General features: G+C 57.3%; 104 protein-coding genes and 4 tRNA genes (1 of these 108 only partly in view). 79 read left to right on the top strand and 29 right to left on the bottom strand.

The window, feature by feature from the left end; translation table 11 throughout:
• Positions 1-1515, top strand: partial view of a DNA helicase Rep gene (gene rep, locus ACUTQW_RS17160; RefSeq protein WP_020438282.1) — the 3' portion only. It extends 510 nt beyond the left edge of the window; the window shows 1515 of its 2025 coding nt (coding positions 511-2025); its start codon lies beyond the left edge, outside the window; it ends in the stop codon at positions 1513-1515.
• Positions 1516-1547: 32 nt separating this feature from the next.
• On the opposite strand, the gene ppx is transcribed toward rep, so the two are convergent.
• On the bottom strand, positions 1548-3044 hold the full coding sequence (gene ppx, locus ACUTQW_RS17155; protein WP_006322996.1) for an exopolyphosphatase: 1497 nt from the start codon (positions 3042-3044) through the stop codon (positions 1548-1550).
• Positions 3045-3049: 5 nt separating this feature from the next.
• Positions 3050-4339 (bottom strand): ATP-dependent RNA helicase RhlB, encoded by a 1290-nt coding sequence (gene rhlB / locus ACUTQW_RS17150; protein ID WP_004950870.1) that lies wholly within the window; start codon positions 4337-4339, stop codon positions 3050-3052.
• 131 nt (positions 4340-4470) lie between these two features.
• Here rhlB and trxA point away from each other — a divergent pair, with 131 nt between their 5' ends.
• From trxA to ACUTQW_RS17055, 19 genes are all read left to right on the top strand, one after another.
• Positions 4471-4797 (top strand): thioredoxin TrxA, encoded by a 327-nt coding sequence (gene trxA / locus ACUTQW_RS17145; RefSeq protein ID WP_006323001.1) that lies wholly within the window; start codon positions 4471-4473, stop codon positions 4795-4797.
• Between the two features lie 455 nt (positions 4798-5252).
• Positions 5253-6512, top strand: coding sequence for a transcription termination factor Rho (gene rho, locus ACUTQW_RS17140; RefSeq protein WP_004950874.1), 1260 nt, complete (start codon positions 5253-5255; stop codon positions 6510-6512).
• A gap of 313 nt (positions 6513-6825) precedes the next feature.
• Positions 6826-7923, top strand: a complete 1098-nt coding sequence (gene wecA, locus ACUTQW_RS17135) for a UDP-N-acetylglucosamine--undecaprenyl-phosphate N-acetylglucosaminephosphotransferase (RefSeq protein ID WP_086012850.1) — start codon at positions 6826-6828, stop codon at positions 7921-7923.
• A gap of 20 nt (positions 7924-7943) precedes the next feature.
• Complete coding sequence (wzzE, locus tag ACUTQW_RS17130) at positions 7944-8996, top strand: ECA polysaccharide chain length modulation protein (RefSeq protein WP_004950878.1); 1053 nt, start codon at positions 7944-7946, stop codon at positions 8994-8996.
• An 84-nt stretch (positions 8997-9080) separates the two neighbouring features.
• Positions 9081-10211 (top strand): non-hydrolyzing UDP-N-acetylglucosamine 2-epimerase, encoded by a 1131-nt coding sequence (gene wecB, locus ACUTQW_RS17125; RefSeq protein WP_006323003.1) that lies wholly within the window; start codon positions 9081-9083, stop codon positions 10209-10211.
• Positions 10208-11470: a UDP-N-acetyl-D-mannosamine dehydrogenase gene (gene wecC / locus ACUTQW_RS17120; protein WP_020438285.1), complete on the top strand. Its 1263-nt coding sequence runs from the start codon at positions 10208-10210 to the stop codon at positions 11468-11470. The genes wecB and wecC overlap by 4 nt, the downstream gene beginning before the upstream one ends.
• Complete coding sequence (rffG, locus tag ACUTQW_RS17115; protein ID WP_201087281.1) at positions 11461-12534, top strand: dTDP-glucose 4,6-dehydratase; 1074 nt, start codon at positions 11461-11463, stop codon at positions 12532-12534. The genes wecC and rffG overlap by 10 nt, the downstream gene beginning before the upstream one ends.
• A 50-nt stretch (positions 12535-12584) precedes the next feature.
• Positions 12585-13466, top strand: coding sequence for a glucose-1-phosphate thymidylyltransferase RfbA (gene rfbA / locus ACUTQW_RS17110; RefSeq protein ID WP_006323006.1), 882 nt, complete (start codon positions 12585-12587; stop codon positions 13464-13466).
• Positions 13444-14169: a dTDP-4-amino-4,6-dideoxy-D-galactose acyltransferase gene (rffC, locus tag ACUTQW_RS17105; RefSeq protein ID WP_020438287.1), complete on the top strand. Its 726-nt coding sequence runs from the start codon at positions 13444-13446 to the stop codon at positions 14167-14169. Before rfbA ends, rffC begins: the two co-directional genes overlap by 23 nt.
• Positions 14156-15286 carry a dTDP-4-amino-4,6-dideoxygalactose transaminase gene (rffA, locus tag ACUTQW_RS17100; RefSeq protein ID WP_064798604.1) on the top strand — a complete coding sequence of 377 codons (1131 nt, stop codon included), beginning with the start codon at positions 14156-14158 and terminating at the stop codon, positions 15284-15286. The genes rffC and rffA overlap by 14 nt, the downstream gene beginning before the upstream one ends.
• Before the next feature lies 1 nt (position 15287).
• Positions 15288-16538, top strand: a complete 1251-nt coding sequence (wzxE, locus tag ACUTQW_RS17095) for a lipid III flippase WzxE (RefSeq protein ID WP_445654918.1) — start codon at positions 15288-15290, stop codon at positions 16536-16538.
• Positions 16535-17620 (top strand): TDP-N-acetylfucosamine:lipid II N-acetylfucosaminyltransferase, encoded by a 1086-nt coding sequence (locus ACUTQW_RS17090; RefSeq protein ID WP_006323012.1) that lies wholly within the window; start codon positions 16535-16537, stop codon positions 17618-17620. The genes wzxE and ACUTQW_RS17090 overlap by 4 nt, the downstream gene beginning before the upstream one ends.
• Positions 17617-18993 carry an ECA oligosaccharide polymerase gene (wzyE, locus tag ACUTQW_RS17085; RefSeq protein ID WP_004950893.1) on the top strand — a complete coding sequence of 459 codons (1377 nt, stop codon included), beginning with the start codon at positions 17617-17619 and terminating at the stop codon, positions 18991-18993. The genes ACUTQW_RS17090 and wzyE overlap by 4 nt, the downstream gene beginning before the upstream one ends.
• Before the next feature lie 14 nt (positions 18994-19007).
• Complete coding sequence (gene wecG / locus ACUTQW_RS17080; RefSeq protein WP_006323014.1) at positions 19008-19748, top strand: lipopolysaccharide N-acetylmannosaminouronosyltransferase; 741 nt, start codon at positions 19008-19010, stop codon at positions 19746-19748.
• Between the two features lie 370 nt (positions 19749-20118).
• A complete protein-coding gene (gene thrP / locus ACUTQW_RS17075) occupies positions 20119-21522 on the top strand; it encodes a bifunctional threonine/serine APC transporter ThrP (RefSeq protein WP_004950898.1) in 1404 nt (467 codons plus the stop codon).
• A 135-nt stretch (positions 21523-21657) separates the two neighbouring features.
• Positions 21658-21734: transfer RNA gene (locus ACUTQW_RS17070), tRNA-Arg, on the top strand.
• 59 nt (positions 21735-21793) lie between these two features.
• Positions 21794-21869, top strand: a tRNA-His gene (locus ACUTQW_RS17065).
• A 43-nt stretch (positions 21870-21912) separates the two neighbouring features.
• Positions 21913-21999 (top strand) — tRNA-Leu (locus ACUTQW_RS17060).
• 75 nt (positions 22000-22074) lie between these two features.
• Positions 22075-22151 (top strand) — tRNA-Pro (locus ACUTQW_RS17055).
• An 841-nt stretch (positions 22152-22992) separates the two neighbouring features.
• On the opposite strand, the gene hemY is transcribed toward ACUTQW_RS17055, so the two are convergent.
• Genes hemY through hemC form a run of 4 tightly spaced genes read right to left on the bottom strand, consistent with a single transcriptional unit; the run spans position 22993 to position 27016 of the window.
• Entirely contained in the window at positions 22993-24186 is a 1194-nt protein-coding gene (hemY, locus tag ACUTQW_RS17050) for a protoheme IX biogenesis protein HemY (RefSeq protein WP_004950900.1), read from the bottom strand.
• Between the two features lie 3 nt (positions 24187-24189).
• Positions 24190-25314 (bottom strand): uroporphyrinogen-III C-methyltransferase, encoded by a 1125-nt coding sequence (hemX, locus tag ACUTQW_RS17045; protein WP_037432055.1) that lies wholly within the window; start codon positions 25312-25314, stop codon positions 24190-24192.
• Positions 25315-25337: 23 nt separating this feature from the next.
• Positions 25338-26078, bottom strand: a complete 741-nt coding sequence (hemD, locus tag ACUTQW_RS17040) for a uroporphyrinogen-III synthase (protein WP_004950904.1) — start codon at positions 26076-26078, stop codon at positions 25338-25340.
• Complete coding sequence (hemC, locus tag ACUTQW_RS17035) at positions 26075-27016, bottom strand: hydroxymethylbilane synthase (protein WP_004950907.1); 942 nt, start codon at positions 27014-27016, stop codon at positions 26075-26077. The genes hemD and hemC overlap by 4 nt, the downstream gene beginning before the upstream one ends.
• A 315-nt stretch (positions 27017-27331) precedes the next feature.
• Here hemC and ACUTQW_RS17030 point away from each other — a divergent pair, with 315 nt between their 5' ends.
• Entirely contained in the window at positions 27332-29884 is a 2553-nt protein-coding gene (locus ACUTQW_RS17030) for a class I adenylate cyclase (protein ID WP_006323023.1), read from the top strand.
• A 35-nt stretch (positions 29885-29919) separates the two neighbouring features.
• Here the strand turns inward: ACUTQW_RS17030 and cyaY are convergent, their stop codons facing one another.
• The gene (gene cyaY / locus ACUTQW_RS17025; protein ID WP_006318320.1) at positions 29920-30240 is read right to left on the bottom strand and encodes an iron donor protein CyaY; all 321 of its coding nucleotides are present in this window, start codon (positions 30238-30240) and stop codon (positions 29920-29922) included.
• A 78-nt stretch (positions 30241-30318) separates the two neighbouring features.
• Here cyaY and lptM point away from each other — a divergent pair, with 78 nt between their 5' ends.
• The 6 genes from lptM (at position 30319) to uvrD (ending at position 35985) form a co-directional block, all read left to right on the top strand.
• Positions 30319-30498 (top strand): LPS translocon maturation chaperone LptM, encoded by a 180-nt coding sequence (gene lptM / locus ACUTQW_RS17020; protein ID WP_283936129.1) that lies wholly within the window; start codon positions 30319-30321, stop codon positions 30496-30498.
• Between the two features lie 96 nt (positions 30499-30594).
• Positions 30595-31419: a diaminopimelate epimerase gene (gene dapF, locus ACUTQW_RS17015; protein WP_004950915.1), complete on the top strand. Its 825-nt coding sequence runs from the start codon at positions 30595-30597 to the stop codon at positions 31417-31419.
• Positions 31416-32120 (top strand): DUF484 domain-containing protein, encoded by a 705-nt coding sequence (locus tag ACUTQW_RS17010; RefSeq protein WP_004950917.1) that lies wholly within the window; start codon positions 31416-31418, stop codon positions 32118-32120. Before dapF ends, ACUTQW_RS17010 begins: the two co-directional genes overlap by 4 nt.
• Positions 32117-33028: a tyrosine recombinase XerC gene (gene xerC / locus ACUTQW_RS17005; protein ID WP_004950919.1), complete on the top strand. Its 912-nt coding sequence runs from the start codon at positions 32117-32119 to the stop codon at positions 33026-33028. Before ACUTQW_RS17010 ends, xerC begins: the two co-directional genes overlap by 4 nt.
• Positions 33028-33744: a 5-amino-6-(5-phospho-D-ribitylamino)uracil phosphatase YigB gene (gene yigB, locus ACUTQW_RS17000; RefSeq protein ID WP_006323025.1), complete on the top strand. Its 717-nt coding sequence runs from the start codon at positions 33028-33030 to the stop codon at positions 33742-33744. The genes xerC and yigB overlap by 1 nt, the downstream gene beginning before the upstream one ends.
• A gap of 78 nt (positions 33745-33822) precedes the next feature.
• On the top strand, positions 33823-35985 hold the full coding sequence (uvrD, locus tag ACUTQW_RS16995; protein ID WP_006318315.1) for a DNA helicase II: 2163 nt from the start codon (positions 33823-33825) through the stop codon (positions 35983-35985).
• A gap of 42 nt (positions 35986-36027) precedes the next feature.
• Here uvrD and ACUTQW_RS16990 read toward each other — a convergent pair whose 3' ends face one another.
• On the bottom strand, positions 36028-36501 hold the full coding sequence (locus ACUTQW_RS16990) for a WbuC family cupin fold metalloprotein (RefSeq protein ID WP_006323026.1): 474 nt from the start codon (positions 36499-36501) through the stop codon (positions 36028-36030).
• Between the two features lie 447 nt (positions 36502-36948).
• Between ACUTQW_RS16990 and corA the strand changes: the two genes are divergently transcribed.
• Positions 36949-37899, top strand: a complete 951-nt coding sequence (gene corA / locus ACUTQW_RS16985; protein ID WP_004950926.1) for a magnesium/cobalt transporter CorA — start codon at positions 36949-36951, stop codon at positions 37897-37899.
• 109 nt (positions 37900-38008) lie between these two features.
• Complete coding sequence (locus ACUTQW_RS16980; protein WP_020438293.1) at positions 38009-39067, top strand: AbrB family transcriptional regulator; 1059 nt, start codon at positions 38009-38011, stop codon at positions 39065-39067.
• Here ACUTQW_RS16980 and rarD read toward each other — a convergent pair.
• Positions 39059-39946: an EamA family transporter RarD gene (gene rarD, locus ACUTQW_RS16975; protein ID WP_006323028.1), complete on the bottom strand. Its 888-nt coding sequence runs from the start codon at positions 39944-39946 to the stop codon at positions 39059-39061. The two genes, ACUTQW_RS16980 and rarD, sit on opposite strands and share 9 nt — an antisense overlap.
• A gap of 64 nt (positions 39947-40010) precedes the next feature.
• A complete protein-coding gene (locus tag ACUTQW_RS16970; RefSeq protein ID WP_004950929.1) occupies positions 40011-40481 on the bottom strand; it encodes a thioesterase family protein in 471 nt (156 codons plus the stop codon).
• Positions 40482-40685: 204 nt separating this feature from the next.
• On the opposite strand from ACUTQW_RS16970, the gene pldA reads away from it, so the two are divergent.
• From pldA to rhtC, 3 genes are read left to right on the top strand one after another with little or no spacing between them, the layout of a single operon-like run.
• The gene (gene pldA, locus ACUTQW_RS16965; protein ID WP_004950930.1) at positions 40686-41564 is read left to right on the top strand and encodes a phospholipase A; all 879 of its coding nucleotides are present in this window, start codon (positions 40686-40688) and stop codon (positions 41562-41564) included.
• 48 nt (positions 41565-41612) lie between these two features.
• Positions 41613-43445 (top strand): ATP-dependent DNA helicase RecQ, encoded by a 1833-nt coding sequence (gene recQ / locus ACUTQW_RS16960; protein ID WP_037433859.1) that lies wholly within the window; start codon positions 41613-41615, stop codon positions 43443-43445.
• Positions 43446-43457: 12 nt separating this feature from the next.
• The gene (rhtC, locus tag ACUTQW_RS16955; protein ID WP_004950932.1) at positions 43458-44084 is read left to right on the top strand and encodes a threonine export protein RhtC; all 627 of its coding nucleotides are present in this window, start codon (positions 43458-43460) and stop codon (positions 44082-44084) included.
• 50 nt (positions 44085-44134) lie between these two features.
• Here the strand turns inward: rhtC and rhtB are convergent, their stop codons facing one another.
• Positions 44135-44755 carry a homoserine/homoserine lactone efflux protein gene (rhtB, locus tag ACUTQW_RS16950; RefSeq protein WP_004950933.1) on the bottom strand — a complete coding sequence of 207 codons (621 nt, stop codon included), beginning with the start codon at positions 44753-44755 and terminating at the stop codon, positions 44135-44137.
• Positions 44756-44891: 136 nt separating this feature from the next.
• Between rhtB and pldB the strand changes: the two genes are divergently transcribed.
• On the top strand, positions 44892-45929 hold the full coding sequence (gene pldB, locus ACUTQW_RS16945; RefSeq protein ID WP_004950934.1) for a lysophospholipase L2: 1038 nt from the start codon (positions 44892-44894) through the stop codon (positions 45927-45929).
• 11 nt (positions 45930-45940) lie between these two features.
• Positions 45941-46741 (top strand): sugar/pyridoxal phosphate phosphatase YigL, encoded by an 801-nt coding sequence (gene yigL / locus ACUTQW_RS16940; protein WP_006323036.1) that lies wholly within the window; start codon positions 45941-45943, stop codon positions 46739-46741.
• 247 nt (positions 46742-46988) lie between these two features.
• Here yigL and glpQ read toward each other — a convergent pair whose 3' ends face one another.
• Both glpQ and glpT read right to left on the bottom strand, forming a co-directional pair.
• Entirely contained in the window at positions 46989-48068 is a 1080-nt protein-coding gene (gene glpQ / locus ACUTQW_RS16935) for a glycerophosphodiester phosphodiesterase (RefSeq protein ID WP_004950938.1), read from the bottom strand.
• A gap of 82 nt (positions 48069-48150) precedes the next feature.
• Positions 48151-49506, bottom strand: coding sequence for a glycerol-3-phosphate transporter (gene glpT / locus ACUTQW_RS16930; RefSeq protein ID WP_004950940.1), 1356 nt, complete (start codon positions 49504-49506; stop codon positions 48151-48153).
• A gap of 362 nt (positions 49507-49868) precedes the next feature.
• Between glpT and glpA the strand changes: the two genes are divergently transcribed.
• The 3 genes from glpA to glpC are packed head-to-tail and all read left to right on the top strand — an operon-like array spanning position 49869 to position 53969.
• Positions 49869-51512 carry an anaerobic glycerol-3-phosphate dehydrogenase subunit A gene (gene glpA, locus ACUTQW_RS16925; RefSeq protein WP_004950943.1) on the top strand — a complete coding sequence of 548 codons (1644 nt, stop codon included), beginning with the start codon at positions 49869-49871 and terminating at the stop codon, positions 51510-51512.
• Positions 51502-52773: a glycerol-3-phosphate dehydrogenase subunit GlpB gene (glpB, locus tag ACUTQW_RS16920; RefSeq protein ID WP_020438295.1), complete on the top strand. Its 1272-nt coding sequence runs from the start codon at positions 51502-51504 to the stop codon at positions 52771-52773. The genes glpA and glpB overlap by 11 nt, the downstream gene beginning before the upstream one ends.
• Entirely contained in the window at positions 52770-53969 is a 1200-nt protein-coding gene (gene glpC, locus ACUTQW_RS16915; protein ID WP_006323046.1) for an anaerobic glycerol-3-phosphate dehydrogenase subunit GlpC, read from the top strand. The genes glpB and glpC overlap by 4 nt, the downstream gene beginning before the upstream one ends.
• A gap of 47 nt (positions 53970-54016) precedes the next feature.
• On the opposite strand, the gene ACUTQW_RS16910 is transcribed toward glpC, so the two are convergent.
• The 3 genes from ACUTQW_RS16910 to ACUTQW_RS16900 form a co-directional block, all read right to left on the bottom strand.
• The gene (locus ACUTQW_RS16910) at positions 54017-54580 is read right to left on the bottom strand and encodes a DcrB family lipoprotein (RefSeq protein WP_004950949.1); all 564 of its coding nucleotides are present in this window, start codon (positions 54578-54580) and stop codon (positions 54017-54019) included.
• An 80-nt stretch (positions 54581-54660) separates the two neighbouring features.
• Positions 54661-55095 carry a GNAT family N-acetyltransferase gene (locus ACUTQW_RS16905; protein WP_006323047.1) on the bottom strand — a complete coding sequence of 145 codons (435 nt, stop codon included), beginning with the start codon at positions 55093-55095 and terminating at the stop codon, positions 54661-54663.
• 42 nt (positions 55096-55137) lie between these two features.
• Positions 55138-55803, bottom strand: a complete 666-nt coding sequence (locus ACUTQW_RS16900) for a 7-cyano-7-deazaguanine/7-aminomethyl-7-deazaguanine transporter (protein ID WP_006323048.1) — start codon at positions 55801-55803, stop codon at positions 55138-55140.
• Between the two features lie 220 nt (positions 55804-56023).
• Between ACUTQW_RS16900 and tusA the strand changes: the two genes are divergently transcribed.
• The gene (gene tusA / locus ACUTQW_RS16895; RefSeq protein WP_004950955.1) at positions 56024-56269 is read left to right on the top strand and encodes a sulfurtransferase TusA; all 246 of its coding nucleotides are present in this window, start codon (positions 56024-56026) and stop codon (positions 56267-56269) included.
• 55 nt (positions 56270-56324) lie between these two features.
• On the opposite strand, the gene ACUTQW_RS16890 is transcribed toward tusA, so the two are convergent.
• Positions 56325-58640 (bottom strand): zinc/cadmium/mercury/lead-transporting ATPase, encoded by a 2316-nt coding sequence (locus ACUTQW_RS16890; RefSeq protein WP_006323050.1) that lies wholly within the window; start codon positions 58638-58640, stop codon positions 56325-56327.
• A 642-nt stretch (positions 58641-59282) separates the two neighbouring features.
• Here ACUTQW_RS16890 and ACUTQW_RS16885 point away from each other — a divergent pair.
• Entirely contained in the window at positions 59283-60746 is a 1464-nt protein-coding gene (locus ACUTQW_RS16885) for a serralysin family metalloprotease (protein ID WP_020438298.1), read from the top strand.
• Between the two features lie 55 nt (positions 60747-60801).
• Entirely contained in the window at positions 60802-61179 is a 378-nt protein-coding gene (locus tag ACUTQW_RS16880; RefSeq protein WP_004950962.1) for an AprI/Inh family metalloprotease inhibitor, read from the top strand.
• Positions 61180-61216: 37 nt separating this feature from the next.
• On the opposite strand, the gene ACUTQW_RS16875 is transcribed toward ACUTQW_RS16880, so the two are convergent.
• Complete coding sequence (locus tag ACUTQW_RS16875; RefSeq protein ID WP_006323060.1) at positions 61217-61843, bottom strand: lysoplasmalogenase; 627 nt, start codon at positions 61841-61843, stop codon at positions 61217-61219.
• A gap of 161 nt (positions 61844-62004) precedes the next feature.
• Between ACUTQW_RS16875 and ACUTQW_RS16870 the strand changes: the two genes are divergently transcribed.
• The gene (locus ACUTQW_RS16870) at positions 62005-62358 is read left to right on the top strand and encodes a DUF2500 domain-containing protein (protein ID WP_006323061.1); all 354 of its coding nucleotides are present in this window, start codon (positions 62005-62007) and stop codon (positions 62356-62358) included.
• A 1-nt stretch (position 62359) separates the two neighbouring features.
• On the opposite strand, the gene ACUTQW_RS16865 is transcribed toward ACUTQW_RS16870, so the two are convergent.
• Positions 62360-62632 carry a DUF1145 family protein gene (locus tag ACUTQW_RS16865; protein WP_006323063.1) on the bottom strand — a complete coding sequence of 91 codons (273 nt, stop codon included), beginning with the start codon at positions 62630-62632 and terminating at the stop codon, positions 62360-62362.
• A complete protein-coding gene (gene rsmD / locus ACUTQW_RS16860) occupies positions 62622-63242 on the bottom strand; it encodes a 16S rRNA (guanine(966)-N(2))-methyltransferase (RefSeq protein WP_006323064.1) in 621 nt (206 codons plus the stop codon). The genes ACUTQW_RS16865 and rsmD overlap by 11 nt, the downstream gene beginning before the upstream one ends.
• A gap of 221 nt (positions 63243-63463) precedes the next feature.
• On the opposite strand from rsmD, the gene ftsY reads away from it, so the two are divergent.
• The 4 genes from ftsY to rpoH all read left to right on the top strand — a co-directional run bounded on the left by ftsY (position 63464) and on the right by rpoH (position 67832).
• Positions 63464-65038, top strand: a complete 1575-nt coding sequence (gene ftsY / locus ACUTQW_RS16855; RefSeq protein WP_445654917.1) for a signal recognition particle-docking protein FtsY — start codon at positions 63464-63466, stop codon at positions 65036-65038.
• 5 nt (positions 65039-65043) lie between these two features.
• Positions 65044-65715: a cell division ATP-binding protein FtsE gene (ftsE, locus tag ACUTQW_RS16850; RefSeq protein WP_004950974.1), complete on the top strand. Its 672-nt coding sequence runs from the start codon at positions 65044-65046 to the stop codon at positions 65713-65715.
• Positions 65705-66658: a permease-like cell division protein FtsX gene (gene ftsX, locus ACUTQW_RS16845; protein WP_006323072.1), complete on the top strand. Its 954-nt coding sequence runs from the start codon at positions 65705-65707 to the stop codon at positions 66656-66658. The genes ftsE and ftsX overlap by 11 nt, the downstream gene beginning before the upstream one ends.
• 316 nt (positions 66659-66974) lie before the next feature.
• Positions 66975-67832, top strand: coding sequence for an RNA polymerase sigma factor RpoH (gene rpoH / locus ACUTQW_RS16840; RefSeq protein WP_004950979.1), 858 nt, complete (start codon positions 66975-66977; stop codon positions 67830-67832).
• Between the two features lie 65 nt (positions 67833-67897).
• Here rpoH and ACUTQW_RS16835 read toward each other — a convergent pair whose 3' ends face one another.
• Genes ACUTQW_RS16835 through panM form a run of 3 tightly spaced genes read right to left on the bottom strand, consistent with a single transcriptional unit; the run spans position 67898 to position 71572 of the window.
• On the bottom strand, positions 67898-69979 hold the full coding sequence (locus tag ACUTQW_RS16835; RefSeq protein ID WP_445654916.1) for a hypothetical protein: 2082 nt from the start codon (positions 69977-69979) through the stop codon (positions 67898-67900).
• Entirely contained in the window at positions 69966-71183 is a 1218-nt protein-coding gene (locus ACUTQW_RS16830; protein WP_006323075.1) for a DUF3142 domain-containing protein, read from the bottom strand. Before ACUTQW_RS16830 ends, ACUTQW_RS16835 begins: the two co-directional genes overlap by 14 nt.
• Complete coding sequence (gene panM, locus ACUTQW_RS16825) at positions 71180-71572, bottom strand: aspartate 1-decarboxylase autocleavage activator PanM (RefSeq protein ID WP_006323076.1); 393 nt, start codon at positions 71570-71572, stop codon at positions 71180-71182. Before panM ends, ACUTQW_RS16830 begins: the two co-directional genes overlap by 4 nt.
• A 407-nt stretch (positions 71573-71979) precedes the next feature.
• On the opposite strand from panM, the gene ACUTQW_RS16820 reads away from it, so the two are divergent.
• The 12 genes from ACUTQW_RS16820 (at position 71980) to ACUTQW_RS16765 (ending at position 84481) form a co-directional block, all read left to right on the top strand.
• The gene (locus tag ACUTQW_RS16820) at positions 71980-73095 is read left to right on the top strand and encodes a branched-chain amino acid ABC transporter substrate-binding protein (RefSeq protein WP_004950983.1); all 1116 of its coding nucleotides are present in this window, start codon (positions 71980-71982) and stop codon (positions 73093-73095) included.
• A gap of 116 nt (positions 73096-73211) precedes the next feature.
• The gene (gene livH / locus ACUTQW_RS16815; protein ID WP_004950984.1) at positions 73212-74138 is read left to right on the top strand and encodes a high-affinity branched-chain amino acid ABC transporter permease LivH; all 927 of its coding nucleotides are present in this window, start codon (positions 73212-73214) and stop codon (positions 74136-74138) included.
• Positions 74135-75406, top strand: a complete 1272-nt coding sequence (locus tag ACUTQW_RS16810; RefSeq protein ID WP_004950987.1) for a high-affinity branched-chain amino acid ABC transporter permease LivM — start codon at positions 74135-74137, stop codon at positions 75404-75406. Before livH ends, ACUTQW_RS16810 begins: the two co-directional genes overlap by 4 nt.
• A complete protein-coding gene (gene livG, locus ACUTQW_RS16805) occupies positions 75403-76170 on the top strand; it encodes a high-affinity branched-chain amino acid ABC transporter ATP-binding protein LivG (RefSeq protein ID WP_004950989.1) in 768 nt (255 codons plus the stop codon). Before ACUTQW_RS16810 ends, livG begins: the two co-directional genes overlap by 4 nt.
• Positions 76171-76172: 2 nt before the next feature.
• Positions 76173-76874: a high-affinity branched-chain amino acid ABC transporter ATP-binding protein LivF gene (gene livF / locus ACUTQW_RS16800; protein ID WP_004950991.1), complete on the top strand. Its 702-nt coding sequence runs from the start codon at positions 76173-76175 to the stop codon at positions 76872-76874.
• A 134-nt stretch (positions 76875-77008) separates the two neighbouring features.
• Entirely contained in the window at positions 77009-78196 is a 1188-nt protein-coding gene (locus ACUTQW_RS16795; RefSeq protein ID WP_004950993.1) for an aminotransferase-like domain-containing protein, read from the top strand.
• Between the two features lie 190 nt (positions 78197-78386).
• Positions 78387-79706, top strand: coding sequence for a sn-glycerol-3-phosphate ABC transporter substrate-binding protein UgpB (ugpB, locus tag ACUTQW_RS16790; protein WP_004950997.1), 1320 nt, complete (start codon positions 78387-78389; stop codon positions 79704-79706).
• Between the two features lie 149 nt (positions 79707-79855).
• Complete coding sequence (ugpA, locus tag ACUTQW_RS16785) at positions 79856-80743, top strand: sn-glycerol-3-phosphate ABC transporter permease UgpA (protein ID WP_004950999.1); 888 nt, start codon at positions 79856-79858, stop codon at positions 80741-80743.
• Entirely contained in the window at positions 80740-81585 is an 846-nt protein-coding gene (ugpE, locus tag ACUTQW_RS16780; RefSeq protein ID WP_006323078.1) for a sn-glycerol-3-phosphate ABC transporter permease UgpE, read from the top strand. The genes ugpA and ugpE overlap by 4 nt, the downstream gene beginning before the upstream one ends.
• 16 nt (positions 81586-81601) lie before the next feature.
• The gene (locus ACUTQW_RS16775; RefSeq protein ID WP_445654915.1) at positions 81602-82678 is read left to right on the top strand and encodes a sn-glycerol-3-phosphate import ATP-binding protein UgpC; all 1077 of its coding nucleotides are present in this window, start codon (positions 81602-81604) and stop codon (positions 82676-82678) included.
• Positions 82675-83421, top strand: a complete 747-nt coding sequence (ugpQ, locus tag ACUTQW_RS16770; protein ID WP_004951006.1) for a glycerophosphodiester phosphodiesterase — start codon at positions 82675-82677, stop codon at positions 83419-83421. Before ACUTQW_RS16775 ends, ugpQ begins: the two co-directional genes overlap by 4 nt.
• Positions 83422-83524: 103 nt before the next feature.
• Entirely contained in the window at positions 83525-84481 is a 957-nt protein-coding gene (locus tag ACUTQW_RS16765) for an AEC family transporter (RefSeq protein ID WP_006323081.1), read from the top strand.
• Here the strand turns inward: ACUTQW_RS16765 and ACUTQW_RS16760 are convergent.
• Positions 84462-84791, bottom strand: coding sequence for a hypothetical protein (locus tag ACUTQW_RS16760; RefSeq protein ID WP_006323088.1), 330 nt, complete (start codon positions 84789-84791; stop codon positions 84462-84464). The two genes, ACUTQW_RS16765 and ACUTQW_RS16760, sit on opposite strands and share 20 nt — an antisense overlap.
• A 152-nt stretch (positions 84792-84943) precedes the next feature.
• Between ACUTQW_RS16760 and ACUTQW_RS16755 the strand changes: the two genes are divergently transcribed.
• Complete coding sequence (locus ACUTQW_RS16755; protein ID WP_004951012.1) at positions 84944-85804, top strand: carboxylate/amino acid/amine transporter; 861 nt, start codon at positions 84944-84946, stop codon at positions 85802-85804.
• Positions 85805-85840: 36 nt separating this feature from the next.
• Here the strand turns inward: ACUTQW_RS16755 and metR are convergent, their stop codons facing one another.
• Positions 85841-86791, bottom strand: a complete 951-nt coding sequence (gene metR, locus ACUTQW_RS16750) for an HTH-type transcriptional regulator MetR (RefSeq protein ID WP_004951014.1) — start codon at positions 86789-86791, stop codon at positions 85841-85843.
• Between the two features lie 105 nt (positions 86792-86896).
• On the opposite strand from metR, the gene metE reads away from it, so the two are divergent.
• A complete protein-coding gene (gene metE / locus ACUTQW_RS16745; RefSeq protein WP_006323090.1) occupies positions 86897-89173 on the top strand; it encodes a 5-methyltetrahydropteroyltriglutamate--homocysteine S-methyltransferase in 2277 nt (758 codons plus the stop codon).
• 131 nt (positions 89174-89304) lie between these two features.
• Here metE and ACUTQW_RS16740 read toward each other — a convergent pair whose 3' ends face one another.
• Positions 89305-90141 carry a dienelactone hydrolase family protein gene (locus tag ACUTQW_RS16740; RefSeq protein WP_006323091.1) on the bottom strand — a complete coding sequence of 279 codons (837 nt, stop codon included), beginning with the start codon at positions 90139-90141 and terminating at the stop codon, positions 89305-89307.
• A 509-nt stretch (positions 90142-90650) separates the two neighbouring features.
• On the opposite strand from ACUTQW_RS16740, the gene udp reads away from it, so the two are divergent.
• The 12 genes from udp to hemB all read left to right on the top strand — a co-directional run bounded on the left by udp (position 90651) and on the right by hemB (position 101365).
• A complete protein-coding gene (gene udp / locus ACUTQW_RS16735) occupies positions 90651-91412 on the top strand; it encodes a uridine phosphorylase (RefSeq protein WP_004951021.1) in 762 nt (253 codons plus the stop codon).
• Between the two features lie 218 nt (positions 91413-91630).
• Positions 91631-92413 carry a tyrosine-protein phosphatase gene (locus ACUTQW_RS16730; RefSeq protein WP_006323093.1) on the top strand — a complete coding sequence of 261 codons (783 nt, stop codon included), beginning with the start codon at positions 91631-91633 and terminating at the stop codon, positions 92411-92413.
• 86 nt (positions 92414-92499) lie between these two features.
• Positions 92500-93030 carry a DedA family protein gene (locus ACUTQW_RS16725; protein WP_037432064.1) on the top strand — a complete coding sequence of 177 codons (531 nt, stop codon included), beginning with the start codon at positions 92500-92502 and terminating at the stop codon, positions 93028-93030.
• Between the two features lie 131 nt (positions 93031-93161).
• Complete coding sequence (rmuC, locus tag ACUTQW_RS16720; protein WP_006323095.1) at positions 93162-94706, top strand: DNA recombination protein RmuC; 1545 nt, start codon at positions 93162-93164, stop codon at positions 94704-94706.
• Between the two features lie 79 nt (positions 94707-94785).
• Positions 94786-95541 carry a bifunctional demethylmenaquinone methyltransferase/2-methoxy-6-polyprenyl-1,4-benzoquinol methylase UbiE gene (gene ubiE / locus ACUTQW_RS16715; protein WP_004951027.1) on the top strand — a complete coding sequence of 252 codons (756 nt, stop codon included), beginning with the start codon at positions 94786-94788 and terminating at the stop codon, positions 95539-95541.
• Positions 95542-95554: 13 nt separating this feature from the next.
• The gene (gene ubiJ / locus ACUTQW_RS16710) at positions 95555-96163 is read left to right on the top strand and encodes a ubiquinone biosynthesis protein UbiJ (RefSeq protein WP_020438304.1); all 609 of its coding nucleotides are present in this window, start codon (positions 95555-95557) and stop codon (positions 96161-96163) included.
• Entirely contained in the window at positions 96160-97791 is a 1632-nt protein-coding gene (ubiB, locus tag ACUTQW_RS16705) for a ubiquinone biosynthesis regulatory protein kinase UbiB (protein WP_006323097.1), read from the top strand. The genes ubiJ and ubiB overlap by 4 nt, the downstream gene beginning before the upstream one ends.
• Positions 97792-97871: 80 nt before the next feature.
• Positions 97872-98135, top strand: coding sequence for a Sec-independent protein translocase subunit TatA (gene tatA, locus ACUTQW_RS16700; protein WP_006323098.1), 264 nt, complete (start codon positions 97872-97874; stop codon positions 98133-98135).
• 3 nt (positions 98136-98138) lie between these two features.
• On the top strand, positions 98139-98717 hold the full coding sequence (gene tatB / locus ACUTQW_RS16695) for a Sec-independent protein translocase protein TatB (protein WP_006323099.1): 579 nt from the start codon (positions 98139-98141) through the stop codon (positions 98715-98717).
• 3 nt (positions 98718-98720) lie between these two features.
• Positions 98721-99491, top strand: a complete 771-nt coding sequence (gene tatC / locus ACUTQW_RS16690) for a Sec-independent protein translocase subunit TatC (protein ID WP_004951035.1) — start codon at positions 98721-98723, stop codon at positions 99489-99491.
• Between the two features lie 54 nt (positions 99492-99545).
• Complete coding sequence (gene tatD, locus ACUTQW_RS16685) at positions 99546-100328, top strand: 3'-5' ssDNA/RNA exonuclease TatD (RefSeq protein ID WP_006323100.1); 783 nt, start codon at positions 99546-99548, stop codon at positions 100326-100328.
• Positions 100329-100342: 14 nt separating this feature from the next.
• Positions 100343-101365, top strand: coding sequence for a porphobilinogen synthase (gene hemB / locus ACUTQW_RS16680; RefSeq protein WP_006323101.1), 1023 nt, complete (start codon positions 100343-100345; stop codon positions 101363-101365).
• Positions 101366-101412: 47 nt separating this feature from the next.
• On the opposite strand, the gene rfaH is transcribed toward hemB, so the two are convergent.
• Positions 101413-101901 (bottom strand): transcription/translation regulatory transformer protein RfaH, encoded by a 489-nt coding sequence (gene rfaH / locus ACUTQW_RS16675; RefSeq protein WP_004951038.1) that lies wholly within the window; start codon positions 101899-101901, stop codon positions 101413-101415.
• Positions 101902-102146: 245 nt separating this feature from the next.
• On the opposite strand from rfaH, the gene pepE reads away from it, so the two are divergent.
• From pepE to fre, 3 genes are all read left to right on the top strand, one after another.
• Positions 102147-102872, top strand: a complete 726-nt coding sequence (pepE, locus tag ACUTQW_RS16670) for a dipeptidase PepE (protein ID WP_006323102.1) — start codon at positions 102147-102149, stop codon at positions 102870-102872.
• 64 nt (positions 102873-102936) lie between these two features.
• Positions 102937-104457, top strand: a complete 1521-nt coding sequence (ubiD, locus tag ACUTQW_RS16665) for a 4-hydroxy-3-polyprenylbenzoate decarboxylase (RefSeq protein ID WP_004951040.1) — start codon at positions 102937-102939, stop codon at positions 104455-104457.
• 49 nt (positions 104458-104506) lie between these two features.
• Positions 104507-105208, top strand: coding sequence for an NAD(P)H-flavin reductase (gene fre, locus ACUTQW_RS16660; protein ID WP_004951041.1), 702 nt, complete (start codon positions 104507-104509; stop codon positions 105206-105208).
• Between the two features lie 172 nt (positions 105209-105380).
• On the opposite strand, the gene fadA is transcribed toward fre, so the two are convergent.
• Positions 105381-106544 carry an acetyl-CoA C-acyltransferase FadA gene (gene fadA, locus ACUTQW_RS16655; protein ID WP_006323109.1) on the bottom strand — a complete coding sequence of 388 codons (1164 nt, stop codon included), beginning with the start codon at positions 106542-106544 and terminating at the stop codon, positions 105381-105383.
• 10 nt (positions 106545-106554) lie between these two features.
• Positions 106555-108744 (bottom strand): fatty acid oxidation complex subunit alpha FadB, encoded by a 2190-nt coding sequence (fadB, locus tag ACUTQW_RS16650; protein ID WP_006323110.1) that lies wholly within the window; start codon positions 108742-108744, stop codon positions 106555-106557.
• A 234-nt stretch (positions 108745-108978) separates the two neighbouring features.
• Between fadB and ACUTQW_RS16645 the strand changes: the two genes are divergently transcribed.
• The 5 genes from ACUTQW_RS16645 (at position 108979) to hemG (ending at position 114275) form a co-directional block, all read left to right on the top strand.
• Positions 108979-110175, top strand: a complete 1197-nt coding sequence (locus ACUTQW_RS16645; protein ID WP_006323111.1) for an MFS transporter — start codon at positions 108979-108981, stop codon at positions 110173-110175.
• A 112-nt stretch (positions 110176-110287) separates the two neighbouring features.
• Positions 110288-111619 carry a Xaa-Pro dipeptidase gene (gene pepQ, locus ACUTQW_RS16640; RefSeq protein WP_006323112.1) on the top strand — a complete coding sequence of 444 codons (1332 nt, stop codon included), beginning with the start codon at positions 110288-110290 and terminating at the stop codon, positions 111617-111619.
• The gene (locus ACUTQW_RS16635; RefSeq protein ID WP_006323113.1) at positions 111619-112233 is read left to right on the top strand and encodes an IMPACT family protein; all 615 of its coding nucleotides are present in this window, start codon (positions 111619-111621) and stop codon (positions 112231-112233) included. Before pepQ ends, ACUTQW_RS16635 begins: the two co-directional genes overlap by 1 nt.
• Before the next feature lie 34 nt (positions 112234-112267).
• Positions 112268-113719 (top strand): Trk system potassium transporter TrkH, encoded by a 1452-nt coding sequence (gene trkH / locus ACUTQW_RS16630; RefSeq protein WP_004951050.1) that lies wholly within the window; start codon positions 112268-112270, stop codon positions 113717-113719.
• Between the two features lie 22 nt (positions 113720-113741).
• On the top strand, positions 113742-114275 hold the full coding sequence (gene hemG / locus ACUTQW_RS16625; RefSeq protein WP_006323115.1) for a menaquinone-dependent protoporphyrinogen IX dehydrogenase: 534 nt from the start codon (positions 113742-113744) through the stop codon (positions 114273-114275).
• Positions 114276-114339 lie beyond the last annotated feature (64 nt).

The following is a 114339-nucleotide window of genomic DNA, read 5'->3' as shown; positions in this document are numbered from 1 at the left end:
TATCACGCCCATATGAGGGCGTGTAACGTGCTGGATTTCGACGATTTGATCCTGCTGCCGACCTTGTTGCTGCAGCGTAATGAAGAAGTGCGCGAGCGCTGGCAAAACCGTATTCGTTACCTGTTGGTGGATGAGTATCAGGATACCAATACCAGCCAGTATGAACTGGTAAAACTGCTGGTGGGTAACCGCGCGCGCTTTACCGTGGTGGGGGACGATGACCAGTCGATCTACTCCTGGCGCGGCGCGCGGCCGCAAAATCTGGTGCTGCTGAAGGAAGACTTCCCGGCGCTGCAGGTGATCAAGCTGGAGCAGAACTACCGCTCCAGCGAACGTATCCTGAAAGCGGCGAATATTCTGATCGCCAATAACCCGCATGTGTTTGAAAAACGACTGTTTTCCGAGTTGGGTTACGGTGAAGAGCTGAAAGTGGTGACCGCGAATAACGAGGATCACGAGGCCGAGCGAGTCGTGGGGGAACTGATTGCCCACCACTTCGTGAAGAAAACCAATTACGGCGATTATGCGATCCTTTATCGCGGTAACCATCAGTCGCGGCTGTTTGAAAAAATGCTGATGCAGAACCGTATTCCTTACAAGATTTCTGGCGGCACCTCGTTTTTCTCGCGGCCGGAAATCAAGGATCTGCTGGCCTATCTGCGCGTGCTGACCAACCAGGATGACGACAGCGCTTTCCTGCGTATCGTCAATACGCCAAAGCGTGAAATTGGCCCGGCGACGTTGCAAAAACTGGGTGAGTGGGCCAATCAGCGCAACAAAAGCCTGTTTCGCGCCAGTTTCGATCTGGGCCTGAGCCAGCATTTGACCGGCCGCGGGCTGGAGTCTCTGCAACGCTTCACCCATTGGCTGGACGGTATCGCCCAACTGGCGGAGCGTGAGCCGGTGGCCGCGGTGCGCGATCTGATCCACGGTGTGGATTATGAAAGCTGGCTGTTTGAAACGTCACCCAGCCCGAAAGCCGCCGAAATGCGCATGAAAAACGTCAACACGCTGTTTGGCTGGATGACGGAAATGCTCGAAGGGAGCGAGCTGGATGAGCCAATGACGCTGACCCAGGTGGTGACGCGCTTTACCCTGCGGGACATGATGGAACGCGGTGAAAGCGATGAAGAGCTGGATCAGGTTCAATTGATGACGCTGCATGCTTCCAAAGGGCTGGAGTTCCCTTATGTGTTCCTGGTGGGGATGGAGGAGGGATTATTGCCGCATCAGAGCAGCATCGATGAGGATAATGTCGATGAAGAGCGGCGTTTGGCCTATGTGGGGATCACCCGCGCCCAAAAAGAGCTGATTTTTACGCTGTGCCGTGAGCGGCGCCAATATGGCGAGCTGGTACGGCCGGAACCGAGCCGTTTCTTGCTGGAACTGCCGCAGGATGATTTGGCGTGGGAAAGTGAACGTAAGGTGGTCAGCCCGCAGGAGCGGATGCAAAAAGGGCAGAGCCATTTGGCCAATATTCGCGCGCAGCTGGCCAAGGCCAAAGGCGAAGGCTAAAAAGAAAGGGCGCAATGTGCGCCCTTGTCATATCAACGTTGTTCTTCCAGCATCAGCGGCCAGTGCACATAGCTTTGCCAGTGGCTTTCCTGATCCAGCGCCTCTGCACGCAGCGGGTGCTGTTCCAGCCAGCCTGACGGCAGGATCACCGTCAGTTCGTCATCGTTATTGGCGCGCAGGCGCACCGCAGGCAGCGTGTCGTCGCGGCGTCGGCTGGCAAAGATGATGGCCAGCCGCAAAATGCGGCATAAACGTTGCGCCATACGCGGCGGCAGGGCGTTTTGCTGGCTCAGCAGCGGCAGATCGATAGGGTTGCTCTGGTTTTGCAGCAACGTAGCCAACAGCTTTTTTTGCGCCGGTGTGAAACCGGGTAAATCCAGATGACGGATCAGGTAGGCGGCGTGTTGCGGCGCCTGCTTGAAATCAACGCTGAGGCCGATTTCGTGGATCAGACAGGCGCTGTGCAATAACTCGCGACATCGCGCGTCCAGCTGCCACTCATTGCTCACCTGCTGCGAGAAGTTGGCAGCCAGTTGGCTGACGCGCTCGGCCTGTTCGGTATCCAGCAGATAGCGCCGTTGCAGATTGCGAATGGTACGGCTGCGAATATCCTGTTCAACCGGCAGATGCAGCATGCCATAGACCAGCCCTTCGCGTAGCGCGCCGCCGGCCAGCATCATGCTTTCAATGCCCAGTTCCTGGAAAATCGCCAGCAGGATCGACAGCCCACTTGGAAACACCAGTGCGCGTTCCAGCGTCAACCCTTCGATTTCCAGCTCTTCCAGCTTGCCGCACTGAATGGCGCGCTGTTTCAACTGGCGCAGCTTGGGCAGGGTGATACGTTCATCCATGCCTTGCGCCACCATGATTTCCTGCAACGCCTGTACGGTGCCGGAAGCGCCGACGCAGATTTGCCAGCCGTGCTGACGCAGGTGCGGCGCTATCGGACGCACCATTTCGCGCGCGGCCTGTTCGGCGCGTTCGAAATTATCCAGCCCCAGATTGCGATCGCTGAAGAAACGCTCCAGCCAGGTGACGCAGCCCATAGACAGGCTGTATAGCTGGGCGGCCTGAGCGCCGGTGCCGGTGACCAACTCGGTACTGCCACCGCCGATATCGACCACCAAACGCTGGTCCGGCCCGCCGGTGGTATGGGCAACGCCATGATAAATCAGGCGCGCTTCTTCCTCACCGCTGATCACCTGGATCGGGCAACCGAGAATTTGCTCGGCGGTCTGCAGGAATTCATCGGCATTTGACGCCAGACGCAGCGTGGCCGTGGCGACCACACGGATCTGGGCGCGAGGGATGTCCTGCAAGCGTTCGGAAAACAGCTTCAGGCATTGCCAACCGCGCTGCATGGCGTCATGCGACAGGTGATTGTTCTGATCCAGCCCGGCCGCCAGACGCACTTTACGCTTGATGCGCGCCAGGGTCTGAATGCTGCCGGCCACTTCCCGTACCACCAGCATGTGGAAGCTGTTGGAGCCGAGGTCGATAGCGGCATAAAGCGTGCTGGAACTGAGCATGGTTATCAGCCTGGACGTTTACGGTTATTGCGTGGCGCGCTGCCACCGCGGCGCGGTGCGGAATTACGGCGTGGGCCGTTGCCGCCGCGTGGACGCGCAAGGCGTTTCGGCGCAGGCAAGTCAGTCAGCAACGCGTCGCTGTTGTACTTGCTCACCGGAATGCTGTGGCCGGTATAGGTTTCGATCGCCGGCAGGTTGAGCGCGTACTCTTCACAGGCCAGGCTGATGGAATGGCCGCTTTCGCCGGCACGGCCGGTACGACCGATGCGGTGAACATAGTCTTCGCAGTCGTCAGGCAGATCGTAGTTGAATACGTGCGTAACCAACGGGATGTGCAGGCCGCGGGCGGCGACGTCGGTGGCGACCAGAATATCGAGGTTGCCCTTGGTGAAGTCTTCCAGGATACGCAGGCGTTTTTTCTGCGCCACATCGCCGGTCAGCAGGCCTACGCGGTGCCCGTCGGCCGCCAAATGGCCCCAGACGTCTTCACAGCGATGCTTGGTGTTGGCGAAGATGATGCAGCGGTCCGGCCACTCTTCTTCGATCAGCGTCTGCAGCAGGCGCATTTTTTCTTCGTTGGACGGGTAGAACAATTCTTCTTGAATGCGGTGGCCGGTTTTCTGTTCCGGTTCCACTTCAACATATTCAGCGTTGTTCATCTGCTCGAAAGCCAGTTCGCGTACGCGATAGGACAAGGTGGCAGAGAACAGCATGTTCAGGCGTTGATCGACCGCAGGCATGCGGCGGAACAGCCAGCGAATGTCTTTGATGAAGCCCAGATCGTACATGCGATCGGCTTCATCCAGCACTACGACCTGGATAGCGCCCAGATCGATGTAGTTCTGTTTGGCGTAATCGATTAAACGACCGGTAGTACCCACCAGGATATCCACGCCGCTTTCCAGCACTTTCAGCTGTTTGTCGTAGCCGTCACCGCCGTAAGCCAGGCCAAGTTTCAGGCCGGTGGACTGGGACAGGGCTTCCGCATCGGAGTGGATCTGCACCGCCAGTTCACGCGTTGGCGCCATGATCAAGGCACGCGGCTGGTTGGTCTGGCGATCCTGTTTCGCCGGGTTAGAAAGCAAATAGTGAAAAGTAGACGCTAAAAATGCCAGCGTCTTTCCGGTACCGGTTTGCGCCTGACCTGCAACGTCACGCCCGGAGAGCGTGAGCGGCAATGCTAACGCCTGGATAGGCGTGCAATGGTGAAACCCTTTTTTTTCAAGGGCTTCAAGGACTAACGGGTGCAGGGCGAAGTCGGAAAACTTCTGTTCGGTCAAGTGTGTTTTGCTCATAGTGTGGTAGAATATCAGCTAACTATTGCTTTACGAAAGCACATCCGTTGAAATAAACGCGGTGAAATAAAATCACCTTGGGTTGGTTAATGCTACACCAACAAGGTAGACATAATCCTGTGGAGTAGAACATGAGCGATAAAATTATTCACCTGACTGACAGCAGCTTTGAAACCGATGTGCTAGAAGCTGAAGGGCCAATCCTGGTCGATTTCTGGGCTGAATGGTGTGGACCGTGCAAGATGATTGCTCCGATTCTGGATGAAATTGCCGTTGAGTTCGAAGGCAAGTTGACCATCACCAAGCTGAATATCGACCAAAACCCGGCAACCGCACCGAAGTACGGTATCCGCGGTATCCCGACGCTGTTGTTGTTCAAAAACGGTGAAGTGGCAGCGACCAAGGTGGGCGCACTGTCCAAAGGTCAGCTCAAAGATTTCCTTAACGCGAATCTGTAATCGGGCGTAACGTCCTATATCCTATGGGTTTAAAGTTACAGCCAACAACGCTGTCGCTTTCGGGACAATGGGGATATTCAGGCGTCTGGCGGGGATTTAAATTCACCGCTAGACGCCTGCCAATAAGCGTGTTAAGTTTAGCCACACTGCATATAGAACTTGCCCGAAGTTTTAAATCTAAAGAGTTTGAATCTAAAGCTATACTCTGTGCTGAACCGCTGGTGTTGAAAGTAAAATGAACTCAACCCGTGTTTTAGCAATCAAACGGTTTTGCAAAATCAATTTTAAGGTACCTTCGATCTTAAGCCGTCAATGCGCGCGTCTCCTGTAAGCCATTTCTTACCTTGACAGCTAGCGCCCGGTGGTCGAACGTCCAGTAAACAGGCACGTATCACGCTGCCATACCATTCACGATAGAAGTTCGAGACACACCCCGAGTTTAAGAACCCACCACTATGAATCTTACCGAATTAAAGAATACGCCGGTTTCTGAGCTGATTACTCTCGGCGAAAATATGGGGCTGGAAAACCTTGCCCGTATGCGCAAGCAGGACATTATCTTCTCCATCCTTAAGCAGCATGCGAAAAGTGGAGAAGATATCTTCGGCGATGGCGTGTTGGAGATATTGCAGGATGGATTTGGTTTCCTCCGCTCTGGAGACAGTTCCTACCTTGCAGGCCCCGACGACATCTACGTATCCCCTAGCCAAATCCGCCGTTTCAACCTCCGTACAGGTGACTCCGTTTCCGGTAAGATTCGTCCGCCAAAAGAAGGCGAGCGCTATTTTGCCCTGTTGAAAGTCAACGAAGTCAACTACGACAAGCCGGAAAACGCCCGCAGCAAGATCCTGTTCGAGAACTTAACCCCACTGCATGCCAACTCCCGTCTGCGGATGGAACGCGGCAACGGTTCAACCGAAGACCTGACAGCCCGCGTGCTGGACCTGGCTTCTCCGATTGGCCGTGGTCAGCGTGGTCTGATTGTTGCTCCACCGAAAGCCGGTAAAACCATGCTGCTGCAGAACATTGCGCAAAGCATCGCTTACAACCATCCAGACTGCGTGCTGATGGTGCTGCTGATCGACGAGCGTCCGGAAGAAGTGACCGAGATGCAGCGTCTGGTGAAGGGTGAAGTCATCGCCTCTACCTTTGACGAGCCGGCTTCCCGTCACGTCCAGGTTGCGGAAATGGTGATCGAAAAGGCCAAGCGCCTGGTTGAGCACAAGAAAGACGTTATCATCCTTCTTGACTCCATCACCCGTTTGGCGCGTGCCTACAACACCGTGGTCCCGGCTTCCGGCAAAGTGCTGACCGGTGGTGTGGATGCCAACGCCCTGCATCGTCCTAAGCGTTTCTTCGGTGCGGCACGTAACGTTGAGGAGGGCGGTAGCCTGACCATCATCGCTACCGCGCTGGTAGATACCGGTTCCAAAATGGACGAGGTTATCTACGAAGAGTTCAAAGGTACCGGCAACATGGAATTGCATCTGGCGCGTAAAATCGCCGAGAAGCGCGTATTCCCTGCGATCGACTACAACCGCTCCGGTACCCGTAAAGAAGAGTTACTCACCACGTCTGAAGAACTGCAAAAAATGTGGATCCTGCGTAAAATCATTCACCCGATGGGCGAGATTGATGCGATGGAGTTCCTCATTAACAAGTTGGCCATGACCAAGACCAACGATGAATTCTTCGATATGATGAAGCGCTCATAATGACGATGCGCTCATAATTGAGTAAAAAATTCAGAGAACGCCACGCCTAGTCGTGGCGTTTTTTGCATTTGGCGGATACGATAAGTAACAGAAATGGAAATGTAAGTTTTTTGTGACTTACTGAGAATTCATCTTATTTGCGGTCGGCGTTTTGCCGTTCGCGCTTTGTTGCTGTCGAAACGGCGGGCACACACACATTGGCGTAAGAATGAATGGCTGTTGTCATAGGAAATGACTGAAAGGTAGCGGGATCCCATGGCGCAACCTGTCGCCCGTGTTAAGCTGCCTTATCTTCTACAGAGATCTGTTAACTGTGAACTTACTCACTATGAGTACTGAAATTCTATTTGTTTTCCTGTTTTCTTTGGCGTTTCTCTTTGTTGCCCGTAAAGCAGCAAAACGTATTGGCCTGGTTGATAAACCTAATTACCGTAAACGTCATCAGGGGTTAATTCCTCTTGTCGGCGGTATTTCCGTTTATGCCGGGCTGTGCTTTGCCTTCCTTATCTCTGACCAAACGATTGCGCACGGTAAACTTTACCTCACCTGTGCGGGTATATTGGTGTTCGTTGGTGCTCTCGACGATCGTTTCGATATCAGCGTGAAAATTCGCGCGTTGGTTCAGGCATTGGTTGGCATTGCGATGATGGCCTTCGCCGGGCTCTATCTGCGCAGTTTCGGCCATGTGCTGGGCGACTGGGAAATGCAGTTGGGGCCCTTCGGCTATTTGGTCACGCTGTTTGCCGTTTGGGCGGCGATCAATGCCTTTAACATGGTGGACGGCATTGATGGCCTGCTGGGTGGGCTTTCGTGCGTTTCTTTCGGCGCGCTGGGTGTTTTGCTGTACCTGAGCGGCCACGCCGATTTGGCTTTCTGGTGCTTCGCGATGATTGCCACCATCGTTCCCTATATCCTGCTTAACCTCGGCATTCTTGGCCGCCGGTATAAGGTCTTTATGGGGGATGCAGGCAGTACGCTGATCGGCTTCACCGCCATCTGGTTGTTGCTGCAAAGTTCGCAGGGTAAAGTCCACTCCATCAATCCGGTTACCGCCCTGTGGATTATCGCTATTCCGCTGATGGACATGATTGCGATCATGTACCGTCGCTTACGCAAGGGGATGAGCCCCTTCTCCCCCGATCGTCAACACATTCACCATTTGATTATGCGCGCAGGTTTTACGCCGCGGCAGGCTTTCGTACTGATTACCCTGGCGGCAGCGCTGCTGGCGGCAATCGGCGTGCTTGGCGAGCGTCTTACTTTTGTTCCTGAATGGGTAATGTTGGCATTATTCTTGCTTGCCTTCTTCTTGTACGGTTATTGCATCAAACGCGCCTGGCGTGTTGCACGTTACATTAAGCGTATCAAGCGCCGCTTACGGCGTTCGACCGACAATAAGCAAGTATCTTAACCAGAGGCTTTTGGGCAGTGATGAATCCAGAAACAACGTCTGACAAGAATATCCCGGCAGTGGATAACGAACTCGATATCCGTGGCCTGTGTCGTACCCTGTGGCGCGGCAAGCAATGGATTATCGGCACTGCGGCATTGTTCGCGGTGGTTGCGCTGGTCGTCTCCTACCTGGTGAAACAGGAATGGAGCGCCGCGGCGATTACCGACAGGCCAACGGTGAATGCGCTGGGCGGCTATTATTCCCAGCAACAATTCCTGCGTAATCTGGATGTGCGCACTCTGCCGGCGGTCTCGGCTGAGCAGCCGGGCATTGCTGACGAAGCCTATAATGAATTCATTATGCAACTGGCGGCGTACGATACGCGTCGCGATTTCTGGCTGCAGAGCGATTATTACAAACAGCGTCAGGAAGGTGATGCGCGCGCCGATGCGGCATTGCTCGATGAACTGATTAACAACGTTCAGTTCACGCCGCGCGATGACAAAAAAGTGCCCAACGACGGCGTGAAGCTGACGGCGGAAACTGCGGCGGACGCCAATCACCTGTTGCGCCAGTACGTGGCATTCGCCAGCCATCGCGCAGCCCAGCACCTGAATGAAGAAATCCAGGGCGCATGGGCTGCCCGCACGACTTCGATGAAGGCGCAGGTGAAGCGTCAGGAGGCGGTGGCGGACGCGGTTTACAAACGCGAGCTGAACACTATTGAGCAGGCGCTGAAAATTGCCGATACGCAGGGCATCAGCCGGACTCAAACCGATACGCCGGCCGAACAATTGCCGGATTCCGATCTGTTCCTGCTGGGGAAACCTATGCTGCAGGCGCGTCTGGAAGGGCTGCAGGCTTCAGGGCCAACTTACGATCTGGATTACGATCAAAATCGTGCGATGCTGTCGACATTGAATGTTGGCCCGACGCTGGATGAGAAATTTCAGACTTACCGCTATTTGCGGACCCCGGAAGAACCGGTAAAACGTGACAGCCCGCGGCGGGTATTCTGGTTGATCATGTGGGGCGCGATGGGCGCTTTGGTTGGCGCAGGTATTGCCCTGGTGCGCCGCCCGCGTAATTAAAAATAATATAATAATTCGCTTATGGGCGTGCGAACGCCCAATTCGCAGGTATGCCTGCGGTTAACCGACCAAAAGAGATTCGCTGTGAAAGTGTTGACTGTTTTCGGCACCAGACCTGAAGCCATCAAAATGGCACCGCTGGTACATGCCCTGGCTCAGGATGAAGCCTTTGAATCAAGAGTCTGCGTAACGGCACAGCATCGTGAGATGTTGGATCAAGTATTGCGGTTATTTGAAATCGTGCCGGATTACGATCTGAATATCATGAAGCCCGGCCAGGGACTGAGTGAGATTACCTGCCGTATTTTGGAAGGCCTGAAAGGCGTTCTGGAAGATTTCAAACCGGATGTAGTGCTGGTCCACGGTGACACGACCACCACTCTGGCGACCAGCCTGGCGGCTTTTTATCAGCGTATCCCGGTCGGACACGTGGAGGCGGGCTTGCGTACCGGCGATCTGTACTCGCCGTGGCCGGAAGAGGCCAACCGCAAGCTGACCGGCCATCTGGCGATGTATCATTTTGCACCGACGGAAAATTCACGCCAGAACCTGCTGCGCGAACTGTTGCCGGACGATCATATTTTCGTTACCGGCAACACGGTGATCGACGCGCTGTTCTGGGTGCGCGATCGGGTAATGGGCGATGCTGCATTGCATGACAGCCTGGCGCAGCGCTACCCGTTCCTGGATGCCAGCAAAAAATTGATCCTGGTGACCGGCCACCGCCGCGAAAGCTTCGGCGGCGGGTTTGAGCGGATTTGCAGCGCGCTGGCGGAAATTGCCCGCACCCATCCTGACGTACAGGTGGTGTACCCGGTGCATCTCAACCCGAACGTCAGCGAGCCGGTCAACCGCATTCTGAAAGGGATCGATAACATCATCCTGATCGATCCGCAGGATTACTTGCCCTTTGTGTATTTGATGGCTAACGCTTATATGATCCTGACCGACTCCGGCGGTATCCAGGAAGAGGCGCCGTCGTTGGGCAAACCTGTGCTGGTCATGCGTGACACTACCGAACGGCCGGAAGCGGTGGATGCGGGCACGGTCCGCCTGGTCGGCACCAACGTGGCTAAAATTGTTGATGCGGTTACCCGGCTGTTGACGGACGAAAAGGAATATCACGCCATGAGTCGGGCGCATAACCCTTACGGTGACGGGCATGCCTGCCAGCGTATTCTCGCAGCTTTGAAGAATCATCAGGTGACACTATGAGTTTTAACACTATTTCGGTTATTGGCCTGGGGTATATCGGTCTGCCAACGGCGGCGGCGTTTGCCTCTCGCAAGAAAAAAGTGGTGGGCGTAGATGTTAACCAGCATGCGGTAGACACCATTAACCGCGGTGCGATTCATATCGTTGAGCCCGATCTGGATAAAGTGGTTAAAGAGGCCGTCGACGGCGGTTACCTGCAAGCGGTGACCAAACCTTTGGCCGCGGATGCTTTTCTGATTGCGGTACCGACGCCGTTTAAAGGCGATCATGAACCGGACCTGGCTTATGTCGAGGCCGCCGCCAAATCACTGGCGCCGGTACTGAAAAAGGGTGACCTGGTTATCCTGGAATCCACCTCGCCGGTAGGGGCGACCGAACAGATGGCGCAGTGGCTGGCCGAGGCGCGCAGCGATCTCAGCTTCCCGCAGCAGGTGGGTGAAGCCGCCGATGTCAATATCGCTTATTGCCCAGAGCGTGTGCTGCCGGGGCAGGTGATGGTTGAGCTGATTCAAAACGATCGCGTTATTGGCGGCATGACGCCAAAATGCTCCGATCGCGCCAGTGAGCTGTACAAGATTTTCCTTGAAGGCGAATGCGTGGTGACCAATTCACGCACCGCCGAGATGTGCAAACTGACCGAAAACAGCTTCCGCGACGTGAATATCGCCTTTGCGAATGAGCTGTCGCTGATTTGCGCCGAACAGGGCATCAACGTCTGGGAACTCATCCGCCTGGCGAATCGCCATCCGCGGGTGAATATCCTGCAGCCGGGTCCTGGCGTCGGTGGCCACTGCATTGCGGTCGATCCGTGGTTTATCGTGTCGCAAAATCCGCAGCAGGCGCGCCTGATCCATACCGCGCGTCTGGTGAATGACGGGAAACCGCTGTGGGTGGTTGATCGTGTGAAAGCCGCCGTTGCCGACTGCCTGGCGGCCAGCGACAAGCGCGCTTCAGAAGTGAAAATTGCCTGTTTCGGTTTGGCTTTCAAGCCGAATATCGACGATTTGCGCGAAAGCCCGGCGGTGGAAGTGGCGCATCTGATTGCAGACTGGCACGTAGGCGAAACGCTGGTGGTGGAGCCCAATGTTGATCATCTGCCGAAATCCCTGGCCGGCCATGTGACGTTGAAAGCGTTGGCCGATGCCTTGCAGCAGGCGGATGTGATCGTAATGCTGGTCGACCATAAGCAATTCAAAGCGATCAAGCCGGAAGAAATTACGCAATCCTGGGTAGTGGATACCAAAGGGGTATGGCGTTGAAACGTATTTTAGTCACTGGGGGGGCCGGCTTTATTGGCTCCGCAGTCGTGAGGCATATCATCGACGCTACGCAAGACAGCGTCATGGTGGTAGATAAACTCACCTACGCGGGCAATCTTGAGTCGCTTGCGGTGATTGCCGACAACGAACGTTATTCGTTTGAACAGGTGGATATCTGCGATCGCGCGGCGTTGGATCGGGTGCTTGCCCAGTATCAGCCGGATGTGATCATGCACCTGGCGGCGGAAAGCCATGTTGACCGTTCGATCGACGGCCCGGCGGCATTTATTGAAACCAACGTGGTGGGGACCTACACCCTGCTGGAGGCGGCTCGCCATTATTGGCATCCGCTGGATGCGGAGAGAAAGCAGAATTTCCGTTTCCACCACATTTCCACCGACGAAGTGTATGGCGATCTGCACGGTACGGACGATCTGTTCACTGAAACCACGCCTTACTCGCCAAGCAGCCCATACTCGGCTTCTAAAGCCTCCAGCGATCATCTGGTGCGCGCCTGGTTGCGTACCTACGGCCTGCCGACCATCGTCACCAACTGTTCCAATAACTACGGTCCGTATCACTTCCCGGAGAAGCTGATCCCGCTGGTGATCCTCAATGCCGTTGCCGGCAAGCCATTGCCGGTGTACGGCGACGGTGCGCAGGTGCGCGACTGGCTATATGTTGAAGACCACGCGCGCGCGTTGTACCAGGTTGTTACCGAAGGCGTGGTAGGCGAAACCTACAATATCGGCGGCCACAACGAGCGCAAAAATATCGAGGTGGTGCACACCATCTGCGATTTGCTGGAAGAACTGGCACCGAACAAGCCGCAGGGCATTGAGAAATACCGCGACCTGATTACTTACGTCAAGGATCGCCCTGGCCATGATATGCGTTATGCGATAGATGCCGGAAAGATTGACCGGGAACTGGGTTGGCGCCCGCAGGAGACCTTTGAAAGCGGCATCCGCAAAACGGTTTCCTGGTATCTGAACAACGAAACCTGGTGGCGACGCGTTCAGGACGGTTCCTATGCGGGTGAACGTTTAGGTTTATCCGACTAAATTTAGCGAGGCCGCTGCCGTTTGGCGGCTCTGTGGAGTCTGGAGTGAGTATGAAAGGTATTATTCTGGCGGGCGGCTCCGGCACACGCCTGCACCCGATTACCCGTGGCGTATCTAAGCAACTGCTGCCTATATATGACAAGCCGATGATTTACTACCCGCTGTCGGTGCTGATGCTGGCGGGTATCCGCGACATTCTGATCATCTCCACCCCGGAAGATTTACCCTCATTCAGACGTTTGCTGGGCTCCGGAGAAGAGTTCGGCATTACCCTCAGTTATGCCGAACAACCTAGCCCAGATGGCTTGGCACAGGCATTTTTAATTGGTGAAGAATTCCTGGCCGGCGAGCCGAGCTGCCTGGTGCTGGGTGATAATATCTACTTTGGCCAAGGTTTTAGCCCGAAACTGAAAACTGTCGCTGCCCGTACGCAAGGCGCTACCGTGTTCGGTTATCAGGTGATGGATCCCGAGCGCTTCGGCGTGGTGGAATTTGACGATAATTTCCGCGCACTGTCGATCGAGGAAAAACCGCAGCAACCTAAATCCAATTGGGCGGTGACCGGCCTGTATTTCTACGATAATCAGGTGGTGGAGTTTGCCAAACAGGTCAAACCTTCCGAGCGTGGCGAGTTGGAAATCACCAGCATTAACCAGATGTACCTGGAGCGTGGTGAGCTGACCGTCGAGCTGCTGGGCCGTGGTTTCGCCTGGCTGGATACCGGCACCCACGACAGCCTGCTGGAAGCCAGCAGCTTTGTGCAGACGGTGGAAAAACGTCAGGGCTTTAAAATTGCCTGCCTGGAAGAGATAGCCTGGCGCAATGGCTGGCTGGACGATGACGGCGTGAAACGCGCCGCGCAATCCTTGCTAAAAACCGGTTACGGTAAGTACCTGCTGGATTTATTGCATGCACGTCCGCGCCAGTATTGAGCCCTTAGCCTGGGAAACCGAGTTTTTTGCCCTTAACAGCGCAAAGCTCAATTTTGCCACGGCAGCCCCCATACTCGCTGAAGCCGATTTGAACGCCTACACGCTGGTGCAGGCCAAAATTCCTGCCCATCAAACGGCCTGGGCGGATGGATTGGCCAGGTTGGGGTTTCAACTGGTTGAAGGTGAAGTCGATCTGGTACTGAACATCGGCACGGAATGTGCTTCCTCCCAGAGAGTGCTGCCACTGGCCATCCGTCCGGCAGTGCCGGGCGATATCCCGGCGCTGCGTGACGCGGCGGCCAAGGTGTTCACTGCCAGCCGTTTTCGCGCGCCCTGGTATGGCGTTCATGACAGTGGCCGTTTCTATGCCATGTGGATAGAAAAAGCGGTATTGGGGACTTTTGACCACCAGTGCCTGCTGGCGCTGGACGAGGCTGGGCAGCCTGAAGGGTTTGTCAGCCTGCGTGATATCGGTGGCCAGGAGGCGCGAATCGGCCTTTTAGCGGCGTTCCCCGGTGCATCCGGCAAAGGGATTGGCTCCCGATTGATGGCGGCTGCTATCGCAGAGTGCCGGTCGCTGCAGCGCCTGCGGGTCGCCACCCAGATAGGTAATATCGCCGCGTTACGGCTCTATCAACGACAGGGTGCCGCTATCGAAAGCACCTCGTACTGGTTATACAGAGGAAAACATGATCCCATTTAACGCACCACCGGTTGTTGGCACCGAACTTGAGTATATGCAGGCTGCAATGAGCAGTGGCAAACTGTGTGGCGATGGAGGTTTTACCCGTCGTTGCCAGCAGTGGATGGAGCAGCGTTTTGGCTGTCCGAAGGTGCTGTTGACGCCTTCCTGCACCGCCTCGCTGGAGATGGCGGCGATCTTGTTGGATATTCAGCCGGGCGATGAAGTGATCATGCCGAGCTTCACCTTTGTTTCGACCGCCAACGCCTTCGTGCTGCGCGGCGCTAAAGTGGTGTTCGTCGACCTGCGCCCGGACACCATGAACATCGATGAGAGCAAAATCGAAGCGGCGATCACCGATAAGACCCGTGTCATTGTGCCGGTTCATTACGCCGGCGTGGCCTGCGAGATGGACACCATCATGGCGCTGGCGAAAAAACACAATTTGTACGTGGTGGAAGATGCCGCTCAGGGCGTGATGTCGACCTATAAAGGTAAAGCGCTCGGCACCATCGGCCATATTGGCTGTTTCAGCTTCCACGAAACCAAAAACTACACCGCAGGCGGTGAGGGTGGCGCCACGCTGATTAACGATCCGGCGCTGATCGACCGGGCGGAAGTCATTCGCGAGAAAGGCACCAACCGTAGCCAGTTCTTCCGTGGGCAGGTCGACAAGTACACCTGGCGCGATATCGGCTCCAGCTATCTGATGTCAGATCTGCAGGCCGCTTACCTGTGGGGCCAGCTCGAGGTTGCCGATCGCATCAACCAGCGCCGCCTGGCGCTATGGCAGAACTATTATGACAGCTTCCTGCCGCTGGCCGAGGCCGGCCGCATCGTCTTGCCGACCATTCCGGCGGACTGCGTGCAGAATGCGCACATGTTCTATATCAAACTGCGTGATATTGAAGATCGCACGGCGTTTATCGATTATCTGAAAGAAGCCGAAATCATGGCGGTATTCCATTACATTCCGCTGCATGACTGCCCGGCGGGCGATCGTTTTGGCCGCTTTGCCGGTGAAGACCGCTTCACCAGCCAGGAAAGCGCGCGTCTGGTGCGCCTGCCTCTGTTCTATAATATGTCTGACGTTAATCAGCGTACGGTGATCAATACCATTCTTAGTTTCTTCGCCTGATATGTCGTTGGCAAAAGCATCGATTTGGACCGCCGGCTCCACGCTGATCAAAATTGGCGTGGGGTTATTGGTGGTGAAACTGCTGGCGGTGGCGTTTGGCCCCAGCGGCGTTGGGCAGGCGGGTAACTTCCGCCAGTTGATCACCGTGCTGGGCGTGTTGTCCGGTGCCGGGATTTTTAACGGCATCACGAAATACGTTGCCGAATACCATCAGGATCCGCAGCGGTTGCGCCTGGCCGTCGGCACGGCGTCGACTATCGTGCTGGGCTTCTCCACGCTGTTGGCGCTGGTGTTTTTATTCGCAGCCGTTCCCATCAGCATCGCGCTGTTCGGTCACGCCGAGTATGTGAACGTGGTGCGTGCGGTGGCCTTTATTCAGATGGGTATCGCCTACGCCAACCTGTTTATGGCGGTGCTGAAAGGCTACCGCGATGCGATGGGCAACGCGTTGGCGGTGATTGGCGGCAGCCTGATTGGCGTGGTGGCGTACTACCTGTGCTTTACGCTGGGCGGCTATGAAGGCGCTCTGGCAGGATTGGCGCTGGTGCCGGCATTGGCGGTATTGCCCGCCGGCTTCATGTTGTGGCGGCGCAAAACCTTGCCGCTGAGCTATCTGGCGCTGGCCTGGGACAAGGCGCTGGCCAGTCATCTAGGCAAGTTCACCATCATGGCGTTGATCACCTCAGTGACGCTGCCGGTGGCCTATGTGATGATGCGTAACCTGCTGGCCAGCCATTACAGTTGGGACGAGGTGGGGATTTGGCAGGGTGTCAGCAGCATTTCCGACGCTTATCTGCAGTTTATCACCGCTTCGTTTACTGTCTACCTGCTGCCAACGCTGTCGCGGCTGAAGGAAAAAAGCGCCATCTCGCAGGAGATCGTACGTTCGCTGAAGTTTGTGCTGCCCGCCGTGGCGGCGGCAAGTTTCACCGTCTGGCTACTGCGCGACTTCGCCATCTGGTTTCTGTTCACAGACAAGTTCGTCGCCATGCGCGATCTGTTCGCCTGGCAACTGGTGGGCGATGTACTGAAGGTGGGCGCCTATGTCTTTGGCTACCTGGTTATCGCCAAGGCGTCGCTGCGTTTTTACATTCTGACGGAAGTCAGCCAATTTCTGCTGCTGACGCTGTTTTCGCACTGGTTGATACCGCTGCACGGCGCATTGGGTGCGGCGCAGGCTTACATGGCAACCTACATTGTGTATTTCGCGCTCTGTAGCTGCGTATTTCTTCTTTATCGTAGACGAGTATGACCATACTGATTCACGTATTGGGTTCTGATATCCCGCATCACAATCAGACGGTGCTGCGTTTCTTCAACGACGTGTTGGCGAAGCGCCTGCCGTCCGAACAGACGCGCCATTTTATGGTGGCAGCCAGAGACGTAGCGGCGCTGGGCGATTTTCCCGAGTTGAGCATCGAGGCTTTCCCGGATAAAAAAAGCCTGGCGGCGGCGGTGATTGCTCGCGCTCAGGCCGATCGTAATCAGCGTTTCTTCCTGCATGGCCAGTTTAATCCTACGCTGTGGCTGGCGTTGCTGAGCGGTAAAATCAAAGCTCGCCAGGTGAGCTGGCATATCTGGGGCGCGGATCTGTACGAGGACGCCACCAGTTGGAAATTCCGCCTGTTCTATGTACTGCGCCGCATCGCGCAAGGGCGGGTGGGGCGTGTATTTGCGACCCGCGGCGACGTGATCCATTACCAGCAGCGCCATGCGCGCGTGCCGGCCTCCCTGCTGTATTTTCCAACGCGAATGGACCCGGCCCTGACCGGCATCAGCGTGGAGAAGAACCTGGCCGGGCCCATGACCATTCTGGTAGGGAATTCCGGCGATCGTACCAACCGTCATGTTGAAGCGCTAAAAGCGATCCACCAGCAGTTCGGCGCGGACGTGCGCGTGATCCTGCCGATGGGTTATCCGGCCAACAACGACGCCTATATCGACCAGGTGCGTACCGCCGGGCTGCAATGGTTCAGCGACAAGAACCTGCAGTTGCTGACGCAACAGGTGGCATTCGACGATTACCTGAACATCCTGCGCGAATGCGATCTCGGTTATTTTATTTTTAACCGTCAGCAGGGTATCGGCACCCTGTGTTTGCTGATTCAGTTCGGTGTGCCGTTCGTGCTCAGCCGGCAGAACCCGTTCTGGCAGGATTTGGCGGAGCAGCATCTGCCGGTGCTGTTCTACGGCGATTCGCTGGATGAAGCGGTGGTGCGCGAGGCGCAGCGCCAACTGGCGTCGGTAGATAAACAGGCGATCGCTTTCTTTAATCCAAACTACGTCGATGGCTGGCAACAGGCATTGGCGCTGGCTGCGGGGGAAGGCTCATGACGTTGGCGCAATTTGGCGGATTGTTTGTCGTCTATCTGGTCAGCGTGCTGTTTATTCTTACGCTGACTTATCAGGAGTTTCGGCGTATCCGCTTTAACTTCAACGTTTTCTTTTCCCTGTTGTACTTGCTGACGTTTTACTTCGGCTTTCCGCTGACGTGTCTGCTGGTGTTTCAGTTCGACGTCGAGGTGGTGCCGGTCGAGTTCTTGCTGTACGCCATTCTCTCCGCTACCGCGTTTTACGCGATTTATTACGTCAGCTACAAGACCCGGCTGCGTAAGCCCAGCGTACGGCCGCGTAAGCCGGTCTTTACCATGAACCGGGTGGAAACCAATCTGACCTGGATATTGCTGGCGCTGGTGGCGATCGGTACCGTGGGCATTTTCTTCATGCAAAACGGTTTCCTGCTGTTCAAGCTTAACTCTTATAGCCAGATTTTCTCCAGCGATGTGTCTGGCGTAGCGCTCAAGCGTTTCTTCTATTTCTTTATTCCGGCAATGCTGGTGGTGTATTTCCTGAAACAGGATCTGCGCGCCTGGTTCTTCTTTCTGGCGGCTACGGTGGCCTTCGGCATCCTGACCTACGTGATTGTCGGCGGCACCCGCGCCAATATCATCATCGCTTTCTCGCTGTTTCTGTTTATCGGCATTGTCCGCGGCTGGATCTCGTTGTGGATGCTGGTGGCCGCCGGCGTGTTCGGCATCGTCGGCATGTTCTGGCTGGCGTTAAAACGTTATAGCCTCGACGTCAGCGGCTCTGAAGCGTTCTACACCTTCCTTTACCTGACGCGAGATACCTTCTCGCCATGGGAAAACCTGGCGCTGTTGCTGCAAAACTACGACAAAATCGACTTCCAGGGATTGGCGCCGATAGTGCGTGATTTCTACGTGTTCATTCCTGCTTGGCTGTGGCCGGGCCGTCCGGATACGGTGCTGAATACCGCCAACTACTTCACCTGGGAAGTGCTGGATAACCATTCCGGCCTGGCGATCTCACCGACGCTGATCGGGTCGCTGGTGGTGATGGGCGGTGCGTTGTTCATCCCTGTCGGTGCCGTGCTGGTTGGCATGATCATCAAATGGTTCGACTGGCTGTACGAAATGGGCAAAAGCGAGCCTAACCGCTACAAGGCGGCCATATTGCAGAGTTTCTGCTTTGGTGCGGTGTTCAACATTATCGTATTGGCGAGGGAAGGCGTGGATTCGTTTGTCTCGCGGGTGGTGTTCTTCTGCCTTATTTTTGGCGCCTGTCTGTTGATGGCGAAATTGCTGTACTGGCTGTTTGACACTGCCGGTTTGATTAAGGCTCGGGTGCTGCGTTCACGCAGGCTGGCATCGCCGGTATCCTCCCCACGCGCCGACGGTCTTCTGTAAGGATAAGAATAACGATGGAAGCAACGATTAGGGTTCCCAAATACGAGCTGCGCGGTTTCAGCCTTTGGGGATTTCGCGATATGGCGCAATGCATGGATTTTCTGTTTGACGGCGGCCAGGTAAAGCAGGGCACGCTGGTGGCGATGAACGCAGAAAAGATACTGAAGGCGGAGGAAGATGCGGCGTTGCATGCGTTGCTGGACGAAGCGGAATACAAATATGCCGACGGTATCAGCATGGTGCGATCAATCCGCCGCAAATATCCGGGTGCCGAGGTGTCGCGCGTAGCGGGAGCCGATCTGTGGGAAGCGCTGATGCAGCGTGCCGGTCGTGAGGGGACGCCGGTGTTCCTGATTGGCGGCAAACCTTCGGTATTGGCGGAAACCGAGCAGAAGCTGCGCAGCCAGTGGAATGTGAACCTGGTCGGCAGCCAGGATGGTTACTTCAAGCCTGAACAGCGCGATGCGCTGTTTGAACGCATCCGCGTCAGCGGCGCCGCTATAGTGACGGTTGCCATGGGATCGCCGAAACAGGAAATCCTGATGCGCGACTGCCGCAAGGTGCATCCGCAGGCATTGTATATGGGCGTAGGCGGGACCTACGACGTGTTCACCGGTCACGTGAAACGCGCGCCAAGGGTCTGGCAGAATCTGGGTCTGGAGTGGCTCTACCGGCTGCTCAGTCAACCCAGCCGGATTGGCCGTCAGTTGAAACTGCTGAAGTTCGTGAGTTACTACTATCGCGGTAAGATGTGATAACTACGTCGGGGTTTTTCGTGCTGCCCTGACGTATTCGTTTGTTCAAATAACCTGCTTTATGACGTATTAGCCAGCACCTCTATAACCTCAGACCCTAAGCCCACCCTCATTTATTCCATAAAGTTTTAAGTTGCGGTTTGCTTATAGCAGCAAAATGCGAAACGATACCGTCCGGAAATTATCCCCAGTTGCCGGCGCCCGGTGCGGTAGTGCTGAACGACGTTTTTCTCGCCGTAAGATCGCCCCGATCACATATCGATGTCAGCCAAAGCGGCGGGGGATGATTTACTCTATTTTCATCAAAAAACAATAACGACCGGCAGCGGCCGGCATGCAAACACAATCAAAAAAACATCATTGAGGATTTATGGCACACATTGAAAAACCGCAAGGACTGCACCGGGGGCTCGAAGCCCGGCATATTGAGCTGATTGCTCTGGGCGGCACCATTGGCGTCGGTCTGTTTATGGGGTCGGCCAGCACGTTGAAATGGGCGGGGCCATCGGTCTTGTTGGCCTATATCATCGCCGGGCTGTTCGTGTTCTTTATTATGCGCTCGATGGGCGAAATGCTGTTTCTGGAGCCGGTAGCGGGCTCTTTTGCCGTTTATGCGCATAAATATATGGGGCCGTATTTCGGTTACCTCACCGCCTGGGGCTATTGGTTTATGTGGATTGCCGTTGGCATCTCCGAAATCACTGCCATTGGGGTCTATGTGCAGTTCTGGTTCCCGGAAATCCCGCAGTGGGTGCCGGCGCTGATCGCCGTGGCGATGGTGGCGCTGGCCAACCTGGCGGCGGTGCGCCTTTACGGCGAGCTGGAGTTCTGGTTTGCCATGATTAAGGTGACCACCATCATTGTGATGATTCTGGTGGGACTGGGAGTGATCTTCTTTGGCTTTGGCAACGGCGGTGAGCCGATCGGCTTTGCCAATCTTACGCAGCACGGCGGCTTCTTTGCCGGCGGCTGGAAGGGCTTCCTGTTCGCGCTGTGTATTGTCGTGGCGTCCTATCAGGGGGTTGAGCTGGTCGGTATTACCGCCGGCGAAGCCAAGAACCCGCAGGTTACGCTGAAACGCGCGATTAACAATATCCTGTGGCGCATCCTGATCTTCTATGTCGGCGCCATCTTTGTCATCGTCACTATCTTCCCATGGAACGGTATCGGCACTACCGGCAGCCCGTTCGTGCTGACCTTCGCCAAGATCGGCATCGTCGCCGCCGCCGGTATCATTAACTTCGTGGTGCTGACTGCGGCGCTGTCCGGCTGCAACAGCGGCATGTACAGCGGTGGCCGCATGTTGTACGCCCTGGCCAAGAACCGCCAACTGCCCGCTTCGTTGACCAAGCTGTCCGCCAGCGGCGTGCCGGTGAACTGCATTGCCGTGACCATCGTCTGCCTGCTGGTCGGCTCCGGGTTGAACTACCTCATTCCGAATCCGCAGCAGGTGTTTGTTTACGTCTACAGCGCCAGCGTGCTGCCTGGCATGGTGCCGTGGTTTGTGGTGCTGATCAGCCAGCTGTATTTCCGTCGCGCTCATAAAGAAGCGATCAAAACCCACAGTTTCAAGTCAGTGATGTTCCCGTATGTGAACTATCTGACCATCGCTTTTCTGGTCTGCGTGCTGATTGGCATGGGAATTAACCCGGATACGCGAATTTCTTTGCTGGTCGGGGCGATTTTCTTAGCGGGTGTTAGCCTGTGTTACTTTGCTTTCGGCATGCACAAGAAACATCATCCGGCTGAAAAGCGGGCAGAAATGCAGCAATAACCGGTAAAAAGGGGCTACGGATAGCGCTTTCTTGCGTGGGAGTGAGCAAAGCGTAATCAAACGCAACATTTCTGCGAAAAAGCACTAGACAGGATTGGGTTAAATCCGTAGTATCCCCTCCCGCAACGGCGCTATGCGCCCGTAGCTCAGCTGGATAGAGCGCTGCCCTCCGGAGGCAGAGGTCTCAGGTTCGAATCCTGTCGGGCGCACCATTAAGTTTGTGTGCAAGAGCTGCGGTGGTAGTATTACCGCGTGAAGTTAAGAAGTAATGGTGGCTATAGCTCAGTTGGTAGAGCCCTGGATTGTGATTCCAGTTGTCGTGGGTTCGAGTCCCATTAGCCACCCCACTTCCTAAGAGAAGTGAAGAATTGTAAGCTGTTTTGTGACTGTGCGAAGGTGGCGGAATTGGTAGACGCGCTAGCTTCAGGTGTTAGTGTTCTTACGGACGTGAGGGTTCAAGTCCCTCTCTTCGCACCACACAAAATGTCTGATAAATTTTAATATTTACATAGACATAAGCGATAAAATTCAGTAGTATGTGCAACAAGAAATCGGCGAGTAGCGCAGCTTGGTAGCGCAACTGGTTTGGGACCAGTGGGTCGGAGGTTCGAATCCTCTCTCGCCGACCACTTTCAGAAAAGCCCGTTCAGCAATGAACGGGCTTTTCGCTTTCTGTAATCCGCACTTTTTATTTTCTTTAGCCTTGTCCTTGTCCTTGTCCTTGTCCTTGTCCTTGTCCTTGTCCTTGTCCTTGTCCTTCCTGTCCGCGGGTTTTGGCTCGTCGTTGGGTTTCAGCGACACGAGCATCATGTATTGTCGTCAGGTTGAGACATATAACATGATGATTTTGTTTGATAAAAATTACTTTGGCTTAAGTCGTCGTTCTAAGGCGACATAGTTTACTGCGACAGGCCAAGAGAATGGCGCAGGAGTGCGGACCTCGTTATCGGTGTGAAAATAATTAAATGTTTTGTAATTCAATAGAATAGTTGTTTTTATGCAAAGTCCGGCGAGCATCTGCCAGAAGTTGGCACGCCTTGTGCAATATCTATTCCGTAGATGCTCATTCCACCTCTTATGTTCGCCTTAGGCTTCATAAACCCTGGGAATGATGCAGAGCTGATTTAGGGTGCCTATTGTCCACCAGAACGATGACAGCGTTGCTTGCAACTGCTGACATCACACTCCGGGCATAACGTTGAGTGAGGCACCGCCCCTGTTGTCCTAGACCTGATTGCTTTTTATACACTTGCCACTGCGGCAAGTGTTTTTTTTTGCCTAATACCCATCATATTTGAAGCCACAGCCGCGTTGACTGCGCGCTCTCACCCCAGTCACTTGGTGGACCAAGCTCCTGGGGATTCGTGAGCTTGCCGCCTTGCTGTGACTCCAACTATCTTGGGTATAAGCAACGTTGGATAAAAAAGGCGCGACCAGAGGGCGCGCCTTGAGGACAATGCATTGCCGGCGTTACTCGCCGTTATGCTTCAACGTCAGCATCAGCCCTTCACGTCGCATTTGAGCGGCCTCGTCCGAACGGTGCAGCTTATCCAGCACATCAGCCAGCCAAGCGTAGTCGTAGGCATCCGGACGCTGTTTCAGCGCTTCCCGGAATGCGTCGGCGGCCTGTTGCCATTCACCGTGTTTCATCAACAACTGACCTAGCGTACTGTTCAGCAAGGGTGTAGCGCCATGCTGTTTGACCTGCTGACGCAGCGCTTTTTCCAACTGTTCCGGGTTGCCGGACTTCAGGCGCGGGATCAGCAGCACCAGACGTTCGTCATATTGGCGCTTCAGGCTGTCGAGCACGATTTCCTGCGCCATTTCGTGGTCATTGCATTCGATCAGGTGTTCCACCATCGCGATTTGCAGCGGGACTTCATGACGGGTTTTACGGCTCTGATCTTTCCACCAGCGCTTCAGGCCATCGCTGCCTTCGTCCGCCATCGCCTGATTCATCAGGCCGATGTAAGCCTGCTGTTGCAGCGCTTGCAGCTCAGCTTCAGTGTGCAAATTGATTTTGCCCATCGACGGCAGAATTTCCAGCAGTGAGGCAAAGGCGCCGGTGCGCAGATAAGCCTGCTCTGCCAGACGCAAGACCTCCGGATGACGCGGCGCTTGGTTCAGCAGACGATCGACGCCGTGACGTGCCGCATGGTTTTCCCCCTGTGCCAGTTGAATGCGCACGCGCGTGATATCTACCGGTAACTGATCGGTATCGGCGGCCTCGGCGGCGCGCTCCAGATACTGATTGGTGCGGAAATCATCACCGCGCTGCTGTGCGGCTTCGGCAGCCAGCAGATAGTTCACTACCGGCTGTTCGGCATGGTCGGCATTGCGCGTCAGCAGTTTTTCGACCTGCTTGTAATCCCCTTCAGCCAGTTTGATCAGCGCGGCTTTGGTTTGTTTGCGCGCCCGGCTGCGTTTGCGGCCAAGGAACCAGCCGCGGGTACGGGCACCGGTACGGAAGATGCGGCGCAGGATCCATTCGATCGCCAGCAGCACGACAAAGAGCAGAACTGCCATGATCACCAGGCCGGTGACGCTGGTTTCGACATTGTAGTTATCGGTCTGGATCAGCACATAGCCCTGATGGCCGGCCAGCATCGGCCCGACCACCACGCTTGCGATCAGTACCAGGAACAGAAATAGCACGCGTAACATGGCTTATCCCTCCTGGTGAGCGGCAGGGGACTGGGTCAGCAGATTGCGCACCCGGGTCTGCATCAGTTTTTCCAGCAATGGCTGGCTTTTCAAGTGATCCGGCACGTCCATGGAGATCGACTGCTGGCTCAGGTTATCCAACTCTTCCAGAAAAGCTTTGGTGGCGGGGTCGGTGGTGTCGAAGTAGGCGCGTACCCAGGTGGAGATGGTTTCCAGCGACTGTTTGTACGTCTCATTCTGATGGCGCGGGATAGCTTGCGCAGCCACCAGCAGGCGCGAACGGATATTTTCGCGCAGATAGATGTCCTGATTCGGCGCCAGCAGCGGTTCGGCGCTGGCATCGCGGCGGCGGACGGTAATAAAGTCGGCCATAAAGTTGTGCCAGCTTTTGGCCAGGTTCTGCCGCCATTCGCCAATCGAACTGGAAAGCTCGCTGCTGTCCTGATCCATTGGCGCTTCGTCGCTGTCGTTATCCGCCAGACGCAGGTTGTCGACCTGGTTAGACAGCTGATTGGTCTTGAGAATGATGCCGTCGAAATCGACCTGGGTCAGGGTGGACAGCGTGCTGATATCTTCGGTGATGGCGCGACGAACCTCTAGCAGGCTGGGGTCGTTCATGTCCGCCAGGCTGGCATCGGCGCTTTTCAACAGCGTCGCCGCACTGGTCACGTCCTGATCGCTCCACAGCTTGCGCCCGGCCATTTTCACCAGAAAATCGGCCTGCGCCAGTAGCCAGGTTTTGGCATCGCTGCCGGAGATGGTCGCGACCTTTTCCTGCAGCTCGTTAAGTTGCCGCGCCAGAGTGGCTTGCTCGCGGTCGGCGGCGTCCAGTGTTTTGCCCTGTTGCTGCAACAGGCCTTCCAGCGCGCTTCTTTCCTGCTGCTGGCTCTGTTTCAGCCCGTCAAGCTGTTGCTGCAGAACCTGGTTGGCGGCGATAAGCCGTTGCGCCTGCTGATGTGTGTGGTAGTAGCCGCCCGCACCCAGTGCGATAACCAGCACGATAGCGATCGCGCCGAGCACAGGGCCGGTATTTTTCCCTTTGCGACGGTCAGCGTCTGGCTGCTGGGAGGTCTCAACCGCTGGGGTGGATTCTTCAACCGGGGCGGATGGGGTATTTTGTTCCGTCATAGTGGTACATCCCATAGTCAGGTTTATTGTAGCGCGCGGATCAGCGCGTCATTATCGGCGTTATCAGCTACCCGAATCATGCTCCAGCCCAATTCCTGGGCGAGGGTAGCCAGGCGTTCACTCACTACTACCAGGCGGCAACGCAACAGCCACGAAGAACGATAGTAGTCAGGAACTAAAGTATAGAGCTGTTGTAACATTTCACCGCTGGTGACGACCAGCGTATCAACACCGGCGCGCTGCCAGTGGGCGCTTTGCTCACTGCCATCATAGTGCACCGGGCTGCGTTGATAACATTCATAATAGCTGACGTTGGCGCCACGCTCGCTCAACCGGTCGCCGAGCAACTCGCGCCCGCCGTTGCCGCGCAGAATAAGCGCCTGCTTGCCGTCCAGCTTCTGCAACGCCGGCAGCAGCAACAGCGTTTCGCTGATCTGCTGCTCGCGCGGGTACTCCACCGGCAGGCTGCTGATGCGGTGCATCGCCAGCCCGGTTGCGCGGCCAATGGCATAATAGGTCAGGCGCGCCGGCCATGTCAGCCCGGCGCGGCCAATGACCGAATTGGCGTAGTTCACCGAATGCTGCGACACGACAAACACCAGATCGCCATCATTGAGTTGCTGCAACGCCTGCGGCAGTTTGGGCAGATCGCGGCCAGGGGCGAAATCGATCAACGGGGCATGATAGGCAACCCGGCCGAGTGCGCGCAGGCGGCTCACCAGTTGTTCTCCAAAAGGAGAAGGGCGGGTTACCAGAATCGTCATGCCGGGGGATTTCCCTGATAAACGTCGTGCAGGATTTCACGTGCGCCACGCGCCAGCAGTTCTTCCGCCAGCTCAACGCCCATTTGTTCGGCCAGGGCCGCCGGGCCGCGACGTTCGCCGCGCACCATCTGGCTGCCGTCCGGTGAGCCGACCAAGGCTCTCAGCCACAGGCTGTCGCCTTCCAGTTCGGCATAGCTGCCGATCGGCACCTGACAGCCGCCTTCCAGCCGCGTATTCATCGCCCGTTCAGCGCGCACGCGGATATCGGTTGCGGCGTGATTGAGCGGTGCGAGCAGCGCACGGGTGGCGTCATCGTCGAGGCGGCATTCGATGCCGACCGCGCCCTGACCGACGGCCGGCAGGCACTCTTCGGGGCTCAATGGGCTGCGGATACGTTGCTCCAGCCCCAGACGTTTCAACCCGGCGACCGCCAGAATAATGGCGTCGTAATCACCGTTATCCAGCTTGGCCAGGCGGGTACCGACGTTGCCGCGCAAATCGCGCACGATCAAATCCGGCCGGCGTTCGCGCAACTGGCTCTGACGGCGCAGGCTTGAGGTGCCAACCACGCTGCCCTGCGGCAACTGATCGAACGAGGCGAAACGATTGGAAACAAAGGCGTCGCGTGGATCGTCACGCTCGCAAATGGTCACCAGGCCCAGGCCGGCGGGGAAATCTATCGGGACGTCTTTCATCGAATGGACGGCGATATCGGCGCGGCCTTCCAGCAACGCCAACTCAAGCTCTTTAACAAACAGGCCTTTACCGCCGACTTTCGCCAGCGGCGTATCCAGAATAATGTCGCCCTTTGTGACCATTGGCACCAGTTCAACCTGCAGGCCGGGGTGGCTGGCCATCAGGCGCTGTTGCACATAATGTGCTTGCCAGAGTGCTAGCGGGCTTTGTCGGGTGGCAATTCGAATAATTTTGTCTAACATGCTTGTTACCGTTTTTATAATTCGCCGTTCATCCTACCACTGAGTGCGAAAACTGTCAGTGCAAGAAGCCACAGGCGAAGAAAGGACAACGGAATCAACGGGACGTGTGATGTATTTTGGGGCAGTTGACACTGCGGGTAAATCGTTTAGAGAAGCGCTACAATAATAGTGGAGCGTTACCTCCTTTACGGTCAATCAGCAAGGTGTTAAATTGATCACGTTTCCAACAATAAGTTGCCAAATATTCTTCCAACACTAACGGCGCTTATGGAATACGGGTTTTTTCTAAACACCGGGATAATCAGGCGAGACGTCTTGTACCTCTACATCGAGACACTGAAGCAGAGACTGGATGCGATCAACCAATTACGAGTCGATCGCGCCCTAGCGGCCATGAAGCCCGCGTTTCAACGGGTATACAGTCTGCTGCCTACCTTACTGCACTACCATCACCCACTGATGCCGGGCTATCTGAACGGTAACGTTCCCCACGGCGTTTGCCTTTACACGCCTGATGAAACCCAGCAAGATTACCTCAACGATTTAGAAGACAAATGGGGCAGCCCGTTTGACAAGTTGGCCAGCGGTGAGCTGCCGATTACCGGCGTTTACTCCATGGGCAGCACGTCGTCTATCGGCCAAAGCTGCAGCTCGGATCTCGACATCTGGGTGTGCCATCAGTCCTGGCTGGATAACGAAGAGCGTAGCCGTCTGCAGGAAAAATGCGGCCTGCTGGAAAAATGGTCGGCGTCGATGGGCGTAGAAGTCAGCTTCTTCCTGATCGATGAAAACCGCTTCCGCCATAACGAAAGCGGCAGCCTGGGTGGCGAAAACTGCGGATCCACCCAGCATATCCTGCTGCTGGACGAGTTTTACCGCACCGCGGTGCGCTTGGCCGGCAAACGTATTTTGTGGAACATGGTGCCGGGCGAAGAAGAAGCGCATTACGATGAGTATGTGCTGTCGCTGTATTCGCAAGGCGCGTTGACGCCGAACGAATGGCTGGATCTCGGCGGCCTGAGCACGCTGTCGGCGGAAGAATATTTTGGCGCCAGCCTGTGGCAGTTGTACAAAAGCATCGATTCGCCTTACAAGGCCGTGCTGAAGACCTTGCTGTTGGAAGCCTATTCCTGGGAATACCCGAATACCCAACTGCTGGCGATGGACATTAAACACCGTCTGCATGAAGGCGAGATCGTCTGCTTCGGGCTCGACTCTTACTGCATGATGCTCGAACGCGTTACGCATTATCTGAACCAAATCAACGACACCACTCGCCTCGATCTCGTCCGCCGTTGTTTCTATCTGAAAGTCTGCGAAAAACTGTCGCGCGCTAACGCCTGCGTCGGCTGGCGTCGCGAAATCCTTAGCCAGTTGGTCAGCGAATGGGGCTGGGACGAAGAGCGCCTGGCAATCCTGGATAACCGCGCCAACTGGAAGATCGAACGGGTGCGTGAAGCGCACAACGAGCTGCTGGATGCGATGATGCAGAGTTATCGCAACCTGATCCGCTTCGCGCGGCGTAACAACCTCAGCGTCAGCGCCAGCCCGCAGGATATCGGGGTGCTCACCCGCAAGCTGTATGCGGCGTTTGAAGCCCTGCCCGGCAAGGTAACGCTGGTGAATCCGCAGATCTCACCGGACCTGTCGGAAAACGACTTAACCTTTATTCATGTGCCGATTGGCCGCGCCAACCGTACCGGTTGGTATCTGTACAATCAGGCGCCGGCGATGGATTCCATCGTCAGCCACCAACCGCTGGAATATAACCGCTACCTGAACAAGCTGGTGGCCTGGGCCTATTTCAACGGCCTGCTGACGCCGCAGACCCGCCTGCACATCAAGAGCGGCAACTTGTGCGACACGGCCAAACTGCAGGAACTGGTAGCCGACGTATCGCACCACTTCCCGCTGCGGTTGGCGGCACCGACACCGAAAGCCTTGTACAGCCCGTGCGAAATCCGCCATCTGGCGATTATCGTCAATCTGGAAAACGATCCAACCGCCGCCTTCCGCAACCAGGTGGTGCATTTCGATTTCCGCAAGCTGGACGTGTTCAGCTTCGGCCAGCAGCAGCAATGCCTGGTGGGCAGTATCGATCTGCTGTACCGCAACTCATGGAACGAAGTGCGTACCCTGCATTTCAGCGGCGAGCAATCGGTGCTGGAAGCGCTGAAGACCATTCTCGGTAAAATGCATCAGGACGCCGCGCCACCGGAATCGGTAGAAGTGTTCTGCTACAGCCAGCACCTGCGCGGTCTTATCCGTACCCGCATACAGCAACTGGTGTCGGAATGCATAGAGCTGCGTTTGTCCAGCACCCGTCTGGAACCGGGCCGTTTCAAAGCGGTGCGCGTCGCCGGCCAAACCTGGGGCCTGTTCTTTGAGCGCCTGAGCGTATCGGTGCAAAAGCTGGAGAACGCGGTGGAATTCTACGGCGCCATTTCCAACAACAAATTGCACGGCCTGTCGATCAAAGTGGAAACCGATCAGGTGCACTTGCCGCCGGTAGTGGATGGTTTCGCCAGTGAGGGGATCATTCAGTTCTTCTTCGAAGACACGTCGGACGATAAAGGCTTTAACATCTATATTTTGGATGAGTCTAACCGGGTGGAGGTTTACCACCATTGTGAAGGCAGTAAAGAGGAGTTGGTGCGTGACGTGAGCCGTTTCTATTCTTCTTCACACGATCGCTTCACTTACGGTTCCAGCTTTATCAACTTCAACCTGCCGCAGTTCTACCAGATAGTTCAGCTGGATGGTCGTACCCAGGTGATCCCGTTCCGCAGCAATGTCCTGTCGAGCCTGTGCGTTACCCTGGCCGATGGCGCCGCTCAGCCGCTGAAACAACAATTCCAGTTGCATTGATTCCGTAGGGCAGGCCCCACGGAATCAGCGGCTTATCAGGCAAAATGCACGTCTTCGCCGGCCTGTGCGCTGGCCGCTTCGCTGAGCAACGGGTAGAATCCGCGATCGCTGCGATCGCAGAACCAGGCGCCGTCCCGGTAGTTAAAGTGATAGCCGCCGGTTTTGGTTGCCAGCCACACCTGATGCAACGGCTCCTGACGGTTGATCACAATTTTGGTGCCATTTTCGAAACTTAACGTCATTACGCCGCCGTTAGTTTCGTAATCGATGTCCGCATCGCCGTCAAAATCGTCCAGTGTCTCTTCAATATTAAGCATCAGTTGGTCAGCCAACTGGTGAAACTCACTGTCGTTCATAATCAATTCCTATTGCTTTTCATGATCCACCTGCGATTATAGAGATCTTGGACGCATGAATTACAGGCATTAATGCAAATGAAAAAACAACTACGCTATGCGCTGATGGCAGTTCTGCTTGCCGGGCTCTCTGGCTGCGGTCTGAAAGGCCCGCTGTATTTCCCTTCGGACGAACCGGGTACTAAGAAACCCGCCTCTCAGGTTCAAACGGGCGATCAGGTACAGAAAAATCAGCAGGAAACCTCTGTCTCTCAGTAAAAACCGTCGATGAGCGACCAGTAACACCTGATTTGCGGTGGCGGGGCGTCACCGCAAACCCAAGACGGATAGCGCGTCCAGATAGCGGAGTATGATATGCAGTTCTCCAAAATGCACGGTCTGGGCAACGACTTTATGGTGGTCGATGCCGTTACACAGAATGTCTATTTTTCACCTGAACTGATCCGCCGATTGGCCGATCGGCACTTGGGCGTTGGCTTTGACCAGATGCTGGTGGTAGAACCGCCTTACGATCCGGAACTTGATTTCCACTATCGCATTTTTAACGCCGACGGCAGTGAAGTGGCTCAGTGCGGTAACGGCGCCCGCTGTTTCGCCCGCTTTGTGCGGCTGAAAGGGTTGACCAACAAACGCGACATCCGCGTCAGCACCCAAACCGGACGCATGGTGCTCAGCGTCACCGACGACGATCTGGTGTGCGTGAATATGGGCGAACCGAATTTTGACCCTCAGGCTGTGCCGTTTCGCGCCACCAAAGAGGAAAGGACATACATCATGCGTGCGGCGGAACATACGGTGCTGTGCGGCGTGGTGTCGATGGGCAATCCGCATTGTGTTTTACAGGTGGATGATGTAAAAACCGCCAAGGTAGAGCTGCTTGGGCCGGTGCTGGAAGGGCACGAGCGCTTCCCGGAACGGGCCAATATCGGTTTTATGCAAATCGTCAGTCGTGAACATATCAAGCTGCGGGTCTATGAGCGCGGCGCCGGTGAAACGCAAGCCTGCGGCAGCGGCGCTTGTGCGGCAGTGGCAGTGGGGATTCAACAAGAATTGCTGTCAGAAGAGGTGCATGTAGAACTGCCGGGCGGCAGCCTGCATATTCGCTGGAAAGGGCCGGGCAATCCGCTGTTTATGACCGGTCCGGCAACCCATGTATATGACGGATTTATTCATCTATGAAGAGTGTTGAGGACCAGGCTGTCACGGGCATTGAGCTTGATGACGACGCCGTAATGCAGTTTTTGCTGCAAAACCCGGATTTCTTTATTCGCAACGCGCGTTTGGTTGAACAGATGCGCGTACCCCATCCCGTTCGCGGAACCGTGTCGCTGGTCGAGTGGCATCTGGCCCGCCAGCGCAACCATATTGGCCGGCTCGAAGAAGAGATCACCCTATTGATGGAGCAGGCCAGCGCCAATGAAACGCTGTTTGCCAGCTTGCTGCATCTGCAGGCCAATCTGGCTACCGCCAGCAGCCTGCAAGACATGCTCAACCGCCTGCAACGCTGGGCGCGTGGTTTCGGTTTGGCCGGCGCCAACATCCGCCTGTTTTCTGAAAGCTGGAAAATCGGCGCGCCTTCCGACTTCACCCATCTCGCCTTGACGCGGTCGTCGTTTGAGCCGCTGCGCATTCAGCGCCTGGGTGACCAACAGCATTACCTCGGTAGCCTGAATGGCCCCGAACTGTTGCTGCTGTTGCCGCAGGCCAAGCTGGTTGGCTCGGTCGCGTTGTCGATGTTGGGCGAAGACGGCGAACTGGGCATGGTGATTTTCAGCAGCCGCGATACGCAACACTATCAGCAGGGCATGGGTACCGTGATGCTCAATCAGCTGGCGCGCATGCTGCCTGAACTGCTGGAACGCTGGATAGAACGAGCATGACCCCGGTAGCGGCCAGCCTGCAACAGCCGGTGGACGCTTTCCTGCGCTATCTGAAGGTTGAGCGTCAGCTCAGCCCGCTCACTCAGCTCAGCTATTCTCGCCAACTGCAGGCGCTGATGGCGCTGGCGCAGGAGATGGGCGTGACCGAATGGCCGGCGCTGGACGCCGCCAAAGTCCGCATGCTGGCGGCACGCAGTAAACGTGCGGGCCTGCAGTCTTCCAGCCTTGCGCTGCGCTTGTCGGCGTTGCGCAGTTTTCTCGACTGGCAGGTTAGCCAGGGCGCGTTGATCGCCAATCCCGCCAAAGGTATCCGAACGCCACGCAGCGGTCGTCATCTGCCGAAAAATATCGATGTCGATGAAATAAACCAGCTGTTGAATATCGATCTCAACGATCCGCTGGCGGTGCGCGATCGCGCCATGCTGGAGGTGATGTACGGCGCCGGGTTGCGTCTGTCGGAGCTGGTGGGGCTGGATTGCCGCCATGTCGATCTGGCCGCCGGTGATATCTGGGTGTTGGGCAAGGGCAGCAAAGAACGCAAACTGCCGATTGGCCGCACCGCCGTTACCTGGCTGGAGCACTGGTTGGCGATGCGTGACCTGTTCGGCCCGGCAGACGACGCGATGTTCCTGTCCAATCAGGGAAAACGCATCTCGACCCGCAACGTGCAAAAGCGTTTTGCCGAGTGGGGCGTCAAGCAGGGCGTCAACAGCCATATTCATCCGCACAAGCTGCGCCACTCGTTTGCGACCCATATGCTGGAGTCGAGCGGCGATCTGCGTGCTGTGCAGGAACTGCTCGGCCACGCCAATCTCACCACCACCCAAATCTATACCCACCTCGACTTTCAACATCTGGCGAACGTGTACGATGCTGCGCATCCGCGCGCCAAACGGGGGAAATCCTGATGCATTTTTATCGTCCGCTGCGCCCGCTGGCGGCGCTGACCTTCGATCTGGACGACACGCTGTACGACAACCGCCCGGTGATCAGGCAGACCGAGCTGCAGTCGGTTGCCTTTCTGCAAAATTATCATCCGGGATTGAATCACTTTCAGTCGGCGGATTTTCACCGCCTGCGCCAGGAGCTGCGCGAGCAGGATCCGGAGATTTATCATGACGTCACCCAGTGGCGCTGGCGTGCCATTCATCTGGCGCTGAGCCGTCAGGGGTTGCGGGATGCCGAGGCTGCCCTCGGCGCCGACGCGGCAATGCAGAACTTTGCGCTGTGGCGCAGCCGCATCGAGGTGCCGGAGGCGACTCACGCCACGTTGAAAGCACTGGGGGAGCGTTTCCCGCTGGTGGCGATCACCAATGGCAATGCCGATCCGGCGCTGTGCGGGTTGGACGGTTACTTCCAGTTTGTGCTGCGTTCCGGGCCGGATGGCCGCGCCAAACCCTATCAGGACATGTACCGGTTGGCCGCGGAACGGTTAGGGGTCCCCGCCGAACGCATTCTGCACATTGGCGATGATTTGACCACCGATGTCGCCGGGGCGCTGCGCTCAGGCCTGCAGGCCTGCTGGATCAACGACCGCCAACGCAACCTGATGCAGGTCGCGGACAGCCGCCTGCTGCCACATATTGAGATTTCGCAGTTGGCATCGCTGACAGCATTGTTATAATCCCTGCCAGAACTCTGTATAAATTCCCAGTGGAAAACGCGTCCCAGGCGCGTTTTCCCTTACCAATTAATGGTGCCTATGGACGTTTCCGATCTGCTCGACAGCCTGAATGAAAAACAACGCGAAGCCGTGGCGGCGCCACGCTGCAACCTGTTGGTGTTGGCCGGCGCGGGCAGCGGTAAAACCCGGGTGCTGGTGCATCGCATCGCCTGGTTGCTGTCGGTAGAGAACTGTTCGCCGTATTCGATTATGGCGGTGACGTTCACCAACAAGGCGGCGGCGGAAATGCGCCATCGTATCGAACACCTGATTGGCACCAGCCAGGGCGGCATGTGGATAGGTACTTTCCACGGCCTGGCTCACCGGCTGTTGCGCGCTCACCATATGGACGCCAACCTGCCGCAGGATTTCCAAATCCTCGACAGCGACGACCAGTTTCGCCTGCTGAAGCGCATCGTTAAGGCGCTGAATATCGACGAAAAACAATGGCCGCCGCGTCAGGCGATGTGGTACATCAACGGCAAAAAAGACGAGGGCCTGCGCCCGCAGCACGTTGAAACCTATAACAACCCGGTGGAAGCGACCTGGTTGCGTATCTATCAGGCCTATCAGGAAGCTTGCGACCGCGCCGGGCTGGTGGATTTTGCCGAGCTGCTGCTGCGCGCCCATGAGCTGTGGCTGAACAAGCCGCATATCCTCAACCACTACCGCGAGCGCTTCACCAACGTATTGGTGGACGAGTTCCAGGATACCAACAGCATTCAGTACGCCTGGATCCGCCTGCTGTCCGGCAATAACAGCAACGTGATGATCGTCGGCGATGACGACCAGTCAATTTACGGCTGGCGCGGCGCTCAGGTGGAAAACATCCAGCGTTTCCTGAAGGATTTCCCCGGCGCGCAAACCGTGCGCCTGGAACAGAACTACCGTTCGACCAGCAATATTCTGAAGGCCGCCAATACCCTGATCGCCAACAACGGCGGACGCATGGGCAAAAACCTGTGGACCGAGGGGGCCGAAGGCGAACCCATCTCCATCTATTGCGCGTTCAACGAGCTCGACGAGTCGCGCTTTGTCGTCGGCCGCATCAAAACCTGGCAGGAAAACGGCGGTGCGCTGAATGACTGCGCGATACTCTACCGCAGCAATGCCCAGTCGCGCGTGCTGGAAGAGGCGCTGTTGCAAACCGCCATGCCGTACCGCATTTATGGCGGGCAGCGCTTCTTCGAACGTCAGGAAATCAAGGATGCACTGGCCTATTTGCGGCTGATCGCCAACCGTAACGACGACGCGGCGTTTGAGCGCGTGGTGAATACCCCGACGCGCGGCATTGGCGACCGAACGCTGGACGAAGTGCGCCGCACGGCGCGCGATCGCCAACTGACGCTGTGGCAGGCTACCCGTGCGCTGTTGCAGGACAAAGTGCTGGCCGGGCGTGCGGCGTCCGCGCTGCAACGTTTTACCGAATTGGTGGATTCCCTGGCGCACGAAACCGCAGATATGCCGCTGCATGTGCAGACCGACCGGGTGATCCGCGACTCGGGGCTGTTCATCATGTATGAGCAGGAAAAGGGTGAAAAAGGCCAGGCGCGTATCGAAAACCTTGAGGAACTGGTGACGGCAACGCGGCAGTACAGCTATCAGGATGAAGATCAGGATCTGATGCCGCTGCAGGCGTTTTTGTCACATGCCGCGCTGGAAGCGGGCGAGGGGCAGGCCGATGCCTATCAGGATGCGGTGCAACTGATGACCCTGCACTCCGCCAAGGGGCTGGAGTTTCCGCTGGTGTTTATCGTCGGTATGGAAGAGGGGATGTTCCCGAGCCAGATGTCGCTGGACGAAGGCGGCCGGCTGGAAGAAGAGCGCCGGCTGGCCTACGTTGGCCTGACGCGCGCCATGCAGAAATTGACGCTGACCTATGCCGAAACGCGCCGTTTGTACGGCAAAGAGGTTTATCACCGGCCTTCGCGTTTTATCGGCGAACTGCCGGAAGACTGTGTGGAAGAAGTGCGGCTGCGCGCCAGCGTATCGCGGCCGGTGAATCATCGCCGGATGGGCACGCCGATCAGCGAAAACGACACCGGCTACAAGCTTGGCCAGCGGGTGCGCCATCCCAAGTTTGGCGAGGGTACCATCGTCAATCTGGAAGGCAGCGGCGAACACAGCCGGTTGCAAATTGCGTTTCCGGGCGAAGGCATCAAGTGGCTGGTGGCGGCTTACGCCCGGCTGGAGACGGTATAAGGCAGGCGAGTTGCAGGGGAAAGTCCCCTGCAATCAGCCAAATCAGTGAGCGTAACTGTCGCCGATTTGTGCGGTCGCATACCAACGCATCACCGCTTCGGTGCCCTCACCGCCTTCCGCCGGCGCCCATGACATGCAGTCTTCTTCCGCCAGCGGCTGATACGGCCCTTGTTTCACTTCAAACACCACGCCGCCCGCATCGACCGACAGCACCGCATGCCAGGTAAACGCCGGCATCTCCAGCACTTTGGTTTCTTCGCCGAGCAGCGTGCGCTGGGTGACGACGCCGTCATCGTTGAACTGCAGCACGACAAAACGGCCGCGCAGCGGCGTCAACAGCTCCCAGGTTTGCGGATGGCGGTGCGGACGGATATAGGTGCCCGGCTCCATGGCAATCGCCAGGCGCTGTACCGGATCGCTTAACTCTTCGTGTAACGTACGGTGCGCGCGCAGGCGCGCCACTTTGGCAGCCTGTTCGCTCATCGCGGTCAGGTCGTGGGCGGTAATCTGTTTCATCGGCTAAGTCCGCAGGTTTATAGTGGCCTAATCTTAGCAACTTTCCCTGATGTGGTGAGAGATCGCCGCAGACTTTTTCTGCACGCTTTACTTCGGGTTAAGCGCGCTTTTGGTCATTTGTCATGGTGATGAGTTGTTGCGCAATTATCCTGTCTAACGTGTTGACAGGCTTTTTCTTCTCGGCGTAACATGCGCGCACGATTATCAATGAGGACATACGCCTTGGACACACCCAGTAGATACTGGCTCACTGACCTGGACAACAACAGGTACAACTTCTAAGGCTATCCCATTGAGCTGATGGCCTTCGTGGTTGTCGGCGACCCCGCAAAGCGTCGCTACGAGTCAGATCCTTCATGGTCTGAAACAAGCTGGTGATGCAACACCCCTCTGTTTCTGTGCTTCCACGCGTTGTCTGCACCTGTCACCGATAGGGAGTTTTGGCACATGCTAAGCGCGTTTAAATTAGATAACAGTCGCCTGTCCCGTCTGGAGTTGGATGACTCGGATGATCTCACCTCGTCACTGTGGGTTGATCTGGTTGAGCCGGAAGAGGGCGAGCGTGAGCGCGTGCAAAACGAGCTGGGCCAAAGCCTGGCGACACGCCCGGAGCTGGACGACATCGAAGCCTCCGCGCGTTTCTTCGAAGACGAAGATGGCCTGCATATTCACTCCTTCTTCTATTTTGAAGATGCGGAAGATCACGCCGGCAACTCGACCGTGGCCTTCACCATTCGCGACGGCCGGTTGTATACCCTGCGTGAACGCGAACTGCCGGCGTTTCGTTTGTACCGCATGCGCGCCCGCAATCTGACGATGGTCGACGGCAATGCCTATGAGCTGTTGCTGGATCTGTTCGAAACCAAGATTGAGCAGTTGGCGGACGAGATCGAAAATATCTATAGCGATCTGGAAAAGCTCAGCCGGGTGATCATGGAAGGCCATCAGGGCGACGAATACGATGAAGCGCTGTCAACCTTGGCGGAACTGGAAGATATCGGCTGGAAAGTGCGCCTGTGTCTGATGGATACCCAACGCGCGCTTAACTTCCTGGTGCGCAAGGCGCGCCTGCCGACCGGCCAGTTGGAACAGGCGCGTGAAGTGCTGCGCGACATCGAATCCCTGTTGCCGCATAACGAATCGCTGTTCCAGAAGGTGAACTTCCTGATGCAAGCGGCTATGGGCTTTATCAATATCGAGCAGAACCGCATCATCAAGATTTTCTCGGTGGTCTCGGTGGTGTTCCTGCCGCCGACGCTGGTGGCTTCCAGCTACGGGATGAACTTTGAGTTCATGCCGGAGCTGAAGTGGTCGTTCGGTTATCCGGGTGCCATCAGCCTGATGATCCTCGCGGGGCTGGCTCCTTACCTGTACTTCAAGCGCAAGAACTGGCTGTAAGCCGGCGGGCGACCCGATCGTCCGTTATTTCTGCGTTACCTCAACGCTTAGCCTGCTAAATAGGGGTACAATGACGCCTCGTCTCATCTGCCCGTAAGGCGTGAGTTTGATGGAGAAGTTGCCCCGCTGGTCTCAATGGCTGCTCCTGCTGCTGGCTTCGCTGGCGCTGGGGTTTGGCCTGCAAACATTTCATATTCCCGCGGCGCTGTTGCTGGGGCCGATGATCGTCGGCGTGGCGATGGGGCTGTTGGGTGCCACGGTGCGCATTCCCACGCGCCTGTTTATCGTCGCCCAAGCGGTGCTGGGCTGCATGATCGCGCAAAGTCTTTCCCCCGCTATCCTCACGCCGTTACTCGACGACTGGCCACTGGTGCTGCTGGTACTCTTTGCCACGCTGGCGGCCAGCGGCGTTTCCGGCTGGTGTCTGGTGCGTTTCAGCGGGCTGCCGGGGCCGACCGGTGCCTGGGGTTCATCGCCCGGCGGCGCTTCGGCGATGGTGGCGATGGCGGGAGATTTCGGTGCAGATGTCCGGTTAGTGGCATTCATGCAGTACCTGCGGGTGCTGTTTGTCGCCACGGCGGCGGCCATGGTGGCGCGGATTGGGCTGGGGGATGAGGCGGGCCACGGCAGCGCCGCGCTGGAATGGTTCCCCCCGCTGGATTGGCGTTTTCTCGCGACGCTGGGTATCGCCGTTGCCGGCGCCTGGCTGGGCCCCCGGCTGCGGATCCCTTCCGGTGCGTTGCTTTTACCGATGATTATCGGCGCCGCGCTGCACTCCAGCGGCGCGATGGCGTTGCAGGTGCCGGAATGGTTGCTGGCGCTGGCTTATACCCTGATTGGCTGGAGCGTAGGGCTACGTTTTACCCGGCCGATATTTTTGCTGGCGTTGCGTACCTTGCCGCAGATGGTGGCGTCGATAGCGGCGCTAATGCTGTTTTGCGGGCTGCTGGCGTGGATGCTGACCCGCTTCCTGCCGGTGGATCTGATGACCGCCTATCTGGCAACCAGCCCGGGCGGGCTGGACACCGTGGCGATCATTGCGGCGGGCAGCCGGGTGGATATGTCCTTTGTGATGGCGATGCAGACGCTGCGGTTGTTCACCATTCTGCTGACCGGCCCGGCGATGGCCCGCTTCATTTCCAATCGGGCCTCGCCTGCGTCAACGTAATTTGCGTTGAGTGTAAAGCGCGTCGAGGATAAACAGCAGCAGCGCCGCCCAGATAAAGCCGAAGGTCACCAGTTTATCCTGGCCGATGGTCTCTCCGTAAAAAGTGACGGCCAGCAGGAACATCAGCGTCGGGCCGAGGTACTGGAAAAAGCCGAGTGTCGACAGGCGCAGGCGGGTCGCCGCGGCGGTAAAGAACAGCAGCGGTATGGTGGTGACGACGCCGGCGGCGACCAGCAGCAGGTTCAGCGACCACGGGTTGGCGCTCAGATGGCTGGTCGGGCTGTCGGCGAACAGGAACAGGTACGCCGCCGCTACCGGCAATAACCACAGGGTTTCAATCAGCATGCCGGTCTGCGCGTCGATGGCGATCTTCTTGCGCAGCAAGCCGTAGAAGGCAAAGCTGAACGCCAGCCCCAGGCCGATAATCGGCAGCGAGCCGAATTGCCATAGCTGAATCAACACGCCGGCAAACGCCAACACCACCGCCAACCACTGCATGCGGCGGAAACGCTCGCCCAGGAACAGCATCCCCAACAGCACGTTAACCAGCGGATTAATGAAATAGCCCAGGCTGGCCTCCAGCATGTGGTGGTTATTCACCGCCCAGATAAACAACAGCCAGTTGCCGCCGATCAACACTGCGGTCACCGCCAGCAACAGCAGCCGTTTGCGGTTGCTGCAGGTGGCGCGAACCTGCGGCCAGTTGCGGCCCAGCGTGATCAGCGCCAGCATAAAGAAGAAAGACCAAATGACCCGATGAGTGAGGATCTCATCGGCGGGCACCTGTTGAATCAGTTTGAAATAGGCCGGGGCGATGCCCCAAATAAAATAGGCGGCCAGAGCAAAGAAGATGCCCTGCCGCGTTTGCTGTGCGTCCATGACGATACTCGGATGGGTAAAACGGAGATGCGGTGAGTGTACTTAAGACGCTCACCGCACACAATCACCCGACCAGGTAGGTGGCGGTGGCACTGGCGATATGCAGGCCATCGTGGTTATGCAGTTCGACGCGGGCGACCGCCACTTTGTTGCCGCTGCGCAAGACGCTGGCGGAGGCGACGAAATGCTCGCCGCGGCCGGGGCGCAGGTAGTCAACGCGCAGATCTATGGTTCCCATGCGCGACAGGCGCGAGGCCACTTCCTCTTCGATCAGCGGGTCCAGACGCATCAGCACGCTGCCGGCGCAGGCCAAGCCGGCGGCAACGTCCAGCACTGAAGCGATCACGCCGCCGTGCAGGATCTTCTGGGCGGCGTTGCCCACCAGTTTGGGCTGATTGGTGAAGCTCAGTTCAACGTAGTCATCTTCAAAACGGCGCAGTTCAAGGCCCAGTTCGCGGTTAAACGGCATGTGGTAAACAAAGATTTCGCCGATTTTCTGGCGTGCAGCATCGAGTGTCAGTGGTGTAGTGGACATAAATACCCGTTCTTTATTCAATAGAGTGAGGAGGTTATTAACTGGTCAGTCCAGGTTAATCGTTTGTTGATTTTATGCCTATATTTTGTTGCTTGCCAGACTAATCCAATAAATGCACACCGCACTGCTGCAAAACCGCCTTTGTGTGTAAAATGGCCTGTTTTTATTTCAGAGTTTGTCATTTTTGTTGGAGTGGGGAACGTTATGCGCATTTTGTCAGGGATCGTTTTGGCCATGTTGGCGGCACCATTGCTGGTGCAGGCGGAAGAGGCCAAAGAGCAGCAAATTCATGATAAACCCGCGGTGCGCGGCAGCATTATCGCCAACATGCTGCAGGATCACGACAACCCGTTTACGCTATACCCGTACGACACCAACTATGTGTTGTACACCGATACCAGCAATATCAACAAAGAAGCCATCAAGACCTACAACTGGGCCGAGAAGGCGCGCAAGGATGAAGTGAAATACCAGCTCAGCCTGGCCTTCCCGCTGTGGCGCGGCATTCTGGGCGACAACTCGGTGCTCGGCGCCTCTTATACTCAGCGTTCCTGGTGGCAGCTTTCCAACCACGGGGAATCGTCGCCGTTTCGCGAAACCAACTACGAGCCGCAGGTATTCCTCGGCTGGGCGACGGATTACCGCTTTGCCGGCTGGACGCTGCGCGACGTTGAAGTGGGCCTCAACCACCAGTCCAATGGGCGTTCGGATCCAACCTCCCGCAGCTGGAATCGCGGTTACGCGCGTTTTATGGCGCAGAACGGCAACTGGCAGGTGGATCTGAAACCCTGGTTCCGCTTCTCGGAAAGCGACAGCAGCGATGACAACCCGGATATCACCAAATACATGGGGTATTACCGTCTGAAAGTCGGTTACGCCTGGGGCGACAGCGTGTTCAGCGTCGACAGCCATTACAACTGGAACAGCGGCTACGGCGGCGCGGAACTGGGTTGGAGCTACCCGATCTCCAAACACGTGCGTTTCTACACTCAGGTGTTCAGCGGCTACGGCGAATCGCTGATTGATTACAACTTCCGGCAGACACGGGTTGGCGTTGGTGTCATGCTTAACGATATTATGTAATACGGCCGTCATGATGGCGGCGCAATGCAGCAAAAAGTGGGGAAGTGTGTGTCAACCGCAGCAGTGATAAACAAAGAGTTGCTGGCAGAGCAGGTATTGCGCGATACCTTTGGCTACCAGCAATTCCGACCGGGTCAACAAACGATTATCAACGCGGCGATCGGCGGGCTGGATTGTCTGGTGGTCATGCCGACCGGCGGCGGTAAATCGTTGTGCTATCAAATCCCGGCGCTGGTGATGGATGGCCTGACGTTAGTGGTTTCCCCGTTGATCTCGCTGATGAAAGATCAGGTCGATCAACTGCTGGCCTACGGCGTTTCCGCCGCCTGCTATAACTCGACGCAGACGCGCGAGCAGCAGTTGGAGGTCATGGCGGGTTGCCGCAGCGGGCAGATCAAAATGCTGTACATCGCCCCCGAGCGGCTGATGATGGACAGCTTCCTCGACTTGCTCGACCACTGTCCGCCGGCGCTATTGGCGGTGGACGAGGCGCATTGCATTTCGCAGTGGGGCCATGATTTCCGTCCTGAATACCGCGCGTTGGGTCAGTTGAAGCAGCGCTTCCCGACGATGCCGGTGATTGCCCTGACCGCTACCGCCGACGAGTCTACCCGTGGCGACATCGTGCGCCTGTTGGCGCTGCACGATCCGCTGGTGCAGATCAGCAGCTTTGACCGCCCAAACATTCGCTATACGCTGGTGGAGAAGTTCAAACCGCTCGATCAGCTGTGGCGCTTCGTGCAGGACCAACGTGGCAAGAGCGGTATCATTTACTGCAACAGCCGCGCCAAGGTGGAAGACACCACCGCGCGTTTGCAGAGCCGCGGGCTGAGCGTGGGCGCCTATCATGCCGGGCTGGACAACGATCGCCGCGCGCAGGTGCAGGAAGCGTTCCAGCGTGACGATTTGCAGGTGGTGGTAGCCACCGTCGCCTTCGGCATGGGCATCAACAAACCCAACGTGCGTTTCGTGGTGCACTTTGATATTCCGCGCAATATCGAGTCCTACTATCAGGAAACCGGCCGCGCCGGGCGTGACGGCTTGCCGGCCGAAGCGATCCTGTTGTATGACCCGGCCGACATGGCCTGGCTGCGCCGTTGCCTGGAAGAGAAACCGGCCGGGCAGCAGTTGGATATCGAGCGCCACAAGCTGAATGCCATGGGGGCTTTCGCCGAAGCGCAAACCTGCCGTCGTTTGGTGTTGCTCAACTACTTTGGCGAGGGCAAGCAGCAAAATTGCGGTAACTGCGATATCTGCCTCGATCCCCCCAAGCGCTATGACGGGCTGGAAGACGCACGCAAGGCGCTGTCCTGCGTATATCGCGTCGGCCAGCGGTTTGGCCTGGGTTACATTGTCGAAGTGCTGCGCGGTTCCAATAACCAGCGCATCCGCGAATACGGGCACGACAAGCTGCCGGTGTACGGCATAGGTCGCGAGCAAACGACCGAGCACTGGACCAGCGTACTGCGTCAACTGATCCACCTGGGGTTTATTACCCAGAACATCGCCATGCATTCGGCGCTGCAATTGACCGAGGCCGCGCGCCCGGTACTGCGTGGTGAGCTGGAGCTGCAACTGGCGGTGCCGCGCATTCAAAGCCTGAAGTCGCGTGGCAGCGCCAATCAGAAATCCTACGGCGGCAATTACGATCGCAAGCTGTTTGCCAAACTGCGCAAGCTGCGTAAATCGATTGCCGACGAAGAAAATATCCCGCCTTACGTGGTATTTAACGATGCCACGCTGTTGGAAATGGCGGAGCAAATGCCGATCAAGGCCGGCGACCTGCTTAGCGTTAACGGCGTTGGCCAGCGCAAACTGGAGCGCTTCGGCGCCCCGTTTATGGCGATGATCCGCGATCACCTCGATAATGACGAAGAATAAGGGCAATAAATCATGTTGATGCTGTTTCTGACCGTGGCGCTGGTGCACTTGATCGCGCTGATGAGCCCGGGGCCGGACTTCTTTTTTGTTTCGCAAACCGCCGCCAGCCGTTCGCGCCGCGAGGCGATGATGGGCGTAGTGGGCATTTCACTGGGTATCGTGGTGTGGGCGGGGGTTGCGCTGATGGGCCTGCACCTGATCTTGCAGAAAATGGCCTGGCTGCACCAGATCATCATGGTCGGCGGTGGGATTTACTTATGCTGGATGGGCTGGCAACTGCTGCGTTCCGCACGCTCCCAGAACGCCCAATCGGTGCCGGCGGACGAAGTGAAAGTGGCGTTGCCAAAGGCCGGACGCAGCTTTATCCGCGGTTTCCTGACCAACCTTTCAAACCCGAAAGCGGTTATCTATTTCGGCAGCGTGTTCTCGCTGTTTGTCGGTGACGACGTGGGCGCCGGCGCGCGCTGGGGCTTGTTCCTGCTGATTATCGCCGAGACCTTTGTCTGGTTCAGCCTGGTGGCGGTAGTGTTTGCGTTGCCGGCAATGCGCCGCGGCTATCAGCGTTTGGCGAAATGGATCGACGGGCTGGCAGGCGTGCTGTTCACCGGTTTCGGGTTGCACCTGATCTTTACCCGTTAATCGCAGGAAGATATCGCGAGGGCCGAACAGTGATGTTTGGCCCTTTTGCATTATGCCTTTCTGGCTGTAGCCAATAACCCGGCCACCAGAATAAACAGCGAACCGAAGATGCGGTTCAGCAACTGCATTTGACGCGGCGTCTTCAGCCAGCCGGCAATGCGGGTCGCCAGTGTGGCGTAGCCAATCATCACCACAATATCCACCGCCACGGTGGTCACGCCGAGTATCAGATACTGCTCGGTCTGCGGCTGGTTAGGTAAAATAAACTGCGGGAACAGCGCGGCCAGAAACACGATGCTCTTCGGGTTGGTCAGATTCACCAGGACGGCACGGCGGAACAAACGGCGGCGCGGCATGGTACCCGCCAGCGTATGCAGATCCAACGAACCGGCGGCGCGCCACTGTTGGATACCGAGCCACACCAGATAGGCGGCGCCGAGCCATTTCAGCAATTCAAACGCCATCAGCGACTGTGAGACCAACGCACCCAGGCCAATGCCCACCAGCACGATATGCAGACTCAACCCGACCTGCAGGCCGGCGATCGATGCCGCCGCGCCGCGATACCCGTGGCTGATACCGGTGCTCATGGTGTTGATTGCGCCTGAGCCGGGTGAGAGGCTGAGGATAAGGGTTGTCAGCAGATAGGTTAACCACCAGTCCAAGGTCATCGTAAGGCTCCCTGAAAGTACCAATTTGTGCCAAAATGGGCCCGGTTCTTGTAAGAATTCAATCACAATACGCTAGTATTATTTCTTGTGCCAGAGGCCACATTTTTGCCGCTGGCGGCTCAGGGAAAAGCTCTCAATGACGTCGTTCACCCACAGCACCGATGACTGGTTAATGCGTGAAACGCAGTTCGCTGCTTTCGCCACCGGCCCGCTGCTGGATTTTTGGCGGCTGCGGGAAGAGGGCGAGTTCAGTGGCGTGGGCGGCGTGCCGATCCGCTTCGTGCGTTTTAGCTCATCGCGCCATCAGCGGGTGGTGGTGATAAGCCCCGGGCGCATCGAAAGTTACGTTAAATATCCAGAAGTTGCCTACGATCTATTCCATTGCGGTTTTGATGTGATGATTCTCGATCATCGCGGGCAAGGCCGTTCTGGCCGTTTGCTGGCTGATACGCACCGCGGTCATGTGGTAAACTTTGCCGATTATATTGACGATTTCGCCCAGTTTTATCAGCAGCAAGTGGCACCGCGCGGCTACCGACACCACTTTGCGCTGTCGCATTCGATGGGCGGCGCGATACTGGCGCAGTTTCTGGCGCGTCAGCCGCAGGCGTTTGATGCCGCCGCGTTTTGCGCGCCGATGTTCGGCATTCATCTGCCGATGCCGGGCTGGATGGCGGACCGCATCCTTAACTGGGTGGAGAAACACCCGGCGGTGCGCGATTACTATGCGATAGGCACCGGCCAGTGGCGGCCGCTGCCCTACGTGGTCAACGTATTGACCCACAGCCGTGAACGCTATCGCCGCTGTTTGCGTTATTACGCCGATTATCCCGAGTTGCAGGTGGGGGGCCCTACCTATCACTGGGTAAGAGAAAGCATTCAGGCCGGGCGGCAGATTGTCGCGCAGGCGGCTAAAATCACCACACCGCTATTATTATTGCAGGCCGGTGAGGAACGGGTGGTCGACAACCGTTCCCAGCAGGCTTTTTGTCAGGCACTGTCAGACGCGGGGCACCCTTGCGAAGGGGGGAAACCGCGGGTTATCCAAGGCGCACGCCATGAGATCCTGTTCGAGCGGGACGCGATGCGCGCCGAAGCATTGAACGCAATCCTGCGTTTCTTTGCTCAACACTTAGGTGGCGCCCCTGCCGCCGACCACTCCATCAGAGGTTAGAACATATCCTTATGTATCACGTCGTCGCTTCCGATTTAGATGGCACGCTGCTATCACCTGACCACACCCTGTCGCCTTATGCCAAAGAGACGTTGAAGCTGCTGACCCAGCGTGACGTGCACTTTGTGTTTGCCACTGGCCGGCATCACATCGACGTTTCGCAGATCCGCGATAACCTCGATATCAGCGCCTTTATGATCACCTCCAACGGCGCCCGCGTGCATAACACCGCCGGCGAGCTGATTTTCAGCCACAACCTGGCAGAAGACATTGCCCGCGATCTCTACGGCATGCTGCATGACGATGCGGACATCACCACCAACGTTTATCGCAACGACGACTGGTTCATCAACCGGGAAAGCCCGGAGCAGGAAGAGTTCTTCCGGGAATCGATCTTCCAGTATCAGCTGTTTGAGCCGGGCCTGCTGGAAACCGACGGCGTGTGCAAGGTGTACTTCACCTGTGACGACCATGAAAAGCTGCTGCCGCTGGAAGATGCCATCAATGCGCGCTGGGGCGATCGGGTTAACGTCAGCTTCTCGTTCCCGACCTGTCTGGAAGTGATGGCGGGCGGCGTATCCAAAGGCCATGCGCTGGAAGAAGTGGCCAAAATCATCGGCTATTCGCTGAAAGAGTGCATCGCCTTCGGTGACGGCATGAATGACCTGGAAATGCTGGCGATGGCCGGCAAGGGCTGCATTATGCGCGACGCGCACCAGCGCCTGAAAGACAAGCTGCCGGAGCTGGAAGTGATTGGTTCCAATGCCGACGACGCAGTGCCGCATTACCTGCGCAAGATGTTCCTGGGTTGATATGAGCAGGATACCTTCAGACGGCTGACAAAGTCCGTTATTAGGGAGAGCGTGCCGAAGGGGTCGTAGCGGCTTGCCCGCCGACCAATTTGCCTGGAGCAAATTGGAACGACTTCATGTCGGCCCGCAGGGTGGGACACAGGGATGTGTCCCATAATGGCCCCTCGGTGCGCTAGGCCCGGGTATCTCGGGTTTAAAGACAACTTTGTCATCAAATTCAGGGCGCCTTGCGGCGCCCTTGTCCGGGTTACTTGTGCTGGCCCTGCTTTTGCAGGAACTGCACGCCCTTGTCGGGGAAGTCGGTGAACACGCCGTCAACGCCCGCCTGGTTGTAAATCACGTCATACAGCTGATTCACGTCGGTCACGTAGTTTGGCAGCGCATCGGCGCGGATGGTGAACGGATGCACCGCCAGCTTGTTGGCATGGGCTTCTTTCACCATATCGGTCAGCACCACGTGGCCCGGCTTGGATTTCTCCGCTTCCACCAGCATGTGGTAGTCCGGGCCGATACCGTCGGCGTACTGGGCAATCTGCTTCATCGCGCCCGGCTTGAACATCCAGTCATAGTCGTATTCCACCCATTTGCCGTCGGCTTTCTGCTCATAGGTTTCCTGCCACTTGTTGTAGGCGATCAGTTGGATCAGCTTCAGATCCATGCCCATCTTCGGTTCCAGCTCGGTTTTAATCCGTTTCAGTTCATTGGCGTCGAAGCATTGCAGATAAACGTTGTCACCCTTGCCGGTATAACCATACTGCTTCAACACCGCCAGCACTTTGCTGGAGATATCCTTGCCTTCCTGCTTGTGGAACCACGGCGCTTTGATTTCCGGGTAAATACCGATGTTTTTGCCGGTCGAATGGTTCAGCCCCTGCACAAACTCGATCTCTTCCTGGAAGGTATGAACGCGGAAGTCCGATTTGCCCATCGGGAAGCGGCCAGGGTAGCCCTGTACCTTTTTGCCGTTTTCGATCTCAAAGCCTTCCGTGAACTTCAGCGATTTGATTTCCGCCAGGGTAAAGTCGATGGCGTAATAACGGCCGTCTTTGCGTGCCCGGCTCGGGAAGCGTTCGGCCACATCGGTGACGCGATCGAGGTAATGGTCATGCAGCACCACCAGCTCGTTGTCCTTGGTCATCACCAGATCCTGCTCGAGGAAGTCCGCACCCTGCGCGTAGGCCATAGCCTTCGCCGGCAGCGTGTGTTCCGGCAAATAGCCGCTGGCGCCACGGTGGGCGATCACCACCTTGTCCGCCGCCTGTGCGGCGCTGACCATTGAGGTGGCCAGGATGATCCCTGTCAGCAGGGCTTTGACGTGAGTCCGCATTCTGTAATTCTCCATGTTGTAGGTGCAGGGTAATAAAAAGGCCGCAGCGCGGCCTTTAAATAATGCGAAATTTGTATGACGCTTAGCCGCGTTTGTTGGCTGCGATTTCCGCGTGGTGCTTTTTCTCGCTCAGCATGGTCAGCAACAGCAGCACTACCGCGCCGATACTGCCGCCAATCATCACCATAAAGCCGCCGTCCCAACCGAAGTAGTCCACGGTGTAACCGACGATGGCGCTGGCCGCAACGGAACCGCCCAGGTAGCCGAACAGACCGGTGAAGCCCGCTGCAGTTCCCGCCGCTTTCTTCGGTGCCAGTTCCAGCGCGTGCAGGCCGATCAGCATCACCGGGCCGTAAATCAGGAAGCCGATGGTGATCATGCAGGCCATGTCGATGCCAGGATTGCCGACCGGGTTGAGCCAGTAGACGACGGTAGCGATGGTCACCAGCGTCATAAAGAACACGCCGGTGGCGCCGCGATTGCCTTTGAACACTTTGTCCGACATCCAGCCGCACAGCAGGGTGCCCGGGATACCGGCGTATTCGTACAGGAAGTAGGCCCAGGAAGACTTATCCAGCGCGAAATGCTTCACTTCTTTCAGGTAGGTCGGTGACCAGTCCAGAATGCCGTAACGCAGCAGGTAAACGAACACGTTGGCCACGGCGATGTACCACAGCAGCTTGTTCGGCAGAATATACTGCATGAAGATCTGCTTGGCGGTCAGCTCTTCTTCCGCTTTCTCGCTGTAGTCGTCCGGGTAATCGTTTTTGTATTCTTCGATCGGCGGCAGGCCGCAGGATTGCGGGGTATCGCGCATCAGCGCAAAGGCGATCAGGGCCACCAGAATAGCGCCGAAGGCCGGCATATACAGCGCCGCGTGCCAGTCGTTGAACCAGGCCATCCCCAGCAGGAACAACAGCGGCGGCAGGCCGCCACCCACGTTATGGGCGCAGTTCCAGACCGAAACGATACCGCCGCGTTCTTTCTGCGACCACCAGTGCACCATGGTGCGGCCACAAGGCGGCCAGCCCATGCCCTGGAACCAACCGCACAGGAACAGCAACACGAACATGACCGCGATGCTCGATGTCGCCCAGGGCACGAAGCCCATGAACAACATCACTGCGGCAGCCAGAATCAAGCCGGCGGGCAGGAACACGCGTGGGTTGGAGCGGTCAGAAACCGACCCCATGATGAATTTGGAAAAACCGTAGGCGATGGAAATACCCGACAGCGCGAAACCGAGGTCGCCGCGGCTGAAGCCCTGATCGATCAAATAAGGCATGGCCAGGGTGAAGTTCTTACGCACCAAATAATAGGCGGCGTAACCGAAGAAAATCCCCATAAAAATTTGCCAGCGCAATTTACGGTAGAGCGGGTCGACTTTGTCGACCGGCACACGGGAAATGTGTGCTGCCGGCTTAAAAATACTCAACATGAGTGCCTCCGATGGCTTTTAGTTATCACATCAATATGATTTTTTACGTTCATTTGATGATTGAGCGGATATCGAATGTGGTGTTTTTTTGTTCCATAACGAGCGTCATCCTAGTCAAAACAGCCTGGTGTCGCTGTGATGAATGGCGCAAATGTTACACTTTTATGAAACTCAGGCGGATTTTGAGCGATTAGTTAACGATATGAAATAGAAAAACGGTCAAAAATCGTGATTCTGATCACATTCATGGTTTTTTGTGGACATTTTATTTTCGTTTTGAGTTCGTTATTGTTCCTTATCAAACAAAGACCCCAGTAACTGTGGCCCAATAGGATAATAACCACGGATCCTGAGGGAGCGTAATGAGCAGCCATTCACCGGACAGCGAAACGGATGTGATAATCATTGGTGGCGGTGCGACCGGAGCGGGTATTGCCCGTGACTGCGCGCGGCGTGGCCTGCGTTGCATACTGCTGGAGCGCCATGATATCGCCACCGGCGCCACCGGCCGTAACCACGGCTTGCTGCACAGCGGAGCGCGTTATGCGGTGACCGACGGTGAGTCGGCGCGTGAGTGCATAGAAGAGAACCGCATCCTCAAGCGCATCGCGCATCACTGCATCGAGCGTACCGACGGGCTGTTCATTACCCTGCCGCAGGATTCGCTGGCCTACCAACAACAGTTTATTGCTGCCTGTCACGGTGCCGGCATCAACGCCGAAGCCATTGATCCGCAATTGGCGTTGCGCCTGGAGCCGGCGGCTAACCCGGCGCTGATCGGCGCCGTGCGGGTGCCGGATGGCACCGTCGACCCGTTCCGTCTGACCGCCGCCAATATGCTCGATGCCCGTGAGCATGGCGCGCAGATCCTTACCTATCACCAGGTGGTCGGTTTGTTGCGCGTGGGCGATCGCGTGACCGGCGTGCGCGTTTTCGACCATCAAGCTGCGCGCCGCTACGATATCCACGCCGAGGTGGTGGTCAACGCTGCCGGCATCTGGGGCCAGCAGATTGCGGAATACGCCGATCTGCGCATCCGCATGTTCCCGGCCAAGGGCGCATTGCTGATCCTCGGCCACCGCATCAACAACATGGTAATCAACCGTTGCCGCAAACCGGCAGACGCCGACATTTTGGTGCCGGGCGACACCATCTCGCTGATTGGCACCACCTCCACCCACATCGACTACGACCAGATCGACAACATGGTGGTGACGCCGCAGGAAGTGGACATTCTGATCCGCGAAGGTGCGCTGCTGGCGCCGGAACTGGCGCAAACCCGCATTTTGCGCGCCTATGCCGGGGTGCGACCGCTGGTGGCCAGTGACGACGATCCCAGCGGCCGTAACGTCAGCCGCGGCATCGTGCTGCTCGATCACGCCAGCCGCGATGGGCTGGAGGGATTTATCACCATCACCGGCGGCAAGCTAATGACCTATCGCCTGATGGCGCAGTGGGCGACCGATAAAGTGTGTGAAAAGCTTGGGCTGGATAGCCCATGCACTACCGCGGTGGAACCGCTGCCCGGCTCCCGGCAGACGGCGGAGGAAACGGTGCGCAGCGTGGTGGCGTTGCCGGCCAGTATTCGCGGTTCGGCGGTGTATCGCCATGGCGATCGCGCCAGCCTGGTGCCGGCCGGTAATCGGCTGGACAACAGCCTGGTCTGCGAATGCGAGGCGGTTACCGCCGGCGAGGTGCGCTATGCGGTGAACTCTCTCACCGTCAATAATCTGGTGGATCTCCGTCGCCGCACCCGTGTTGGCATGGGCACCTGCCAGGGTGAACTGTGTGCCTGTCGCGCCGCCGGGTTGCTGACGCGCTTTAACGTCGTCACCCCGCAGCAGTCGATCGATCAGTTGTCGCATTTCCTCAACGAACGCTGGAAGGGCGTACGCCCGATCGCCTGGGGCGATGCGCTGCGCGAGAGCGAGTTCACCAGTTGGGTTTATCAGGGATTGTGCGGGCTGGACGCACGGGAGAAACAGGAGGCGGATGATGCGATTTGACGTGGTGGTGATTGGCGGCGGCTTGGCGGGCATGGCTTGCGCCATCGGGTTGGCAGAACAGGGCAAGCGCTGCGCCGTGGTCAGCTCAGGCCAGAGCGCGCTTTATTTCTCCTCCGGCTCGCTTGATTTGCTGGCGCAATTGCCCGACGGCACGCCGGTCGACGCGCCGCTGGCTGCATTGCCGGAACTGGCGCGACAGGCGCCGCGGCACCCTTATTCCTTGATTGGCGCAGAGCGGGTGGCGCCGTTATCTGATCAGGCGGCCCAGCTGTTGCAGCGCTGCGGCCTGAACCTGCAAGGCAGCAATGAAAGGAATCATCTGCGCATTACGCCGCTCGGCACGCGGCGGGCCACCTGGCTCAGCCCGCAGGCCATTCCGGTGACGCCGTTGGCCGGTGAATTGCCGTGGGAAAGCGTTGCGGTGATTGGCATCGAGGGCTTTTTGGATTTTCAGCCGCAGCTGGCCGCCGATTCACTCATGCAGGCGTTGGGAGTGCGTACCGGGGTCGGCTGGTTGCATTTACCTGCGCTGGACCGGTTGCGCAACAATCCCAGCGAGTTCCGGGCGGTGAATATCGCCAGAGTGCTGGATTTGCCGGAAAATCGGATGCCGATGGCGGACGAGCTGCGCCGGCTGGCCGGCGATGCCGAGGCGATTTTCCTGCCGGCCTGTCTGGGGCTGGAGGAGGATGCCCCGCTGCTGGCTTTACAGGCGGCGGTGGGCAAGCCGGTACGTCTGTTGCCGACGTTACCGCCTTCGGTGCTGGGTATGCGTTTGCACCAGGCATTGCACCGGCGCTTGCAACAGTTGGGCGGTGTTTTTATGCCGGGGGACAGCGTGCTGCGGGCGGATATCGACGCCGGGCGTGTTACCGGCCTTTATACCCGCAATCACGGCGATATTCCGCTGCAGGCGCAGCAGGTGGTGCTGGCCAGCGGCAGCTTCTTTAGCAATGGGTTGGCGGCGGATTTCGACGGCGTGCGCGAGCCGGTGTTTGGGCTGGACGTAGACAGCCAGGCGGATCGCGCCGACTGGAGCCGCAGCGATCTGTTTGCTCCGCAACCCTATTTGCTGTTCGGCGTGCGCACCGATGGCCGGCTGCGTGCGTTAAGGCACGGGGAGGCGCTGACCAACCTGTATGCCATCGGCGCGGTAACCGGCGGGTACGATCCGCTACGGCAGGGCTGCGGCGCCGGCGTTTCGCTGATCGGGGCGCTGCACGTCGCGCAACAGATTGCCGCAGAGGAGGAGCGACCATGAGCCTGCAGAAAGACAACAGCTTTGAAAACTGCATCAAATGCACCGTCTGCACCACCTATTGTCCGGTCGCCAAAGTCAACCCGCTCTATCCGGGGCCAAAACAGGCGGGGCCGGACGGCGAACGCCTGCGGTTGAAGGATCCGGCGCTGTACGATGAAGCGCTGAAGTATTGCACCAACTGCAAGCGCTGTGAGGTCGCCTGCCCGTCCGACGTCAAAATCGGCGATATCATTCAGCGCGCCCGCGCCGATTACGCTCAGAACAAACCGACGCTGCGCGACGCCATCCTCAGCCATACCGACATCATGGGGTCGCTGTCGACACCCTTTGCGCCCATAGTCAATGCCGCCACCGGTCTGAAACCGGTGCGTGCGCTGCTGGACAAAGCGCTGAAAATTGACCACCGCCGCGAGTTGCCAAAATACTCGTTCGGCACCTTCCGCCGCTGGTATCGTCGTCAGGCGCAGGCCCAGCAGCGCTATGCCGAACAGGTGGCGTTTTTTCACGGCTGCTTCGTCAATTACAACCATCCGCAGTTGGGCAAGGATCTGATCAAGGTCTTTAACGCGATGGATATCGGCGTGCAACTGCTGAAGCGCGAGAAATGTTGCGGCGTGCCTTTGATCGCCAACGGCTTTATCGCCCAGGCCAAAAAGCAGGCCGAAGTGAATGCCGAATCGCTGTATGAGGCGGTGTTGGAACGCGGAATTCCCGTGGTGGCGACCTCGTCGAGCTGTACCTTTACCTTACGTGATGAATATCCGCATCTGTTGGAGGTGGACACTTCGGCGGTGCGCGAGCGGGTAGAACTGGCGACGCGCTATTTGTATCGTCTGATCAACCAGGGCCGCACTCTGTCGCTGAAGCGCACGCCGTTGCGGGTGGCGTATCATACGCCGTGCCATATGGAGAAAATGGGCTGGACCGCCTATACGCTGGAGCTGTTGCGGCAAATTCCGGGGGTGGAGCTGATGGTGCTGGATTCGCAGTGTTGCGGCATTGCCGGCACTTACGGGTTTAAATCGGAGAACTATGCGACTTCGCAGGGGATTGGCGCTTCGCTGTTTCGCCAGATAGAGGAAAGCGGTGCGGATCTGGTGGTGACCGACTGCGAAACCTGCAAGTGGCAAATCGAGATGTCGACCAGTAAAAGCTGCGAACATCCGATCACCCTGCTGGCGCAGGCGTTGGCATAATCGGTGATGGGGTGGCGAAACGGGGCCGGCATGCCGGCCCCCTAAGGTTACTGCTTCAGTTTCAAGGTGCTGATGATGCCTTCGGCTTCACTTTGCGCCTGCTGCTGGTTATCTGCCGGCAGCGTGACCTGAATGGTCAGCATATTGTTATCCAGTGTGCCGATCAGGATCGAAGAGTAGGCTTTCTCGCCGCCGCTGGTGATGATGCTGTCCAGTTGACGCAGAGGGACGCCGTTAACGTCGATGGCTTTATTGGTAATCACCTGCAGATTGGCGTCACGCGAGCGCTGGGTGTCTTCCAGACGCTTGGCCAGCGTTTCCAGGTTGTCGGCGGTCTTGTCGCCGAGGATCACGATCAGCGCGCGCTGGCCGGTGCTGTCGGCGTAAACGTGCATGTTGTTCGCCTGGTTGCCCAGCTTACCGCTTTGGTCCGCCATGCCGACCGGCAGAGTGAACGCCAGTTTTCCGTCCAGTAAACTCACCTGTTGCCCGGCCGGTGCGCTGGCCGCAGCACCGCCCGCCGGCGCCTTGGTGTCTTTGGTGTCGCCGTCACAGGCCGCCAGGCCAAGCACTAACAGGCTGATACCCATCAATTTTGCTACTTTACGCATTGGGCTTCCTTCTTCCTTTCAGGTAGGTTTTTACTGCCGTATCGCAACCTATTCCACGTTGAAATGCAAGGCAGATGTTGTCACAAGGCTTTTTCAAGTAATAGCCGATAATCAGCCACTTCGCCTTTCTTTTCCAGTTGAACAATCTGATAGTGATGGCCGATGAGCATCGTCAACATCGCGCGGAATTGATTGCGTGTTTTCACGGTCAACCGCCGATATCCTTGCGCTCTCGCCCAGCGCTCCTGCTCGGCCAACAGTGCCCGCGCCACGCCGTGGCGGCGAAACGCCGGCAGCACGCCGCCCAGCCAGCTGTAAAATACTTTTTCTTGCGTCTGATAACCCAGTTTGAAACCGGCGGCTTGGCCGTCAACCTCGGCGATCAGCAGGTGGCAGGCGGACGGCCCGACGCGTTGCTGTAAATCGGCCAGGCTATGCAGGCCACCGAATTCGGGGATTTGCCGGTACAGGGCGTGGATTTCGTTGAAGGTAGCGTGGCGGGTGATTACTGTCATTGGCGGCCTCCGTAGGGTGCAGGCCGCCAATGATAACACGGCTCAGTTCGCTTGCAGGCTGCCGTCATTGCGGCGGACGGCAATGCGCTTAAGCAGCATATTCAGGAGTACGCCGTACATCGGCAGGAAAAACAGCAGGCAGATCAGAACCTTGAAGCTGTAATCCACCAGCGCGATCTCCACCCAGTTATTGGCCATAAAGGCATCGCTGCTCTTATAAAACGCAATAAAGAAGAACGACAGGGTATCGCTGATATTGCCGAGGAACATTGCCGCAGCAGGAGCAACCCACCAGGCGCTGCGTTGGCGCAGCCGGTTGAAAACGTGTACGTCGAGGATCTGACCGAGCACGTAAGCCATAAAGCTGGCGATGGCGATACGTGCCACAAACAGGTTAAAGCTGCCCAACGCGGCAAAGCCCTGCCATTCGCCCTGATAGGTCACGGTAGAAATCACGTACGAGATGAACAGCGCCGGGACCATTACCGAAAGAATGATACGCCGTGCCAGCGGGGCACCGAAAATACGCACCGTCAGATCGGTTGCCAGGAAGATGAACGGAAAGGTAAAGGCCCCCCAGGTGGTATGGAAGCCGAAAACGGTAATCGGCAACTGCACCAGGTAGTTACTGGAGGTAATGATGACAATATGGAACAGCGATAGCCAGACCAACGCGGTGAGGCGCTGCTGAGCGGTAAACGAATACATGTTGTAGCCTTTTTAGTCGTGGGGTGAGGGAACCCAGGGTGTCTTGTCGCAACAGCAAAATGCGCTGCGCGGCGGCATGATACGTGTTTGCGCAACCAATGCAATGGCTAAATTTAACGCAAACGTTAACGTATCTTGCGCAGAAAAACTACCGGCGTAAACTAGGCGCCAATGAGATGCGGCGGGCGTTCGCCGATCGCTTTTGATCGAGAAAAATTGCATGACTGACTTATTTGCCCAGGCAGACCAGACGCTTGACGCGCTGGGGCTGCGCTGTCCGGAACCGGTGATGATGGTGCGCAAGACCGTACGCCATATGGATGACGGTCAAACCCTGCTGATTATTGCCGATGATCCGGCCACCACCCGCGATATTCCGGGCTTCTGCCGCTTTATGGAGCACACGCTGGTGGCGCAGGAAACCGACAAGGCACCGTACCGCTACCTGTTACGCAAGGGCGTCTGACCGATGTGAGTTGCACCTCAGGGGGAATTGATTCACCCCTGAGGTATGCCGTTGCCTAGTTGCGTTTCTTCAGCAAGCGCAGTGCGTTGGCGGTGACCAGCGCGGTAGCGCCCGAGTCCGCCAGCACCGCCAGCCACAACCCGGTCATCCCCAGCAGTGTGGTGATCAGGAATATCCCTTTCAACCCCAGCGCAATGGTGATGTTCTGCCGGATATTGGCATGGGTAGCGCGCGAGATGCGGATCATTTCTGCCACACCGAGCAACCGGTTATGGGTCAGCGCCGCGTCGGCGGTTTCCAGCGCCACGTCGGTGCCGCTGCCCATGGCGATACCGATGCTTGAGGCTTTCATCGCCGGCGCATCGTTGATACCGTCGCCGATCATCGCCGTCGGGCGCAGTTCACTCAGTTCGATGACCGCTTTCACTTTATCTTCCGGCAGCAGCCCGGCTCGGTAATCGATCCCCAGTTCTGCGGCAATCGCCGCCGCCGCACGCGGGTTATCGCCGGTCAACATCACCCCGTGGATCCCCAGCGCGTTCAATTCGGCAATGGCCTGTTTAGCGTCGCTGCGCAGCGTATCACGCAGTGCCAGCAGGCCGATCGCTACGCCGTTTTCCAACACCACCACCGCCGTTTTGCCAGCGTTTTCCAGTTTTTCTACCTGGCTTTGCAACAAGGCGTCGAGCTGGCCTGCCACCAGTTTACCCGGTGCGCTGATCAACAGAGTTTTACCGTCAACCACGCCTTCCACCCCAACTCCCGCCAGAGCGCGACGCGCCTGAGCCGGCGGCAGAGGCGCACCATACTGCTCGGCCCGTTTGATAATCGCCTGCGCCAGCGGATGATGGGAGCCGGTTTCTACCGCGGCGGCCAGGGTCAGCAACTGCTGTTCGCTGATGCCGTTGATCGGCAGTACATCCGTGACCCTGGGCTTGCCTTCCGTCAGCGTGCCGGTTTTATCGAAAGCGATGGTTTGCACCTGGCCCAACTGTTCCAGCGCCGCGCCGCCTTTGATCAGGGCGCCGCGCCGAGTGGCCGCCGCCAGCCCGGAGGTAATTGCCGCCGGAGTGGATATGACCAGCGCACAAGGACAACCGATCAGCAGCAGGGTCAGGCCGCGGTAAATCCAGATATCCCAGGGCTGTGACAGCAGCAGCGGCGGCACCAGGATCACCGCAACGGCCAGCAGCATAATCGCTGGCGTGTAGTAACTGCTGAACCGGTCAAGGAAACGTTCGATAGGCGCTCGGCGTTCTTCGGCCTCTTCGATCAACTGCAGAATGCGGTCGATGGCGTTTTTGCCCGGCTCGGAAATCACCTTCATCTGCGCGGCCTGATCGACCGACAGGCTGCCCGCCGCGACTTTCTGGCCCTGCTGACGTTCGACCGGCACCGATTCGCCGGTCAGGGCGCTTTCGTCGAAACTGGCGAACGGGTTGAGCAGTTCGGCATCGGCCGGAAGGCGGCCGCCGGGGGCAATTTCAATCACATCGCCGGGGCGCAGGCTGGCGACCGGCACGCGTTTACGCGCCGAGCCTTGCAGCAGCAGCGCATCTTCCGGCACCAGCTCCATCAGTGCCGTCACGCCACGGCGGGCGCGTTTGGCGGCGTAGGATTCCAGCAGCTCGCCAACCATAAACAGCAGCAGCACCATGGCTGCCTCGGCGGTGGCGCCGATAAAGAGCGCGCCTATTGCCGCCACGCTCATCAGGGTTTCAATGGCAAACGGCGTACCGGAGCGGATCAGCCGCAGCGCCTTGGCCGCGACCGGCGCCAGACCGACCAGCGTGGTGGCGATAAACGCAATGCGGCCCAGTTCGGGATTGACCCTATCGAGCACCCAACTGACCACCATCAGCGTGGTAAGCAACAGCAGCGGGCCGAATTCCTTCAGGCGCGATGCCTGGGGCGACTCGGCTTTGGTTGCCTGGGTGCCGAGCAGGGTAAAGCCGGCCTGTTGCACCGCGTCCTGGATGCGCAGGCTGACATCGGATTGGGCGTCGACCACCAGTTTTTCAGTGGCGAACAGCACGCGTGCGTTTTCTACGCCGGGAATGCCCGTAACGGCGTTCTCTATTTTTTTTGCGCAGCTGGGGCAGTCCATGCCGGTGACTTTCCAACTGTAACGTTGGCTGCCGGAAGGAGGGGCGGCAGCCAGACTGTGGCTTTCCTCATCCGGATCCTCATGATCGTCTGTGCTGCAACAGCCGGCGCCATGATCGTGCGAATGAGCATGGCCGGTTTCAACGGTGCCGATTTTTTGTTTGCTGCTGCAACCGTGCTGGGTTTTACCGTGGCTGTGATTGCAGCCGCAGGTACCTTCTGCAGGGTTATGTTCCTGGTGATTATGGTTTTTATGGGTATGCATAACGTCCCCCTCCGGGCAGTTAATGATCGACATTGCGCTGACTCTACACCCTGGAGTCAACTCCAGAGTCAAGCGCCGGATGAGAATTATTGTTAACTGTAAGGCTGAGGGGAAATCGGCGTTGCCGGTGAGTGTTAATCGGTGGGGCGACGCAGGGGTCATTAGGCAAAAAAAGAAAATGTTATTCCCGCAGGGACTAAAAAGGCCTGCCAGCTAATAATAAAGAGTTATTAATCTATAACGGTGTAGTTAAATTTAATTATTTTTATAAAAACAGCCAGCATGATTCTCTTGTGTCTGCAGGCCGCATTCTTATTGAAGTTTGTGACTAACTTATGCGAACTTGATTGCCTTTGATTTGTAAATATGATCAAAAAATAGCATAAATATCTTTCGTTATAAAAATATATAGTTGATTATTTTGTGTTCAATTTTAAGTGCCTGCCTATAATTGGAATCGATTACCATTTCTGTTGGTAATATTATTTACTGATATATATGCATTAATTCTATCTAACACACTGCCGGTAACGGCGCATAAACCCCTTCCAGCAAGCCGGTGATTCGTCTGCCGTGGCTTTCTGGCAGGTTATGTCTATCTGCCTGATTGATAACAATCAGCTAATGAGTGGAATCGAACCAATGCAATCAACTAAAAAGGCAATTGAAGTTACTGAATCCAGCCTCGCCGCTACCGGCTCCGGCTATAATGCTGTAGAAGATCTGTTGCATTACCACGAGCGTGGCAACGGGATTCAGGTTAATGGCAAGGATTCATTTTCTACCGAACAAGCTGGGCTGTTTATTACCCGTGAGAATCAAACCTGGAACGGTTATAAGGTTTTTGGTCAACCGGCTAAATTAACTTTCTCTTTCCCGGATTATAAATTCTCTTCTACCAATGTCGCCGGCGATACCGGGCTGAGTAAGTTCAGCGCCGAACAGCAACAGCAAGCTAAACTGTCGCTGCAATCCTGGTCTGATGTGGCCAATATTACCTTCACCGAAGTCGCCCCCAGCCAGAAGGCCAATATCACCTTCGGCAATTACAGCCAGGATCGCCCCGGCCATTACGACTACGACACTCAGGCTTACGCTTTCCTGCCTAACACGATTTATCAGGGGCAGAACCTGGGCGGCCAAACCTGGTACAACGTCAATCAGTCCAATGTTCAACATCCGGCAAGCGAAGATTACGGTCGTCAGACGTTCACTCATGAAATTGGCCACGCGCTGGGCCTGAGCCACCCGGGCGATTATAACGCCGGGGAAGGCAACCCAACCTACAACGACGCCAGCTATGCCGAAGACACTCGCGAGTTCAGCCTGATGAGCTATTGGAGTGAAACCAATACCGGCGGCGACAACGGCGGCCACTATGCCGCGGCACCGTTGCTGGATGACATTTCCGCCATTCAGCATCTGTATGGCGCCAACCTGTCCACCCGCACCGGCGATACCGTGTATGGCTTCAACTCCAATACCGGCCGCGATTTCCTCAGCACCTCCGGCAACGCGCAGAAAGTGATCTTTGCGGCCTGGGATGCGGGCGGCAATGATACCTTCGATTTCTCCGGCTACACGGCCAACCAGCGCATCAATCTGAACGAGAAATCCTTCTCGGACGTAGGCGGGCTGAAAGGTAACGTGTCGATCGCTGCGGGCGTCACCATTGAGAACGCCATTGGCGGTTCAGGCAACGACGTTATCGTCGGTAATGCGGCCAACAACGTGTTGAAAGGCGGCGCGGGCAACGACATTCTGTTCGGCGGCGCAGGTGCCGATGAACTGTGGGGCGGCGCAGGCAAAGATACCTTTGTTTTCGCCGCCGTCAGCGATTCCAAGCCTGGCGCTGCTGACTGGATCCGTGATTTCCAGAAAGGTACCGATAAAATCGACCTGTCGTTCTTTAATCAAGGGGCGCAGGGCGGCGATGCGATCCACTTCGTCGATCATTTCAGCGGTGCGGCGGGTGAAGCATTGTTAACTTACGATAGCTCGAGCAACGTCAGCGATTTGGCGCTGAACATTGGCGGGCATCAGACGCCGGACTTCCTGGTGAAAATTGTCGGGCAGGCGGATGTCGCCACCGACTTTATCGTGTAACAGTGAACATCATAACGCCCGGCGCAATCTGGCCGGGCGTTATGCGGGAGTTAACATGAAAGGCAGTTTAGCGCGCGCCGCCGTGGTGGCGGGGGGCATGATGATGACGGGAGCCGTTATGGCCGGCAGTTTGGTTCTTCCCTCCGCGAAGTCGCTGGCGGGGCAATGGTTGATCGCCGATGCCGAACGACAGTGCCAGATTGAATTTTTGGCTAGCGAACAAAGCGAAATCAACGGTTATCAGTTGGTGGACAGTCAGCACTGTCTGAAAAAGGTGTTTACGGCAGAAGTGGTCGGCTGGCGCCCGGCGCCGGATGGCATCGCTCTGTTGCAGGCCGATGGCAGTACGCTGGCGTTCTTTTCGCGCGACGGCGAGAGTTACCGCAATCAACTCGGGGCAGATGACGGCCTGACTCTGAAGGCGCTGGCGTAATAAAACGGGTTCGGTCGCCCGAACCCGCTTTGGATATTTACAGATACAACGAGCGTACGATCAGGAAATGGCCGGAGAAGTAGCAGAACGCCACCAGCGCGTCCGCCGCCCGGAAACTAAAACGGTAGCGGTTAATCAGCCATACCACGTTGGCCAGCAGCAGCAATGAGGTGCCCGCCAACAGCGAGAAACTGAAGTCGGTGCTGCGCATAAAGTAATGCTCACCCGCCAGCCACACCATCAGCAATGTCATCGCCACGTAGGTGGCAATTGGCCAGCGCATCTCTTCCAGCCGGGTCCAGATGGTTGCTAGCAGCAACGCGCCGATAATCAGCAGCGCCAGCGGCAGCGGCCAAAACAGGCTGAAGCTCATCTGGCTGGCGAAGCTCAGGGTGTAAAGCAGGTGCGAAAGGAAAAATGCGCCGATGGCGTACAGCACACGCTCACGCGGCAGCAGCAGCAGGGCGTCGGCGAGCAGCGTCGCCACCAGGCCGAGGACGATCAGATACCCTGCGGCACCCAGCACCGGCGCTTGCCAGGCCAGCAGCAACAGCAGCAGCAGAGTAAGCGGTTTAAACACCCAACGCTGCCAGCGTGGCCCGCGATAGGAGGCGTCTACGAACAACCAACCGGAAAAGAATACGGCAAGGAACGGCCAACTCATTGTGTCTTCCTTATTCATTATGGGAGCCGCAGAGTCCGGCTCCAAATTGTCACCAGTGTCACTTCCTATGTGCAGTGTAGGCAGCGCACCTGCAATCGACAATGCTTTCTTGAGAATGCTATGTTTACGCTGATTTAGCCGCGAAGGGAATGGGAAGAAAGATGAGTAAGCCGCCGCTGTTTTTTGTCGCCGTGATTGCGTTGATCGCCGTGCTGGCGACGCACCGTTACTTCAACCAGCGCCGGGCTGAGGCGGAAAATGACCGCGCGCCGGTGCGCAGCTTGCAGGTCAAGGTTAGCGACAAGCGCGAATTTCCCGTGGCGACCACCCGTTCACGTCAGCGCGAACAGATGGTCAATGAGCCGATGCATTATGAGGTGGTGTTCAGCCCGTTGCGCGGCGGCGAGGACATTCGGCTACGGCTGAAACAGTGGCAGTACAACCCGATCGAAAAGGGCACGCAGGGCACGTTGAGCATGCAGGGCACGCGCTTCGTCTCCTTTACCGCCCAATAACCTATTTCCTTTTGATCGGCGGCTGTTTTTTCTGCCATGCCAGCAGCTCGAAGACGCCAAAGACGAAGATCTTGGCTTCCTGCCAGTAGCTTATCGGCTGATCTTTCGGCTGGGTAGACTTCAGCAACACCAGTTGCAGCCCGTGCATCACCACCATAAAGAACAGCGCCACGTCGATGAAATATTTCAGCGGCTTGGGAAAAGGGTGGAACAGATTGGAGAGCAGAAAGCCCCATACGCACAGCATCAGCAGGCGGCCCAGATTAATCAGCATTGTTGGTTTTCTCTTGCGAACGAACATAAAGCCGGTAAGCCACCTGACCGGCGACTTTTTCCCGGTGTAATTGCCAGTTGGCCGGCACGTCAGCCGCAGCGCTTTCCGCTTCGGCCTCTACGTAAATCCAGGCCTCATCGGCCAGCCAACCTTGCTGTTCCAGCAGGGTGACGGTTTCTGCCAGCAGCCCTTTGCGGAATGGCGGATCGAGAAACACCACGTCGAACGGCTGGCCGTTGCCTGCCAACCAGCTCAGCGCGTTGGTGTTGACCACCGTGCCTTTACCCTGCAGCAATGCCAGGTTTTTCTCCAGTTGCTGCGCTACCGGGCGTTCAAACTCCAGCAGCGTGGCGCTGCCGGCATAGCGTGACAGCGCCTCCAGCCCCAATGCGCCGCTGCCGGCAAAACAGTCAAGGCAGCGTGCGCCCTGAATGACCGGTGCCAGCCAGTTGAACAGGGTTTCGCGGACGCGATCGGTGGTCGGGCGCAGCCCTGGGCTGTTCGGCACCGGCAGTTTACGCCCGCGCCATTGGCCGCCGATAATGCGGATCTGCCCGGCTGCGGCCTGGGGCGGTTTTTTGGCCGATGCCCGTGGCGTTAGTCTTGTCATAGGTTTGCTTTATTTCTTTCTCTGGCCGCGAGGCCGCACGAGTTAACGAAAAGTTGCACCTATTCTACCGGTGAGAGGCGCCGGGGGGAACGGTAAAACTTTGTTGCCTGATTTCACAGTGGAAAGCATACCGGATGCGTGTTGCTGCGCGAGGGAAAGTGATAGACTCGGCGGATTATTGTCAGCATAAGCAAGCCTTAGGTACGGAGTAGAGTCATCACATGGCAAAAGATAAGAAACGTGGGTTTTTCTCCTGGCTGGGCTTCGGCCAGAAGGAAGAAGAGCAACAGCAACCTGAACCGTCGGTAGAGCAGACGGAAAATCAGGCCGTGGAGACACCGGCTGAACCGGTTGCCGCCCCGCTGGACGACAAGCTCCCCGCCCAGGAATCTGAACCTGCCGCCTCCGTTGATACCCCAGGGGAATGGGACGGCAGCCTGACCGGCGAGCATATCGCCGAAAGCGTACCTGTCGTCGCTGAGCATTCCACCCCGGCGCAAGCGTTGGCGGAAGAGGTTGTCACCCTCACCGAGCAGGTGGCGGCGCAGCAGCAGCAGCCGGTTGTTGAAGCGATCGCCGAGCCGGTTGCGATTATGGCCCCTGAGCCAGCCGTTGAACCTGAACCCATCGCATCAGCGCCTGCTGTCGAGCCTGAGCCGATCGTAGAGCCTGAGCCGGAAGTGGTTGAAACTGTGGTTGAGCCAGAGCCAGAGCCAGAGCCAGAGCCAGAGCCAGAGCCTCTGCCGGCCAACGTTGCGCTGGAGCCGGTTATCATCGCCCCGGCCGCGGTTGAAATAATAGAAGAGCAAGAACCCGAATCGACGGAAGCGGACTTGCCGGCCCCGGCGGTAAATCAAGAGCAGGAACGCCCGACCAAAGAAGGCTTCTTCGCCCGCCTGAAGCGCAGCCTGGTGAAAACCAAGCAGAACCTGGGTTCCGGTTTTATCGGCCTGTTCCGTGGCAAGAAAATCGACGACGATCTGTTTGAAGAGCTGGAAGAACAGCTGTTGATTGCCGACGTCGGCGTGGAAACCACCAGTAAAATCATTACCTCCCTGACCCAGCACGCCAGCCGTAAGCAGTTGAAAGACGCCGAGGCGCTGTACGGCAAGCTGAAGGAGGAAATGTCTGAAATTCTGACTAAAGTTGAACAGCCGCTGGATGTTGGCGGCAAAAATCCCTACGTCATACTGATGGTTGGGGTGAACGGCGTGGGCAAAACCACCACCATCGGCAAGCTGGCTCGTCAGTTCCAGGCGGAAGGCAAATCGGTGATGCTGGCGGCGGGGGATACCTTCCGTGCGGCGGCGGTGGAGCAACTGCAGGTGTGGGGCGAGCGCAACCGTATTCCGGTGGTGGCGCAGCATACCGGCGCAGACTCCGCTTCGGTGATCTACGACGCGGTGCAGGCCGCCAAAGCGCGTGGCATTGACGTGCTGCTCGCAGATACCGCCGGCCGCTTGCAGAACAAGGCGCACCTGATGGAAGAGCTGAAGAAGATCGTCCGCGTCATGAAAAAACTGGACGACCAGGCCCCCCATGAGGTTATGCTGACTCTGGATGCCAGCACCGGACAGAATGCTGTCAGCCAGGCGAAATTATTTAATGAAGCCGTGGGCTTAACCGGCATCACGCTGACTAAACTGGACGGTACCGCCAAGGGCGGGGTGATCTTCGCCATTGCCGATCAGTTCGAAATCCCGATTCGCTATATTGGCGTTGGGGAAGGTATCGAAGATTTGCGGCCATTTAAGGCTGACGATTTTATTGAGGCACTTTTTGCCCGAGAGGATTAATACGGATGATTCGCTTTGAACAGGTCAGTAAAGCTTATCTGGGCGGACGGCAAGCGCTGCAGGGGGTAGATTTCCATCTGCGCCCGGCGGAGATGGCGTTTCTGACCGGCCATTCCGGCGCGGGGAAGAGTACCCTGCTGAAACTGATTTGTGGTATCGAACGACCAAGCGCCGGCCATATCTGGTTTGGTGGCCACGACATCAGCCGGTTGAAAAACAGTGAGGTGCCGTTCCTGCGTCGTCAGATCGGCATGATTTTCCAGGATCACCATCTGCTGCTGGATCGCACGGTCTACGACAACGTGGCGATGCCGCTGATCATCGCCGGCGCCAGCACCGAAGACATCCGCCGCCGCGTTTCCGCCGCGCTGGACAAGGTCGGGTTGCTGGATAAAGCGAAAAACTTCCCGATTCAGCTGTCCGGCGGTGAGCAACAGCGTGTGGGCATCGCCCGGGCGGTGGTGAACAAACCGGCGGTGCTGCTGGCGGACGAACCTACCGGTAACCTGGATGATGCGTTGTCGGAGGGCATTTTGCGCCTGTTCGAAGAATTCAACCGTGTTGGCGTTACCGTGCTGATGGCCACTCACGACACCGGGCTTATCGCCCGTCGCAATTACCGCATTCTGAGCCTGAGCCAGGGTCGTATGGCTGGAGGAGCGCATCATGGCGAATAATGCAAAAAACGCCAAGAGCAAGGCGCTGCGCGGCGGCTGGCGTGAACAATGGCGCTATGCCTGGATGAACGCCATCAAGGATATGCTGCGTCAACCGTTGGCGACGCTGCTGACGGTGATGGTGATCGCCATCTCCCTGACGCTGCCGAGCGTGTGTTATATCGTCTGGAAAAACGTCAGCACCGCGGCCACCCAGTGGTATCCGACGCCGCAACTGACGGTGTATCTGGACAAATCTCTCGATGATGACGCCGCAGTGAAAGTGCTCGATGCCATCAAGGCGGAAGCCGGCGTAGAGAAGGTGAATTACCTGTCGCGCGAAGAGGCCCGGGGCGAATTCCGCAACTGGTCCGGTTTCGGCGGTGCGCTGGATATGCTGGAAGAGAACCCGTTGCCGGCCGTGGCCATCATCACGCCGAAGATGAGCTTCCAGAGTTCGGAAACCCTCAATACCCTGCGCGATCGCGTGGCGGCGGTTCAGGGGGTGGACGAAGTGCGGATGGATGACAGTTGGTTTGCCCGCCTGGCGGCGCTCACCGGGCTGGTCGGTCAGGTGGCGGCGATGATAGGCGTTCTGATGATTGTGGCGGTCTTCCTGGTGATCGGCAACAGCGTGCGTTTGAGCATCTTCAGCCGCCGTGACACCATCAATGTGATGAAGCTTATCGGCGCGACCGACGGCTTCATCCTGCGGCCGTTCCTGAACGGCGGGGCGATGCTCGGCTTTTTCGGCGCGCTGCTTTCGCTGCTGCTCTCCGGGGCGCTGGTGTGGAAACTGGAGTCGGTGGTGACCGGCGTGGCGAAAGTGTTCGGCACCACCTTTACCCTGCATGGGTTGGGGTGGGATGAGGCGCTGTTGCTGCTGATTATCTCCGCGATGATCGGCTGGATCGCCGCCTGGCTGGCGACGGTGCAACATTTACGCCGATTTACACCACAATAAAGTTTTTTTGGTATACTCTTCTTCTGCTGCTCCGAGCGTGTTGCGGGAGAAGAGTTACCGGCAGTAAAGCAAGCACCATCCAGTCTCTTCTTAGCGCACAAATTCCCTATCGGTCTCAACCTTCGTCACGTATTGTCATGTGCAATGCGATCGAAAAACAGTGAACTTATAGGGCGGAACACGGTCAAAATTTGCAGCAAAATGTTAGGGTGCACGGCGTGTGGACCGCTTTTGCAACAGCAACTGCCGTAAAATCAATCTTTTCCCCGCCGTGAATCATCACCTGCATGACCTGTTTTCTCAAGAGAGGGTTTGAATGACCAAAGAAATGCAAACTTTAGCTTTAGTGCCCCAGGGCAGTTTGGAAGCCTATATCCGGGCCGCCAACACCTATCCGATGCTGACGGCAGAGGAAGAGAGGGAGCTGGCTGAACGGCTGCATTATCAGGGCGATCTGGAAGCCGCTAAGCAGCTGATCCTGTCTCACCTGCGCTTTGTCGCTCATATTGCCCGTAATTACTCTGGTTACGGCCTGCCGCAGGCAGACCTGATTCAGGAAGGTAATATCGGCCTGATGAAAGCTGTACGCCGCTTCAATCCGGAAGTGGGTGTGCGTCTGGTGTCCTTTGCGGTGCATTGGATCAAGGCAGAAATTCACGAATACGTGCTGCGCAACTGGCGTATCGTCAAGGTTGCCACCACCAAAGCACAGCGCAAGCTGTTCTTTAACCTGCGTAAAACCAAGCAGCGTCTGGGCTGGTTCAATCAAGACGAGGTGGAGCTGGTGGCTCGCGAGTTGGGCGTGACCAGCAAAGACGTGCGTGAGATGGAGTCGCGTATGGCGGCGCAGGATATGACCTTCGATCCTACGCCGGACGACGATGCGCGCGACGGTCAGTCGATGGCGCCGGTTCTGTATCTGCAGGACAAAAGCTCGGACTTCGCCGAAGGCATCGAGGAAGATAACTGGGAAAGCAACGCCGCAGACAAACTGGCCTACGCGCTGGAAGGTCTGGACGAGCGCAGCCAGCATATCATTCGTGCCCGTTGGTTGGATGATGACAACAAATCCACCTTGCAGGAACTGGCCGATCAGTACGGCGTTTCCGCCGAGCGTGTGCGCCAGTTGGAAAAGAACGCCATGAAGAAACTGAAAATGGCGATCGAAGCCTGATCCCGCGTCAGCGTTAAAAAACCCGTTCATTGCTGAACGGGTTTTTTTGTGTCTGAAATTCGGCGTTACTGGCCTGCCGCGGCAAAATCCGGTGCAGGGCAGTCGTAGCCAAACTTGCTGGCCCAGGAATAACGGGTGCCGGTGTTGATATAGCGCTGATACAGCGCCTGGCCGGTTTTCGCGTCGCGTTTAATAACCCAGCCGGCGGCATTGCACAGCACGGCAGCATACGCCTGGCTTTTGGGCGGTAACAAGTCGGCGGCCTGCTGGGCAAGGTCGACGGCCTGCCAGCGATAATGCAGGAAGCGATTGTCTTGTGCCGGTAGCGCCGCTTTGGCCCGCGCCGCTTCGGCGCTGCTGATCCAACTCTTGTGTTTCAGCTCGCGGGTATCGAAGGCATCCCCCAGGTACGAATAACCCGCGTCATAAATGGCGTAATCCGGCGTCATCTCATAGCCGGTGAACGTCAGCCCCTGCGTACGCAGCAGCGTCGCCGCCTGATAATAAGCTTTGGCTCGCACCAGTTTGTCGGCGGTTTTGTCCTGCGCGGTTTTCAGCGTATCGGCATACCCTTGCGCCACCTGGCGGTAGTTCGGAATATCAAAGTAACCCATCGCCTCCTGGGCCCGCCCGGCGCGCATCAGCCGCCGTGCCAGCAGTTCCCGCAATTGGATATCCGGCGTGATTTGCTGGCCGTTGTACTCATCGGGATTGACGGGTTTCAGCGGCGTTGCCGGCGCCAGCGCATGTTTATCAACGAAGCCTTTCAGTTCGTCGATCGTCAGCACCCGCTCGGCCACGTCGGCGACATCTGCCCAATAAATCTCTTTGCCGCGATACAGAAAATCCATCGCCTGCAGGTAGTCGCCGCGATCCAAGGCAAGGATCGCCTGCTCCCCGGCTACCCGGCATTCGGGCACGATGGTTTCCGGCGTAAAGTCCGCATTGCGCTGCTCGCCCCAGCTTTCACTGGAGGGGAAGGCTGCCGCAGCTTTGGCATAGGCGGCGGTAGCGGCTTTAACATCCCCGTCGCGCAGCGCCATCTTGGCGCGCAGCCACCACGCCAGCCCGCTGTCACCGGCATGTTTTAACAGGCTGGCCGCCATGGGATATTGCCCGGCGCGATAAGCCAGTGCCGCTAGCCGATCACTGCCGCTGAAACCGCTTTTCACCGAGGCGTTCAGCAGCGTCAGAATTTGGCTGACTATCTGTTTCGAACGGGTGCCGGTGGCATCGGTATCCGACATTTGCAAATTGCTGCTGCGCGCAAACAGTTCGATGGTCACCAACTGTTGGATCACCGGATCGCTAATGGCCTGCTTCAGCGCTGCAAAGTGGTCAGGATTGACCAGATAGCTGGAGACGTACTGCAACGACAACCCACCGTTTTGATCGCCCTGCGCTGCCTGCTGGGCGTACAGTTGCGCCGCCGGGGCGATATTGCCCAGCCACAGTTGGATGCGCGCTTGCTGCCCGAGGCTGCTCAGCGCCAGTTGATCAGGATCGGCCGCGCCGGCTTTAACCCGGTCAATCACCTGCTGGAAAGCCGCCTGCGCCTGCTCTAACTGTGGTTTCGCAGGGCGTTTAACCGCCGTAGCCGGCGTATCGGGCTCATTTTCCGGTGTGCCGTGGTCGTCCATCAGAACCCGTCCGAGCGAATACTGCGCCCGCAGTCCCCAGTCGCCCTGTTGTGCTGCGGGCAGGGCCAGGACCTGCTGGAAATACTCAGCGGCACGCGGATCAGAACCGGCAAAGGCCACGGCACCCAGTTGATAAAGGCGTGCGGCGTCTGACAACCCCTGAGAATTAACCGCATCGGCCTCCTCGACGGTCTTGGCGGCGCGCATTTTGCCGATAATGATCGTTTCCGGTGACAGCGGCATCGGTTTCGGCGGTGTCGCCGGTGGTGGCGCTTTCCACAACGGCAGTTGGTTATCTACCGCGACCAGGCGGCTGGCCTCAAAAGCAAAATTACCTTCCGGCATATACAGCAGGGTACCGTTGCGATCGGTCAGCAAGCGGTTGGGAAAGTCCGGCCCGCAGGCGAAACCGTTAATGGGCATCGCCAGCGCTGAGCCGATCAGGGCGGCGAGTGGGAGATACCGGCCGTGGCGGTTGCGCACCGCGTGTGCATCAGGGTATGACAAGAGTGCCTCCTGGCGTCAATTGTTGGCAGCGCAACCAGCCCAGCGGCCGGGATTGCCCGGCGCGCAGCTGATCGCCGCTGATGAGGACAAAGCGCTGCCGCTGAGGCCCGCTTTCCAGCCGATAGTTGCCCGCCGCGTCCGCCGCCAGACAGTCCGTGGCGGCGACGGTGATTTCACGAGGCAGCGGGGCATCAACCGGCCCGTTATTATGAATTATCAGATCATACAGCCCATTTTGCTGTGGCTGAGGGCTAAATTTTACCTGCCAGCTGACGCTGAGCGGCTGTTGCTCGATCACCGCCCGCAGCGTATCGAGCGACCAGGCACGGCGATCGCCCGCCAGCGGCAGCCGGAACCAGATAATGCCGCGCAGATGCGGTGTGGCCTGAACCTTCAACTGTTGCAGAAAATCGGCCACCTGTTGCGGCGCTACCGTCAGTTCGCGGGGATTGCCCGCCACGCGCAGTGAGGTTTCGCTCTCGACCTGTGCGCCCTGCGCATCAACGCTCAGCAAGCCCATACCGTAGGCCGGCAGCGCCACCCTGAAAGGTTTGGACGTGATGTTTGCGTACTGTTTTACCCAGCGCAGCGCCAGCGGGGCAGCGAACAGCCCCTGCTGCGGCGAGAGCACCGCGTGCACCTGCAACACCGAGCTGTCTGCCTGTTGCAACACGCTAGGCAGTGCCGGTGAGCCGATCCAGGCCGGTAATGCGGTAATGCCGAGTTGTAAGGAGGAAGGCAGTTGTCGGCGCAGCTGTTGCAAGAAATGGTGATAGTCAGGTAGGCGAGCGGTGGCGGCGTCATGATCTATTTCGACGCCGATCACCTGCAACCCGGCGGCCTGCCATTGCTGAACCTGTTTTACCAGGCGTTGGCGAATAGCCGGTGCATCGAGTTGCGCCAGTTGCCCATCCAAACGGACCACCAGCCACAGCGGGCGGCCATCCTGTTGCAACTGCGGCAGATTGACCGGGATTTCGCGCCAGCCTTCACGCGGATGCGCTTGCGCACCCAATACACGCAGGGTAGAGAACAGGTCACGGCTTTGTGCCAGCGCAGTGGCGTGTTGCGGCGTCCAGACCCGTTGCCAGATATAAACCTGGTTGTCCTGGGGCTGTGGTAGCCGCAGCGCCTGGTGACGGCCGCCGAACCAGGCCGTTAACGCCAGCGTCAACAGCAGCAACGCCATCAGCCCGCGTGTCATTTTTGCCAGAGATCGCCTTGCTGGGTGAAACCGCAGGCGCGCATAAAGTTATCCACTTCACCGCGTTCGCGCGGCGTCAGGCCGGCGGTAGAAAGCTGCCAGTGCGCGACTTGCGGCAGTTGGCGCTGCGCATCCTGTACCAGATACAGCCCGACGCCACGACGGCGCGTGACTTCACGCACCAGCAAATCCTGCAGTTGGGCGTTATCGCCATCCAGCGCAATTTTCACTGCACCCAGCAGCCGTTCGTTGAAGCGCGCGGCGAACAGGGCTTTATCGCCGTCCAGCCAGCTCTGCCATTGCTGCGGCTGTTGTTGCGGCCAGATTTTACCGAGGTCGATAAGATCTTGCGGGGACAGCGTGGTTAATCGCTCAATAGTCAGTTTCATGCAGAATTTCCGAACGGCTAATCGATGCCGACAGTGTAATAGATCTTGCACAGAGCGTTGTGTAAGTTTTTCTGTACGATTACTGCGCAAAATGTTTTTTGCAGGACGCATTTTCCGAGTAAATAGATTGTTAATGGATCAATAACCAGCATAACGCGCTGCGCCTGATGCAAAACGGCGCAGATTTAATCCGGATTTTATCCTGTTTACACCGCTTGTTTCTGATTGTTCGAGTTGATTTGCAGCAGAAAATTCCTGTTTAATGGTATGAAAAATAAAGTCTTATTAGAAAATATTGCCACGAAAACACCTAAATCATTATTACTTATGAATAAAAGCAGTAAATAAGGGTTCAGGTGCAGGCAAACACAACAGGTACGTTCACAACGACAGATGGGGATTTGCGAATGAAATTAACAAAAGGTAAGGCGCTGTTGGCGGGTTGTATCGCGATGGCTATCGGTCATTCGGCAATGGCGAAAGACATCAAGGTGGCGATTGTGGGCGCGATGTCCGGCCCGGTCGCGCAGTATGGCGATATGGAGTTCACCGGTGCCCGTCAGGCGATTGCCGATATCAACGCCAAGGGCGGCATCAAGGGCGATAAGCTGGTTGGCGTGGAATACGATGACGCCTGTGACCCTAAACAGGCGGTTGCGGTTGCCAACAAGGTGATTAACGACGGTATTCGCTATGTGATCGGCCACCTGTGCTCGTCCTCGACTCAACCGGCCTCCGATATCTATGAAGACGAAGGCGTGATCATGATTACCCCGGCGGCCACCAACGCCGATCTGACCACCCGTGGTTACAAGATGATCATGCGCACCACCGGGCTGGATTCCGATCAGGGCCCGACCGCGGCGAAATACATCCTCAGCGAGATCAAGCCGAAACGCATTGCCGTGGTTCACGACAAGCAACAGTATGGCGAAGGCTTGGCGCGCTCGGTACGCGACAGCCTGAAAAAACAGGGTACCGACGTGGTGATGTTTGAAGGCATCACCGCCGGCGATAAAGATTTCTCCACTCTGGTGGCGCGGCTGAAGAAAGAAAACGTCGATTTCGTTTACTTCGGCGGCTACTACCCGGAAATGGGGCAGATCCTGCGCCAGGCAAAACAGGCCGGCCTGACTACCCGCTTTATGGGGCCAGAGGGCGTGGGCAACTCCTCGCTGTCCAACATTGCCGGTGCCGCCTCGGAAGGCATGCTGGTGACCTTGCCGAAACGCTATGACCAGGTACCTGCCAACAAACCTATCGTGGATGCACTGAAAGCCAAGAAGCTGGATCCGACCGGGCCGTTCGTCTGGACCACTTACGCAGCGCTGCAATCTTTGACTACCGGGATGGAGCGCAGCGGCAGCCAGGAGCCGGCCGACATCGTCAAGGATCTGAAAACCGGCAAGCCGGTGGACACCGTGATGGGGCCGCTGAGCTGGGACGAGAAGGGCGATCTGAAAGGTTTCGAGTTCGGCGTGTTTGAGTGGCATGCAGACGGCACATCAACACCGATTAAATAAGCCATAATAATCAGGGTAGGGCGCAGCATGCTGCGCCCGCGGGCCGGTAAGCCGGCCCGTCCCCCTTTACCTGAGTTTCTTCAGGTTTGCTATACAGCGCAGCCAAGGGTTCGAGTATGTCAGAGCAGGTTCTCTATTTTCTGCAGCAGATGTTCAACGGCGTCACGTTGGGCAGCACCTATGCATTGATCGCCATCGGTTACACCATGGTCTACGGCATTATCGGCATGATCAACTTCGCCCACGGCGAGGTGTATATGATCGGCAGCTATGTCTCCTTTATTGTTATCGCCGCCCTGATGATGCTTGGCATCGACGTCGGCTGGCTGCTGATTGGCGCCGCGTTTTTGGTGTCGATCGTGATCGCCAGCGCCTACGGCTGGAGCATCGAGCGGGTGGCCTACAAGCCGGTGCGCAACTCCAAGCGCCTGATAGCGCTGATTTCCGCCATCGGCATGTCGATATTCCTGCAAAACTACGTCAGCCTGACGCAGGGCTCGCGCGATCTGGCGTTGCCAAGCCTGGTAACCGGCCAGTGGGTGCTGGGTGAAAGTAATGGCTTCGCCGCTACCATCAGTACCATGCAGCTGATTATCTGGGTCGTCACCTTCCTGGCGATGCTGGCGTTGACGTTGTTCATCCGTTATTCCCGCATGGGCCGCGCTTGCCGCGCCTGCGCGGAAGATTTGAAGATGGCCAGCCTGCTGGGCATCAATACCGACCGGGTGATTTCACTGACCTTCGTGATCGGCGCCGTGATGGCGGCGGTGGCCGGCGTGCTGCTGGGCCAGTTCTACGGCGTAATCAACCCGTACATCGGCTTTATGGCCGGCATGAAAGCCTTTACTGCGGCGGTGCTGGGCGGTATCGGCAGCATTCCCGGTGCGATGATCGGCGGCCTGGTGCTGGGGGTGGCAGAAGCGCTGACCTCGGCCTACCTGAGCACCGAATATAAGGACGTGGTGTCCTTCGCGCTGCTGATCGTGGTGTTGTTGATCATGCCAACCGGCATTCTTGGGCGCCCGGAGGTTGAGAAGGTATGAAACTCAATCTGCTTAACGCGCTGATAGCCTCGGTGGTGCTGTTTGTGATGGCGTCGTTCCTGATGGGGATGCAACTGAGCCTGGACGGTACCAAGCTGGTGGTCCACGGTGCGGCGGAAGTGCGCTGGATGTGGATCGGCATCGGCTGCGTCATCGTTTTCTTCTTCCAACTGTTGCGCCCGCTGATGCAGCAGGGGCTGAAAAAACTCTCTGGCCCCTCTTTTGTATTACCGAGCTTTGACGGCACCACCCCACGCCAGAAACTGCTGGCGGCGGCGATTATTGTTGCCGCGATCGCCTGGCCATTTCTGGTGTCGCGCGGTACGGTGGATATCGCCACCCTGACGTTGATCTACGTGATGCTTGGTCTGGGCCTGAACGTGGTGGTTGGGCTGTCCGGCCTGCTGGTACTGGGTTACGGCGGCTTCTACGCCATCGGTGCCTATACCTACGCGTTGCTGAATCACTATTACGGCCTCGGCTTCTGGGAAAGCCTGCCGCTGGCGGGCATCGTCACCGCCATCTTCGGTTTCCTGCTCGGTTTTCCGGTGCTGCGTTTGCGCGGTGATTATCTGGCGATTGTGACGCTGGGCTTCGGCGAGATCGTGCGTATCTTGTTGTTGAACAACACCGAGATCACCGGTGGGCCGAACGGTATCAGCCAGATCCCGAAACCGACCTTTTTCGGGCTGGAGTTCAACCGCAGCGCGCGTGACGGCGGTTGGGATACCTTCCATAACTTCTTTGGCCTGAAATACGATCCGAGCGATCGCATCGTGTTCCTGTATCTGGTGGCGCTGCTGCTGGTGGTGCTGACGCTGTTTGTGATCAATCGCCTGCTGCGCATGCCATTGGGCCGTGCCTGGGAAGCGCTGCGTGAAGATGAAATCGCTTGTCGCTCGCTGGGGCTGAGCCCGACCAAAATCAAACTGACCGCTTTTACCATCAGCGCCGCCTTCGCCGGTTTTGCCGGCACGCTGTTCGCCGCGCGCCAGGGCTTCGTGAGCCCGGAGTCCTTCACCTTCGTCGAGTCGGCCTTCGTGCTGGCGATTGTGGTGTTGGGCGGCATGGGGTCGCAGTTCGCGGTGATCCTGGCGGCTATCCTGCTGGTGGTGTCGCGCGAGATGATGCGTGATCTGAACGAATACAGCATGCTGCTGCTCGGTGCGTTGATGGTGTTGATGATGATTTGGCGGCCGCAAGGGTTGCTGCCTATGAAGCGCCCGCAACTGAAGTTGAAAACGGCCGGCAAGGAGGAACAGGCATGAGCTCGCAACCTCTGTTGAAAGTTGAAGGGCTGTCGATGCGTTTCGGCGGCTTGCTGGCGGTGAATAACGTGGCGCTCGAGCTGAACGAAGGCGAAATTGTTTCGCTGATCGGCCCGAACGGCGCGGGAAAAACCACGGTGTTTAACTGCCTGACCGGCTTCTACCGCCCCACTGGCGGCACCATCAAACTGCGCGATCGCCATCTGGAAGGGTTGCCTGGCCAGACGATTGCCCGCATGGGCGTGGTGCGCACTTTCCAGCATGTGCGGCTGTTCCGCGAAATGACGGTGATCGAGAACCTGCTGGTCGCCCAGCATCAACACCTGAAAAGCGGCGTATTCGCCGGGCTGCTGAAAACCCCGGCCTTCCGCCGCGCCGAAGCCGATGCGCTGGAACGAGCCTCCGTGTGGCTGCAACGCGTTGGGCTGCTTGAGATGGCTAACCGTTCGGCGGGCAATCTGGCTTACGGCCAGCAGCGGCGGTTGGAGATTGCGCGCTGCATGGTGACCCGCCCGGAGCTGCTGATGCTGGACGAACCCGCGGCCGGCCTGAACCCGAAGGAAACCGACGAGCTGGACCACTTGATCGTCGAGCTGCGCAACCAGCATAAAGTGTCGGTGTTGCTGATCGAGCACGACATGAAGCTGGTGATGGGCATTTCCGATCGTATCTACGTGGTGAATCAGGGCACGCCGTTGGCGCAGGGCACCCCGGCAGAAATTCGTAACAACCCGGACGTTATCCGGGCCTATCTGGGCGAATAATTATGTTGTCATTTAATCAGGTTTCCGCCCATTACGGCAAAATCCAGGCGCTGCATCAGGTTAGCCTGAACATCAAGCAGGGCGAGATCGTCACCTTGATCGGCGCCAACGGTGCCGGTAAAACCACGCTGCTCGGCACGCTGTGCGGTGAGCCGCGCGCCACCGAAGGCAGCGTTACCTTCCTCGATCAGGACATTACCCAGTGGCAGACCTCGCGCATTATGCGTGAGGCGGTGGCGATAGTGCCGGAAGGGCGCCGGGTGTTCTCGCGCATGACGGTGGAAGAGAATCTGGCGATGGGCGGCTTTTTTGCCGATCGTCATCAGTACCAGCAGCGTATCGAGCGGGTGTTCGGCCTGTTCCCGCGCCTGCTGGAACGCCGCAACCAGCGCTCCGGCACCATGTCCGGCGGTGAACAGCAGATGCTGGCGATCGGCCGCGCGCTGATGAGCCAGCCGAAGCTGTTGTTGCTCGACGAGCCGTCTCTCGGGCTGGCGCCGATCATCATCCAGCAGATTTTCGACATTATTCAGCAACTGCGCGAAGAGGGCATGACCATCTTCCTGGTGGAGCAAAACGCCAATCAGGCGCTGAAATTGGCGGATCGCGGTTATGTACTGGAAAACGGGCGCGTGGTGTTGGAAGATACGGGAGCCGCATTGTTAGCAAACGAAGCAGTAAGATCGGCGTATCTGGGCGGCTAAATACCCGTCGTCTTTCAGGCTACAGCGTTGTTGGCTGCACTCACTTCCCTGTGGGGGCGAATAGGGTCGCCCGAGTCACTTGGTCGCCGTGTACCCTGCCCCTACAAAATTTATAACGATTACGAGAATAAGAAATGAAGACAGAAGGGTTACTCGCACAGCGCATCGTCAACGTAAAAAGCTCGGCAATCCGTGAATTGCTCAAGCACAGTAAGATGGAAAACGTCATTTCGCTGGCGGGCGGCATCCCCTCTGATGCCCTGTTTGATTTCGAAGGGCTGAGCATTGCCACCCATCAGGCGATCACCGAACAGCCGAAAAGCGCTTTCCAGTATGGCCTGACCGAAGGCAGCCCGTTGCTCCGTGAACGCATTTGCGAACTGTGCGCCGAGCGCGGCGTCGTCGCCACGGCAGAAGAAGTGATGGTGACCGCCGGTTCCCAGCAGGCGCTGGATCTGGTGATGCGCGCTATCGTCAATCCAGGCGACGTGTTTGTGGTGGAGCGTCCGACCTATCTGGCGGCGCTGCAGACGCTGGAACTGGCGGAAGCCAACATCATGTCGGTGTCATCCGACAGCGACGGCATGGTGGTTGAAGAGCTTGCCGAGCTGCTGAAAACTCAGCGCATCAAGGGCGTGTACGTAGTGCCGAACTTTGGCAACCCCAGCGGTCTCACGCTGAGCGCACCGCGCCGCGAACTGCTGGTGAAATTGGCGGCCGAGCACAACTTCCTGATTATCGAAGATGATCCGTACGGCGAGCTGCGTTTTACCGAAGAGCGCAATGCCACGCTGCATCAGGTTTCGCAGCGGGTGCTGGGCCATACCGATAACATTATCTACACCTCGACCTTCTCCAAGATCCTGGCGCCAGGCTTGCGTCTGGGCTGGGCTATTCTGCCTGAATTCCTGCTGCATAAAGTGGCGATCATCAAGCAGGCGGCGGATCTGCACGCCAGCGCGTTGTCGCAGAGCATCGTCGAATGCTACCTGGGCCTGGATCGTCTGCCGGGGCAGATCGAAAAGATCCGCGCCGCCTACAAGCAAAAGGGCGAGATCCTGGCTGCGCTGGTGGAGAAAGAGCTGGGTGATCACATCACCTTTGATATGCCGAAGGGGGGGATGTTCCTGTGGGCGCGTTTCCGTCAACCCTTCAACGCCACCGAATGGCTGAAAACGACCCTGCAACAGGGCGTGGTGTTTGTGCCGGGGGAATATTTCTTCTCCGATAACCCGGATCGTTCAACCTTCCGCCTGTCGTTCGCCACCGCCACTGAGCAACAGATGCAAGAAGCGGTCGCCCGCCTGCGTCGTTCCCTGTAATCCCCGCGGCGGCGGGGGAAATTTCCTCGTCGCCGACATCAAACCGCAACCTGCACTTCACCTTTTGGTCACATGGCTGTCATCTGACGGTTATTTTTCTGTCATCCGAGCATGGCATGTTAGCTTCCGAACAAAAAACTGATTCTTTTCGCTCACGCGCTTATTACACCAGCTTTTTCAGGAGTTAGGCATGCTCACCTACGCTATTCGCAAAACTACGCTGTGCGTCGCGTTGACCCTGGCGGTCAGCACTCAGGCACTGGCGGCGACCGAGATCCCGTTCTGGCATTCGATGGAAGGTGAACTGGGGAAAGAAGTGGACTCCCTGGCGGACCGCTTTAACCAGTCGCACAGCGACGTCAAAATCGTTCCGGTTTATAAAGGCAACTACGAACAGAGCCTGGCGGCGGGCATTGCGGCTTACCGCTCCGGCAAGGCGCCGGCGATTTTGCAAGTTTACGAAGTGGGCACCGCCACCATGATGGCGAGCAAAGCGATCAAACCGGTGTATCAGGTGTTTAAAGACGCCGGCATCAACTTTGACGAATCGGTGTTCGTGCCGACGGTGGCCGGTTATTACACCGACAACAAGAGCGGCCATCTGCTGTCCCAGCCGTTCAACAGCTCCACCCCGGTGCTGTATTACAACAAAGATGCCTTCAAAAAAGCCGGCCTGAACCCGGATCAGCCGCCAAAAACCTGGCAAGAGCTGGCGGCGGACACCGCCAAACTGCGTGAGGCCGGCATGAAGTGCGGCTACGCCAGCGGCTGGCAGGGCTGGATCCAACTCGAGAACTTCAGCGCCTGGCACGGTGTGCCGTTCGCTACCGAAAACAACGGTTTCGGCGGTGCGAATGCCAAGCTGGAGTTCAACAAAGCGTTGCAGGTCAAGCATATCCAACTGCTGGCAGACATGAACAAGAAGGGGGATTTCACCTATTTCGGTCGTAAGGACGAATCGACCGAGAAGTTCTACAGCGGCGACTGCGCCATCACTACCGCCTCTTCCGGTTCGCTGGCGGACATCAAACACTATGCCAAATTCAACTACGGCGTGGGCATGATGCCTTATGACGCCGACGCCAAGAATGCGCCGCAGAACGCCATCATCGGCGGCGCCAGCCTGTGGGTGATGAACGGCAAAGATACCGCCACCTACAAGGGCGTAGCCGAGTTCCTGCAATATCTGGCGCAGCCGGAAATTGCCGCCGAATGGCATCAGAAAACCGGTTACCTGCCCATTACCACCGCCGCGTACGATCTGACCAAGCAACAGGGCTTCTATGACAAGAACCCGGGTGCCGACGTTGCGACGCGTCAGATGCTGAACAAGCCGCCGTTGCCGTTCACCAAGGGCCTGCGCCTGGGCAATATGCCGCAGATCCGCAGCGTGGTGGATGAAGAACTGGAAGGCGTGTGGACCGGCAAGAAAACGCCACAACAGGCGCTGGACGCTGCCGTACAACGCGGTGATGTGTTGCTGCGTCGCTTCGAGTCCCAGACCAAGTAATAACGGTTACTGCGTTTAGCCAGTCTGGGATTGGGCAGTGCTCGCTCTCCTCATGGACTTTGTGTCCGCTCCGGGAGCCGTGCGCTGTCCGCACCCAGGCCGGCTTTGCTCGCGAGCCCACCCGTCTTTCGTCTTCATGAGTCCCTATTATGAGCTCACATCGTCCCGGTTTCGGCTGCAGCTGGCTGCCCTATGCGCTGGTGTTGCCGCAGTTGCTGATAACCGCAATATTCTTCCTGTGGCCCGCCGGCGAGGCGCTGTGGTATTCGGTCCAGAGCCTCGATCCCTTTGGCCTGTCCAGCCAGTTCGTCGGGTTGGATAACTTTAGTCAACTGTTCCAGGATCCGTACTACCTCGATTCTTTTTACACCACGCTGGTTTTCAGCTTCCTGGTGGCGGGTATCGGGCTGGTGGTATCGCTGTTCTTCGCCGCGTTGGTGGATTACGTGCTGCGCGGCAGCCGGATTTACCAGACGCTGATGATCTTGCCCTACGCCGTGGCCCCCGCTGTGGCGGCGGTATTGTGGATCTTCCTGTTTAACCCCGGCCTGGGGCTGATCACCCATTTCCTTGGCGGACTGGGCTACAACTGGAACCACGCGCAGAACAGCGGGCAGGCGATGTTCCTGGTGGTGCTGGCTTCGGTGTGGCAGCAAATCAGCTATAACTTCCTGTTTTTCCTGGCGGCGCTGCAATCGATCCCGCGTTCGCTGGTGGAAGCGGCGGCTATCGACGGCGCCGGCCCGGTGCGGCGTTTCTTCAACCTGGTGTTGCCGTTGATCACCCCGGTGAGCTTCTTCCTGCTGGTGGTTAATCTGGTGTACGCCTTCTTCGATACTTTCCCGGTGATTGATGCCGCCACCGGCGGTGGCCCGGTACAGTCCACCACCACGCTGATCTACAAGATCTACCGCGAAGGCTTTGCCGGTCTGGATCTGTCCAGCTCAGCGGCGCAGTCGGTGATCCTGATGCTGCTGGTGATTGGCCTGACGGTGATCCAGTTCCGCTTTGTCGAACGTAAGGTGCGCTACCAATGATTGAGAACCGACGCGGGCTGGATATCTTCAGCCACGTAATGCTGATTATCGGCGTGCTGGTGGTGCTGTTCCCGCTGTACGTGGCCTTTGTCGCCGCTACGCTGGACGATAAGCAGGTATTTCAGGTGCCGATGACCCTGATACCGGGCGGCCATCTGTGGGAAAACATCCGCAATATCTGGCAGGGCGGCGTGGGCAACCTCAAGGTGCCGTTCTCGCTGCTGCTGCTGAACAGCGTGATCATGGCGCTGGCGATTACCTTCGGCAAAATTGTGGTGTCGGTGTTGTCGGCTTACGCCATCGTGTATTTCCGTTTCCCGCTGCGCAGCCTGTTTTTCTGGCTGATTTTCCTCACCCTGATGCTGCCGGTAGAAGTGCGTATTTTCCCGACGGTGGAGGTGATCTCCACCCTGAACCTGCTGGACAGCTACACCGGTCTGACGCTGCCGTTGATGGCCTCGGCGACCGCGACCTTCCTGCTGCGCCAGTTCTTCATGACGTTGCCGGATGAGCTGCTGGAAGCGGCGCGCATCGATGGTGCCGGGCCGATGCGCTTTTTCTGGGACATCGTGCTGCCGCTGTCGAAAACCAATCTGGCGGCGCTGTTTGTCATCACCTTTATCTACGGCTGGAACCAGTACCTGTGGCCGATCCTGATCACCAGCGACGCCTCGATGGGGACCGCGGTGGCGGGCATCAAGAGCATGATTTCCACCTCCGGCGCGCCGACCCAGTGGAATCAGGTAATGGCGGCGATGATTCTGACCTTAATTCCACCGCTGACGGTGGTTCTTCTGATGCAGCGCTGGTTTGTGCGCGGTCTCGTCGACAGCGAGAAGTAACGAGAGAAATGTTCACATGGCAGGTTTAAAACTACAGGCAGTCACCAAATCCTACGACGGTAAAACGCCGGTGATTAAGCAAATCGATCTCGACGTGGCGGACGGCGAGTTTATCGTGATGGTCGGCCCTTCAGGCTGCGGAAAATCGACGCTGCTGCGCATGGTGGCCGGGCTGGAACGCACCACCAGTGGCGACATCTATATCGACAGCCAGCGCGTGACCGATATGGAACCGAAAGATCGCGGCATCGCGATGGTGTTTCAGAACTACGCGCTGTATCCGCACATGAGCGTGTACGACAACATGGCCTATGGCCTGAAAATTCGCGGTTTCGGCAAACAGCATATCCAGCAGCGGGTGGAAGAAGCCGCGCGCATTCTGGAGCTGGAGCCGCAGTTGCAGCGCAAGCCGCGCGAGCTTTCCGGCGGGCAACGCCAGCGGGTGGCGATGGGGCGCGCCATCGTGCGTGAACCGGCGGTATTCCTGTTCGATGAACCTTTGTCCAACCTGGATGCCAAGCTGCGCGTGCAGATGCGCCTGGAATTGCAGCAGCTGCATCGCCGGCTGAAAACCACCAGCCTGTACGTCACGCACGATCAGGTTGAGGCGATGACGTTGGCGCAGCGGGTGATCGTGATGAACAAGGGCGTAGCGGAACAGATTGGCACCCCGAGCGAGGTTTACCAGCGCCCGGCGTCGCTGTTTGTCGCCAGCTTTATCGGCTCTCCGGCGATGAACCTGCTGCCCGGCACGTTGAGCGCCGACGGCAGCCAACTGTTGCTGGCCGGCGGGATGACGCTGAATTTACCTCAGCCCAAAACACAGTGGGGCGGTCGCCCGTTGACGCTCGGCATCCGCCCGGAGCATATTCAACTGACCACCCTTGAACAAGGCGGCGTGCCGCTGGAGCTGCAAACGCTGGAACTGCTGGGCGCGGATAATCTGGCGCACGGGCAATGGGGCGGCCACGGCGTGATTGCGCGGTTGTCGCATGAAACTATGCCGACGGCGGGCAGCACGCTATATTTGCAACTGCCTGCACAGGCGCTGCACTTTTTTGATTCAAACAGCGGATTACGGATGGAACAATGACCACAGCCTGGCCTTATCCTCATATCGTCGCCCACCGCGGCGGCGGTTCCCTGGCGCCGGAAAATACCCTGGCGGCGATCGACGTTGGCGCACGACACGGCCACAAAATGATTGAGTTCGACGTCAAGCTGGCGCAGGACGGGCAGATCTTTTTGTTGCATGACGATACCCTCGATCGCACCAGCGACGGTTGGGGCGTGGCGGGCGAATTGCCCTGGGACAAACTGGTGCAGCTGGATGCCGGCAACTGGTACAACTCCGCCTACAAGGGCGAGCGTCTGCCGTTGCTGTTGGAGGTCGCAGAGCGCTGTCGGCAGCACGGCATGATGGCGAATATCGAAATCAAACCCACCACCGGCACCGACGATGAAACCGGCCGCGTGGTGGCGCTGGCAGCACGGCTGTTGTGGCAAGGCCAGACCGAACCGCTGCTTTCTTCGTTCTCGGTTGAGGCGCTTGAGGCGGCACAGCGTACGGTACCGGACCTGCCGCGCGGCCTGTTGCTGGATGAATGGGATGACAACTGGCAGGCGCTGACAGAGCGGTTGGGCTGCGTGTCGTTGCATATCAACCACAAAGAGCTGACCGCTGAGCGGGTCGCGGCGCTGAAGGCGGCCGGCCTGCGCATTCTGGTGTATACCGTTAACCAGCCGGCGCGTGCGCGCCTGTTGTTGAACTGGGGCGTTGACTGTATTTGTACCGACCGGATAGATTTGATCGGCCCGGATTTTCCCAACGAATAACCCCCGTTGCTTCGGGCGCAGTCTGCTGCGCCCGTGAATTCGCCGGCGCCTGTTGATTCTTGCGACGTCAGCCCCTTGCCGCCGCGCTAACGGAAGGGATGTGATGTCTGTTTTTATTGTTTCTCTGTGGCACCAGATAGCGCTGTCTTTGCCGCTATTTGTTCTGATCGTGCTGGGGTATGGCCTTATCCGCTGGGGTAAGTGGCCGGCCACCATCACCGACGGTTTGACCCGCTTCGTCTTCTCCCTGGCGCTGCCCGCCATGTTATTTCGCATGATGTGCGATTTCTCGCAACGCCCGGCGGTGGATGCCCGCTTGCTGATCGCTTTTTTCGGCAGTTGCCTGATCGTGTTCGTGATGGGCCGCATCACCGCGCGCCAGGTGTTTAAACTGGATGGGGTCTCCGGTTCGGTGTTCGCGCTGGGGGGGATTTTCTCCAATAACGTGATGCTGGGCCTGCCGATCGCCAGCGTGATGCTGGGGGAGGCGGCGATCCCTTCGGTTGCCCTGGTGCTGGTATTCAACGGGCTGATCCTCTGGACGCTGGTAACCATCTCGATCGAATGGGCGCGCAACGGCTCGCCCACCTTGCACGGCTTTATCAAAACCGCGCGCAGCGTGCTCACCAATCCCCTGATCATCGGCATTCTCTCCGGCACGCTGTTCAGCCTGACCGGGTTGCCGTTGCCGACGTTTGTCGATCAGCCGGTCAGTATGCTTGGCCAGGTGGCGGCGCCGCTGTCGCTGGTGGTGCTGGGAATGGGGTTGGCGGAATATCGTATCAGCGAGGGGTGGCAACTGAGCAGCGCCATTTGTTTCTTCAAGCTGATCGTCCAGCCGCTGATCGTCTGGCTGCTGGCCTGGATGATGGACCTGCCGCCAATGGAAACCCGCGTGGTGGTGCTGCTGGGTTCAATGGCGGTCGGGGTCAATGTTTACCTGATGTCACGCCAGTTCAACGTGCTTACCGGCCCGGCCGCCACCAGTCTGGTGATGTCCACCGCGCTGGCGGCAGTCACTACGCCGCTGATCCTCACCATTATGGGCGTGCGGGTGTAACCGGCATCTGCGTTTGCGGCACCGTCGGCGACGTGCGGTTAAACGGATTGCGCGGTTGGTTGCCGTTTGGCAGCAATTGACCGCCGTTTGGCGCATTTCGCAGCAAATTTTGCTGATTGTCGTCGAATTGCCGCTGTTGTTGCAGGCGGCGTTGATCCAGCTGTTGGTTATTCAGCATGCGCTGTTGCTGCGTCTGCTGATTGCGCTGGTTAAGGAACTGCTGTTGCGAACTGAGCTCGGTTACGCCATTGGCCGCGGTTGCCAGCCCGGACAGCAACAGCAGGCCGTACAGAATGCGATAACTCTTCATGATATTTATCCTCGCTTTTAATTAAGCCTAACCCACCGGCGAAAAATTGCCGAAAAGTTTATATTTTGCACAGCCGTAAACCGCCTTTTCATCACGCGGCATTTCGCCTTCCGTTACAATCGCCTTTTCTGATTGTTTAGGGTGAACCCGACGTGCTGCTTCTGGTGATTACTACCGTCTTATGGGCGTTCTCTTTCAGCCTGATTGGCGAATATCTGGCGGGCCAGGTCGACAGCTGGTTCTCGGTGCTGATGCGTATCGGGTTGGCGGCGTTGGTCTTCCTGCCTTTCCTGCGCTGGCGCAATATCAAACCGAAAGTGATCCTGATGTACATGTTGGTGGGTGCCTGCCAACTGGGCATCATGTACCTGTTCAGCTTCCGTGCCTACATGTACCTGACGGTACCGGAATTCCTGCTGTTTACCGTGCTTACTCCGCTGTACGTCACGCTGATTTACGACCTGATCAGCGGTCAACGCCTGCGTTGGGCCTATGTGTTCAGTGCGTTGCTGGCGGTACTGGGCGCGGCGATCATCCGTTACCATCAATTGAGCGAGCATTTCTGGTGGGGGCTGTTGCTGGTGCAGGCGGCGAATATCAGCTTCGCCATCGGCATGGTCGGTTACAAGCGCCTGATGGAAGTGCACCCGCTGCCGCAACATACGGCGTTTTCCTGGTTCTACCTCGGAGCGTTGGTGGTCGCGGTGGTCGCCTGGTGTCTGTGGGGTAATCCGCAACAGTTGCCGACCACTAACCTGCAATGGGGCATTCTGGTGTGGCTGGGCGTGGTGGCTTCCGGGCTGGGCTATTTCATGTGGAACTACGGTGCAACGCAGGTGGATGCCGGAACGCTCGGCATCATGAATAACATGCACGTGCCCGCCGGGTTGCTGGTGAATTTGGCTATCTGGCAGCAGCAACCGCACTGGCCGAGTTTTATTATCGGCGGGGCGGTGATTGTTGCTTCGCTGTGGGTGCACCGCCGCTGGGTGGCACCAAAGCCGACTAATTGAGACCACGGGCTACCCAAGCGCAGGCAGCCCGCAAAATCAGGCTTGTGAAGACAGCGGCTTGATGCTGGCGGCGAGGGTGCCCGGACGCGCAGCGTCGCGTACGAACGGCAGGTGATTGCAGGCGTGTTGACGCGCCGAGCGGATAAAGGCTTCGGTCACCGCCTGGCGCTGCTCGCCGTCGCGTACCGCGGCATACAGGCGGCTCCACAGGCCATCGCCCAGGGTTTTTGTCACCACCAGCCCCTGGCGTTCGAAACTTTCGACTACCCAATGCGGCAGCGCCGCAATCCCCATCCGTGCCGACACCATCTGGATCAGCAGCAAGGTGTTATCGACGTTTTTCAGCGCCGGGCTGACGCCGGCCGGTTGCAGGAAATTCCGCCATATATCCAGCCGTTGGCGCTGCACCGGATAAATCATCAGCGTCTCATCGCTCAAATCTTCCGGCTCAATCTGCAGTTTGCCGGCCAGCGGGTGATCCGGCGCCAGCACCAGACGCACCTCGAAATCAAACATCGGCGAATAGTGCAGGCCGCTGCGCGGCAAAATGTCTGAGGTCAGCACCAGATCCAATTCCCCCTGCTGCAGCGCCGGTTGCGGATCAAAAGTGACGCCGGACTTAAAGTCCATCACCACCTGCGGGAAGCTCTGGCGGAAGTTGTCCAACGCGGGCGTCAGCCACTGAATGCAACTGTGGCATTCGATGGCGATGCGCAGCGTGGCCTGATGCGGTTCGTGGCACGCCTGCAACGCCTGCTGGATTTGCGGCAGTACTTGTTCTGCCAGCTGTAACAGGATTTCTCCCTGCACGGTAAAGCGCAGCGGTTGGCTTTTTCGAACGAACAGTTTGAAGCCCAGACGCTGCTCCAGATCGCTGAACTGATGCGACAGGGCCGATTGCGTCTGATGGAGTTGGGCCGCGGCGGCCGCCAGAGAGCCGGTGTTGCGCAGAGCCTGCAGCGTCCGTAAGTGTTTCAGTTCGATCATGAGAGTCCTTCACAGTGACAGTGAATAAATTGCGCTTGTGGTTAATACAGTACCTGCGGATTATGGATGTGTAAACATCTGGACGGCTAAATGGGGAATATGACGATGGCAATTCTAAATCACACACTGGGTTTTCCACGCGTTGGGCTGCGACGTGAACTGAAAAAAGCTCAGGAAAGCTACTGGGCAGGCAATTCAACGCAGGAAGAACTGCTGGCGGTTGGCCGCGAGCTGCGCGCTCGCCATTGGCAACAGCAACAGCAGGCCGGGGTGGATTTGGTGCCGGTCGGCGATTTCGCCTGGTACGACCATGTTTTGACCACCAGCTTGCTGCTGGGCAACGTGCCGGCACGTCATCAAAATGCGGATGGCTCAATCGATCTGGACCAGTTGTTCCGTCTGGGCCGTGGCCGCGCACCGACCGGTGAACCGGCGGCGGCGGCAGAAATGACCAAGTGGTTTAACACCAACTACCACTACATGGTGCCTGAATTCCAGAAGGGCCAGCAGTTCAAACTGGGTTGGACTCAATTGCTGGATGAAGTTGACGAAGCGCTGGCGCTGGGCCACAAAATCAAGCCTGTGCTGCTGGGGCCGGTCACTTACCTGTGGTTGGGCAAAGTGAAGGGTGAGCAGTTTGATCGACTGTCGTTGCTGAAGGACATTCTGCCGGTTTACCGGCAGGTTCTGGCCGAACTGGCGAAGCGCGGCGTAGAGTGGGTGCAGATCGACGAGCCTGCACTGGTGCTGGAGCTGCCGCAGGCATGGCTCGACGCTTTCAAACCGGCTTACGACGCGTTGCAGGGCCAGGTAAAACTGCTGCTGACCACCTATTTCGACAGCGTTGGCCACAACCTCGACACTATCCGCGCATTGCCGGTACAGGGTCTGCATGTCGATCTGGTGGCCGGTCACGACGATATAGCCGTATTGCACAAGGCATTGCCAAAAGAGTGGTTGCTGTCGCTGGGCGTCATCAATGGCCGTAACGTCTGGCGTGCCGACCTGAGCCGTTGGTTCGACCGCCTGCAACCGCTGGTTAACAGCCGTCCACTGTGGATTGGCACCTCTTGTTCCCTGCTGCACAGCCCCATCGATCTGAGCGTGGAAACCCGCCTGGATGAAGAGGTGAAGAGCTGGTTCGCCTTCGCTCTGCAAAAATGCGCCGAAGTGGCTTTGCTAAGCGCAGCGCTGAACGCGCCTGGGGCAGAAAAGCAGGCAGAGCTGGACGCATACAGCGCGCCAATCCGCGCTCGTCGTCAGTCCAGCCGCGTACATAATGCGCAGGTAGGCCAGCGTCTGGCCGCCATTACCGCACAAGACAGCGAGCGCCACAGCCCTTACGCTCAGCGCGCTCAGGCGCAACGCGATCGCTTCAACCTGCCGGCCTGGCCGACCACCACTATCGGCTCATTCCCGCAGACCACCGAAATCCGCGGCCTGCGCCTGGATTTCAAACAGGGGCGTCTGGACGGCAACAATTACCGAACCAGCATTAGCGAGCACATCAAACAGGCGATCGTTGAACAAGAACGTCTGGGCCTGGACGTGCTGGTGCACGGCGAAGCCGAGCGTAATGACATGGTGGAATACTTCGGCGAGAACCTCGACGGCTTCGTCTTCACCCAAAATGGCTGGGTACAGAGCTACGGTTCCCGCTGCGTAAAACCGCCAGTCATCATTGGCGACATCAGCCGCCCTGAAGCCATTACCGTGGAGTGGGCGAAGTATGCGCAATCGCTGACCGACAAGCCGGTAAAAGGCATGTTGACCGGGCCGGTGACCATCCTTTGCTGGTCGTTCCCGCGTGAAGACGTAACCCGTGAAGTGATCGCCAAGCAGATCGCCCTGGCGCTGCGCGACGAAGTGGAAGATCTGGAAAAAGCCGGTATCGGCATCATCCAGATTGACGAACCGGCACTGCGTGAAGGGTTGCCGCTGCGTCAATCCGACTGGGCCGCTTACCTGGACTGGGCAGTGGATGCCTTCAAACTGAACGCCGCCGTGGCGCAGGACGATACGCAGATCCACACCCACATGTGTTACTGCGAATTCAACGACATCATGGATTCCATCGCGGCGCTGGATGCCGACGTGATCACCATCGAAACCTCGCGTTCCGATATGGATCTGCTGGAAGCCTTCAAAGAGTTCGAGTATCCAAACGAAATTGGTCCTGGCGTGTACGACATCCACTCGCCAAACGTGCCAAGCGTGGAATGGATCGAAGCGCTGCTGCGTAAAGCGGCGCAGAACATCCCGGCGGAGCGCCTGTGGGTTAACCCGGATTGCGGTCTGAAAACCCGCGGCTGGCCGGAAACCCGTCAGTCGCTGGCCAACATGGTGTTGGCGGCTCAGCGCCTGCGCGAGCAGCAAGCCTGATCGGAGTGCGTTGCCCGGCCGTTGAGGCCGGCGTGCAATCAATAAGGTTCTGGTGTGATTATTTTGGGCGCTTCGGCGCCCTTTTTTACATTGCAGGCGGCCACCGGTGAAGGCAGCCGCGAGGGGAAGGGTTATTTGACGCCGACCACGCCGTGTTGAGCGAACCATGTCAGCATGCGTTGCCAGCCGTCCGTCGCCGCTTCGGCATCGTAACTTGGGCGATAATCTGCATTGAAAGCATGACCCGCTTCGGGGTAGACCACGATCTCGGCATCGGCGTTAGCTGCGCGAATCGCCTGACGCATGGTCTCCACCGTTTCCAGTGGAATTCCGCTGTCCTGGCCGCCGTATAATCCCAGCACCGGCGCAGACAGCTGCGTAGCCACATCGACCGGGTGTTTCGGCGAGTTTAGCGTTTTTTCGCCCACTAACTTGCCGTACCAGGCTACCGCTGCCTTCAGTTGCGGGTTATGCGCGGCATACAGCCAGGTAATACGGCCGCCCCAGCAAAAACCGGTAATCGCCAGCTTGCTGGCGTCGCCGCCGTGGCGGCTGGCCCAATGGGCTGCGTGGTCGAGATCGGCCAACACCTGACGGTCCGGCACCTTGCTCACCAGCTTTTGCAAGATGTCGCCAATCTCCTGGTAATCTTTGGCATCGCCCTGTCGGAAGTACAACTCTGGCGCTATCGCCAGGTAGCCCTGTTTCGCCAGGCGGCGACACAGATCCTGAATATGCTCGTGAACGCCAAAAATCTCTTGTACCACCAGCACCACGGGGAAGGGGCCGTTGTGGTTCGCTGGTTTGGCAATATAGGCCGGCAGGTTGTCACCCTGCGAGGGAATGGTGGTTTCCCCGGCATGAATGCCCTGTTCGTCGGTAAATACAGTAGAAGCGGCCAACGGCGTTACGGCCGGGGCGAATCCCCCCTGAGCCTGTTTTAATGTCATCACATGGTCGGTTTTCATTGCGGTCTCCGTGCAATAGAAAAAAGCGCTGAGAATAACTATAGGAAAGATTACCCGTTATTGGCACCCGGTTGAGCATTTTCGGTCAAGTCTGTAAAAAACGATTAATTATCTGGCTTTAGCGCATTTTTGTTATCTTTTTATCAGGATATTGCGCATTTTGGCCTGCATTAGCGCCATAAGGTACGTTAGCCCCATTTTTTGTTGCTAAGTCGCCGATAAAATAAGGCTATTTTTCGGTGGCGACATAAGTGGCCTCGTGGTGGGAAAAGGGGCCTGTCGCCAAGAGGAACGGCGGTAAACGGCGGGCTGTTTTGTCGGCTAGACTTGTGGCAAGTGCGGCGTTTACAGCGTCTTTGGGCTATTTAATGTGACTTTTGTCACAAAAATTATGTAGATTTATCTTTGTTTCTTTATTCATGGTGATGGCCATCACGAAATTGGATGGCGATTTTCAGTAGAGTACTTTTTTGTTCCTCCCAATAAACATGATCTATGAGGAGTCTCGTATGTCTCAATCTGATGTTTTTCATCTCGGCCTCACTAAAAACGATTTACAAGGGGCCCAGCTTGCCATCGTTCCGGGCGATCCGCAGCGCGTAGAGAAAATTGCCAAGCTGATGGAAAATCCGGTGCACCTGGCTTCCCATCGTGAATTTACTACCTGGCGCGCAGAGCTGGACGGCAAGGCGGTGATCGTCTGCTCCACCGGCATCGGCGGCCCGTCTACCTCTATCGCCGTTGAAGAATTGGCGCAACTGGGGATCCGTACCTTCCTGCGTATCGGCACCACCGGGGCTATTCAGTCGAACATCAACGTCGGCGACGTGCTGGTCACTACCGCGGCGGTTCGCCTTGACGGCGCCAGCCTGCACTTTGCGCCGATGGAATTCCCGGCCGTGGCCGACTTTGCCTGCACCACCGCACTGGTCGAGGCCGCCAAGGCCAGCGGCGCCACCACGCATATTGGCGTGACCGCGTCTTCTGATACCTTCTATCCGGGCCAGGAACGTTACGATACCTATTCCGGCCGCGTCGTCAGCCGCTTTAAGGGCTCGATGGCAGAATGGCAGGCGATGGGCGTGATGAACTATGAAATGGAATCCGCCACTCTGCTGACCATGTGCGCAAGCCAGGGCCTGCGTGCCGGTATGGTTGCCGGCGTGATCGTCAACCGCACCCAGCAGGAAATTCCAAACGCAGAAACCATGAAAAACACCGAAAGCAAAGCGGTACAGATTGTGGTTGAAGCGGCACGCCGCCTGCTGTAATCGCCTCCCCCTTCAACGGGCCGCCAACGCGGTCCGTTTTTCCATTCAGCCTTAATCTGTTACGGTTATATCCACGCCTTGCAAACTGCGGCTGGCCGCAACGTGAAAGCCAGGGTGTATATAGCCATCAGCGCCATCCTTTCGGCCGCCTCTTTATCCGTTGATTTCGGTTTTGCCGTTCAGGTTGCGCCTTTTAGACAATAACCACGAGGACGTCTATGACCGCCCAGATTCTGCTTCATCCTTCACTTGCTCCGCTTGATGGCGGCATTAATTTCCGCGATCTAGGCGGCAACGGCGTCGTCGGTGGTCGCCGCATCAAACGCGGTCTGTTGTTCCGTTCCGGCTCGCTGAATTGCCTGACGGAAAACGACTGCACCTTCCTGGCCGGCGTGCCGGTGCGCTCGGTGCTGGACTACCGTGACGCCGACGAAGTGCAGGACAAGCCTGATATTCTGTGGCGTGGCGCCGATTACCATCATGTTCCGGCCAACCCATTGAGCAGTGGGGTTAACGCTAACCTGGAAAAGCTGACCAGCCAGACGTTGGCCGGTTTCGACGCACAGGCGTTTATGCAGGAGCTGTATCGCCGGCTGCCGTTCGGCAATCCTGCGTATAAACGGCTGACCCAACTGCTGCTTACCCCCGATAGCGGCGCTATCGTCCAGCATTGCGCGGTGGGTAAGGATCGCACCGGGGTGGGGGCGGCACTGGTGTTGTTTGCCCTGGGGGCTGACGAGGCGACGGTGGTTGAAGATTACCTGCTGACCGAAACCACGCTGGCGACCTTCCGCGAGCACATGCTGGATCAACTGTCGATTCGCCTGAACGCCTCGGCGCTGGGGCAGTTCACCTACGTGCTAAGCGTCCGCGAAGAGTTCCTGATGACCGCCCTGAGCGGTATTCGCACTCAATACGGTTCCACCGATCGCTGGCTGGAGGCAGAATACGGCCTGGGCCCAAGTCAGCGTGAAACGCTGCAGGCGTTCTACCTCGAGTAAACCGCGACATGTTTAGTCGGGGTTTAACCTGCCCCGGTCGGCATTGCGTATCCTTGGCACAGGAAACCCCGTATCAGGAGCCCGTATTGAGCCTCAACGACATTATCAACTGGGTCAGCGATGCCGTGCGTCAGCACGAAGGCTGGGCCATCCCCATTATTTTCTTCCTGGCATTCGGCGAATCGCTGGCGTTCTTGTCCCTGCTGTTGCCGGCCACGGTTATCCTGCTGGCGCTGGGCGCGTTGATTGGCGAGAGCGGCATCGCTTTTTGGCCTATCTGGGCCGCCGCTGCCATAGGGGCATTTTTCGGCGACTGGCTTTCTTACTGGATCGGTTACCACTATCAAGACCGCGTGGCGCACATGTGGCCGTTATCGCGTAATCCGCAGTTGCTGGACCGCGGCCATGCGTTTTTTGAACGCTGGGGCGTGCTGGGCATTTTTATCGGCCGCTTCTTCGGGCCGCTGCGCGCGGTGGTGCCGCTGGTCGGCGGTATCTGCGGCATGCCCCAACGTTACTTCCAACTGGCGAATATCACTTCAGCGATGATCTGGGCGTTCGGCATTCTTGCGCCGGGAGCCTTTGGCATCAAGTGGTTAACCCAGTGGTTTGGCTAGTTTTTGCCTGACTTGCGCGGCGTTTCGCAATATTGCGTTGCCGGTGCAAAATCAGACTGGACATCCATACAGCATCCCCTTAACGTGACGGGCAACGGGCGCATAAACGGCAAGGCGTAACAGGAGGCAGGGTGGATACCAGTTTGGTTTACGGTGTGGGCGGGGTAGTGGTCGGCATACTGTTGGGGTGGTTGATCGCCAGCCTGCGCGTGCAGCAGGCCCATGCGCAGCATGAAACCGAGCTGCGGCTACTGGAACAGTCGTTGCAGCAGGCACAGCAGGAAACGGCGGCCCGGCAGGACGTTCTGCAACGCAATGAACAGCAAATGCGGCAAACCGATTTGGAGTTACGTAATTTGCACAGCCAATTGGCGGCCGGGCACGAAAAGCTGCAACAACTCAATCACTGGCGCACCGAATGCGAACTGCTTAATCAGGAGCTGCGCGCCCAACGCGAGGTCAACAGCGCCCAGGAAGCCGAACTGCGGGAAGTGACCATCCGTCTGGAAGAGACCCGCATGGCGGCGGAAGAGAAGCAGCGTTTGCTGATCAACAGCGAACAACGGCTCACCACCCAGTTTGAAAACCTGGCCAACCGCATCTTCGAACACAGCGGGCGCAAGGTGAACGAACAGAACCAGCAAAGCCTGGATCGCCTGCTGCTGCCGTTGCGCGAACAACTGGACGGTTTCCGCCGTCAGGTGCAGGACAGCTTTGGCCAGGAAGCCCGCGAACGCCATACCCTGACCCATGAAATACGTAACCTTCAGCAACTCAACGCGCAGATGGCACGTGAGGCGATTAACCTGACCAAGGCGCTGAAAGGCGACAATAAAACCCAGGGCAATTGGGGCGAGGTGGTGCTGAGTCGGGTGCTGGAGGCCTCGGGTTTGCGCGAGGGGCACGAGTATGAAACTCAGGTTAATGTGCGGCTGGATCATCAAAGCCGTATGCAGCCTGACGTTATTGTGCGTCTGCCGCAAGGCAAGGATGTTGTGATCGATGCGAAAATGTCGCTGGTCGCCTACGAACGTTATTTCAACAGTGAAGACGACGCGGAACGCGAGGCAGCGCTTAGCGAGCATATCGCCTCGTTGCGCGGCCATATCCGCTTGCTGGGGCGCAAAGATTATCAACAGTTGCCCGGCCTGCGTTCACTGGACTATGTGTTGATGTTTATTCCGGTGGAGCCGGCTTTCCTGCTGGCCATCGACCGGGAGCCGGAATTGATAAGCGAAGCGCTTAAACACAATATTATGCTGGTCAGCCCGACCACGCTGTTGGTGGCGCTTCGCACCATCACCAACCTGTGGCGCTATGAGCACCAGAGTCAGAATGCTCAGCGCATTGCCGACCGGGCGGCACGGCTGTATGACAAGATGCGGCTGTTTGTCGACGACATGTCGGCGCTGGGGCAGAGCCTGGACAAGGCCCAGGGGAGTTATCGCCAGGCGATGAACAAACTGAGCGAAGGCCGTGGTAATCTTATCGGCCAAACCGAAGGGTTCCGCGCGCTGGGGGTTGAGGTGAAACGGCCGATCAATCCGTTGCTGGCACAGCAAGCAGGCGCGCAGCATTATGAAGATGAGGCAGCGGATGACGATGACGTCAGCGCGTTGCCGCAGGCGGAAGACGACGATTCCGCCGAAGAACCACGCTCCGCTTCGCAGGCATGACAGCCGCCTTGAGGTGGGGTATTCCGTGGGGTTCTGGTACACTCGACCACACAAAATTGACTGAATAGCAGGCAGGACAATGGCAGATCAATCGCAGGAAACCACAGATTTCGGTTTTCGCACCGTAGCTAGAGACGAAAAGCAGGCCATGGTGGCAGACGTTTTTCATTCGGTAGCGGCAAAGTATGACGTGATGAACGACCTGATGTCGTTTGGCATCCACCGTATCTGGAAGCGGTTTACCATTGACTGCAGCGGCGTGCGCCGTGGGCAGCGCGTACTGGATCTGGCCGGCGGCACCGGCGATCTGGCCGCCAAGTTCTCCCGCATGGTCGGTGAGCAAGGGCAGGTAGTGCTGGCGGACATTAACGACTCCATGCTGAAGATGGGCCGCGAGAAGCTGCGCGATCGCGGCATTATCGGCAACATCAGCTATGTGCAGGCTAATGCCGAAGCGCTGCCGTTCCCGGATAACTATTTTGACTGCATCACCATTTCCTTCGGCCTGCGCAACGTCACCGACAAAGACAAAGCGCTGCGTTCGATGTTCCGCGTGCTGAAGCCAGGCGGCCGCCTGCTGGTGCTGGAGTTCTCCAAACCGCTGCTGGCGCCGCTGAGCAAAGCCTATGATGCCTATTCGTTCCACGTGCTGCCGAAAATCGGCGAGCTGGTGGTGAAGGATCCGGAAAGCTACCGTTATCTGGCCGAGTCGATCCGCATGCACCCCGATCAGGAAACGCTGAAAGGTATGATGGGAGCCGCCGGTTTTGACAACGTGACCTATTTCAATCTTACAGGCGGTATTGTGGCCCTGCATCGTGGCTTCAAGTTCTGATATGGACATGCCGATGCTGCTAACCCCCTTGTTGACCGGCGCGCTGGAGACATCGCTCAATAGCCTGCTGTTCCGCGATCGCAGTATGAAGGCCGCCCGTCAGCGGTTGGCCGGCAAAATACTGCGTATTGAGTTGCAGGAACTTGCTTCGCCGCTGGTGCTGATTTTCAGCGAACAGCGGGTGGACGTGCTTGGCCAGTCTGAAGATACCGCCGATTGCACGGTGCGCAGTCGGGTATCGGTGTTGTTGAAGTTGCGCGATCGTCAGCAGCTTTCGCCATTGATGCGCAGCGGCGAGTTGATCGTCGAGGGCGATATTCAGGTGGTGCAGCAACTGGTGGGGCTGCTTGATCTGGCAGAGTGGGATCCGGCGGAATGGCTGGCACCCTATATCGGCGATATCGCCGCGCAGGGTATTACCCAGGTGCTCGGTAAAGGCGCAAGCCTGTTGAGATCGGGGTTGCAGCGTCAGCAGCATTACGTGGCGGAAACCCTGACGGAAGAGTGGCGCGTGGCGCCGGGGCCGCTGGAAGTGGTGTGGTTCAACGAGGAAGTTGACGCCACCGTTCGCAGCGCCGAAGCGCTGATTGCCCGCATGGACAAGTTGGAGGGTAAACGATGACCCCTGGCGAACTACGCCGCCTGTATTTGATCGTCCGCGTTTTTCTCAGCTATGGCCTGGATGAACTGATCCCCAAGATGCGCCTGACGTTGCCGTTGCGTTTTGGCCGCCGTCTGCTGTTTTGGATGCCAAACCGCCATGCAGACAAGCCTCTGGGCGAGCGTTTGCGCCTGGCTCTGCAAGAGCTGGGGCCGGTATGGATCAAGTTCGGCCAGATGATGTCCACTCGCCGCGACCTGTTCCCTCCGCAGATTGCCGATCAACTGACCTTGCTGCAGGATCGGGTTGCGCCGTTCGACGGCGCGTTGGCGCGCAAGCACATCGAATTGGCGATGGGTGGCCCGCTGGAAACCTGGTTCGACGATTTTGACCAGCAGGCGCTGGCATCTGCATCGATAGCGCAGGTGCATACTGCACGCCTGAAAACTACCGGGCAGGAAATTGTGCTGAAGGTCATTCGGCCGGATATTGGGCCTATCATCAAGGCCGATGTTCGCCTGATGTATCGTTTGGCCGGCTGGGTGCCGAAACTGATGCCGGATGGGCGTCGCTTGCGGCCGCGTGAAGTGGTGCGCGAGTACGAAAAAACCCTGTTGGACGAACTGAATCTGCTGCGTGAAGCGGCAAATGCCATCCAGCTGCGCCGTAATTTCGATGGCAGCCCGATGCTGTACGTACCGGAGGTTTACTCCGATTACTGCCGTGAAAGCGTGCTGGTGATGGAGCGCATCTACGGTATCCCGGTTTCGGATATCGCTACGCTGGAAAAACAGGGCACCAACATGAAATTGTTGGCGGAGCGTGGGGTGCAGGTGTTCTTTACCCAGGTATTTCGCGACAGCTTTTTCCATGCGGACATGCATCCCGGTAATATTTTTGTCAGCTACGATCACCCTGAAGATCCCTGTTATATCGGCATTGACTGCGGCATCGTCGGCTCGCTGAACAAAGACGACAAACGCTATCTGGCGGAAAACTTTATCGCCTTCTTCAACCGCGATTACCGCAAAGTGGCTGAGCTGCACGTCGATTCGGGCTGGGTACCGCGTGATACCAACGTAGAGGATTTCGAGTTCGCCATCCGCACTGTGTGCGAGCCGATCTTCGAGAAGCCGTTGGAGGAAATTTCGTTCGGCAACGTGCTGTTGAACCTGTTCAATACCGCACGCCGTTTCAATATGGAAGTGCAGCCGCAACTGGTGTTATTGCAGAAGACCTTGCTGTATGTTGAAGGCCTGGGGCGGCAGCTCTATCCGAAGTTGGATTTATGGACCACTGCCAAGCCGTTTCTTGAAAGTTGGATGCGCGATCAGGTCGGCATACCGGCGGTGATTCGCGCCCTGAAGGAAAAAGCGCCGTTTTGGGCGGAGAAGCTGCCTGAACTGCCTGAATTATTTTACGATAGTTTGCAGCAGCATAAACGGTTGCAACAAAGCGTTGATAAGCTGACCCATCAGATGCAGGGCCAGCGCGTTCGTCAGGGGCAATCGCGTTATTTGTTCGGCGTTGGCGCTACACTGTTAGTAAGCGGTACGATTTTGCTGTTAGGGAAGGTCGAGATTTTCCCCGCGTGGCTGATGGCTGCCGGCATCGTATCCTGGGTGATTGGCTGGAAGCGAACCACCTGAATTGATTCAAAACTCTGGTAAAAACTGCCGTATAATGCGGTAGATTTTGAAAAAACCCTGTAAAAATAGAGGTAACTGCAATGGGCGGTATTAGTATTACGCAATTGTTGATCATCGCGGTGATCGTGGTGCTGCTGTTTGGTACCAAAAAACTCCGTACGCTGGGTTCCGACCTCGGCGCATCCATCAAGGGTTTTAAAAAGGCGATCGGCGACGACAATACGCCTCCGACCAACACGGCTGAGAAAAGCAGCCTGGATGACGCTGACTTCACGGCAAAGCCTATTACCGATAAGCAGCCGGAAGTGAAAACGGAAGAGTCGAAGAACAAAGAGCAGGTATAAACCGTGTTTGACATAGGGTTTAGTGAACTGTTGCTGGTTCTGGTCATTGGCCTGGTGGTACTTGGGCCAGAACGGTTGCCGGTAGCGGTTAGAACAGTTTCGGGTTGGATCCGCGCCCTCCGTTCGTTGGCGGCTTCGGTGCAGAATGAACTCTCTCAGGAACTGAAGCTGCAGGAACTGCAAGACAGCCTGAAAAAGGTTGAGAAGGCGGGCCTGCAGAATTTGTCGCCAGAGTTGAAGGCGTCAATGGATGAACTGAAAGACGCGGCGGAATCGCTGAAGCGCTCCTATCATGGCGAAGACAAAGGCGAATCTGCGCACACCATTCATAACCCTCTGGTCACAGACCCGGAAGCCATTCATGACGGCGTGACCCCGGCGGAGGCTGCGACCACCGCCGCCTCACCGGCTGCCGTACCGAAACCGGTAGCGCCGGAGCCTGTCGTTGCGGCAACGCCGCAGGCAGTGCAAGCGCCGGCCGCGCAGCCGATTAAGCAGCCTGCTGCGGTGACCGTGGAGGCAACCCCAGAACCTGTTGCGGATAAAACCCCAGCGTCTCACCAACCTAGTGGCGATCGTTAAAACATGGCTGTTGAAGATACCCAACCCCTTATCAGTCATCTGATAGAACTGCGTAAGCGGTTGTTAAACTCGATTATCAGCGTGCTGGTGATCTTCCTGGTGCTGGTTTATTTCGCCAACGACATTTATCAACTGGTGTCTGCGCCACTGATCAAACAGCTGCCTGCCGGGGCGAGCATGATCGCCACCGACGTGGCGTCACCGTTCTTTACCCCCATCAAGCTGACCATGATCGTCTCGGTGTTTGTTTCTGCGCCGGTGATCCTGTATCAGGTCTGGGCCTTTATCGCCCCGGCGCTGTACAAGCATGAACGTCGCCTGATGATGCCTTTGCTGGTCTCCAGCAGCCTGCTGTTTTATCTCGGCATGGCGTTTGCCTATTTTATCGTGTTCCCGCTGGCGTTCGGTTTTTTTGCCAAGACCGCGCCGGCTGGGGTCATGATAGCCACCGACATCAATAACTACCTCGATTTTGTCATGGCGCTGTTTATGGCGTTTGGCGTGGCGTTTGAGGTGCCGGTTGCCATTATTTTGCTGTGCTGGAGTGGCGTCACTTCGCCGGAAGACCTGAAAAAGAAACGTCCTTACGTCCTGGTCGGGGCTTTTGTGGTTGGCATGTTGTTAACGCCGCCGGATGTCTTCTCGCAGACCTTGCTGGCGATCCCGATGTATCTGCTGTTTGAAGTGGGCGTGTTCTTTGCCCGGTTCTACACCGGCAAACGCCGCCCGCGACCGGAAGAAGAAGACGAGGGTGACGAACCCCCAGCGGCTTAATCCGCGTTTTGTCTCTAAAGCCGCCCGATGGGCGGCTTTTGCTTTGGAAAAACCATGTTTGATATCGGTGTTAATCTTACCAGCTCACAGTTTGCCAAAGACCGCCCAGCGGTGGTGGATCGTGCACGCGCCGCAGGGGTGAAGGGGTTGCTGATTACCGGTACCGACCTGCAGGAGAGCCAGGCCGCCAGTGAACTGGCGCAGTCACATGCCGCCTACTGTTGGTCTACTGCCGGTGTGCATCCGCATCAGGCCAGCAGTTGGAACGATCGGGTTGCGGAGCAAGTTCACGCCTTGGCCTCCCGGCCAGAGGTGGTCGCTATCGGTGAATGCGGGTTGGATTTCAACCGCAATTTCTCCACCCCGGCGCAGCAGGAAGAGGCTTTCAGCGCCCAGTTGGCGCTGGCCGCAGAGCTGGGGATGCCGGTATTTCTTCATTGCCGCGATGCGCACGCACGTTTTGCCGCGCTGTTGGTGCCGTGGTTGGATAAACTGCCTGCGGCTGTGGTGCACTGCTTTACCGGCACCGCCCAGGAATTAGACAGCTGTCTGTCGCTGGGTCTTTCGATCGGCATTACCGGTTGGGTCTGTGATGAACGGCGTGGCCTGGAGCTGCGAGCGCTGTTGCCGCAGATCCCGGCGGACCGTTTATTGCTGGAAACCGACGCACCCTATCTGTTGCCCCGGGATTTACACCCTAAACCCGCATCTCGCCGCAACGAACCCTGTTTTTTGCCCCATATCGTCCGGCAGGTGGCTGCCTGGCGGCAAGAAGATCCTGAATGGTTGGGACAGAAAACCGATGAGAACGCCCGCCGGCTGTTCCGGCTGGTATGAGTTAGGAGAAAACTATGAGCTATGCATTTCCGGGCGCCTTTCCAGGCCGCCGTATGCGCCGTGTGCGCCGTCATGATTTCAGCCGTCGTCTGGTGGCGGAGAATCAACTGACGGTTAACGACCTGATTTATCCGGTATTTGTCATGGAAGGCAGTAACCGTCAGGAAGCGGTAGCATCCATGCCCGGCGTATCGCGCATGAGCATCGATTTGTTGATTAAGGAAGCGGAAGCCATCGCCAAGCTTGGCGTGCCGGTGATCTCCCTGTTCCCGGTGATTGAACCTGGCCTGAAGTCATTGCATGCGGAAGAAGCTTATAATCCGGACGGTTTGGTGCAGCGTACGGTGCGTGCGTTGAAAGACGCGGTGCCAGAGCTGGGTGTTCTGACTGACGTGGCGCTGGATCCTTACACCACTCACGGCCAGGATGGCGTGATTGATGAGCACGGCTACGTCATTAACGATATCAGCAAAGATATTCTGGTGCGTCAGGCGTTATCCCATGCGGAAGCCGGAGCGGAAATCGTGGCGCCGAGCGATATGATGGACGGCCGTATCGGCGCGATCCGCGATCGTCTGGAGCATCAGGGGCTGATTAATACCCAGATCATGGCGTACTCCGCCAAATATGCCTCCTGCTACTATGGCCCGTTCCGCGATGCGCTCGGTTCCAGCGGCAATCTGAAAGGCGGCAACAAGAAAACCTATCAGATGGACCCTGCCAACAGTGACGAAGCGCTGCAGGAAATTGCGCAAGATCTCCAGGAAGGCGCGGATATGGTGATGGTGAAACCCGGTATGCCTTATCTCGATGTGGTGCGTCGGGTGAAAGACACCTTTGGCGTGCCGACCTTTGCCTATCAGGTTTCTGGTGAATATGCGATGCACATGGCGGCGATTCAGAACGGTTGGTTGCAGGAGCAGCCGGCGGTGATGGAGTCGCTGATGTGCTTTAAGCGCGCCGGGGCCGATGGCGTGCTGACCTACTTCGCCAAACGAGTAGCCCAGTGGATGCACGATGAAGCGATGCAGCGCTAAGGCGTGAGTATCCAATAACAAAGGCGCCATTTGGGCGCCTTTTCGCTTTATAACTTTTGGAACTGCCGATTATCGACGCTTTGGCTGACCTGCTTGTTAATCAGGTTCAGCAGCAACATCGAGCGCGCTTCCCCGTCCGGCTCGGTGTAAATCGCCTTCAGCCCTTCGAACATGCCGTCGACGATCAGCACGGTATCGCCCGGCTGAGGGGTTTCCGGGTCGAAGTAGGTTTCACAGGTATGAGTCTGCAGCTCTTCGATAACCTTCTGCGGGATGGTCGTCGGCAGCGAGCCAAAGCGCACGAAATGGCTGACACCACGCGTTGCACTGATGGTCGTTGTGTGAATGCGCTCCGGGTCGAACTCCACAAACAGGTAGTTGGGGAACAGAGGCTCGCTGACCGCAATGCGTTTGCCGCGCACGACTTTTTCCAGCGTGATGATCGGGCTCAGGCAGTTCACTTCCTGTCGCACCAGATGTTCCTGCGCCCGTAAAAGTTGGCCGCGTTTGCAATACAGTAAGTACCAAGATTCCATAATTTCACATGCCTTTCTGTCAGCCGGTAAGCATATCAAAAGCCGGTACGGATACATAGTGATGCAGGTTTCAGCCTGTAACATCCGTTATCTGCATGAATCGCCGGCAATTAGCGGAGAGTCACACACTTATTCGCACGGCTTGGGTATAACAGAGGGCTGAAAATTTGTTACCGTCGCAAGTATGCCTTGGCCTGATGCGGCCTGATGTGACGTTATTCATCGTTTTTGATTGAGGGGAAGACATGGAGTTATTTCTGTTGAGCAACGGCAAGCTGTCCGGCGAGGATGAATTGTTGGGTTATGCCAAAAGCCGACTGCTGGCGATGATTGAGCGCCACGGGATTACGTCTGCCGTATTCGTCCCTTATGCCTTGATCCGTACTGACTACGATCAGCGTGCGCAGGAACTGGCGCAGACCTTGGGTATCCAGGTGACCAGCGTTCATCACGCCGAATCTCCGGCGGCGGCGATTGATCAGGCGCAATGCATTTTGGTCAGCGGCGGCAACACCTGGATGCTGAACCAGATGCTGCATGAAAAGGGCCTGATCGTCCCCATCCAGCGGGCGGTTCGTGAACGTGGTGTACCTTATGTTGGTTGGAGCGCCGGCTGCAACGTCGCTACGCCAAGCATTCGCACCACTAATGATATGCCGGTGCGCAACAGCGTAGTGTTGCCGGCATTGGGTTTGTTCCCGGTACAGATTAACCCGCACTATATTGATGCGCATATCAGCGGCCACATGGGCGAAACCCGCGATGAACGTTTGGCGGAGTTCTGCGCGGTCAATCCGAGCGAATCGGTTGTGGCGCTGCGTGAGGGCAGCCTGCTGCACGTTGAGGGCAATGATTTGCGCTATTTCAGCGCCAGAGATCAAGGCTTCAAGGTGTTCCGCCACGGCGTGGAGGCCCGGGAGTATGACAATACGCAGGCGCTACGCCCGCTGGTGCCATTCACGTGCCACTGAGAACCGGCGATGTCTTTACCGGTGTTTAACAAAAGTGCAGCAACAACCGTGAAGAGGGCTTATAATGCCCTCCTCACTGGCCGTTATAATGATCAGCATGAAATACCGTGACTTACGCGATTTCCTCTCGTTGCTGGAAAAGAGAGGAGAACTAAAACGCATCAGCCAGCCGATTGATCCCTATCTGGAAATGACAGAAATTGCCGATCGTACTTTACGTGCGGGCGGCCCGGCGTTGCTGTTCGAAAACCCGAAAGGGTATGACATGCCGGTGCTGTGCAATCTGTTCGGCACGGCCAATCGCGTGGCGATGGGCATGGGCCAGGAGGATGTCAGTTCCTTGCGCGAGGTCGGCAAACTGCTGGCGTTTCTTAAAGAGCCGGAGCCGCCGAAGGGGTTTCGCGATCTGTTCGACAAGCTGCCGAAGTTCAAGCAAGTGCTGAATATGCCGACCAAGGTGCTGGGCTCCGCACCTTGCCAGGAGCAGGTATGGCAGGGCGATGACGTCGATCTCGGCCGCATTCCGGTGATGCACTGCTGGCCTGAAGACGCCGCACCGCTCATCACCTGGGGGTTGACCGTTACCCGCGGGCCGCAAAAAGAGCGGCAGAACCTGGGCATTTACCGTCAGCAGGTGCTGGGCAAGAATAAAGTGATCATGCGTTGGCTGTCGCACCGCGGCGGCGCGTTGGATTACCAGGAATGGTGCCAGGCGCATCCCGGTGAGCGTTTCCCGGTTGCGGTCGCATTGGGTGCAGATCCCGCCACTATCCTCGGTGCCGTCACGCCGGTGCCGGACAACCTGTCTGAATATGCCTTTGCCGGGCTGTTGCGCGGCAATAAAACCGAAGTGGTCAAGTGCATTTCCTGCGATCTGGAAGTGCCCGCCAGTGCGGAAATCGTGTTGGAAGGCTACATTGAGCCGGGTGAAATGGCGCCAGAAGGTCCGTATGGCGATCACACCGGTTACTACAACGAGATAGATCACTTCCCGGTATTCACCATTACCCACATCACCCAGCGTCGCGACGCAATTTATCACTCGACCTACACAGGCCGTCCGCCGGATGAGCCGGCGGTCTTGGGTGTGGCGCTGAACGAAGTCTTTGTTCCCATCTTGCAAAAGCAGTTCCCGGAAATCGTAGATTTCTATCTGCCGCCGGAAGGCTGCTCTTACCGCCTGGCGGTGGTGACTATCAAGAAACAGTATGCCGGTCACGCCAAGCGCGTGATGATGGGCGTCTGGTCGTTCCTGCGTCAGTTTATGTACACCAAGTTTGTTATCGTCTGTGATGATGACATTAACGCACGTGACTGGAATGATGTGATTTGGGCGATCACCACCAGAATGGATCCGGCAAGGGATACCGTAATGGTGGAAAACACGCCGATCGATTATCTGGACTTCGCTTCCCCGGTTTCCGGATTGGGATCGAAGATGGGGCTGGATGCCACCAATAAATGGCCGGGTGAAACCCAGCGCGAATGGGGCCGTCCAATTCAGATGGATGAAAAGGTGCGTACGCGCGTCGATGAAATCTGGGATGAGCTCGCAATTTTCAGTGACAGAGAACCGACGCTGTAGCGCAGGCTCTGTTCTCAGTTTTGCATTGATGACCCGACAGAGGGAACGCATGACAATATTGAGCTGTAAAGTGACCTCCGTAGAGGCCATTACCGATACGGTTTATCGGGTACGTTTGGTGCCAGAAGCGCCGTTTTCTTTCAAGGCAGGACAGTATCTGATGGTAGTGATGGATGAGCGCGACAAGCGTCCTTTCTCACTGGCATCGACGCCTTCACAGCAAGAATATATCGAGCTGCATATCGGCGCTTCGGAGCTGAATTTGTACGCTATGGCGGTGATGGATCGCATTCTGAAAGAGCAGGCGATTACCGTTGATATTCCGCATGGCGATGCCTGGCTACGTGAAAACGGTAGCCGTCCGTTGGTGTTGATCGCCGGCGGTACCGGCTTCTCCTATGCACGCTCAATTCTGCTGACTGCGCTGGAGCAACAGCCGGACCGCGATATCTCTATCTATTGGGGCGGGCGCGAGCTGAAGCACCTGTATGATTTGAGTGAGCTGGAAGCGCTGTCGTTGCAGCACCCGAACCTGAAGGTGATCCCGGTGGTCGAACAACCGGAGGACGAGTGGCGTGGCCGCAGCGGCACGGTGCTCAGTGCGGTATTGCAGGATTTCGGCACGCTGGCGGAGCATGATATTTATATTGCCGGCCGGTTCGAGATGGCCAAAATTGCTCGCGAGCGTTTCTGCGTTGAACGCGGTGCGCAGGAAGCGCATATGTTTGGCGATGCCTTCTCGTTCATCTGAGGCGTAAGGTTGACATAAAGTGGGGTGGCCGGTGGCTGCCCTTTTTTATTGGCGCGCCTGTAGATTTCAGGCATAAAAAAACCCGCCCCTGACAGGCGGGAAGTACGGCAACTAAACTTGTCAGGATGCTGCGGTTTGAATCAGTTACGCAGTCATCCCAATATAGACACAGCTAAACGCGTTCAAATACGGTGGCAATCCCCTGGCCCAGACCGATACACATAGTTGCCAGACCAAATTGCACGTCACGGCGTTCCATGTTGTTCAACAGCGTGGTGGAGATACGTGAACCCGAGCAGCCCAGCGGGTGGCCCAAGGCAATGGCGCCGCCGTTCAGGTTAATTTTATCGTCGATGCTGTCCAACAGCCCCAGATCCTTGATGCAGGGCAGTGACTGGGCGGCAAAGGCTTCATTCAATTCAAACAGATCGATGTCTTGTATGCTCAGGCCGGCGCGCTTCAGCGCCAGTTTGCTGGCCGGTACCGGGCCATAACCCATAATGGACGGATCGCAACCGACCACCGCCATAGAACGAATGCGGGCGCGGGCTTTCAGGCCGAGCGCTTTGGCGCGTGACTCGCTCATCAGCAACATGGCGGATGCGCCGTCGGATAAGGCCGAAGACGTGCCGGCGGTTACGGTGCCGTTGACCGGATCGAACGCCGGGCGCAGCGCCGCCAGGCTGGCAACGGTGGTTTCCGGGCGAATGACTTCGTCGTAGCCATAACGGGTCAGCACGCCATCGGCGTCATGGCCGGTGGTGGGGATGATTTCATTTTTGAAGTAACCGGCCAGGGTGGCGGCGTGCGCGCGTTGGTGCGAGCGTGCCGCGAATTCATCCTGCATCTGGCGGCTAATATTGTGCATCTTGGCCAGCATTTCGGCGGTCAGACCCATCATGCCGGCGGCTTTCGCTACGCTGCGGCTCAGGCCAGGGTGGAAGTCGACGCCGTGATTCATCGGCACGTGGCCCATGTGCTCAACGCCGCCAATCAGGCTAACCTGCGCATCGCCGACCATAATGGCGCGTGCTGCGTCGTGCAGAGCCTGCATGGACGAGCCGCACAGTCGGTTGACGGTAACGGCCGGTACGCTATGCGGGATTTCGGCCAGCAACGAGGCATTACGGGCAATGTTAAACCCCTGTTCCAGCGTTTGTTGCACGCAGCCCCAGTAAATATCGTCAATTTCGGCCGCGTCCAGAGCCGGATTACGGCTCAGCACGGCACGCATCAGGTGAGCGGAAAGATCTTCAGCGCGTACCTGGCGGAAAGCGCCGCCCTTGGAGCGGCCCATCGGCGTGCGTACGGCGTCAACAATAACTACGTTTTCCATCTTTATGACCTCATGCCGGTTGGCCAGTGGCGATATCGGACAATGGCGTCGCCACCGGGTAGTAGCTTTCATTGCGTTCAGCTTTGGCGCGCAGGCCGGCAGGCACTTGATACAGAGCGCCAAGATGCGCGTAACGCTGGGCCAGTTCGACATAGTTTGCGGTGCCAAGCGTATCCAGGTAACGGAACGCCCCACCGTGGAACGGAGGGAACCCGATGCCGTAAACCAACGCCATATCGGCTTCAGCCGGGCTGGCGATGATGTTTTCTTCCAGGCAGCGCACCACTTCGTTGATCATCGGGATCATCATTCGAGCGATGACTTCTTCATCGCTGATGGCCTGGCGTGGCTGGGAGACGGCGGCCAACAGCGCATCGGTCTGCTCATCGTTATCTTTACGCGGCTTGCCTTTGTTGTCCTGACTGTAACGGTAGAAACCCAACTGGTTTTTCTGACCAAAACGTTGGTTGTCGAACATCACGTCAATGGCGTCGCGATAATCTTTGCCCATACGCTCAGGGAAACCGGCCGCCATTACCGCCTGGGCATGGTGCGCGGTATCGATCCCCACCACGTCGAGCAGGTAAGCCGGGCCCATTGGCCAGCCAAACTGTTTTTCCATTACCTTATCGATTTGGCGGAAATCCACCCCATCGCGCAACAGCATGCTGAAGCCGGCAAAATAGGGGAACAGTACGCGGTTGACGAAGAACCCCGGACAGTCGTTGACCACGATCGGCGTTTTGCCCATGCGGGTGGCGTAGGCCACTACGGCGGCGATGGTGTTGTCGCTGGTCTGCTCGCCGCGGATGATTTCCACCAGCGGCATGCGGTGCACCGGGTTAAAGAAGTGCATGCCACAGAAGTTTTGCGGGCGTTTCAGTGATTTTGCCAGGTGATTAATCGGAATGGTCGAGGTATTGGATGCCAGCACTGTGTCTTCACCGATCAGACCTTCCACCTCGGACAACACTGCCGCTTTGATCTTCGGATTCTCGACCACGGCTTCAACGATCACCTGCGCGCGTTCGATACCGGCATAATCCAGCGTCGGCTGAATGGTCGACAGCACCTGCGCCATCTTCATGCCGTCCAGCTTGCCGCGCTCCAGCTGTTTGTTCAGCAGTTTGGCGGCTTCGTTCATGCCGAGCGCCAGGGATTTGTCGCTGATGTCTTTCATTATCACCGGCACGCCTTTCAGCGCTGACTGGTAAGCGATGCCGCCGCCCATAATGCCTGCGCCCAATACCGCAGCCTGCTTCGGCGCATCCGCGTTTTTGGCCAGCTTTTTCGCCTGGCTTTTCACAAACTGATCGTTGAGGAAGATACCGACCAGTGCGCGCGCTTCGTTGGAACGTGCCAAAGGCACAAAGCTGGCGGTTTCCAATTTCAAGGCTTCATCGCGGCCCAATTTGGCGGCGGCTTCGATGGTTTTAACCGCGGTCATCGGCGCTGGATAATGTTTGCCTGCGGTTTGCAGCACCATGCCTTTGGCGGTGGTGAAGCTCATGGCCGCTTCGATTGGGCTGAGTTTCAACGGATCGAGTTTCGGTTGACGATAGGCACGCCAGTCCAAGTGACCGTCAATAGCCTGTTGCAGCATTTTCAGCGCGGCTTCTACCAATTTCTCCGGTGCGACCACCGCATCCACCAGACCGACCTTCAGCGCGTCTTTGGCGCTGACGTCTTTACCGGCGGCGATAATCTCCAGCGCGCTGTCGTTACCCAACAGGCGTGGTAAGCGAACGGAACCGCCGAAGCCCGGCATAATGCCCAGCTTGGTTTCCGGCAGGCCAATGCGAGCATCGGGAGAAGCGACCCGGAAGTCGGTGGCCAGAATGCATTCGCAGCCGCCACCGAGCGCATAGCCGTTAATGGCCGAAATGGTCGGTACCGGCAGATCTTCCAGTCGGTTAAAGGTCGCGTTGGCGAAGGCCAGCCATTGGTGCAGTTTTTCAGCCGGAGCCGCGAACAGTGAAAGGAATTCGGTGATATCGGCACCGACAATAAATGCGGCCTTGCTGGAACGCACCAGCAGCCCTTTCAGCCCGGTCTGTTTTTCCAGTACGTCGAGCGCTTCGCCCAGGCTGGCAACGGTGCGGGTATCCAGCTTGTTTATCGAGCCTGGGGCATTGAACACCAACTCGGCGATGCCGTTATCGAGCCAGTGCAGTTGTAATGTTTCGCCTTGGTAGAGCATGTCTATCTCCTGAATCAGCGTTTGATCTGGTATGACCAGATGATGAGGAGTGTGGTTTTTATGTTAACAATATGCAAACCAGAGATTGCGTTTTTGCAAAGCGGATCACATGGGTTAAATTTAAGATATTGGTTTTATACGTAATTATATTTTAGGCGTTCTTGTCATTTGCCGGGAGCCAAAAGGCTCAATACACTTGCCCGAGATAGAGCGCTACCCACGCAGAGGTGCTGGATGAGTAAAGCGATATGTGCAAGACAGAGCGGATTTTGGAGTATTCCCGCCAGAACCATGACGCTGTCGTGTTTGCTGGTTTTTATGGCGCAGATGGCGACAACGGTGTATTTGCCTTCCTTGCCGACGGTGATGCAGGAACTGGCGATGACGCGCCGCGCCACTGAGCTTTCCATATCCCTGTTCGTGATTGGCGCTGCATTGCCAGTGCTGTTCTGGGGGGCCGCGGCCGATCGTTTTGGCCGCCGTTTGCCGCTGACGCTTTCTCTGGTGTCGTTTATCGGCTGCAGTGCGCTGTTGGCGTTTTGTCACAACGGGATCCAATTGTTGGTGCTGCGCACTCTGCAGGGTGCTGCTGCCGGTGGGGCGGCGATCATCGCGCGTATTATTGTGCGCGACAACTGGAGCGGGGATGAACTGGCGCGGCGTCTCTCGGTGCTGTCGATAGCCTTCATCACTGCACTGGGCGGCGGGCAGTTTATTGGCGGGCTGCTCAGCCGGTATTCGCACTGGCAAATGGGTTTTGTGTTGATGGGGCTAACCGGGCTGGCGATCCTGCTGTTAATGGCGACGTTGCCGTTGGAGGCGGGCCGTGCGATGGGTCAACGGCCTGCAATGGCGGCGACCTATTGGCGTATCCTGCTTCGTCCGGGCTTTTTCTGGCCGGCCTGCGTGGGCGGGGTGGGGTTTGCTACGACGGTAACCTTACAGGAGGTGAGCCCGTTTGTGATGCAGCAGGGCTTTGGCCTCAACGTTACCGCCTTTGGTGCGTTGGGGCTGGTGATCGGCGTGGCTTACTTTACCGGAGCGATGGCGGTGAACCGCACGGTGGCCCGTTTGGGCGGCAAACGGTTGATGCAGGTGGGAACGAGCATGGTCGCATTGGCGACCGTCGCGATTATGCTGTTGTGGTGGAGCGGCACGTTGGTGGGAGTTTCCGGCATGACGATATTCATTACCTTGTATTGCCTGACGATTTTTGGCCAGGCGGTGCTGTTCCCGAATAGCATGGCGATGGCCGTCAGCGACGCTAAAGAACAGGGTGCTTATGCCATGGCGTTATGCGGTTTTCTGCAGCAATGCCTGGCGGGCGTGGCCGCTGCCGGTGCTGTTTTGTTGGAGCATGGTGGTCTGTGGACGGTGGCAATTGCACTGCTTGGTTTACTTGGCTGGTTGATGGTTCAGCGGCGGATGTAACGACTTTACGCTGATTTGCGAACTGCCCCGCATGCCAGAAGTGATGGGGTTGGTGCGCCAGAGCGGTGTGTTAAGATGGCGCATTCCGTTTTAAGGGTATAAGGGTATTGTGATGGAAACGCTGGCTTCATTGTATAACGACCACCTGGCAGAGCTGCAAAAACGGGCGCGTGAGGTATTGGCGCGCAACAAACTGGATGCTCTGTTGATTCACTCCGGAGAACTGCAACGGGTTTTTCTGGACGACCATAGCTATCCGTTCAAAGTGAATGCGCACTTCAAGGCTTGGGTGCCCGTCACATCGGTACCGAACTGCTGGTTGTGGGTGGATGGCGTTAACAAACCGAAACTGTGGTTCTATTCGCCGGTTGATTACTGGCACAGCGTTGAGCCGCTGCCGGACAGCTTCTGGACCAAGTCTATCGATCTGTTGCCGCTGGCCAATGCAGATGATATCGCTCAGCAGCTTCCTGCTCAGCGTGAGCGTGTGGGCTATATCGGTTACGGGCAGCAACGCGCCCGCGATCTCGGTATCCCAGCGGAAAACGTGAACCCGAAAGCGGTGCTGAACTACCTGGATTTCCATCGTTCAATCAAAACCGGTTACGAGCAGGCCTGCATGCGCGAAGCGCAAAAGACGGCCGTTATGGGGCACCGTGCGGCCCATGAAGCCTTCCTGTCCGGCATGAGCGAGTTTGACATCAATCAGGCCTACCTCACTGCTACAGGTCACCGCGATACCGATGTGCCTTATGACAATATTGTGGCGCTGAATGAACATGCGGCAGTGTTGCATTACACCAAGCTGAACCATCAGCCGCCAGCCGAATCGCTGAGCTTCCTGCTTGACGCCGGTGCGGAATACAACGGCTATGCCGCCGATTTGACGCGTACCTATGCAGGCCAGAGCGGCAGTGATTTCGCACAGTTGGTGAAGGACCTCAATACCGAGATGTTGGCGCTGGTGGGTACCATCAAAACGGGAGTGCGCTACACCGACTACCATGTGCAGATGCATCAACGTATCGCCAAATTGCTCAAGAACCACAAGCTGGTGAGCGGTATCAGCGAAGAAGCCATGGTGGAACAGGGGATCACCACCCCATTCCTGCCGCATGGCCTTGGCCATCCTCTGGGCTTGCAGGTGCATGACGCCGCCGGCTTTATGCAGGACGAGCAGGGTACGCATCTGGCAGCGCCGTCCAAATATCCGTTCCTGCGTTGTACCCGAGTGTTGCAGCCCGGCATGGTGCTGACTATCGAACCTGGCCTGTATTTTATTGAGTCATTGTTGGCGCCGTGGCGTAGTGGTGAGTTTAGCAAGCACTTTGCCTGGGATCGCATTGATGCGCTGAAACCTTATGGGGGAATGCGTATTGAAGACAATATCGTGATCCACGAGAAGCGTATCGAGAACATGACGCGCGATCTGAATCTGGCCTGATGCAGCCTTATCCGATCCCTGCGGGGCCCGTCAGCGTCAGCGAGGAGATAAAGAAGAGTCGTTTTATCACCCTGTTGGCGCCGACGTGCGGGCCGGATGCAGCAAAGGCATTTATCCAACAGATCCGTGATGAGCACCCGGCGGCACGGCATCATTGTTGGGCGTTTATCGCCGGGCCACCGAATGATTCACAGCAGTTGGGTTTCTCCGACGACGGTGAGCCTTCCGGCACCGCGGGTAAACCGATCCTCGCGCAGCTTATGGGCAGCGGCATAGGTGAAATCACCGCCGTAGTGGTACGTTATTACGGCGGCATCAAGTTGGGCACCGGTGGCCTGGTGCGAGCCTATGGCAGCGGCGTGCAGCAGGCGCTAAAGCAGTTGATTGTGAGCAACAAGGTTCCGCAGGCCGAATATACTTTGCAATGTGACTATGCGCAGCTGGCGCTGGTCGAGAATCTGTTACAGCAAACTGAAGGGCGGATCGTTCAGGGTGAATATGGCGCCTGCGTCATGCTGCACCTGGCTTTGCCGGTAACCGTCGTTGAGACCTTTGGGAAAAAATTACGTGATCTCAGTCGCGGTAATTTGCATTTGATCCCTGTTTCGCAATAATTCCCCCAACTGAATTGCTAAGGATCGTGCTGAAATGCATTTTCGCGCCATAACCCGTATCGTAGGTTTGCTGGTCATCTTATTCTCCGGGACGATGTTTATTCCTGGTCTGGTGGCGTTGATATATCGCGATGGGGCGGGCAGGGCTTTCAGCCAGACCTTCTTTGTGGCGGTGACGATTGGCCTGATCCTGTGGTGGCCTAATCGCAAACAAAAACATGAGCTGAAGCCACGTGAAGGTTTCCTGATTGTAGTGCTGTTCTGGACGGTGCTGGGTAGCGTGGGGGCATTGCCATTTTTGTTCTCGGAGCGGCCTAATCTGTCGCTTACTGATGCTTTCTTTGAGTCGTTTTCCGGCTTGACTACCACCGGCGCGACGACGCTGGTGGGGTTGGATTCGTTGCCTAAAGCCATTTTGTTCTACCGGCAGATGCTGCAGTGGATGGGCGGGATGGGGATCATCGTGTTGGCGGTAGCAATATTGCCGATCCTCGGCGTCGGCGGCATGCAGCTGTATCGCGCGGAAATGCCCGGCCCGCTGAAAGATAACAAAATGCGACCGCGTATCGCCGAAACGGCCAAAACCCTGTGGCTGATCTATGTTCTGCTGACGATTGCCTGTGCGCTGGCGTTATGGGGGGCGGGGATGTCAGTCTTTGACGCTATCGGCCACAGCTTCTCAACCATCGCCATCGGTGGTTTCTCTACCCACGATGCCAGCATCGGTTATTACGCCAGTCCGACCATCAACACCATAATTGCTATTTTCCTGTTGATCTCTGGTTGTAACTACGGCTTGCACTTCGCCCTGCTAAGCGGTCGCAATCTGAAAGTGTACTGGCGCGATCCTGAGTTCCGCATGTTCATTGCCGTGCAATTTACGCTGGTTGTGGTCTGTACTGCGGTCCTGTGGGGCCATGGCGTCTATAAAACCGGCATGGAGACACTTAATCAGGCTTTCTTCCAGGTGGTGTCTATGGCGACGACTGCGGGTTTTACCACCGACAGCATTTCCAAGTGGCCGCTATTCCTGCCTATGTTGCTGTTGTGTTCTGCTTTTATTGGCGGTTGTGCAGGCTCGACCGGCGGCGGTCTGAAGGTTATCCGTATTCTGTTGCTGTATCTGCAAGGCTCGCGTGAGCTGAAAAGGTTGGTGCACCCTAATGCGGTTTATACCATTAAGCTGGGTAACCGTGCGCTGCCGGAAAGGATCCTGGAGGCGGTGTGGGGGTTCTTCTCGGCTTACGCCCTGGTCTTTATCGTCAGCATGTTGGCGATTATCGCCACCGGCGTTGATGACTTCTCCGCCTTTGCCGCCGTAACGGCAACGCTGAATAACCTCGGGCCGGGACTGGGCGTGGTAGCGGATAACTTTACGACTATGCCTGCGGCGGCGAAGTGGATTCTGGTATTGACCATGCTGTTCGGACGACTGGAAGTCTTTACGCTGCTGGTTCTCTTTACGCCAACGTTCTGGCGTGAATGATCCTGATAGAAGGAGTAACGCCGTGAAGGCACTGATTCTTTATTCGAGCCGTGATGGGCAAACGCGTTCTATCGCTTCTTATATAGCAAGTAAATTGCAGGATACATTGGGCTGTGACGTGATTGACTTGTTGCAGGCAGACAATGTCGATCTCAGCCAGTATCAACAGGTGTTGATTGGCGCTTCGGTGCGTTACGGCCATTTCCATCCGGTGCTGGAAAAGTTCGTTAAGCAGCATGCCGACCAGTTGAACCAGATGCCGAGTGCGTTCTTTTCCGTTAACTTGACCGCCCGCAAGGCGGACAAACGTTCACCGCAGACCAATGCCTATACCCGTAAGTTCCTGCTTTCCTCTCCGTGGCAACCAAAACAGTGCGTGGTGTTTGCCGGCGCGCTACGCTACCCGCGTTATCGTTGGTTTGATCGCGTCATGATTCAATTTATTATGCGCATGACGGGAGGAGAAACGGATACCAGTAAAGAAGTGGAGTATACCGATTGGCAGCAGGTGGACCGTTTTACTCAAGAGTTTAGCCAAATTCAGTATGAAAAGTGACGGAAATGCTGGCTTGTGCAGCGTTTTGCCGAAAAAATCCGCGCTTGAAAAGTTTTTTGCATTT

The organism is Serratia sp. TSA_7 (genome assembly GCF_052692135.1).
The sequence above is the reverse complement of the archived record's forward strand: the minus strand, read 5'-3'. Positions and strand labels throughout refer to the sequence as shown.

What these genes read in the sequence shown, in the direction of transcription:
- glpQ (WP_004950938.1), bottom strand. Translation starts at nt 48,068, where the DNA reads ATGCGGACTCACGTCAAAGCCCTGCTGACAGGGATCATCCTGGCCACC.
- trxA (WP_006323001.1), top strand. Translation starts at nt 4,471, where the DNA reads ATGAGCGATAAAATTATTCACCTGACTGACAGCAGCTTTGAAACCGAT.
- fre (WP_004951041.1), top strand. Translation starts at nt 104,507, where the DNA reads ATGACAATATTGAGCTGTAAAGTGACCTCCGTAGAGGCCATTACCGAT.
- tusA (WP_004950955.1), top strand. Translation starts at nt 56,024, where the DNA reads ATGACTGACTTATTTGCCCAGGCAGACCAGACGCTTGACGCGCTGGGG.
- rhlB (WP_004950870.1), bottom strand. Translation starts at nt 4,339, where the DNA reads ATGAGCAAAACACACTTGACCGAACAGAAGTTTTCCGACTTCGCCCTG.
- rfbA (WP_006323006.1), top strand. Translation starts at nt 12,585, where the DNA reads ATGAAAGGTATTATTCTGGCGGGCGGCTCCGGCACACGCCTGCACCCG.
- ACUTQW_RS16775 (WP_445654915.1), top strand. Translation starts at nt 81,602, where the DNA reads ATGGCAGGTTTAAAACTACAGGCAGTCACCAAATCCTACGACGGTAAA.
- pldB (WP_004950934.1), top strand. Translation starts at nt 44,892, where the DNA reads ATGACGTCGTTCACCCACAGCACCGATGACTGGTTAATGCGTGAAACG.
- dapF (WP_004950915.1), top strand. Translation starts at nt 30,595, where the DNA reads ATGCAGTTCTCCAAAATGCACGGTCTGGGCAACGACTTTATGGTGGTC.
- ACUTQW_RS16875 (WP_006323060.1), bottom strand. Translation starts at nt 61,843, where the DNA reads ATGAGTTGGCCGTTCCTTGCCGTATTCTTTTCCGGTTGGTTGTTCGTA.
- lptM (WP_283936129.1), top strand. Translation starts at nt 30,319, where the DNA reads ATGAAAAAACAACTACGCTATGCGCTGATGGCAGTTCTGCTTGCCGGG.
- corA (WP_004950926.1), top strand. Translation starts at nt 36,949, where the DNA reads ATGCTAAGCGCGTTTAAATTAGATAACAGTCGCCTGTCCCGTCTGGAG.
- ACUTQW_RS16810 (WP_004950987.1), top strand. Translation starts at nt 74,135, where the DNA reads ATGAAACTCAATCTGCTTAACGCGCTGATAGCCTCGGTGGTGCTGTTT.
- livG (WP_004950989.1), top strand. Translation starts at nt 75,403, where the DNA reads ATGAGCTCGCAACCTCTGTTGAAAGTTGAAGGGCTGTCGATGCGTTTC.
- ACUTQW_RS16820 (WP_004950983.1), top strand. Translation starts at nt 71,980, where the DNA reads ATGAAATTAACAAAAGGTAAGGCGCTGTTGGCGGGTTGTATCGCGATG.
- tatD (WP_006323100.1), top strand. Translation starts at nt 99,546, where the DNA reads ATGTTTGATATCGGTGTTAATCTTACCAGCTCACAGTTTGCCAAAGAC.
- rffG (WP_201087281.1), top strand. Translation starts at nt 11,461, where the DNA reads ATGGCGTTGAAACGTATTTTAGTCACTGGGGGGGCCGGCTTTATTGGC.
- ugpA (WP_004950999.1), top strand. Translation starts at nt 79,856, where the DNA reads ATGAGCTCACATCGTCCCGGTTTCGGCTGCAGCTGGCTGCCCTATGCG.
- wzyE (WP_004950893.1), top strand. Translation starts at nt 17,617, where the DNA reads ATGACGTTGGCGCAATTTGGCGGATTGTTTGTCGTCTATCTGGTCAGC.
- uvrD (WP_006318315.1), top strand. Translation starts at nt 33,823, where the DNA reads ATGGACGTTTCCGATCTGCTCGACAGCCTGAATGAAAAACAACGCGAA.
- ACUTQW_RS16885 (WP_020438298.1), top strand. Translation starts at nt 59,283, where the DNA reads ATGCAATCAACTAAAAAGGCAATTGAAGTTACTGAATCCAGCCTCGCC.
- ugpE (WP_006323078.1), top strand. Translation starts at nt 80,740, where the DNA reads ATGATTGAGAACCGACGCGGGCTGGATATCTTCAGCCACGTAATGCTG.
- wecC (WP_020438285.1), top strand. Translation starts at nt 10,208, where the DNA reads ATGAGTTTTAACACTATTTCGGTTATTGGCCTGGGGTATATCGGTCTG.
- tatC (WP_004951035.1), top strand. Translation starts at nt 98,721, where the DNA reads ATGGCTGTTGAAGATACCCAACCCCTTATCAGTCATCTGATAGAACTG.
- ubiJ (WP_020438304.1), top strand. Translation starts at nt 95,555, where the DNA reads ATGCTGCTAACCCCCTTGTTGACCGGCGCGCTGGAGACATCGCTCAAT.
- rffA (WP_064798604.1), top strand. Translation starts at nt 14,156, where the DNA reads ATGATCCCATTTAACGCACCACCGGTTGTTGGCACCGAACTTGAGTAT.
- ubiE (WP_004951027.1), top strand. Translation starts at nt 94,786, where the DNA reads ATGGCAGATCAATCGCAGGAAACCACAGATTTCGGTTTTCGCACCGTA.
- ACUTQW_RS17010 (WP_004950917.1), top strand. Translation starts at nt 31,416, where the DNA reads ATGAAGAGTGTTGAGGACCAGGCTGTCACGGGCATTGAGCTTGATGAC.
- metE (WP_006323090.1), top strand. Translation starts at nt 86,897, where the DNA reads ATGGCAATTCTAAATCACACACTGGGTTTTCCACGCGTTGGGCTGCGA.
- ACUTQW_RS16730 (WP_006323093.1), top strand. Translation starts at nt 91,631, where the DNA reads ATGACCGCCCAGATTCTGCTTCATCCTTCACTTGCTCCGCTTGATGGC.
- rhtC (WP_004950932.1), top strand. Translation starts at nt 43,458, where the DNA reads ATGTTGATGCTGTTTCTGACCGTGGCGCTGGTGCACTTGATCGCGCTG.
- rho (WP_004950874.1), top strand. Translation starts at nt 5,253, where the DNA reads ATGAATCTTACCGAATTAAAGAATACGCCGGTTTCTGAGCTGATTACT.
- fadB (WP_006323110.1), bottom strand. Translation starts at nt 108,744, where the DNA reads ATGCTCTACCAAGGCGAAACATTACAACTGCACTGGCTCGATAACGGC.
- ACUTQW_RS16635 (WP_006323113.1), top strand. Translation starts at nt 111,619, where the DNA reads ATGCAGCCTTATCCGATCCCTGCGGGGCCCGTCAGCGTCAGCGAGGAG.
- glpT (WP_004950940.1), bottom strand. Translation starts at nt 49,506, where the DNA reads ATGTTGAGTATTTTTAAGCCGGCAGCACACATTTCCCGTGTGCCGGTC.
- ubiD (WP_004951040.1), top strand. Translation starts at nt 102,937, where the DNA reads ATGCCCTCCTCACTGGCCGTTATAATGATCAGCATGAAATACCGTGAC.
- trkH (WP_004951050.1), top strand. Translation starts at nt 112,268, where the DNA reads ATGCATTTTCGCGCCATAACCCGTATCGTAGGTTTGCTGGTCATCTTA.
- ftsE (WP_004950974.1), top strand. Translation starts at nt 65,044, where the DNA reads ATGATTCGCTTTGAACAGGTCAGTAAAGCTTATCTGGGCGGACGGCAA.
- panM (WP_006323076.1), bottom strand. Translation starts at nt 71,572, where the DNA reads ATGAAACTGACTATTGAGCGATTAACCACGCTGTCCCCGCAAGATCTT.
- ACUTQW_RS16865 (WP_006323063.1), bottom strand. Translation starts at nt 62,632, where the DNA reads ATGCTGATTAATCTGGGCCGCCTGCTGATGCTGTGCGTATGGGGCTTT.
- rffC (WP_020438287.1), top strand. Translation starts at nt 13,444, where the DNA reads ATGCACGTCCGCGCCAGTATTGAGCCCTTAGCCTGGGAAACCGAGTTT.
- ACUTQW_RS16760 (WP_006323088.1), bottom strand. Translation starts at nt 84,791, where the DNA reads ATGAAGAGTTATCGCATTCTGTACGGCCTGCTGTTGCTGTCCGGGCTG.
- rarD (WP_006323028.1), bottom strand. Translation starts at nt 39,946, where the DNA reads ATGGACGCACAGCAAACGCGGCAGGGCATCTTCTTTGCTCTGGCCGCC.
- ACUTQW_RS16830 (WP_006323075.1), bottom strand. Translation starts at nt 71,183, where the DNA reads ATGACACGCGGGCTGATGGCGTTGCTGCTGTTGACGCTGGCGTTAACG.
- ACUTQW_RS16870 (WP_006323061.1), top strand. Translation starts at nt 62,005, where the DNA reads ATGAGTAAGCCGCCGCTGTTTTTTGTCGCCGTGATTGCGTTGATCGCC.
- ftsY (WP_445654917.1), top strand. Translation starts at nt 63,464, where the DNA reads ATGGCAAAAGATAAGAAACGTGGGTTTTTCTCCTGGCTGGGCTTCGGC.
- metR (WP_004951014.1), bottom strand. Translation starts at nt 86,791, where the DNA reads ATGATCGAACTGAAACACTTACGGACGCTGCAGGCTCTGCGCAACACC.
- hemX (WP_037432055.1), bottom strand. Translation starts at nt 25,314, where the DNA reads ATGACGGAACAAAATACCCCATCCGCCCCGGTTGAAGAATCCACCCCA.
- udp (WP_004951021.1), top strand. Translation starts at nt 90,651, where the DNA reads ATGTCTCAATCTGATGTTTTTCATCTCGGCCTCACTAAAAACGATTTA.
- yigB (WP_006323025.1), top strand. Translation starts at nt 33,028, where the DNA reads ATGCATTTTTATCGTCCGCTGCGCCCGCTGGCGGCGCTGACCTTCGAT.
- ugpB (WP_004950997.1), top strand. Translation starts at nt 78,387, where the DNA reads ATGCTCACCTACGCTATTCGCAAAACTACGCTGTGCGTCGCGTTGACC.
- fadA (WP_006323109.1), bottom strand. Translation starts at nt 106,544, where the DNA reads ATGGAAAACGTAGTTATTGTTGACGCCGTACGCACGCCGATGGGCCGC.
- pepE (WP_006323102.1), top strand. Translation starts at nt 102,147, where the DNA reads ATGGAGTTATTTCTGTTGAGCAACGGCAAGCTGTCCGGCGAGGATGAA.
- hemD (WP_004950904.1), bottom strand. Translation starts at nt 26,078, where the DNA reads ATGACGATTCTGGTAACCCGCCCTTCTCCTTTTGGAGAACAACTGGTG.
- ACUTQW_RS16740 (WP_006323091.1), bottom strand. Translation starts at nt 90,141, where the DNA reads ATGAAAACCGACCATGTGATGACATTAAAACAGGCTCAGGGGGGATTC.
- ppx (WP_006322996.1), bottom strand. Translation starts at nt 3,044, where the DNA reads ATGCTCAGTTCCAGCACGCTTTATGCCGCTATCGACCTCGGCTCCAAC.
- ACUTQW_RS16795 (WP_004950993.1), top strand. Translation starts at nt 77,009, where the DNA reads ATGAAGACAGAAGGGTTACTCGCACAGCGCATCGTCAACGTAAAAAGC.
- yigL (WP_006323036.1), top strand. Translation starts at nt 45,941, where the DNA reads ATGTATCACGTCGTCGCTTCCGATTTAGATGGCACGCTGCTATCACCT.
- hemB (WP_006323101.1), top strand. Translation starts at nt 100,343, where the DNA reads ATGAGCTATGCATTTCCGGGCGCCTTTCCAGGCCGCCGTATGCGCCGT.
- ACUTQW_RS16645 (WP_006323111.1), top strand. Translation starts at nt 108,979, where the DNA reads ATGAGTAAAGCGATATGTGCAAGACAGAGCGGATTTTGGAGTATTCCC.
- ACUTQW_RS16910 (WP_004950949.1), bottom strand. Translation starts at nt 54,580, where the DNA reads ATGCGTAAAGTAGCAAAATTGATGGGTATCAGCCTGTTAGTGCTTGGC.
- xerC (WP_004950919.1), top strand. Translation starts at nt 32,117, where the DNA reads ATGACCCCGGTAGCGGCCAGCCTGCAACAGCCGGTGGACGCTTTCCTG.
- pldA (WP_004950930.1), top strand. Translation starts at nt 40,686, where the DNA reads ATGCGCATTTTGTCAGGGATCGTTTTGGCCATGTTGGCGGCACCATTG.
- hemC (WP_004950907.1), bottom strand. Translation starts at nt 27,016, where the DNA reads ATGTTAGACAAAATTATTCGAATTGCCACCCGACAAAGCCCGCTAGCA.
- ACUTQW_RS16900 (WP_006323048.1), bottom strand. Translation starts at nt 55,803, where the DNA reads ATGTATTCGTTTACCGCTCAGCAGCGCCTCACCGCGTTGGTCTGGCTA.
- ubiB (WP_006323097.1), top strand. Translation starts at nt 96,160, where the DNA reads ATGACCCCTGGCGAACTACGCCGCCTGTATTTGATCGTCCGCGTTTTT.
- livF (WP_004950991.1), top strand. Translation starts at nt 76,173, where the DNA reads ATGTTGTCATTTAATCAGGTTTCCGCCCATTACGGCAAAATCCAGGCG.
- ACUTQW_RS16890 (WP_006323050.1), bottom strand. Translation starts at nt 58,640, where the DNA reads ATGCATACCCATAAAAACCATAATCACCAGGAACATAACCCTGCAGAA.
- thrP (WP_004950898.1), top strand. Translation starts at nt 20,119, where the DNA reads ATGGCACACATTGAAAAACCGCAAGGACTGCACCGGGGGCTCGAAGCC.
- wzxE (WP_445654918.1), top strand. Translation starts at nt 15,288, where the DNA reads ATGTCGTTGGCAAAAGCATCGATTTGGACCGCCGGCTCCACGCTGATC.
- ACUTQW_RS16980 (WP_020438293.1), top strand. Translation starts at nt 38,009, where the DNA reads ATGGAGAAGTTGCCCCGCTGGTCTCAATGGCTGCTCCTGCTGCTGGCT.
- ACUTQW_RS16765 (WP_006323081.1), top strand. Translation starts at nt 83,525, where the DNA reads ATGTCTGTTTTTATTGTTTCTCTGTGGCACCAGATAGCGCTGTCTTTG.
- livH (WP_004950984.1), top strand. Translation starts at nt 73,212, where the DNA reads ATGTCAGAGCAGGTTCTCTATTTTCTGCAGCAGATGTTCAACGGCGTC.
- ACUTQW_RS16990 (WP_006323026.1), bottom strand. Translation starts at nt 36,501, where the DNA reads ATGAAACAGATTACCGCCCACGACCTGACCGCGATGAGCGAACAGGCT.
- tatA (WP_006323098.1), top strand. Translation starts at nt 97,872, where the DNA reads ATGGGCGGTATTAGTATTACGCAATTGTTGATCATCGCGGTGATCGTG.
- rfaH (WP_004951038.1), bottom strand. Translation starts at nt 101,901, where the DNA reads ATGGAATCTTGGTACTTACTGTATTGCAAACGCGGCCAACTTTTACGG.
- glpB (WP_020438295.1), top strand. Translation starts at nt 51,502, where the DNA reads ATGCGATTTGACGTGGTGGTGATTGGCGGCGGCTTGGCGGGCATGGCT.
- ACUTQW_RS16970 (WP_004950929.1), bottom strand. Translation starts at nt 40,481, where the DNA reads ATGTCCACTACACCACTGACACTCGATGCTGCACGCCAGAAAATCGGC.
- glpA (WP_004950943.1), top strand. Translation starts at nt 49,869, where the DNA reads ATGAGCAGCCATTCACCGGACAGCGAAACGGATGTGATAATCATTGGT.
- hemY (WP_004950900.1), bottom strand. Translation starts at nt 24,186, where the DNA reads ATGTTACGCGTGCTATTTCTGTTCCTGGTACTGATCGCAAGCGTGGTG.
- glpC (WP_006323046.1), top strand. Translation starts at nt 52,770, where the DNA reads ATGAGCCTGCAGAAAGACAACAGCTTTGAAAACTGCATCAAATGCACC.
- ACUTQW_RS17090 (WP_006323012.1), top strand. Translation starts at nt 16,535, where the DNA reads ATGACCATACTGATTCACGTATTGGGTTCTGATATCCCGCATCACAAT.
- ugpQ (WP_004951006.1), top strand. Translation starts at nt 82,675, where the DNA reads ATGACCACAGCCTGGCCTTATCCTCATATCGTCGCCCACCGCGGCGGC.
- wecG (WP_006323014.1), top strand. Translation starts at nt 19,008, where the DNA reads ATGGAAGCAACGATTAGGGTTCCCAAATACGAGCTGCGCGGTTTCAGC.
- ACUTQW_RS16905 (WP_006323047.1), bottom strand. Translation starts at nt 55,095, where the DNA reads ATGACAGTAATCACCCGCCACGCTACCTTCAACGAAATCCACGCCCTG.
- rsmD (WP_006323064.1), bottom strand. Translation starts at nt 63,242, where the DNA reads ATGACAAGACTAACGCCACGGGCATCGGCCAAAAAACCGCCCCAGGCC.
- wzzE (WP_004950878.1), top strand. Translation starts at nt 7,944, where the DNA reads ATGAATCCAGAAACAACGTCTGACAAGAATATCCCGGCAGTGGATAAC.
- rhtB (WP_004950933.1), bottom strand. Translation starts at nt 44,755, where the DNA reads ATGACCTTGGACTGGTGGTTAACCTATCTGCTGACAACCCTTATCCTC.
- ftsX (WP_006323072.1), top strand. Translation starts at nt 65,705, where the DNA reads ATGGCGAATAATGCAAAAAACGCCAAGAGCAAGGCGCTGCGCGGCGGC.
- cyaY (WP_006318320.1), bottom strand. Translation starts at nt 30,240, where the DNA reads ATGAACGACAGTGAGTTTCACCAGTTGGCTGACCAACTGATGCTTAAT.
- pepQ (WP_006323112.1), top strand. Translation starts at nt 110,288, where the DNA reads ATGGAAACGCTGGCTTCATTGTATAACGACCACCTGGCAGAGCTGCAA.
- ACUTQW_RS16880 (WP_004950962.1), top strand. Translation starts at nt 60,802, where the DNA reads ATGAAAGGCAGTTTAGCGCGCGCCGCCGTGGTGGCGGGGGGCATGATG.
- rpoH (WP_004950979.1), top strand. Translation starts at nt 66,975, where the DNA reads ATGACCAAAGAAATGCAAACTTTAGCTTTAGTGCCCCAGGGCAGTTTG.